The organism is Paenibacillus sp. OAE614, assembly GCF_040546645.1.
GTDB lineage: Bacteria > Bacillota > Bacilli > Paenibacillales > Paenibacillaceae > Paenibacillus_AQ > Paenibacillus_AQ favisporus.
Genome location: NZ_JBEPOD010000001.1, coordinates 6,887,501 through 7,002,843, shown reverse-complemented (window position 1 = coordinate 7,002,843; position 115,343 = coordinate 6,887,501). Strand labels below are relative to the sequence as shown.

General features: G+C 51.0%; 95 protein-coding genes, 1 tRNA gene, 2 pseudogenes and 1 other annotated feature (1 of these 99 cut by a window edge). Of the genes and pseudogenes, 23 read left to right on the top strand and 75 right to left on the bottom strand.

Annotated features, from left to right (window positions below; all coding sequences use genetic code 11):
• Window positions 1-391: 391 nt before the first annotated feature.
• The 3 genes from ABIE48_RS32070 to ABIE48_RS32060 all read left to right on the top strand — a co-directional run bounded on the left by ABIE48_RS32070 (window position 392) and on the right by ABIE48_RS32060 (window position 2,101).
• Window positions 392-988: an NAD(P)H oxidoreductase gene (locus tag ABIE48_RS32070; protein WP_192716879.1), complete on the top strand. Its 597-nt coding sequence runs from the start codon at window positions 392-394 to the stop codon at window positions 986-988.
• 133 nt (window positions 989-1,121) lie between these two features.
• On the top strand, window positions 1,122-1,478 hold the full coding sequence (locus ABIE48_RS32065) for a hypothetical protein (RefSeq protein ID WP_105445405.1): 357 nt from the start codon (window positions 1,122-1,124) through the stop codon (window positions 1,476-1,478).
• Window positions 1,479-1,762: 284 nt separating this feature from the next.
• Complete coding sequence (locus tag ABIE48_RS32060) at window positions 1,763-2,101, top strand: Dabb family protein (protein ID WP_192716880.1); 339 nt, start codon at window positions 1,763-1,765, stop codon at window positions 2,099-2,101.
• Between the two features lie 201 nt (window positions 2,102-2,302).
• On the opposite strand, the gene ABIE48_RS32055 is transcribed toward ABIE48_RS32060, so the two are convergent.
• On the bottom strand, window positions 2,303-3,442 hold the full coding sequence (locus ABIE48_RS32055; protein WP_145162370.1) for a 5-methyltetrahydropteroyltriglutamate--homocysteine S-methyltransferase: 1,140 nt from the start codon (window positions 3,440-3,442) through the stop codon (window positions 2,303-2,305).
• Between the two features lie 245 nt (window positions 3,443-3,687).
• Here ABIE48_RS32055 and ABIE48_RS32050 point away from each other — a divergent pair, with 245 nt between their 5' ends.
• A complete protein-coding gene (locus ABIE48_RS32050; protein WP_192716881.1) occupies window positions 3,688-4,965 on the top strand; it encodes an MFS transporter in 1,278 nt (425 codons plus the stop codon).
• Window positions 4,966-5,095: 130 nt separating this feature from the next.
• On the opposite strand, the gene ABIE48_RS32045 is transcribed toward ABIE48_RS32050, so the two are convergent.
• From ABIE48_RS32045 to ABIE48_RS32030, 4 genes are all read right to left on the bottom strand, one after another.
• Complete coding sequence (locus ABIE48_RS32045) at window positions 5,096-5,758, bottom strand: nitroreductase family protein (RefSeq protein WP_145140188.1); 663 nt, start codon at window positions 5,756-5,758, stop codon at window positions 5,096-5,098.
• A 133-nt stretch (window positions 5,759-5,891) separates the two neighbouring features.
• Window positions 5,892-6,296 (bottom strand): RrF2 family transcriptional regulator, encoded by a 405-nt coding sequence (locus ABIE48_RS32040; RefSeq protein ID WP_145162361.1) that lies wholly within the window; start codon window positions 6,294-6,296, stop codon window positions 5,892-5,894.
• Window positions 6,297-6,753: 457 nt separating this feature from the next.
• Window positions 6,754-7,674 (bottom strand): alpha/beta hydrolase family protein, encoded by a 921-nt coding sequence (locus ABIE48_RS32035; RefSeq protein ID WP_192716939.1) that lies wholly within the window; start codon window positions 7,672-7,674, stop codon window positions 6,754-6,756.
• Between the two features lie 63 nt (window positions 7,675-7,737).
• Window positions 7,738-8,490 (bottom strand): SDR family oxidoreductase, encoded by a 753-nt coding sequence (locus ABIE48_RS32030; RefSeq protein ID WP_192716882.1) that lies wholly within the window; start codon window positions 8,488-8,490, stop codon window positions 7,738-7,740.
• 227 nt (window positions 8,491-8,717) lie between these two features.
• Between ABIE48_RS32030 and ABIE48_RS32025 the strand changes: the two genes are divergently transcribed.
• Complete coding sequence (locus tag ABIE48_RS32025) at window positions 8,718-9,179, top strand: MarR family winged helix-turn-helix transcriptional regulator (protein WP_192716883.1); 462 nt, start codon at window positions 8,718-8,720, stop codon at window positions 9,177-9,179.
• A gap of 241 nt (window positions 9,180-9,420) precedes the next feature.
• On the opposite strand, the gene leuA is transcribed toward ABIE48_RS32025, so the two are convergent.
• Both leuA and ABIE48_RS32015 read right to left on the bottom strand, forming a co-directional pair.
• The gene (leuA, locus tag ABIE48_RS32020) at window positions 9,421-11,088 is read right to left on the bottom strand and encodes a 2-isopropylmalate synthase (RefSeq protein WP_192716884.1); all 1,668 of its coding nucleotides are present in this window, start codon (window positions 11,086-11,088) and stop codon (window positions 9,421-9,423) included.
• 77 nt (window positions 11,089-11,165) lie between these two features.
• Window positions 11,166-11,428: a binding site (T-box leader), on the bottom strand.
• A 188-nt stretch (window positions 11,429-11,616) separates the two neighbouring features.
• On the bottom strand, window positions 11,617-12,396 hold the full coding sequence (locus ABIE48_RS32015) for a nuclear transport factor 2 family protein (protein ID WP_145027604.1): 780 nt from the start codon (window positions 12,394-12,396) through the stop codon (window positions 11,617-11,619).
• Window positions 12,397-12,646: 250 nt separating this feature from the next.
• Between ABIE48_RS32015 and ABIE48_RS32010 the strand changes: the two genes are divergently transcribed.
• Entirely contained in the window at window positions 12,647-13,255 is a 609-nt protein-coding gene (locus tag ABIE48_RS32010) for a TetR/AcrR family transcriptional regulator (RefSeq protein ID WP_145027596.1), read from the top strand.
• Between the two features lie 118 nt (window positions 13,256-13,373).
• Here the strand turns inward: ABIE48_RS32010 and ABIE48_RS32005 are convergent, their stop codons facing one another.
• Window positions 13,374-13,838, bottom strand: a complete 465-nt coding sequence (locus ABIE48_RS32005) for a phage tail protein (protein ID WP_105445572.1) — start codon at window positions 13,836-13,838, stop codon at window positions 13,374-13,376.
• Between the two features lie 278 nt (window positions 13,839-14,116).
• Here ABIE48_RS32005 and ABIE48_RS32000 point away from each other — a divergent pair, with 278 nt between their 5' ends.
• Window positions 14,117-14,728, top strand: a complete 612-nt coding sequence (locus tag ABIE48_RS32000; protein WP_192716885.1) for an isochorismatase family protein — start codon at window positions 14,117-14,119, stop codon at window positions 14,726-14,728.
• 163 nt (window positions 14,729-14,891) lie between these two features.
• Here the strand turns inward: ABIE48_RS32000 and ABIE48_RS31995 are convergent, their stop codons facing one another.
• From ABIE48_RS31995 to ABIE48_RS31985, 3 genes are all read right to left on the bottom strand, one after another.
• Window positions 14,892-15,905: a DUF3231 family protein gene (locus ABIE48_RS31995; RefSeq protein ID WP_145027592.1), complete on the bottom strand. Its 1,014-nt coding sequence runs from the start codon at window positions 15,903-15,905 to the stop codon at window positions 14,892-14,894.
• A gap of 286 nt (window positions 15,906-16,191) precedes the next feature.
• Entirely contained in the window at window positions 16,192-17,415 is a 1,224-nt protein-coding gene (locus ABIE48_RS31990) for an RNA polymerase sigma factor (RefSeq protein WP_192716886.1), read from the bottom strand.
• Between the two features lie 8 nt (window positions 17,416-17,423).
• Window positions 17,424-17,771 (bottom strand): YciI family protein, encoded by a 348-nt coding sequence (locus ABIE48_RS31985; RefSeq protein WP_145027588.1) that lies wholly within the window; start codon window positions 17,769-17,771, stop codon window positions 17,424-17,426.
• Window positions 17,772-18,140: 369 nt separating this feature from the next.
• Between ABIE48_RS31985 and ABIE48_RS31980 the strand changes: the two genes are divergently transcribed.
• Window positions 18,141-18,707 (top strand): DUF4062 domain-containing protein, encoded by a 567-nt coding sequence (locus tag ABIE48_RS31980; RefSeq protein ID WP_192716887.1) that lies wholly within the window; start codon window positions 18,141-18,143, stop codon window positions 18,705-18,707.
• A gap of 97 nt (window positions 18,708-18,804) precedes the next feature.
• On the opposite strand, the gene ABIE48_RS31975 is transcribed toward ABIE48_RS31980, so the two are convergent.
• The 3 genes from ABIE48_RS31975 to ABIE48_RS31965 all read right to left on the bottom strand — a co-directional run bounded on the left by ABIE48_RS31975 (window position 18,805) and on the right by ABIE48_RS31965 (window position 27,104).
• Window positions 18,805-19,584: a class B sortase gene (locus ABIE48_RS31975; protein WP_192716888.1), complete on the bottom strand. Its 780-nt coding sequence runs from the start codon at window positions 19,582-19,584 to the stop codon at window positions 18,805-18,807.
• Between the two features lie 19 nt (window positions 19,585-19,603).
• Window positions 19,604-25,897 (bottom strand): DUF7601 domain-containing protein, encoded by a 6,294-nt coding sequence (locus ABIE48_RS31970; RefSeq protein ID WP_354520381.1) that lies wholly within the window; start codon window positions 25,895-25,897, stop codon window positions 19,604-19,606.
• A 616-nt stretch (window positions 25,898-26,513) separates the two neighbouring features.
• Window positions 26,514-27,104, bottom strand: a complete 591-nt coding sequence (locus ABIE48_RS31965) for an NAD(P)H oxidoreductase (protein WP_192716889.1) — start codon at window positions 27,102-27,104, stop codon at window positions 26,514-26,516.
• A gap of 213 nt (window positions 27,105-27,317) precedes the next feature.
• Between ABIE48_RS31965 and ABIE48_RS31960 the strand changes: the two genes are divergently transcribed.
• Window positions 27,318-27,704, top strand: coding sequence for a winged helix-turn-helix transcriptional regulator (locus tag ABIE48_RS31960; RefSeq protein ID WP_145027581.1), 387 nt, complete (start codon window positions 27,318-27,320; stop codon window positions 27,702-27,704).
• A 251-nt stretch (window positions 27,705-27,955) separates the two neighbouring features.
• On the opposite strand, the gene ABIE48_RS31955 is transcribed toward ABIE48_RS31960, so the two are convergent.
• Entirely contained in the window at window positions 27,956-28,984 is a 1,029-nt protein-coding gene (locus tag ABIE48_RS31955) for a zinc-binding alcohol dehydrogenase family protein (RefSeq protein ID WP_354520378.1), read from the bottom strand.
• Between the two features lie 255 nt (window positions 28,985-29,239).
• Here ABIE48_RS31955 and ABIE48_RS31950 point away from each other — a divergent pair, with 255 nt between their 5' ends.
• Entirely contained in the window at window positions 29,240-29,644 is a 405-nt protein-coding gene (locus ABIE48_RS31950; protein WP_192716891.1) for a MerR family transcriptional regulator, read from the top strand.
• 331 nt (window positions 29,645-29,975) lie between these two features.
• Here ABIE48_RS31950 and ABIE48_RS31945 read toward each other — a convergent pair whose 3' ends face one another.
• From ABIE48_RS31945 to ABIE48_RS31925, 5 genes are all read right to left on the bottom strand, one after another.
• Window positions 29,976-32,099 carry a bifunctional metallophosphatase/5'-nucleotidase gene (locus ABIE48_RS31945; RefSeq protein ID WP_192716892.1) on the bottom strand — a complete coding sequence of 708 codons (2,124 nt, stop codon included), beginning with the start codon at window positions 32,097-32,099 and terminating at the stop codon, window positions 29,976-29,978.
• A gap of 447 nt (window positions 32,100-32,546) precedes the next feature.
• Window positions 32,547-32,756 (bottom strand): antibiotic biosynthesis monooxygenase, encoded by a 210-nt coding sequence (locus ABIE48_RS31940; RefSeq protein WP_354520375.1) that lies wholly within the window; start codon window positions 32,754-32,756, stop codon window positions 32,547-32,549.
• Window positions 32,757-32,848: 92 nt separating this feature from the next.
• A complete protein-coding gene (locus ABIE48_RS31935; RefSeq protein WP_192716893.1) occupies window positions 32,849-33,544 on the bottom strand; it encodes an ABC transporter ATP-binding protein in 696 nt (231 codons plus the stop codon).
• Window positions 33,544-34,665: an ABC transporter permease gene (locus ABIE48_RS31930; RefSeq protein ID WP_192716894.1), complete on the bottom strand. Its 1,122-nt coding sequence runs from the start codon at window positions 34,663-34,665 to the stop codon at window positions 33,544-33,546. The genes ABIE48_RS31935 and ABIE48_RS31930 overlap by 1 nt, the downstream gene beginning before the upstream one ends.
• 118 nt (window positions 34,666-34,783) lie before the next feature.
• The gene (locus ABIE48_RS31925; protein ID WP_192716895.1) at window positions 34,784-35,353 is read right to left on the bottom strand and encodes a TetR/AcrR family transcriptional regulator; all 570 of its coding nucleotides are present in this window, start codon (window positions 35,351-35,353) and stop codon (window positions 34,784-34,786) included.
• Between the two features lie 343 nt (window positions 35,354-35,696).
• Here ABIE48_RS31925 and ABIE48_RS31920 point away from each other — a divergent pair, with 343 nt between their 5' ends.
• Window positions 35,697-36,356, top strand: a complete 660-nt coding sequence (locus ABIE48_RS31920; protein WP_145027566.1) for a type 1 glutamine amidotransferase domain-containing protein — start codon at window positions 35,697-35,699, stop codon at window positions 36,354-36,356.
• A gap of 142 nt (window positions 36,357-36,498) precedes the next feature.
• Here ABIE48_RS31920 and ABIE48_RS31915 read toward each other — a convergent pair whose 3' ends face one another.
• Window positions 36,499-37,431 carry a zinc-binding dehydrogenase gene (locus ABIE48_RS31915; RefSeq protein ID WP_354520372.1) on the bottom strand — a complete coding sequence of 311 codons (933 nt, stop codon included), beginning with the start codon at window positions 37,429-37,431 and terminating at the stop codon, window positions 36,499-36,501.
• Window positions 37,432-37,556: 125 nt separating this feature from the next.
• On the opposite strand from ABIE48_RS31915, the gene ABIE48_RS31910 reads away from it, so the two are divergent.
• Window positions 37,557-37,934: a MerR family transcriptional regulator gene (locus ABIE48_RS31910; protein ID WP_192716897.1), complete on the top strand. Its 378-nt coding sequence runs from the start codon at window positions 37,557-37,559 to the stop codon at window positions 37,932-37,934.
• Window positions 37,935-37,997: 63 nt separating this feature from the next.
• On the opposite strand, the gene rlmH is transcribed toward ABIE48_RS31910, so the two are convergent.
• From rlmH to ABIE48_RS31895, 3 genes are all read right to left on the bottom strand, one after another.
• Window positions 37,998-38,477, bottom strand: a complete 480-nt coding sequence (gene rlmH / locus ABIE48_RS31905; RefSeq protein WP_116233218.1) for a 23S rRNA (pseudouridine(1915)-N(3))-methyltransferase RlmH — start codon at window positions 38,475-38,477, stop codon at window positions 37,998-38,000.
• Between the two features lie 119 nt (window positions 38,478-38,596).
• Window positions 38,597-38,764, bottom strand: a complete 168-nt coding sequence (locus tag ABIE48_RS31900; protein WP_094597789.1) for a CxxH/CxxC protein — start codon at window positions 38,762-38,764, stop codon at window positions 38,597-38,599.
• Window positions 38,765-38,875: 111 nt separating this feature from the next.
• Window positions 38,876-40,129 (bottom strand): S1C family serine protease, encoded by a 1,254-nt coding sequence (locus ABIE48_RS31895; RefSeq protein ID WP_192716898.1) that lies wholly within the window; start codon window positions 40,127-40,129, stop codon window positions 38,876-38,878.
• A 699-nt stretch (window positions 40,130-40,828) separates the two neighbouring features.
• On the opposite strand from ABIE48_RS31895, the gene ABIE48_RS31890 reads away from it, so the two are divergent.
• Complete coding sequence (locus ABIE48_RS31890) at window positions 40,829-41,035, top strand: hypothetical protein (protein WP_105445384.1); 207 nt, start codon at window positions 40,829-40,831, stop codon at window positions 41,033-41,035.
• Here the strand turns inward: ABIE48_RS31890 and ABIE48_RS31885 are convergent.
• The 33 genes from ABIE48_RS31885 to rpsF form a co-directional block, all read right to left on the bottom strand.
• The gene (locus tag ABIE48_RS31885; protein ID WP_145027560.1) at window positions 41,004-41,810 is read right to left on the bottom strand and encodes an MBL fold metallo-hydrolase; all 807 of its coding nucleotides are present in this window, start codon (window positions 41,808-41,810) and stop codon (window positions 41,004-41,006) included. The genes ABIE48_RS31890 and ABIE48_RS31885 overlap by 32 nt on opposite strands.
• Window positions 41,810-42,613: a two-component system regulatory protein YycI gene (gene yycI / locus ABIE48_RS31880; protein WP_192716899.1), complete on the bottom strand. Its 804-nt coding sequence runs from the start codon at window positions 42,611-42,613 to the stop codon at window positions 41,810-41,812. Before yycI ends, ABIE48_RS31885 begins: the two co-directional genes overlap by 1 nt.
• A 275-nt stretch (window positions 42,614-42,888) precedes the next feature.
• On the bottom strand, window positions 42,889-44,175 hold the full coding sequence (locus tag ABIE48_RS31875) for a YycH family regulatory protein (RefSeq protein WP_192716900.1): 1,287 nt from the start codon (window positions 44,173-44,175) through the stop codon (window positions 42,889-42,891).
• Window positions 44,172-45,935, bottom strand: coding sequence for a cell wall metabolism sensor histidine kinase WalK (walK, locus tag ABIE48_RS31870; protein ID WP_483312701.1), 1,764 nt, complete (start codon window positions 45,933-45,935; stop codon window positions 44,172-44,174). Before walK ends, ABIE48_RS31875 begins: the two co-directional genes overlap by 4 nt.
• Before the next feature lie 75 nt (window positions 45,936-46,010).
• Window positions 46,011-46,745 carry a response regulator YycF gene (gene yycF, locus ABIE48_RS31865; protein WP_145027554.1) on the bottom strand — a complete coding sequence of 245 codons (735 nt, stop codon included), beginning with the start codon at window positions 46,743-46,745 and terminating at the stop codon, window positions 46,011-46,013.
• A 254-nt stretch (window positions 46,746-46,999) separates the two neighbouring features.
• A complete protein-coding gene (locus ABIE48_RS31860; RefSeq protein ID WP_145027552.1) occupies window positions 47,000-48,571 on the bottom strand; it encodes a M23 family metallopeptidase in 1,572 nt (523 codons plus the stop codon).
• A 246-nt stretch (window positions 48,572-48,817) separates the two neighbouring features.
• Window positions 48,818-49,555 (bottom strand): hypothetical protein, encoded by a 738-nt coding sequence (locus ABIE48_RS31855; protein ID WP_192716902.1) that lies wholly within the window; start codon window positions 49,553-49,555, stop codon window positions 48,818-48,820.
• A gap of 526 nt (window positions 49,556-50,081) precedes the next feature.
• A complete protein-coding gene (locus ABIE48_RS31850) occupies window positions 50,082-51,362 on the bottom strand; it encodes an adenylosuccinate synthase (RefSeq protein WP_145027548.1) in 1,281 nt (426 codons plus the stop codon).
• A gap of 350 nt (window positions 51,363-51,712) precedes the next feature.
• Window positions 51,713-53,074 carry a replicative DNA helicase gene (dnaB, locus tag ABIE48_RS31845; RefSeq protein ID WP_076172441.1) on the bottom strand — a complete coding sequence of 454 codons (1,362 nt, stop codon included), beginning with the start codon at window positions 53,072-53,074 and terminating at the stop codon, window positions 51,713-51,715.
• A 1-nt stretch (window position 53,075) separates the two neighbouring features.
• Window positions 53,076-53,519, bottom strand: a complete 444-nt coding sequence (rplI, locus tag ABIE48_RS31840) for a 50S ribosomal protein L9 (RefSeq protein ID WP_145027546.1) — start codon at window positions 53,517-53,519, stop codon at window positions 53,076-53,078.
• A complete protein-coding gene (locus ABIE48_RS31835) occupies window positions 53,516-55,519 on the bottom strand; it encodes a DHH family phosphoesterase (RefSeq protein WP_076172445.1) in 2,004 nt (667 codons plus the stop codon). Before ABIE48_RS31835 ends, rplI begins: the two co-directional genes overlap by 4 nt.
• Before the next feature lie 10 nt (window positions 55,520-55,529).
• Entirely contained in the window at window positions 55,530-56,441 is a 912-nt protein-coding gene (locus tag ABIE48_RS31830; protein ID WP_234489821.1) for a DUF2232 domain-containing protein, read from the bottom strand.
• An 11-nt stretch (window positions 56,442-56,452) separates the two neighbouring features.
• The gene (locus tag ABIE48_RS31825; protein WP_076172449.1) at window positions 56,453-56,755 is read right to left on the bottom strand and encodes a MazG-like family protein; all 303 of its coding nucleotides are present in this window, start codon (window positions 56,753-56,755) and stop codon (window positions 56,453-56,455) included.
• A gap of 355 nt (window positions 56,756-57,110) precedes the next feature.
• A complete protein-coding gene (locus ABIE48_RS31820) occupies window positions 57,111-57,563 on the bottom strand; it encodes a CBS domain-containing protein (RefSeq protein ID WP_116233205.1) in 453 nt (150 codons plus the stop codon).
• Between the two features lie 425 nt (window positions 57,564-57,988).
• The gene (locus tag ABIE48_RS31815; protein WP_145027544.1) at window positions 57,989-59,008 is read right to left on the bottom strand and encodes an LCP family protein; all 1,020 of its coding nucleotides are present in this window, start codon (window positions 59,006-59,008) and stop codon (window positions 57,989-57,991) included.
• Between the two features lie 363 nt (window positions 59,009-59,371).
• Window positions 59,372-60,376 (bottom strand): ABC transporter ATP-binding protein, encoded by a 1,005-nt coding sequence (locus ABIE48_RS31810; protein ID WP_089549489.1) that lies wholly within the window; start codon window positions 60,374-60,376, stop codon window positions 59,372-59,374.
• Window positions 60,369-61,397: an ABC transporter ATP-binding protein gene (locus ABIE48_RS31805; protein WP_145027543.1), complete on the bottom strand. Its 1,029-nt coding sequence runs from the start codon at window positions 61,395-61,397 to the stop codon at window positions 60,369-60,371. The genes ABIE48_RS31810 and ABIE48_RS31805 overlap by 8 nt, the downstream gene beginning before the upstream one ends.
• Entirely contained in the window at window positions 61,364-62,356 is a 993-nt protein-coding gene (locus ABIE48_RS31800) for an ABC transporter permease (RefSeq protein ID WP_260869487.1), read from the bottom strand. The genes ABIE48_RS31805 and ABIE48_RS31800 overlap by 34 nt, the downstream gene beginning before the upstream one ends.
• Window positions 62,353-63,324 (bottom strand): ABC transporter permease, encoded by a 972-nt coding sequence (locus ABIE48_RS31795; protein ID WP_145027541.1) that lies wholly within the window; start codon window positions 63,322-63,324, stop codon window positions 62,353-62,355. Before ABIE48_RS31795 ends, ABIE48_RS31800 begins: the two co-directional genes overlap by 4 nt.
• A 124-nt stretch (window positions 63,325-63,448) precedes the next feature.
• Window positions 63,449-65,182, bottom strand: coding sequence for a peptide-binding protein (locus ABIE48_RS31790; RefSeq protein ID WP_192716903.1), 1,734 nt, complete (start codon window positions 65,180-65,182; stop codon window positions 63,449-63,451).
• A 965-nt stretch (window positions 65,183-66,147) separates the two neighbouring features.
• Window positions 66,148-68,892: an alpha-mannosidase gene (locus tag ABIE48_RS31785; RefSeq protein ID WP_192716904.1), complete on the bottom strand. Its 2,745-nt coding sequence runs from the start codon at window positions 68,890-68,892 to the stop codon at window positions 66,148-66,150.
• A 695-nt stretch (window positions 68,893-69,587) separates the two neighbouring features.
• Window positions 69,588-72,704 carry a beta-galactosidase gene (locus ABIE48_RS31780; RefSeq protein ID WP_192716905.1) on the bottom strand — a complete coding sequence of 1,039 codons (3,117 nt, stop codon included), beginning with the start codon at window positions 72,702-72,704 and terminating at the stop codon, window positions 69,588-69,590.
• On the bottom strand, window positions 72,701-74,020 hold the full coding sequence (locus tag ABIE48_RS31775; RefSeq protein WP_145027533.1) for a glycoside hydrolase family 125 protein: 1,320 nt from the start codon (window positions 74,018-74,020) through the stop codon (window positions 72,701-72,703). The genes ABIE48_RS31780 and ABIE48_RS31775 overlap by 4 nt, the downstream gene beginning before the upstream one ends.
• Window positions 74,021-74,119: 99 nt before the next feature.
• Entirely contained in the window at window positions 74,120-77,221 is a 3,102-nt protein-coding gene (locus ABIE48_RS31770; protein ID WP_192716906.1) for an alpha-mannosidase, read from the bottom strand.
• Window positions 77,222-79,525, bottom strand: a complete 2,304-nt coding sequence (locus ABIE48_RS31765; protein ID WP_192716907.1) for a glycoside hydrolase family 3 N-terminal domain-containing protein — start codon at window positions 79,523-79,525, stop codon at window positions 77,222-77,224.
• Window positions 79,526-79,564: 39 nt separating this feature from the next.
• Window positions 79,565-80,485: a carbohydrate ABC transporter permease gene (locus tag ABIE48_RS31760; protein WP_076172477.1), complete on the bottom strand. Its 921-nt coding sequence runs from the start codon at window positions 80,483-80,485 to the stop codon at window positions 79,565-79,567.
• 27 nt (window positions 80,486-80,512) lie between these two features.
• Complete coding sequence (locus ABIE48_RS31755) at window positions 80,513-81,442, bottom strand: ABC transporter permease (RefSeq protein WP_076172479.1); 930 nt, start codon at window positions 81,440-81,442, stop codon at window positions 80,513-80,515.
• 92 nt (window positions 81,443-81,534) lie between these two features.
• Window positions 81,535-83,025: an ABC transporter substrate-binding protein gene (locus tag ABIE48_RS31750; protein WP_076172481.1), complete on the bottom strand. Its 1,491-nt coding sequence runs from the start codon at window positions 83,023-83,025 to the stop codon at window positions 81,535-81,537.
• 349 nt (window positions 83,026-83,374) lie between these two features.
• Window positions 83,375-84,895, bottom strand: a complete 1,521-nt coding sequence (locus ABIE48_RS31745) for a response regulator (protein ID WP_192716942.1) — start codon at window positions 84,893-84,895, stop codon at window positions 83,375-83,377.
• Window positions 84,888-86,723, bottom strand: a complete 1,836-nt coding sequence (locus ABIE48_RS31740) for a sensor histidine kinase (protein ID WP_192716908.1) — start codon at window positions 86,721-86,723, stop codon at window positions 84,888-84,890. The genes ABIE48_RS31745 and ABIE48_RS31740 overlap by 8 nt, the downstream gene beginning before the upstream one ends.
• A 326-nt stretch (window positions 86,724-87,049) precedes the next feature.
• Window positions 87,050-87,322, bottom strand: a complete 273-nt coding sequence (rpsR, locus tag ABIE48_RS31735; protein WP_076172485.1) for a 30S ribosomal protein S18 — start codon at window positions 87,320-87,322, stop codon at window positions 87,050-87,052.
• 21 nt (window positions 87,323-87,343) lie between these two features.
• Entirely contained in the window at window positions 87,344-87,823 is a 480-nt protein-coding gene (gene ssb, locus ABIE48_RS31730; RefSeq protein ID WP_145162262.1) for a single-stranded DNA-binding protein, read from the bottom strand.
• A 57-nt stretch (window positions 87,824-87,880) separates the two neighbouring features.
• The gene (gene rpsF, locus ABIE48_RS31725; RefSeq protein ID WP_076172488.1) at window positions 87,881-88,168 is read right to left on the bottom strand and encodes a 30S ribosomal protein S6; all 288 of its coding nucleotides are present in this window, start codon (window positions 88,166-88,168) and stop codon (window positions 87,881-87,883) included.
• A 201-nt stretch (window positions 88,169-88,369) separates the two neighbouring features.
• Between rpsF and ABIE48_RS31720 the strand changes: the two genes are divergently transcribed.
• The gene (locus tag ABIE48_RS31720) at window positions 88,370-88,564 is read left to right on the top strand and encodes a YjzC family protein (RefSeq protein ID WP_076172489.1); all 195 of its coding nucleotides are present in this window, start codon (window positions 88,370-88,372) and stop codon (window positions 88,562-88,564) included.
• A gap of 433 nt (window positions 88,565-88,997) precedes the next feature.
• Here the strand turns inward: ABIE48_RS31720 and ABIE48_RS31715 are convergent.
• From ABIE48_RS31715 to ABIE48_RS31700, 4 genes are all read right to left on the bottom strand, one after another.
• A tRNA-Ser gene (locus ABIE48_RS31715) sits at window positions 88,998-89,088 on the bottom strand.
• 67 nt (window positions 89,089-89,155) lie between these two features.
• Complete coding sequence (locus ABIE48_RS31710) at window positions 89,156-89,374, bottom strand: DUF951 domain-containing protein (RefSeq protein ID WP_145027525.1); 219 nt, start codon at window positions 89,372-89,374, stop codon at window positions 89,156-89,158.
• A 2-nt stretch (window positions 89,375-89,376) separates the two neighbouring features.
• On the bottom strand, window positions 89,377-90,306 hold the full coding sequence (locus ABIE48_RS31705; RefSeq protein WP_483312674.1) for a mechanosensitive ion channel family protein: 930 nt from the start codon (window positions 90,304-90,306) through the stop codon (window positions 89,377-89,379).
• A gap of 6 nt (window positions 90,307-90,312) precedes the next feature.
• Window positions 90,313-90,573: a putative Se/S carrier protein gene (locus tag ABIE48_RS31700; protein WP_076172602.1), complete on the bottom strand. Its 261-nt coding sequence runs from the start codon at window positions 90,571-90,573 to the stop codon at window positions 90,313-90,315.
• A 144-nt stretch (window positions 90,574-90,717) separates the two neighbouring features.
• Here ABIE48_RS31700 and yyaC point away from each other — a divergent pair, with 144 nt between their 5' ends.
• Complete coding sequence (gene yyaC, locus ABIE48_RS31695; RefSeq protein ID WP_076172492.1) at window positions 90,718-91,323, top strand: spore protease YyaC; 606 nt, start codon at window positions 90,718-90,720, stop codon at window positions 91,321-91,323.
• Here yyaC and ABIE48_RS31690 read toward each other — a convergent pair.
• From ABIE48_RS31690 to ABIE48_RS31630, 13 genes and pseudogenes are all read right to left on the bottom strand, one after another.
• Window positions 91,298-91,798 carry a DUF4446 family protein gene (locus ABIE48_RS31690; RefSeq protein ID WP_105445568.1) on the bottom strand — a complete coding sequence of 167 codons (501 nt, stop codon included), beginning with the start codon at window positions 91,796-91,798 and terminating at the stop codon, window positions 91,298-91,300. The genes yyaC and ABIE48_RS31690 overlap by 26 nt on opposite strands.
• A gap of 210 nt (window positions 91,799-92,008) precedes the next feature.
• A pseudogene (locus ABIE48_RS31685) lies at window positions 92,009-93,158 on the bottom strand (aminotransferase class V-fold PLP-dependent enzyme).
• A gap of 92 nt (window positions 93,159-93,250) precedes the next feature.
• A complete protein-coding gene (locus ABIE48_RS31680; protein WP_076172494.1) occupies window positions 93,251-94,090 on the bottom strand; it encodes a ParB/RepB/Spo0J family partition protein in 840 nt (279 codons plus the stop codon).
• Complete coding sequence (locus ABIE48_RS31675; protein WP_076172495.1) at window positions 94,083-94,844, bottom strand: ParA family protein; 762 nt, start codon at window positions 94,842-94,844, stop codon at window positions 94,083-94,085. The genes ABIE48_RS31680 and ABIE48_RS31675 overlap by 8 nt, the downstream gene beginning before the upstream one ends.
• Before the next feature lie 406 nt (window positions 94,845-95,250).
• Window positions 95,251-96,066, bottom strand: a complete 816-nt coding sequence (noc, locus tag ABIE48_RS31670; protein WP_145027521.1) for a nucleoid occlusion protein — start codon at window positions 96,064-96,066, stop codon at window positions 95,251-95,253.
• Between the two features lie 721 nt (window positions 96,067-96,787).
• The gene (gene rsmG, locus ABIE48_RS31665; RefSeq protein WP_192716910.1) at window positions 96,788-97,510 is read right to left on the bottom strand and encodes a 16S rRNA (guanine(527)-N(7))-methyltransferase RsmG; all 723 of its coding nucleotides are present in this window, start codon (window positions 97,508-97,510) and stop codon (window positions 96,788-96,790) included.
• Window positions 97,511-97,513: 3 nt separating this feature from the next.
• Window positions 97,514-99,400 (bottom strand): tRNA uridine-5-carboxymethylaminomethyl(34) synthesis enzyme MnmG, encoded by a 1,887-nt coding sequence (gene mnmG / locus ABIE48_RS31660; protein ID WP_076172498.1) that lies wholly within the window; start codon window positions 99,398-99,400, stop codon window positions 97,514-97,516.
• Between the two features lie 59 nt (window positions 99,401-99,459).
• The gene (mnmE, locus tag ABIE48_RS31655) at window positions 99,460-100,836 is read right to left on the bottom strand and encodes a tRNA uridine-5-carboxymethylaminomethyl(34) synthesis GTPase MnmE (protein ID WP_192716911.1); all 1,377 of its coding nucleotides are present in this window, start codon (window positions 100,834-100,836) and stop codon (window positions 99,460-99,462) included.
• Window positions 100,837-101,026: 190 nt separating this feature from the next.
• Window positions 101,027-101,731: an RNA-binding cell elongation regulator Jag/EloR gene (gene jag / locus ABIE48_RS31650; protein WP_145027515.1), complete on the bottom strand. Its 705-nt coding sequence runs from the start codon at window positions 101,729-101,731 to the stop codon at window positions 101,027-101,029.
• Window positions 101,728-102,621 carry a YidC/Oxa1 family membrane protein insertase gene (locus ABIE48_RS31645; RefSeq protein ID WP_145027513.1) on the bottom strand — a complete coding sequence of 298 codons (894 nt, stop codon included), beginning with the start codon at window positions 102,619-102,621 and terminating at the stop codon, window positions 101,728-101,730. Before ABIE48_RS31645 ends, jag begins: the two co-directional genes overlap by 4 nt.
• A 73-nt stretch (window positions 102,622-102,694) precedes the next feature.
• The gene (gene rnpA / locus ABIE48_RS31640) at window positions 102,695-103,045 is read right to left on the bottom strand and encodes a ribonuclease P protein component (RefSeq protein ID WP_192716943.1); all 351 of its coding nucleotides are present in this window, start codon (window positions 103,043-103,045) and stop codon (window positions 102,695-102,697) included.
• A 358-nt stretch (window positions 103,046-103,403) separates the two neighbouring features.
• Window positions 103,404-103,538, bottom strand: coding sequence for a 50S ribosomal protein L34 (rpmH, locus tag ABIE48_RS31635; RefSeq protein ID WP_068778604.1), 135 nt, complete (start codon window positions 103,536-103,538; stop codon window positions 103,404-103,406).
• Window positions 103,539-103,622: 84 nt separating this feature from the next.
• The gene (locus ABIE48_RS31630; RefSeq protein ID WP_192716912.1) at window positions 103,623-103,835 is read right to left on the bottom strand and encodes a hypothetical protein; all 213 of its coding nucleotides are present in this window, start codon (window positions 103,833-103,835) and stop codon (window positions 103,623-103,625) included.
• Window positions 103,836-104,381: 546 nt separating this feature from the next.
• Here ABIE48_RS31630 and dnaA point away from each other — a divergent pair.
• The 6 genes and pseudogenes from dnaA (at window position 104,382) to gyrB (ending at window position 110,733) form a co-directional block, all read left to right on the top strand.
• Entirely contained in the window at window positions 104,382-105,728 is a 1,347-nt protein-coding gene (gene dnaA / locus ABIE48_RS31625; RefSeq protein ID WP_076172504.1) for a chromosomal replication initiator protein DnaA, read from the top strand.
• 198 nt (window positions 105,729-105,926) lie between these two features.
• Window positions 105,927-107,069 carry a DNA polymerase III subunit beta gene (gene dnaN, locus ABIE48_RS31620; protein WP_105445360.1) on the top strand — a complete coding sequence of 381 codons (1,143 nt, stop codon included), beginning with the start codon at window positions 105,927-105,929 and terminating at the stop codon, window positions 107,067-107,069.
• A 32-nt stretch (window positions 107,070-107,101) separates the two neighbouring features.
• Window positions 107,102-107,320: a S4 domain-containing protein YaaA gene (yaaA, locus tag ABIE48_RS31615; RefSeq protein ID WP_192716913.1), complete on the top strand. Its 219-nt coding sequence runs from the start codon at window positions 107,102-107,104 to the stop codon at window positions 107,318-107,320.
• Between the two features lie 56 nt (window positions 107,321-107,376).
• Window positions 107,377-108,489, top strand: a complete 1,113-nt coding sequence (gene recF, locus ABIE48_RS31610; protein ID WP_076172510.1) for a DNA replication/repair protein RecF — start codon at window positions 107,377-107,379, stop codon at window positions 108,487-108,489.
• 16 nt (window positions 108,490-108,505) lie between these two features.
• Complete coding sequence (gene remB, locus ABIE48_RS31605; protein ID WP_145028215.1) at window positions 108,506-108,757, top strand: extracellular matrix regulator RemB; 252 nt, start codon at window positions 108,506-108,508, stop codon at window positions 108,755-108,757.
• 64 nt (window positions 108,758-108,821) lie between these two features.
• Window positions 108,822-110,733: pseudogene (gene gyrB / locus ABIE48_RS31600) on the top strand (DNA topoisomerase (ATP-hydrolyzing) subunit B).
• Between the two features lie 100 nt (window positions 110,734-110,833).
• Here gyrB and ABIE48_RS31595 read toward each other — a convergent pair.
• On the bottom strand, window positions 110,834-111,664 hold the full coding sequence (locus ABIE48_RS31595) for a YheC/YheD family protein (protein WP_192716914.1): 831 nt from the start codon (window positions 111,662-111,664) through the stop codon (window positions 110,834-110,836).
• A 578-nt stretch (window positions 111,665-112,242) separates the two neighbouring features.
• On the opposite strand from ABIE48_RS31595, the gene gyrA reads away from it, so the two are divergent.
• Together gyrA and ABIE48_RS31585 are read left to right on the top strand one after the other, a co-directional pair.
• Window positions 112,243-114,807, top strand: coding sequence for a DNA gyrase subunit A (gyrA, locus tag ABIE48_RS31590; protein WP_145027504.1), 2,565 nt, complete (start codon window positions 112,243-112,245; stop codon window positions 114,805-114,807).
• Window positions 114,808-114,970: 163 nt separating this feature from the next.
• Window positions 114,971-115,343, top strand: partial view of an HD-GYP domain-containing protein gene (locus tag ABIE48_RS31585; RefSeq protein ID WP_192716944.1) — the beginning only. The gene runs 731 nt beyond the window's last position; only the first 373 of its 1,104 coding nucleotides appear in the window; the start codon lies at window positions 114,971-114,973; the stop codon falls past the right edge of the window.

Below are 115,343 nucleotides of genomic sequence, written 5' to 3'. Positions count from 1 at the left end.
CAGTGCGCTTGTTCATGCTGTTTTTATGTTGCTGTACACCCCTCACTATCGCCGGCTTCAGTCATACGCTACCCTATAAATCACTAAAATGCCCCATATTTTGGCAGGTTGTCTTCTTTCTTCCTCTTGAATACACTCTTTTTTGAAAACGCATTCATAAAATCATGCCCCGTGATTAGTACCGCCATTGATTTTACGTAAACCAAAAAACCTCTGCGGGGATGTTAAACGTACGTGTGGCCTGCATTTCCATGGGATTCCCCCCTCCTGTCGATTCCGATGAACGATTACTTTCCGGTGAGTATATCACTTTAAAGTGTCTATATCACAAAAAAGTAAGTACTTCCCATTTATCCTCTTATTGAAATTTGAGAGAGGGAAGGTGACATCGATGAAAATTTTGACGGTTGTGTCGCATCCACGGGTGAACTCCTTAACTTTTTCCGTGACAGAGAGATTTATCCAGGCACTTGCCGACGCCGGGCACGAAACCGAGGTGCTGGATCTGCATCTGCATCACAACGGCTTTAATCCCGTGTTGTGGGAAGCCGACGAGCCGGATTGGTCTTCAGATCACAAAGTCTATTCGCCTGAGGTGGAAGCGGAGATCGCACGCATGAAACGGCATGACGCGCTCGCCTTTATTTTCCCGATATGGTGGTACGGCCTGCCGGCCATGCTGAAAGGATATATCGACCGGGTATGGGACAACGGGTATGCTTACGGCGCAAGTCACCTGCATCATCAACAATTGCTGTGGCTTGGTCTGGCGGGAGCCCCGAAGGAGCACTTCGAAAAAAGGCAGTACGATACATTGCTCTCCCAGCTTCTAAACGTCGGTATAGCCGATTACTGCGGAATAACGAACAGCCGGGTTGAGATCCTATACGATACGCTGGACTCCAGGCCGGAAGTTTTTGATAACCTCCTGACGCGAGCTTATCATTTGGGACGGCATTACGACAACGTTTCAGAGGCTGTGAATTAATCGGGGAGCGCTGCGGAAAGCCGGGTCCGGCTCGAAATGTACAGTCTTTGCCTTGGTGAAATGGCCTGCAGTGCCGTGTCCAAGCTCACCCTCTATGAATATGTTGTAGGAATTTCATTAGAGAGGTGAGAGCATGATTCAACTTAGCGGGATCGTAGGCGGAAAAACGCCGGTCAAAGTAGGGCCGCGTAAAACGCTGCTGCTGCAGCAAATCGTCATCCGGGTGAAAAAGGGAAGAAAATTGGTATTAAATAACCTCAATTTTTTGTTCAATAATGAAGCCTTTGCGATTAAAATCGAGGCCCAGCCGTCTCCGGGAAAGTTTGTTGCCCGAGGCGGTGCCGGGGATTTAACGCCAAACAAAGTGTTATTTAACAACAACACCGGCGAAGATCAAACCATCTTCCTCTTGGTCAGCGCCGTGAATACCTCAAGAACCTCCACGGAGCTCAGCCGCTCGGACAGCTGGCGTATGACTCTTAAGCGGTGATTATTCAGGTTATGGTGGAGAGACGAAGTACCGTATCAAAAGACAGAATTTAGCCCTTTTCGGCAATTAGCCGGAAGGGGCTTTTACTTGTTTCAAGAGGTTCCCCCTCTTAGATACGCGTTTCAAGTTATTTTAACTTTAATTAAGTAAGCTGATCCATAATAGATGACTATATCCAAGTGAGTTGACTTCTTACATTCGGTAAGTGACCTTGATACAATATCGTTGAGGCATCAATGGAAATCCAGGGGTGTTCTAATTAGACAATATTCGGAGGGACGGAGATGATCACAAGCATTTTGCGGTTTCGATTCAAGGATGGCGTCAATGAAGCGGAAATACAGAGGGTCCTTTCGATTATCGAGCGTACAGCCAAGGCGGAATCAGTCGCGTTTTATTCCCTTGGGCGCTATTTCGGTGATCCTCAGGAGGGATTCACGCATGCATATTGTGTCAGCATCCCTGACTTGGCGTCGCTCGACCGGTATTTTCGTGATCCTGCCCATCGCGAAGGGGATTTTCAGTTCATCCCTTTATTGTCCAAACTGTCCCAAATGACGGTGTTGGGATCCGGACCCACATATTTTGGCAAAAATCGCCGCTTGCCGGAACGCTGCGGTTGACCCGGAATGGATGGCGTTGTTTGACCGGATCGGCCTACCATGACCATTCCTTACAGCCTCCCGGCTTTCGTTAGTATCAGTTCTATACACGTGGACTCGAGGCAACCGCCTCATTTCGTGAAGTACTTAGAGAGCATCCTTAGCCGTACGGATCATCATCCATACGGCTATATTGGTGCTTATTCTATTCCTATATATGAGTTACTTCCAGATCTCTTCCGCGATTTCTTTAATAAAAGCAAGCTTGCGCCATTGCTGCTCCTCGGTCAGGTGGTTGCCTTCTTCCGTGGAGGCGAAGCCGCATTGCGGGCTCAGGCAAATCCGGTTCAGGTCGACGTACTGTGTCGCTTCCTCGATCCGTTTCAGGATGTCCTCTTTATTTTCCAGCTCACCGAATTTAGAAGAGAACAGGCCCAGCACGACCTGCTGATTGTCCTTCAGGAAGCGAAGCGGCTTGAAATCGCCTGCCCGCTCGGTATCGAACTCCAGATAGTAGCCGGAGTAGTTATCGATACCTAGGAGCGTTTGCGCGATCGGCTCGTAGCCTCCTCCAACGCCGGCGTAAGTCGATACATAATTACCGCGGCATACATGTGTGGTGACGACGAGGTCTTCCGGAAGACCCGATACCACTTCCTCATTCAATCTTGCAAATTCATTCGCATACTCTGCCACGTTGACGCCGGCCTGCTTCATGAACGCCATAAACTGTTCGTCGCAAAGCGCTCCCCACGTGCAATCGTCGATTTGGAGGCTGCGGCAGCCGGCTTCATAGAGTGCGAGGATCGCTGCTTTGTAGGCTTTGGCAATATCCGTAACAAGCTCTTCCCGATTCGGATAGATGGCTTGCGTGCTCTCCTGATTTTCTGCCCGGTCCAGCTCGAACAGGAACTGCGCGGCCGCAGGAATGGATTGACGCGCAACGACGTCTTCGCCTGCAACCTCTTTTAAAAACGCATAATGCGATACAAACGGATGGCTGCTGTAACCCACTTTACCGGTCAGGCGGGCGGTTTCGGGTCTGGACTGCGCACCGTTAAATTGGTAGCCTTGATCAACAATGGTCCGCTCTACGCCATCCAAGCCCCAGAAGAAGTCCAGATGCCACCAAGAACGGCGGAATTCGCCGTCGGTGACCGCTTGAAGCCCTACTTCTTTTTGCTTCTGTACGAGCTTGATGATCTCGGCGCTCTCTACTTCTCTCAGCTGCTCAGCGGTGATTTCACCGTTCTGGAATTGGGCTCTGGCTTCCTTCAACGCTTGGGGGCGCAAAAAGCTGCCGACGATATCATATCGAAACGGAGTAACGGTTCGCTTTGTAGGTTTGGTTTGTGTGCTCATCGGCTAATCTCCTCGGAAAATAATATTAAAATCACTATAGCATATCCCCTTGGGTATAACGTTCTACTAAAAGGTTATAGCCTGTTATAGCTATTAACTATAGCTGATTTTCTTTTTCCAGGAGGCCTCTGTGCTTGCCCTATTAGGTGTCTTTCCTTCATTGTAAAAAACTTCAAGTTCCCGTATCCTTAATCTTGTTACAAGCTTTTTGCATCATGCACGTAGGAATGGAGACTATGACCGCCATGAAATCATCCTTTTTAACCCGGCCTTTCTATTTCCTGTGGACCACCCAGACGGCGGCAAACGCCGCGGATGTGCTCTACATTATGGCGCTTACGGTGCTGGTGTTAAACCAGACCGAATCACTCATATCGGCGGCGTTTATGCCGCTGATGCGCAGCGGCGCCCAAATGCTGAGCGGCCTGATCGCGCCGCTGCTGTTAAACCGCTTCAAACTTCCAGCCCTGCTGCTCCTCTCGCAGACGGGCCAGTTTCTGCTGTTCGTAGGCTTGGCCGTTTACCTGCAGCTTACCGGAAAGGACGCTGTGTTTGTTCTGGTGTTTGCGCTGGTCTTCGCCATGTCCTTCCTGGACGGGTGGACGGTTCCCGCCCGCAACGCGCTTGTCCCACGGCTCGTCGCACATGAGCAGGGCCTGCTCAAGGCCAACAGCTTGATCAGCGTCAGCGATCAGGTGGTACAGTTCGCCGGCTGGGGGCTCAGCGGCGTTATTGTCGCCTTGCTTGGACCCAGTCCAACACTGCTGGTGACGGCCGTCGTCTACGGGCTGGCAGCGGCTTTTACACTGGGCGTCAAGGAGCCGGCGGAAGCCCATCTTGAACAGCAGCCGACCGGCGCAGCGCCTGACGACAGCATAGCAGCGGCTCCAGCTTCCAGATGGCACACCTTGACCGAGGGCTGGAAAATCATCTGGCAAATGCCGCGCCTGCGGCTGCTGACTTTCATGGACATCATCGACATGCTGGGCGGTTCGGTATGGGTCGGTGCTTTTACGCTGGCCTTCGTTCAGACTGCGCTTGGCCAAGGCGAAGAGTGGTGGGGCTTCATTAATGCGGCATATTTTGCGGGGACGGTTGGCGGCGGACTGCTGGTTCTGGCCATTTCACGCGCCATCGGCAGCAGCCTTCTGGCCGCCATGCTGATCGGCATGGCGGGGTATGGCATCCTCACCGCCATATACGCCCTCAACACCCAGCCCTTTATCGCGCTCATTCTCGTGCTGCTGATGGGCCCATTCGCCGAGCTCTCGGTGATCAACCGCCGCACCTTGATTCAGCGCAGCGTTGACAAAGGGGTGCTGCCCAAAGTGTTGTCCGCCCAAGCCTCCTTGCTTAATCTGGTGTTCTGTATTTCGCTGCTCGTTATGGCCGCCCTTGCCGAATGGCTCGGCATTGTGAACCTATACTTGTTAGCAGCAGTCCTAACCTTGCTGGCGCTGGGAGTCGGCCTGATCGGCCGCCAGGCTTTCCGTAACGAATCTGCTCCCGGCGCACAAATGTAAATTCCGCTAAAAAACCACTCCATGATCCGGAGTGGTTTCTGTCTTTAATATGCTGATGGAACGGTATCGTCCAAACCGCTGAGTACAGTTCATATCCTCAGATGTCTTTTTTCATGCTTGAAAGATGATATTATGCCTTAGGCATTTCGTTGTAGAAAGCGACATCCTCAATCGGTAATCTTAGCGTAGGGTGTCCAGGTTTTGCCGCCTTGCCGATGGCGATAAGCATAATAGGAGCGTATCTCTCCGGAATATCGAACGCTTCTACAAATTTGGCCTGGTCAAAGCCGCCCATCGGAACCGTATCATATCCTTTGGCACGGGCGACAAGCATAAGCTGCATAGATACCAATCCACCGTCAATAGATACTTTTTGGAGAACAGTCTCCGGAGGCATGCTTGCGAACAACCCCTGGTAGCGTTCCACGAACGATTTAGCCGTCTCTGCCGGCATGTACCCCGCATCGACCGCCATTCCGTAAATCTTCTCGGCCAATTTATAACCTTCCAAATCTCCGAGTACGGCAATGACAGCCGAAGCCTCAATCACTTGCTGCTGATCGAAGGCGATCGGAAACAGTTTTTGCTTCAGCTCCTGCGAGTCGATGACGAGAAACCGCCACGGCTGCAGATTAGCCCCTGAAGGAGCCAGCGCAGCTTGCTGCAGAATTTCGTTCATTTCTTCCCGTGAAATTTTCACTTCGGGATCATAGCTGCGGACGGACCGCCGTTCCTGAATAACGTTGAAAAATGGCTGCTGCTCCACCGTTTGGGACAATTGTGAAACGGACATGCTTCTCTCCTCCTTGTAATTACTGTGCTCAGTACAGGCACAGTATATCTTAAAATAAAATGCAGTCGGGCCACCAACTGCAACTTACATGAACACAGTATATAACGTTTCGGCTCTCATTGCAATCCAGTATTTATTCTTGCATCAAATCGGCTAACGTATGCTGCTTGAGCAGTTCAACCGTCTGATTCTGCACTTCTCCCATAATTGCTTCAAGCTTTTGTCGGCCCGAAGTGCAGTCCTCTTTAACCTCTGGTTCGCAGCAATCCGATTTTACAGCCAAATATATATCCGCCAGCGTAATTTCATCCGGACGGCGCTTCAGATAGTAACCCCCATTTCGTCCCTCTCTCGCTTCAACCATTCCGTTATGCGTGAGCTGCGCCAATACTCTGCGGAGGAATGTAGCATGTGTTTGGACATCGCAGGCAATGGCCGCGCTGTTGAGCGTTCCTTCGCATTTGGCAAGCAAGATCAGGGCATGAACGGCTGTGGCGAAACGCGGCGGACCAATCTGGGCGCTCCGGTTAGATATCATATAAATCCCTCCTGTTAACAGTGTATCGCAATCTCACAACGAATTTCTGTATTACAGCAATACTTCTTTTATCATATCAGTTCTTTCCTCAAACATAAAACTCGCGATTAACGGAGTGGATGTTTGCTGGATAAGGCAGGCGTCATGTTGATGTGTTTTGGTATCCCACCGAAAATGACGCCATTTTACACTAATCCGGCAGGTTCCCGGATCTTGTCCCTACTTCGTACGATGACCGGACATTGTCGGTGCTCCCCCAAACTTTTGGTTTGTGGCAGCTTCACAACCCCGCCCATAACGGCAAGTTTAAAGGCCATCCTTTTTAGGGATGGCCTTGGTGATATCGCTTGTTTAACTGCCGTCCTGGTATTTGCCCAGGCACTACATTCAAATGGATGCTCGCGGCCAGGTGGACCGGGCTTCATATGACTGTCAGGCTGGCGCGCCCGTCCGGCCCTTACTTCGACTCGATACGGCCCAGCGGGTTGGCCCCTTCTTCCAAAGCCGCGCAGGCTGCCGCCCAGCTGGAATCTTCGATGCCGAGTGCGCTGCGCAGATAAGCCCATGTGACCCGCTGGAGCAGGGCGACCCGTTCGGGGTTCTCGTCCGTCGTCTCCGTGACGTTGTACCCGGGAATTCCGCCCAGCGAGTGCTCTCCCCCGAAAAGGGTGAGCAGACTCTTGCTGCCCGGGCTCAGGAAGTACGGGTCGGCGAACCAGTCCGGCCCCCGTGTGGACAGCCGGGACTGATCCTGGTCCCCCGCGACCACGAGGGTCGGCGTATTCATGTCCGCGAAGCTCGGGTTCATGAACGGGAAGTGCTCGGCTGCGAATGGGCTTAAGTCGGCTCCGCCCTTGCCCGTCGTGGCCAGCAGCAATCCCGCCTGAATACGCGGGTCGGACATGTCCTCACCCGGCTTACCGTCGGCATCAAGGACACGGGCGCCGAGCAGCGTGCTCACCGTCTGGCCTCCCCAGGAGTGTCCGGCTGCGGCAATGCGGCTCCGGTTGAGGCGCCCGCTGAGGCCGGGAACCGCAGCTTCAATGAGATCAAGCTGGTCGAGGATGCGCTTCAGGTCATCGACCCGAATGCGCCAGATCAGCGGTGTTCGGGAATCTTCAGGTGGAAGATTCAGCGTTCTCGAGTCGAGGTGGGTGGGTTGAATAACCACGAAGCCGTGTGCGGCCCAGAAGTCCACCAAGGGAGCATAGCCGTCCATCGACGAGCCAAAGCCGTGCGAGAAAACGATAATGGGCAGGTCATGCCCCGCTGTGGGTGCAGATACCCGTACTTGCAGATCCTCACCCCGTTCCGGGGCGGGCAGCACTACCGGTTTTACCGAGATGATTGGAGCAGGTGTATTAACGTTGATTTCCATAATTAAATTTCCTTTCGTTGAGCGGGATTGGGTTTTGGTTTGGATCAACCACTAGAAGCTGCATTACCACGGGAGTGGGCCGTCCTCGTTCGAAAACATGCCTGTCGGACCGTTCTCATCGAGGAGCGCCAGGCGCACGGGTTCGCGTGCCCCCTGTTCGACGGTGCGCGTTCCCGCGAAGTTGTTGAGGTCCGTCCCTGTAAAGCCCGGGCATGCAGCATTGACCTTGATGCCCGTCGACTCGAGTTCAATGGCGAAAGCAAGCGTCACCGCGTTGAGGGCCGTCTTCGACGGGCTGTAAACGGCACCGAACATCGGGCGATGCGGATTGGCCGGGTCGGCGTTGAGCGTCAACGACCCCGCTTCGCTGGATACGTTGACGATGCGTGCTGCCGGCGCCTTACGCAGGAGCGGCAGCATCGCTTGGGTGACCGCGATAACGCCAAACACGTTCGTCTCGAACACCGTGCGTACCTCGTCAAGAGAAGCGATGCTGGGCCGGCACGATTCCGCGATCTCCTCAAGCGGCCGGTCCGGATTGCCTGCATGCGAGATGCCCGCATTGTTCACGAGCACGTCAAGGCGGCCGAGCTCGCTGCGGATACGCTCTGCCGCGGCGTCCACGGAAGCCTGATTCGTGACGTCGAGCTGGAGGGCGCGTGCGTCCGCTCCTACACTTTTTGCTGCCTCCTCCCCATTCTTAAGGCTGCGCGACCCGACGAGTACGGTGAAGCCGTGTGCTGCGAGATCTTTGGCAATTTGAAGGCCGATTCCTTTGTTGGCCCCGGTAACCAGGGCGACGGGCTTATCCTGCATCTAAAAAATCTCCTTTCGTGCATTGAAGTATGGTATTTGTAAATGCTCCAGGCTGAAGCGCCAACTTCGTATTCAGAATGGATCCTCGAGTTGATACGTCAACCTGGAGGGTAAAAAAACTTGTTGTGTGTCACCCTGTCATGTGCGATCACATTTGGTTGATGCGTCAACCTGGTATCTACTGTAACATGTTGTGGTTGATGCGTCAACCATGATATGATGTTTCTATGGATAAGAACGAGCTGAATGAAGAAGAAATGCGAATATGGCATATGTGGAAGGGCTCCTTCCAGACCATCTTCGGCCGCGTCATCAAAGAAATGTCCGAACAGACCGGACTATCGGAAGGTGATTATGGTGTTTTGGACCGGTTAGACCTGCTTGGGGACGGCAGCCTTCGCCAGCAGGAATTAGCCGACTCGATGGACTGGGATAAGAGCCGGTTGTCACATCATTTGACGCGGATGGAGAAACGTGGACTCGTGAGGAGAAAGCCGCTGAACACGGATCGTGGCGTTCAAGTCATCATTACTCCCGCCGGCAAATCCGTGCTGGATGATGCCCGTCCCATCGCCTCCAGGGCCATACGCAGGCATTTCTTTGATCAATTAACCGAACAAGACATCGAGTCGATTACTAGGTTGGCGGAGAAGACAAGGTCTTCGTCTGGTAAAACCCCGCCGCCCTGACCACGTTTGTAATGCTATTCGTGAAACAGATGACTACATCGATCAGTAAAGAACAGGCCATCACCCAAACAGTGAAGGGGCCTTCTACTTTTTGTAAGCCCTAACCCCTCTCTAAGGTGTCTATGAGCGAATAAACAAAAAAGGAGCTGCCCGCGGCAGCTCCTTTTCTTATGTGTGAGAGTACTCTCATCCTCTTTAGGTGTGTACGAAATGACCGAATTTCGTTCTTAGCCGGAACCGATCAGTTGGTATTGCGGCTAAACTGATTTACGGCACTAAAGAGCGCTTTTACCGACGAAGTCATAATATCAACGTCAATGCCGCATCCCCAATATACACTGCCGTTGGAAGCCGTGATTCCGATGTAAGACACCGCTTGGGATTTCGAGCCTATTTCCAGAGCATGCTCCGTATAGACCAGATCGGAATAATCCAGCCCAAGCTCAGTTTGCAGTGCATTGCTGATCGCATCGAGTCTGCCGTTTCCGTTGCCGGCGATTTCCTTGACGTCGTTGCCGGTACGGATCGTGACGATCGTTTGGAAATCCTCGTTGTCCGTCATGCGGTATTTCACAAACTCGACAGGCGTTTGGATATTCACGTATTCCTTCAAGAAAATGGCGTAGATCTCCTCAGGCATCAGTTCCTTCTGCTGCTGATCCGATACGTTTTTAACGAAGTATCCGAAGTTTTCGCGCATTTTCGCCGGGAGGTCAAGTCCGTACTTCAGCTGCAGCACGTAGCCGATTCCGCCTTTGCCGGACTGGCTGTTGATGCGGATAATGTCGCCTTCGTATTCCCTGCCGATGTCCATCGGATCAATCAGCAGATAAGGGACCGACCAATGCTGCGGATCCTTTTCCTCGCGCCATTTCATACCTTTGGCAATGGCATCCTGATGCGAACCGGAGAACGCGGTGAATACCAGCTCGCCTCCGTAAGGATGTCTTTCGCTCACTCTCATTTTGGTCAGCCGTTCGTACACGGAGGCAATTGCCGGAATGTTCTCAAAATTCAGCTTCGGATCGACCCCGTGGGAGTACATGTTGAGCGCCAGCGTCACAATGTCCACGTTCCCCGTCCGTTCCCCGTTTCCGAACAATGTGCCTTCGACGCGCTGAGCTCCGGCCAGCATGCCGAGCTCGGCGTCCGCCACGCCCGTGCCTCTGTCATTATGCGGATGAACCGACAGAATGACATGTTCCCGGAAGTTCAGATGCTCGCTCATATACTCGATCTGGCTGGCGTAGACGTGAGGCATCGACATGGATACCGTAGCCGGAAGATTGATAATGACCGTATTCTCTGCGGTCGGCTGCCATACATCAAGCACGCTGTTGCAGATGTCCAGCGCAAACTCGATCTCCGTGCCGGTAAAGCTCTCCGGCGAATATTGGAACTGGAAGTTCCCTTCCGTCTCCTGCGCGCACTCCTTCAGCAGCTTGGCGCCGCTCACAGCGATATCGATAATCTCTTCCTTGGATTTGCGGAATACCTGCTCCCGCTGCGCCACGGAGGTGGAGTTGTACAGATGGACGACGGCTTTTTTCGCGCCCTTCAGCGATTCGAACGTTTTGCGGATGATGTGCTCTCTCGACTGGGTCAGCACCTGGATCGTCACGTCGTCCGGGATCAAATCCTGCTCGATCAATGTGCGCAAAAAGGCAAATTCCGTTTCCGAAGCTGCAGGAAATCCGACCTCGATCTCCTTAAATCCAATTTCCACAAGCAGCTTGAAGTATTCCAGCTTCTCCTCCAGATTCATCGGAACGATCAACGCCTGATTGCCGTCGCGAAGGTCAACGCTGCACCAAATCGGCGCCTCCGTAATATATTCCTTCCGGGTCCAGTTCAGGCTGGTCTCCGGCGGCATAAAATATCCTCTGTCATATTTGTTTACATTTTTCATGGATACCCTTCCTTTCGTCGATTCCTATGCTAATCTGCCAAAGATCGGAGGCGCAAAAAAAGCCTTTCATCTCCACTAACAGAGACGAAAGACTTTAACATCTTACGCGGTACCACTCCGAATTCATGCCAACGCCGGCATGCACTCTACGGATACGGTTTGCATAAACAGACAAACCTGGATCCTCCTGATGATAACGGTCAGGCTCCGGCTCCACCTACTTTACTGTTTCAGCGAGCAACTCCAAGGTGAGTTCCAATTTTCTCCACGGCTGTTTCACACCGGCCAACAGCTCTCTGTTCGCTTAGAAAACCGTACTATTCCTTTTCAACGTAGTTTAATTATTAGGATTAATGCTATATCACCGACACGATGGTGTCAAGTGCAATCTACAACGTATTGTTCTCCCGTGAGGGCTTTTTTATTTGGCTGAATGCTGCGAGGGGTCACTTTTCCGGAAATAAGTACAGCACAAAAAGACACCGCCCCAATGATTCGGCGATGCCTTTCTATTATCCCTCTCAAGCCTTAAAACCGGCTGTTCGAATTTTTCCGCTTTTCTGCCGGCAGGATGGCTTCGACTACGTCCCAATGCTCGGCGATCTTTCCGTTCTCCACGCGGAACAAATCGTAAAAAGCGGTAGGCTGACCGTCAAATATACCTTCACTTACCGTAAGCACAAAATCGCCTTGGCCAATGACCTGATGGAGCTGAGTATATTTAAATTCAATATTTCTCTCCGATAGCGCCTGGAGTGCCGCATGCAGTCCCGAAAGGCCATCCCCAATATGCGGACTATGCTGAATGTAGAGATCCCCATCAAAATAGGAATTCAGAAGCTCCGGATTTTTCCCAAACAAAATGTTCTCAACATAGCTTTGGACAAGTCCTTTGTTCGCATCCGTCTTGTCGATATCCTGAACCGTGACCGGTCCGTCAATCATCGTATGGCCGCTTGGCGTCTTCTCCACCATCTCCTGCAAATTGTCCCAATGCTCGACGATGAGTCCATTTTCAAAACGGAAAATATCAATCCCGATTTTAGGGCCGAAGAATTCATATACGGAATGGAGGACCACAAAATCCCCTTCGACCAAAGCACGTTTAATGCTGACCTTCGTACCGTTTTCCTTTAAATGAGCTAGCGCACCTAGCATGGCATCACGGCCATCAGGTAAGGCTTGGTTGTGCTGAATATATTTATCCGGATGAACGTAAGCTGTAATCGCTTCGGGGCTCCCGCTCTCCAGGCTTTCCAGCACAGCGGTTGCCTTAAGAACAAGCTCATTATGATCGTTGAATGTCATCGAAATATCCTCCCTTTGATATCGAAAGTTAAAATTAACGTTTGCGCTTGATGGACCGGTCCTGATCTCGCACCATTTATCGTCATCAGATAAATAATGAACACGATGTTGTTTATTTATCTTGTGCTCATTATAATAAGGAACCATAGCACCCTCAATATTCAATATTTTGAGTTTTGCAGGATAAGAGGCATTTCGCACGGATTTGTCGCTTAACGCCTTAAATTTCTTGTAGGAGAGCGAAATCCATATGAACAAAAAGAAGACCGATCTAAGAATTGTGCGCACCAAACAATCGATCCGAAAGGCATTTTATGAGCTGATTCAGGAAAAAGGATACGAAGCGATCACGATCCAGGATATTGCCGACCGGGCGATGATCAATCGAAACACATTTTATCTTCACTACCAGAACAAGCCCGATTTATTAGATACATGTATGGACGAGCTGTTGAGCGAATTGCAGCAGACCGTCGTGCTTTGCCCATTCCATATGAACCCTTTCCGTCTGTCCAGACTGGAGACCGTCATGCAAGCCGTTCTGGAACACATTTCGGGGAGTATTACTTTGTACTATGCCATGTTGGTGGAGGAGAGCAGAATCTATCCGTTTCGAGCAAAAATGGAGGCGATCATCAAAGGCAAACTGGATGAGGGGTGGAATCCTGCGCAGGGAGATTCGCCGTCAGCGGTATCTAAAGAATTGCTGCTTGAATACCTCGTATCGGCTTTCATGGGGATCGTGATTTGGTGGATCAAAAACGACCGGCCCCTGTCCGCGGCTGAGGTATCTTCCCAATTCAGTAACATCGTGACCTATGGCCATTTGAAAGCTGCCGGCATTGCCGTCGAGGAGTAGGATCGCGAGAGCAGAGGATGCGTTGGCTGGCGTACTTTATAAGACAAAGGACAGGAGAGCATGGTCTGCCCCGCCTGTCCCGTTTATGTTTTAATTTGCTTCGCGTCATATGCCTAGCTTAATATTCCCCTTTAATGACAAAAAACGAGCCCCGAATGGTTCCAGCCAGCTTGGACTTCTGCCTCGCAAACTTAAACTTCCCTTCCAGCTCTTGGGGTACCTCCATCCCTTCCGAAAGCTTGAAACCGACGGCCCGCTTCTTCGGGTCATCCACGGTATACATGACATTGAGTGCGAGACCATCCTCATAAAAAACGTAAGCAATTTGGATATTTTCCACTTGAAAACGCGATGTTTCCAAAGGTTTGGCCGCGAACTCAATATCCCGTTCTTCCTTCAAAATCCGGTTCACATAATCCAGGGTCTCCTGGCTTTCGCTGGCGGGCACAACCGTAAATTCATGCTTGTATTTGTTCATAAAGTAACGAGCTTCATTTGCGCGTAAACCAGCAAGTGCTTCAGCGACAGGTGAAGATTCCAAACCCACCGTAGATACATTTTGAAAATCAACGATATACGACATTTCCATCCCTCGTTTTCCCTTAATTTCCGAAAATCTATATTTCATAAGGTGACTGACGATTTTGTTAGTCTTCTAAATATTGTTTACATAGACTGGTAGAAACAAACATCCCGTTTAAATATTCAGCACTTTGCGTCAAAATCCTTCAGATATCTTCATAAAATCTATGTATTCTAGGAGAATCACTCCTAGGATAATCCGCTCTCTCGTTAATCACTTCAGCCTAATTTATACTGATTCCGTCATCATTATATTACAAGATTAGCGGAGGATTTCCTATGAACCAACTTAATGACAATCAAACGCATAGCGGGCAAAGAGAACCGTTAATCGATTGGAACAAAACTGCTCTGGTCGTCATCGATCTCCAAAAATGGATAGGTCAACAGTATGCCCCCTATTCCGCCGAAATGGTCATTGCCAATGCAGCCAAGCTGACTCAGCTTTTCCGTAACCATGGAGCTTTTGTGGCACTTGTGCATGTATCCAGTAAGGACTTCAAAGATATGCTCAGCCCTAAGCTGGATGCCGCACCTCCCAAACTAAATCTGGTCGAGGGCTGGGACGAATTTGTTCCCGAGCTCGGCGTAACTGAAACGGATCATATCATCTCCAAAAAGCAATGGGGGGCCTTTCATGGAACAGACCTTGATCTTCAGCTGCGCCGCCGGAACATGGATACGATCGTCATCTGCGGCATAGCCTCAGGGATCGGTGTGGATACAACCGCCAGAGAGGCTTTTCAGCACGGATATGATATCATTTTCGCGATTGACGCCATGACCGGGTTCACGAAAGCTGAGCATGAGCATGTACGGGACGTCATTTTCCCGAGGATGGGGCGGATTCGCACAACGGAAGAGATTTTAAAAGAGGTTATCTATCCGTGAGTACTCCATTAGCGGTCATTTTCGCCGTACTTAGGGTACGGATCACCAGGCTGTCTGTAACCGCAAGCTTAAAGGCCATCCTGTAAAGGATGGCCCTTCCTATACCTATAGCTCACTCACTCGATTCAACTATTGTGCCCAAAACAGCTTCTAGATCAAGCTATTAATGTCCCGCTTGTAACTCATCTCGGTCTATAGCTTCTGGAGGTTGCTCCAACCAGCCATGGTCAATCATAATGTTGGCACCATCTTCTACGTATAACGATACTTCCAACTGGCATTTTGCAAATAAGGCGGCTACATCTTTTCTTGCACTAAGTGAGGCACCATTGGCGTATTCCCTGATCTTCATGGCAAACATATCGATTTTATGATAAACCATCAGTTTGTCTGAGAAAGGGGACTCCGTTGATGGTCTGACCAAATGATCAATGAGCGAAGGAGATGGCAAACCGTCTTTGGACAATTTATCCGACATCAGATCAATATGTTTTTGGTTAAGATTCTTTCCGCGTTCTAAATATTGTCTGACTTTTTCACTTTTTGCCACCTGGACAAAGCCAGTAATAATGGCTTTACTTGTGATGTCGTTGTTCATGTTACCGTATAAATGGGCAATTTCCAAGCCTTGCAGCGGTCTCCCGTTTCCAAAAAATACATTTAGAAAACTCTGTTTGGTAATAAAGTCAACTCCTTCGGGTGGAGGAATGACGGGTGGATTTATTGATGCATTTTTGGAAAGCAAAACATCATTGACCCGAACCATTAATTGGCTCGTATCATGAAGGGTCTTGACAAAAAAATCCCGGATATCTTTCCTCGTTACTAAAGGTATAGCCACGCTATAAATACTCATTCCGGCTTTGCCCAGATACTGTAAGTAATGAAGATAAAAGTCATCTTCATACAGTCGGGGTGCTTCCAGATTTACGTCGTCCTTCGTAAACCCGACCGGTATGGGAAAGGCCGCTTGTTTAAAAATGGCTTCGATATCCTGAATATAATCTTCACATAACCCCTGGGCAAATTGTAAAATTTCTTTAATTTCTTTATCGTTCACATGCTGGAGATAATAACTAAGCACGCATTTTCCCATCGTATTTCCAACATACGTTGCCCAAAGTTTTCCCATCTCCGCTGCCGTTAATTGTGATTGATCTGTTTTCACAAAACTCATTCCTTTTATGGTCTATTGGGAACCCATGCCTAGGATATCCAGCGACCAGCTTCGAAATACACTAAAAGTGCACCTTAATTAAGCACATCTCCCTCCTGCAAAGTCCTCCCACGGATACGGAAGAGGGACAAGTTGTCCAAAGGAAACAAATTCTATGTAAATCAAGCATTCTATAAAACATTTACCGTTACTTATGGTACGGGTCCAGCTCGGCAAAAAATTGAGAAGGGGCTGGATCGCCAGCCCCTTTCTTCCTCGGGTAGTTTATTTTATCCCGGTGTGTGCTTTATATCTCAGCAGCTTGGCGATTTAGAAATTGCCGAATCGATATATCTGTGCTTAGCCCAATGGCACGGCTATAAGCCAAGTGAGCATCTTCCTTCCGCTGCATCCGTTTGTATAAATGACCGGCAAGTGCCCAATAGGGCTGATAGCTTACCACTTCTGAAGATGGAATGGCTTCTAGAAGCGCAATGCCGCATTCCGATCCATAAACCTCCGCCACTGCAGCGGCTCGGCCGACTAATGAGCCTAGGGTAGGGGATATACGAATGAGGCCTTCGTATAACTGAGCAATCGCCTCCCACTCTGTTTGCCCAGTCCATAAACGCTGTGCATGCACGGATTGGATCGCGGCCATGAGTTGAAAGCGTCCGATTTTATCGGCTTGTGAGGCGATATGCAGATAACGCTCCGCCTCCAAGATCATGCTTTGCTCCCATCGAGCACAGTCCTGCTGCGAGAGGGGAATATAGTTCCCCTCTTCATCATGCCGAGCCCCGACTCGCGCTTCACAGTGCAGCATGAGCGCCAACAGGCCATTAACTTCCGGTTCGCGGGGGTTGAACTGGAGAAGCAGCTTTCCTAGATAGATCGATTCCTCTGCCAATCTCCTGAGAGGCGAATCGGCACTGGCTGCTTCGTCCCACCCGCTCCCGTAAGCAGCGTAAATAGCCTCCAGGACGGAATCGAGACGATTCGGGATTTCTTCAGCATCGGGCAATTCAAATGTGATGCGTTCGGTACGAATTTTGGCCTTTACCCGCGTCAGACGCTGGCTCATGGTGGAGGGCTTGACGATGAATGCAGATGCAATTCGGGCTGCATCGATTCCAAGCACCGTCTGCAGCATAAGCGGTGTACGCATCGCAGGGTCAATGGCCGGATGAGTACAAAGAAACATCATCCGCAGTCGTTCGTCCGGAAAACCAGTGTTTGACGATGCGAGCCGCTGTGTATCCTCTGACATGGCAATGAGTGTCGGCAGCGCACTTTCGGAAACGCGGGTACGGCGTGCACGGTCGATAAGCCGCCTACGGGCGGCGGTAACCAGCCATGCCTCAGGCTTATCCGGAATGCCGATCTTCGGCCAAGTTTCTAACGCAGCGAGAAAAGCGTCTCCGATCGCATCCTCAACCGCCTGCAGGTCCCGCCAATTTACAGCTAAATAGGAGAGTAATCGGCCGTACGCGTTACGAGCTGTTTGTTCAATAACTTGATGAGCTTCCATAGAGATGATTACTTCAGTGCGGGAAGGTTTTGTCTGACCTCCACCGTATCGACAGGCCCTCGAGCAGCCCACTCTAATGCAGTTTCCAGATCCGGAACATCAATCACGAATATTCCGCCGAGCTGCTCTTTCGTCTCGGGAAACGGTCCGTCTTGAACCGCCATTTCACCGCCGCGCCGTTTCATCGTTGCAGCTGTCTCCGGAGCTTGAAGACCTGAACCAAACACCACGATTCCAGACTGTCGTAAAGCATGCACGTAATGCGTCCAGCCTGCCAGGTATTCTTGTTGCCGGGCTGGATCCATTCTAGCCGCAAAATCCTCCTGGCTCTCGTAAAACATTAGGGTGTAACTCATACAAAAACTCCTCCCTGTAAAACCGTATTGGAATTGGGTTGCACTATAATGTCGTGTGGGCTGCTCCGATTTCTACATTACAAGAAAAATATTTATATAAAAAGCCGGCGTCATTTGGGATGCGCTCACGGGAAACCAAACGAAACCCCAAAGCCCCACAAAAAAGTGCGCAGTGAATACAAAAGCCCTTAAATGTAAGCCATATACACTGGCTAATTTTGACATATCAAGTGAGCGAATGTTAGATTCTAAATAGATTGAAATAAAGTCTGCGCTGAACATCCTGTTATAACGGCCCAATACGGCCTATTTCATTCATTTCTTTATTTCATTCTATATTTTTACGAATTCTTTAATTTAGGTGGGCCTATGAGAAAAAAATTACAAATTTACATATCAGCTACTTTCAACGATCTTATCGAGGAAAGGCATACCGCTGTTGAAGCCATACTTCAAGCCGGTCATATCCCTGCTGGAATCGAGCAATTTTTCAAGGAAAGTCCAATGAGCATTAGGAAGAGATGGATTGACGAGTCCGATGTATATATCCTGATTCTCGGAGGATTCTATGGTTTAACGCTCCCTGATGAATCCAAGAGCTATACGCATTGGGAGTATGAGTATGCCGGAGAAGCGGGCAAACCCAGATTTGCTTTTGTTGTTACAGATGAAACATTGAGACAAAAGCCATACGACTTTACAGCCATTGAATACTATGAGGAGTTTCAAGAGTTTAAGCAAACGGTCATGGAACAAGTCCCTGTCTATTATGTGGAAGATGTACGGCACATTAAAATGGTACTTCTTGATCAATTGCCGGTGTATGCGGCAAGAGACGATTTACATAGCTGGGTTTCCGGCAAAGATGTCCCGGACGTTCAAAAGCTGTTGGAGGAGAATACAAGATTAAAGGCGGAATTGGAGAAAAAGAAATGAAAGAGGGGCTGGCACCATCAGCCCCGAATGATAAAAAATCGCGTCCTCCAAAGGGAGAACGCGATATCAAACAGCTTGACTCCGTATTTCAACATCGTCATTTAATCTTTCGGGCGACCACCGCTAACCGGCCGTTTTCTGTTGAGTACTCGCACGTGGACAGTACAACAAGCTTGTCGCCATACTGGGCAGTTACGCCCGTGTCATAAAGAGTGAGTTTCTTGATGTTCTGTACATACGAATCGAACTCGGCGGGCGTAACTACATTTTCAATCTGGTAGTATTTAAAAACGTCGTCCGATTTGCGATAAACTTGCGACAGAATGACGGCTACAATTTCGTACTTTTCCTTTTCATAAAGCGTGCTGAACTGGAACGTAGCGTGCTCTTTATAAAAGTTTTCGTTCTTGTACTTCATTAAATCTTTAAACATCCAGCCGCTTTTCATGTGATGTCCATGAATCAGCAAAATACCCGAACCATTGGCCCGGCTATGCCCATCCAAAAAGGGGAGGCCGCCTTTGTTTTCTTTCTTATCGAAATCATGATTGAGGTAGTACTCCGCATCCTGTGGATTCTGCATGACCGGGTACTCAATTCGTGTGCCATCAATCTTCAGCCAGCCGACGATATCCGGATTCCTCTCGTAAAGCTCTCGAAATTCGGGAAGCACGACCGGCTTACCCGCCTTATTGGACAAAAGGGAGGGGATTGAATCCCCTCCGCCTTTGCCAGACCCATCCTCCCTAACTTTTGTCAACTCTTTGATATTCTGCTGTTCAGCGTAATCTCGAAGGAGAACCTTCGCAATACTGAAGAGAGAAAATACTAACACAAGGAGGGAAACGGCGATAAGAATCTTTTTAGTTTTGCTCATTTTCTTACCGCCTTTCCGGTCACTGAATGTGCTTTTTCTTCTTGTTACCGATTAGGCAGAACCCGATCGTCATCAAGGACATCAGCGCTAAAGCCATATAAAGGATAGGCGATACGCTGTTGTCTCCGGTTTTCGGAGCATCGTCGAGTTCGTTCTCGACGTTGCCGGTTCCGTTGTTGCCATTGTCGGTTTCATTGTTGCCGTTGTTGGTTCCGCTGTTGCCGTTATTGTTTCCTCCGTTACCGTTGTCAGTTCCGTTGTTACCGTTGTCGGTTCCGCTGTTACCGTCGTCGGTTCCGCTGTTACCGTTGTCGGTTCCGCTGTTGCCGTTACCGGTTCCGTTGTTGCCGTTACCGGTTCCCCCGTTGCCGTTACCGGTTCCGTTGTTGCCGTTGCCGGTTCCGTTGTTACCGTTGTTGGTTCCGCCGTTGCCGTTACCGGTTCCGTTGTTGCCGTTGTCGGTTCCACTGTTGCCGTTGTCGGTTCCCCCGTTGCCGTTACCGGTTCCGTTGTTGCCGTTATCGGTTCCCCCGTTGCCGTTGTCGCCCCCACTGTTACCGTTGTCAGTGCCGCCACCGGAACGGATCGGCTTCATTGGCACGTCGTATTTGATAATGTCATAATCGACAGCAATCGTATCGCTCCGATGCGTCTCATATCCGTCCTTCGTTACGATCAGATAGTAATCCGCGTCAGGAAACACCATGTATGCATAGAAGCCATTTGCGTCGCTATCTTGCTCGGGGCTCTCGTTGTTGTGCGGCGGGAAATTCGGAACCGGAGGAAGCGTTACTTTCGTATCCGGAGTGTGCCCGTTATCTCTATTCCGCTGCGTATCCGCATAATACAGAGTAACTTTGGCTCCATCAATTTTCTTGCCGTTGATAGCGTCTCCTGTCGTTTCATCATAAATTGTACCGTAAGGATCGACCAATTCCTCGGAAATATTCAGCTCTCCGTTTGCCTTCACGTCCAGCTGCGTCACCTTGAAGAGCAATTCCTGACCGTCCTCAGCTTCATAGCGAACTTCCATGGTGTACTTCTGCTCGGTTAGCCCTTCCACGGAGAAAGTGCCGTTTGAAGCCATCGGAAACGCCTTGGGACGACCGTTCTCTTGAATATAATTGCCGTCCTTGTCCTTCAAATAGATATGCATCTGGCTGGTAAAAGAATCGTTGAATAGCTCTTTTGTTCCATCCAGCTGCTTGAACAGCACGATCCCTACCGCCGTAATGTCGGCCGGAACGGTCTCGTCTCTCACACTGCCGTCCACATTTGCTTTTTGCGTGAACTCGACAGGGACATCTTTTCCGCCTACATGATACAGCTTCGTATAAGTGATCGTATAGTCCGTATCCGCTGCGGCCGGGACCGAATATTCACCATTCTCATTCGTCCGAATCGTTTGCTGTTCATCGGTCTTCTTGTTCGTCACGATGATTTCCGCGTTCGGAATGACTTCGCCTGTGTTGTTGTCACGCAGCACGCCTTCCAGATATGGGCGGGTATTTACAAAGTATGCTTTGGCCGCTGTTTTCTCCGGAATGGTTCCTGTGCGAACGAAACCTTCAGGATCCGTCACATAGCCGTCTTCCGAATAATCGTCCTGGGTCACCGTATACTGAAGGCCCGTCGGGAGTCCTTGCACAACGAGCGTCTTACCATCCGTAAGCTCGAAGGTGTCTCCACTCTTAATCATGACCTTGGTGCCATCCGGCTTCTCATAGGCGTAGGATTCGTCCGATCCCACTCCTGTGAAGGTGATCGTGTACTTGAACAATTTTTTCTTGTCGTCGTCTTTGCCTTTAACCGTGTTGCTGATGAGCAGGTCGCCCTTTATGACTCGCACGTTTGTGAACGGGGCTTCTTTATCAGTACCTTGCATGACTCCGATATAGTTTTGTTCCTCAGGAGTAGTCACGTAATCATCGGTTGTGTAGTCCTTTTGGGTAACTGTATATTTCAGATTTTTAGGCAGGTCCACAATTTCCAGTGTCTCTCCATCCTTGAGCTTAAAGGTATCGCCGGACTTGATCGTACCTGTGCCGCCGCCCGACTTCAAGTAGGAGTAGCTTCCTTCCTTGCCCGCGCCCTCAAAGCTGACGGTATACTCGAACTCCTTCGTCTTGTCGCCGCCGTTGCCCATGACCGTATTGCTGATAGTCAGCTTGTTGACGGTTCGCTCATTGATAAAGTCCGCCTTGTGGTCGCCTTTATTCACGATTGTGTCAGACCATTCTCTCGACTCCGGCTTAGTCGTGTAACCGTCAACGGTTGTATAATCGCCCTCGATAACGGTATAAACCAGATTTGCTGGCAGAGCCGGCAGCGTCATAGTTTGCCCGTGCTTAAGGGTAATCTTGCCACCGCTTTTGATCATGCCAGTCGTATTATCTGACTTTTTATAGAAGTACTCTCCGTCCTCACCCTCACCTTTAAAGGTTACGGTGTACTCGAACTCTTTGTTCGGATCGCTTCCGTTACCTTCCACCTTATTGGTGATGGTCAGCTTACCCTGGGCTGGTGTAGGTACGACCAGCGGATTATCAGAGGTTACTTTCACGCCGTCTACCCAGATGGGCTTCCCGGGTGTATTCCCTACGTATACCTGATACACATGGGTGATCGGCAGCCAGGTATTCAGATCAATGTAGGTTTCCTTCAGCTCGTAATAACCTGGATCCGGGAACAGCATATTGAGTTTTCCTCCGCTGTCTGTTGTTCCTTTGGCAATTTGAGTTCCGTCGTCTTTCTTATAGAGCGTAAACTCTACGCCTTTTAGCGGATTGTTGTTAGGATCTACCTTTTTTAGGGGCAGCAGGGCATTGGAGCTTGAACTGCCGGCTACGTCCGAACTGTCCAGCGTGCTTTCACTTTTGGCACTGACAGATTTCAGCTTATCATCGCCCATCAGCTTTACCTCGTTGCCCATTTTGTCTCCAGCCTTCGCTTTAGAAGGGTCAACCTCGGTTTGGTACACAAACTGGTAAAGCTTATTAGGGTTGTTCATTTTGAATATTAAAACCGTGGTGCCGCCCTCGCCTGGTGCAGCTTCTACCTGAACTTCACAGTTCGGGTCGCTGAGATCCAGAGATGCGCCCTCTCTTTCCAGAGCACCGCTGGCAGTCAATTTTGCAGGATAAACTGCCATACTAGGCGCTGTAAGCACAAGCTTTCCGTTTTCTTCATAGCGCAGATTCATACCTGCACCTAGGGTATCCTGCAAATAAGCGCCCTGCTCCATGTTGAATGGCGGAGTATAGTTCACCGTCCATTCCAACACCCCTGGAACGGGCTTAGTTACTGTCTTGCCCAGGGTCTGAATAGGTACAATAACTTTGCGCTGTTCGGTGAGGACCTTCTCCACCCCGCCCCATGTCATATGAAGGTCGGCTTTGTTATACAGCACCTGCTTGTCTGTGCCGTTGGTGGCATATTCCTCCAAATACTTCTCAAGAGCCGCATTGGAAGGTCTTGCCTTTACTAAAATGACATACGGACTTTCCAATTTAGAGAAGGTGAACGTTCCCTCGTTTCCATTGTGAGAAAAACTTACTACATGAGCACTAGTACCTGGTTCAATAAGTGTTTTGGCATCGTTTTTAACACCATACTCTGTACCCGAACCATTGTCCGAATATCCTTTCCAAAGCTCAAAATCCTTACCTTCAGAAAACGGCACGAATTCCCAGCCTTCGGGCAGTGTGTCCACTAGCTTGATGTTGCTAATTACTCGATTACCGCCGTCCTTAGACATTTCTTCTGTATTGTATCCCGGCATATTGACACCTAGACGGAAAGTGACCGTCTTGGTTGTGCGGTCATAGGCCGAAATGGTCCATGCTTCATTGCTATCGTTTCTAATATAGCTGCTAACATTATTTGGGTTAACATTTTCTGGTGTACCATCTGCCTTTAATGGCTTCGACGCAAAGAGCATATCCTTGTTCAACATGCGCAGATGAAGATTAACAGAGTTTTGCGCAGCTTTTACGCTTTCTCCATCAAACAGTAAGGACCGATTCCATATTGTTTTTCCGGTCTCAATATTCTGCCTGAAGAGGACGTCTGGGTTGGTCTCAAGTGCACGGAAGCTGAAGGATGCAGCTTTGTCGGTGTACCCGGTCGCCTTGATCAAATCCGCCACCACATTACCGTCTACCTTTAAAGGAATAGCCTTCAAGGTTAAGCCGTCTGCGCTTTTGAGGGTACCTCCCTGATATTGCTTCCAGAGCTGAGCAGTATTAACATTTGCCTTGATTTTCGCAATCGTTTCCGCGCTAACCTCGCCGGTTTCATCCACAGCCTTGTCCAAAACGTTCAAATCTCCGCCATGCACGAGTACATCGTACACTACCGCATCCGGCAAAGCGTATTGTGGTGTTAGATTGACAGTCCATGTGATGCCGCCGAGATTGAAATCCTCCATCAAAATAGATCCACTTTTTGTAAAATTATGCGCACCGATCGTAACGATTGCCTCGTCAGTTACTGCGACAGGTCTTAGACCAGTTATCACATCATTGTTCTGAATACCGCCTGTTGTTTCCAAATTCCAGTTAGCACGTGGGTCGATTCTGAAATTTGAACCGTTGTTCACCTTAGTCTTAATCACAAGTTCCACTTTACCGTTAATATCCCCAAAGGAATAAACGCCGTTCGCATCTGGTGTAATTGATTGTACCTCAGATGCAGTGCTATCCACCCATGTCTGCCATTCAGCTGATAAAAAGTCCAGTCCGGCAGGTAATACATTTGTGATGGTAAAGTTCTTTAAACCTTTTTTGTTGTACTGGTTAACAGTGACTTTCCATGTGATTGTTTCATTAGAATGGTCATACGAGGCGCTGGCTTGAACCCAATCTGGAGCAAAAGAAATCTCTTGACCTGCACTCACTAAAACAGTGTCATCGACCTCTTTTAATCTCACTAAGCCGTTCATGTCCCGATAGCTGCGCCCAAGATTCCCCGGTGGATTCTTGTATTCGTAATAGTAAGCTTCCTTTGGGATCCAAGTCTTAAACTCAACCTTTGGATCTATACCGGTACCCTTCGGGAAAATGTAGCTCAGTTTACCGTCAGCGTCGATATCCGGCTCTACCGCTATGTCGTTGACTTTGAAGGAGCCAGTCACATAGATGCCACGGGCATTACCGTTGCCAGTATTATAAGATGCAGGGTCCGTAAAAAATTTCTTCCCGTCCAGCGGTAATTTGATTGTTTTATCAAACTGATCGAATGCAGATACGGTTGACTGCCAGGTAACCGCACCCTCATCAAATTGTGCGGGTTGAATTCCGCGATATCCATACTGATCCCACCTGATCATTCCGGGCGAGCTTAAAGTAATGCTGTATGCTGCTGTAACATCTGGATTCTTTAACTCATACGCTCCCCCGAAAATCGAGATAGGCTTTGTATCGCCGTATTCAATTCCATTCAAATCCGAATTGGCGGTTGTTTCAAATCCGAAGGTAACCGCCTTTCCAATACCATTAAAAAAGCTGTCGTCACCATTAAATACAATCTTGATGCTATCCGGAGTGAAGGAGGCAATACCAAGCAGTTTCACACCCAATTCAGTTGTTGCCATCAAGGTTTTGGTAGCTGTCGGCAGCACCACTTCCTTGAAGTGATCTTCTCTTTTTAGTTCAATCCAGTCACCCTTTTGTATGTATTTTTCAGGATCTGCATTAGTTGGATTTGGGTCATCACCATTCACTGGCAATTTTAGACCTTCAGATTTCAGCGTAAACTGCTGTCGGCCCTGGATCGTACCGCCTGGGGCAATGTCAGTTCCTTGCGTCACCTTCAGCGGAAAGGTTGAATTAGCCTCCATGAACACCGCCGTTTTGTCCGTCGGGACTGCCGCCATCACTACGGAATTGATCGGCGCCTCAGTTACTGACGGCGGTTCGTTCGCGCTCGGCGGTTGGTCCGTGTTCGACGGTTCGTCCACGCTCGGTGGTTGATCCGTGCCCGACGGCTCGTCCACGCTCGGTGGTTGATCCGTGCCCGACGGCTCGTCCACGCTCGGCGGTTGGTCCGTGCCCGACGGTTCCTCCACGCTCGGCGGTTGGTCCGTGCCCGACGGTTCCTCCACACTCGGCGGTTGATCCGTGCCCGACGGTTCCTCCGCGCTCGAATGCTCGTCCGCGCTCGGCGAATCGGCTTCGTTAACTGCCACCGCCCCGGAATTGTCTGGCGCACTCTCCGCAAATGCGGCAGCAGAGAACGCCACCGTCTGCAGGACAAGCATAATCGCCAAGCAGAAAGAGAGTATTGCTTTACCTATGCTGCGTTTTCGTTTCAAGACACTTTTGTCCTCCATTCCCAAAACTACTGTAAATTTTAGCGACTGTGGGATCATCGGTTCAATAACGCTTAACCCAATAGACATCTTCTATTTGCTCGATCCCAGCAGCCCTTTGCACCATCTAAGTCTTGCAGGGTTCCCTCCTTTCCCCTCCTCAACAGTTGCTGATTGGCTTGTTGATACATGTAGTTGTGCTCTCATCCTGTTATCTGAGTTTCGTTGGGATCTATCATCGCGAAATCTTCTCAGGTGTAGTGCATCAACATATGACCAGCCCATTTTAATTCTTCTGTCTAATTTTGGAGAATAAAGTCGACTTGCGATGATTATACTAATTCTTACTGAATAATTACTGAATATTACCAGACTACGGATAAGGTCACTCTTTCAATGAAGCCCGACGCCTAGCAACCACCTTTACGAGCTGCGGAAAATGCTTCATATAGATTTGAGAAGGAGCGGGCAACTTTAATAGAACGTTAATGGCTCTCTCTATCCGAAGTCTCTCTCCAAAAAGCATAAAAAAGACCCGTAGGAATTCATGATTCCGAACGAGTCTTTTGATTTTCACTGACTAGCAATACACTACGGGCCTGGGCATGAATGCCAACCTCTATACAGCGGATCCTCGCTCCTTGGCATAATTCAACCCTAAGTGATAAGCTTGATTAAGCAGCATCTCATAATGCTTGGAATGGGAGTCCAAGGTCTCATATATAAATTCAACTTCAGAACTGGATAAACCGCAATAATCTGCAATTCCTACATTGAGCAGATGAGTAATCATTTCATCGTAATTTCGCTTTTCCATCTGTTCTTTAGAAACACCCGCCAGACCAATCCACAAGACATGTTGATGATGAAGCTGGTTCGAACCGTACGCAAACCCATTGTTCCATACGCGATCAATATAGCCTTTTAGCATGGCTGGCAAATGCCACCACCAAATTGGAAAAATAAACGCCAGGGCGTCGTGCTCCTTCATTCGCCTTATCTCCCTTTCCACCTCAGGGGAAAAGGACTGTTCGGCTGCAGACCAATCCGGTTCATCTGCTCCTTTTAAGACCGGGTCAAAGCCAATCCCGTGTAAATCCAATATCTCATAGGCGTGGCCAGCCTCGGCAAGACCTTGTACGAAACGATCGGCGACCTGAAAGGTGAGGGAATCCTTTCTCGGGTGCGAAACAACGCATAATACGTTCATGCTTGTATCATCACTTCCTTTCTCAAACAGCTAACTTGTAGCCATGATCAACGGCTGATGCTATTATAAACAGTGCTAAAATAACCTGGAAGTACGCACTTTCACGTTCTATAGGATCATACAGGTACCCTAGGAACATGGAAGTGCCCTAGATAGATGCCCTGGAAGTTATGTTCTTAGCGAAAACACATCCTTTTTGCGGAGGAATACAAGATGACTGAACAAAGGGAAAATCGCGTTCGAAAGAAATATAAAGTTGGGGTGGAGGCTGCATTAGAAGTAATGGGAGGGAAATGGAAGCCTTTAATCATCTATCATTTGATGACAGGACCGAAACGGACCTCTGAACTTCGCCGGTTAATCCCCGGCATTACGCAAAAAATGCTGACCACTCAACTAAGAGGATTGGAAAAGGATGAAATTGTCGCACGCAAGATTTATGAAGAGATCCCGCCTAAAGTGGAGTATAAGTTAACTCCCTACGGCTGGGGATTAAAGCCCGCCCTAGATCTTTTATGCTATTGGGGAGAGGATCACCTGGAAAAGGTTTATGGCGACAAATCCAAGGTCTTGGAAGAGTTTGAAAACTGTACAAAGTAAATTTCTATACTTAAAAGAATGGGTATGGGGATTGAAATGGGCTAATGGCTAATCTAACCCCCGGGCAATTGCATGCCAAGTCGCAAGCCCTAGCCTTATGAAACTTAGGCTAGGGCTATTTTTACATCATTAATTTTGCCCTTCTCTTTTATCTTTCCATAGACCCAAAAAAACGGTGGTCATGGCAACCGTCACTTATGGTACAGTTCACCGTATCATCAATAGGGCGAAATCGAATGGTACTGATTTATTCACAAAGTGATGACCACTTTTTTAGCAGATACCCCTTTTCTTTGGAGATCCAGCCCTTCCTGTATATACTCAAGCCCCCTTCCGACGACATAGGGATCTGGGGCAGCAATGTATTGGCCCTCTGCGAGCGCCCTAGGCAGGAATTGTTCATAAATAACTCTACTTACCTCATTATTTGCTATAGTACCACCATCGATGAAGTTCGTTTGGACGTGTCTTCTCCTGGATTTACGCCTGAGTGAGGCGTTGGCCCTCAATAACTGAAGCACGAGCGGGAATATTTTAAAACTGAACCCCGGACGGTCTGGCATGGCTTCAAATCCAATGGGGGCGCTAGCCATCGAAACGAACTTGTTGCCTTCGCAATTGTGGACGATATCCAGACAGGCATCGGTGGAGCCTGCGCCGATTGCAAGTGCACCAGCAATGGTTTGGCCCTTTAAGGCCTTAATTATATCTTGAACAACGGCTGGACTATTGTAATCAAAGACCTGGCTTGCACCAAGTTTTCGTACGTAGTCGAAGTTTCTCGGCGATGCCGTAGTGATAACGTCGTAGCCAGCTGAAACGGCGAGTTGAATGCCATTGCTGCCCACACTCGTAGATCCGCCCCAAATCAGCACACTTTTACCGGTCGGTTTTGGAGGAACAGAAGGGTATTCCAGTGCGAGATGATCCTTCTGGAACAGGCCGCATGCTGCGGTAGCCAGCGTCAGGGGTAAAACAACGGCACGTTCATAACTCATATTGTCGGGAATGGGCGCTGCCAGGTTAGCACGAACAACCGTATACTGCTGAAAAGCTCCCTCTGCTGCACGGTTGCAATTTCGGTCCATTCCTAAGGCCTGCGCGAGAACGCGGTCCCCCACCTTAAAGCGCTGCACCCTTTTGCCAACTTCAACAATCTCTCCTGCCACATCTCCCCCGAGGATGAAAGGATATTTGACCCATGAGAATATAAAGTTTCCGACACGTTGTCTATACCAATCTACGGGATTGATGGCGACTGCGTGGTTTTTAACGACCATTTCATTCTCGCCTGGAGGAGTGTATGGCGCGGGCTTGCCTCGAGTTTCCCATACGCCTTCGTCAGCCAAGCGGCATTGTTAGAGAACATTGATTTCATCCTTTCTGTTTGATCATCACAAACTGGACTTCTTGAAATATCTACTCATGAATACCTTGATTGCTCTGGCTTATGTCGGCGTTTAGATGACTTGAATAATTGGAGTTTAAACTATAGAGTTAACTATAAGGCAAATCTTTTTTTGGGGAGCAATTTCATGAAGATTAATGAATTGGCAGAAAAAACTGGTTTAACGGTTTACACCATTCGTTTTTATGAAAAGGAAGGTTTGTTGGACAGTCGGCATGTCCGGAGAGAAAAAAATAACTATCGTAATTATTCAGAAGAGGCGATCGAACGTCTAAAATTCATAAAGAAACTCCAGCGCGTGGATTGTTCGCTATCTGAACTGAAGGAAATCTTACAGGATCATGATGCAGATAAGTATTCCGAACAGCAAAGGATTGAATGGATTCGCCAGAAGATTCGTGAGGTCGAACGTAAGAAGGATGAATATGATCAGATACTTGGCACGCTTACCTGGATGTTGGAATACAGGATGGCATTGATGAATGACGCACAAAAGGCCCATGCTTTGTTAACGATTCGGCGATCTGATTAAGTCGTTCATGGTTTGAGCAGGGATTCATCCAGTTCAACCGAAATCGTGTTCGTATAATCGCAGCCGCATCAGGCAGTTGAACCCCTGCAGGTTCTTGTCTGAATTTCGCCCTACTTGTGATACCGTTCAGCTTAACATCGCTATCAGCTGCAACCATAGATTGGTCATGTAAGCATGAAAAAACACATCCTAAATGGGGATGTAGCATTCTTCTAGATAAACCTTTTCCCATGAATTGAGGGACTAATTGAGGCCTATCAATAGAAGAAAGCTTATTCACCAAAAAGGATGTGTTTTCCTGTCGTAATCTAAGGTTTGAGTAAGTTCTAAATTATGAAGCTTTTGCTGCAACTGCTTTTTGAATTAAAGCTTTTGCATCATCGACAGACAAGGCTTGTTTAGGTTGAAGCAGATTTTTCTCTGCTGCACTCAGCATACCCTTATCAATCAGTTTTGCCATAGATTTAACCGCATAGGCAGAAACGGTTTGGCCATCTTCAAAACCTGCAATAATCGTAGCAGCGTTTTTATCAGAAACCGGGTTGTTCAACAATTTAGCAAGAATGGTAGCCGCTTCTTCACGAGTGATATCACGATCAGGATTGAAGTTACCACCGTAGCCTTGAATGAATCCGGCATGAGCAGCTTCAGCGATGGCATCTGCGTATGCAGCGTCAGCAGCAACATCCTTGAATGCAGGTGCTGTAGCTACTTCGTTCAGTTTCAACATGTCTACCAGAGCACTTACAAATTCAGCACGAGAAATGGCTTTTGTGGTTACAGGTGTTTCCGGTTGTTCTGTAGATGCACCTAGGTTGGTAATACGTCCTTCTGTTTTAGCTTGAATAGCGCCACCTTTAAATTTATCTACAATGTACTGATAGAATACATCCAAATCGATCGGACCTGCTAAGGATGATTTAGCATCCACCAGCACTTTATAGTTATCTCCACCCGCTGCCATAAAGTTGTTAACTACAGCCGTATATGTTTTTCCAGGATCAATCGGTGTACCATCTTCAAGAGTAAGACTAGTTACACGTTCTGCAACGGGCTTATTGAAATCTGCCGTATACTTCAAGCCAGAAATTTGCAGCGTTTTGGTGTTTGGTGTACCGTCCGCGTTTGTACCCCATTGCTGCTGCAGCAAGGTTTGAATTTGTGCTCCAGTCAGCTCTAGTTTTACCAAAGTATTGCCAAAAGGTTGGATTTTAGCAAGATCAGCAAAGGTCACATCGCCTTTTGGCAGATCCGCACGAATCCCACCTGGATTCATAAATGCAAAGTCAGCAGCGCTTGCCTTATCACCAAAGTCGGCTTGCCGCATTGCATCTGCAATGAGGTTCCCTAGAGGGGCTTCGTTATTATAAGCATCTGTACGAGTGACAGAACCATCTGTCGTACCTACTGGCTTCGTTAGCTCAGGATGCTTGTCTAGTGATTTTTTAATAATAGCTAAAGATTCAGGGTCTTCTTTTACACCGTCTTGAAAAGTCGTTGTAACTGTGGCTGATTTTTCGGCTACGTCTCCAGTCGTAGGGTCAATCATCAGCTTAATATCTTCAAATGCCGTACCATAAGAATAAGCCTGAACAATCAATTTTCCATTCACTTCACCGTTAGCTAAGGCATGATTGTCACCTGCAACGATAACGTCAACAGGGGAATCGGCAGGCAAAGCTTTGGCCAAATCAGCCGCTTCTCCAGTGGTTACGCCTTCTTTGGTTGTTGCTGGATCATGTGCCAGGACGATGATCGTTTCTACACCTTGATCTTGTAATTCTTTTGCATATTTATTAACGGCTGCAACTTCTTCTTCTGCGCTTAAGAAACGCACGCCTGCTGTACCCGCTGGGGATACTTTAGAAGGTGTCGCTTTCGTCACTAATCCGATAAATCCGATTTTGACTCCGCCCACTTCTTTAACCACATATGGCTTAATCAATGGTTTGCCAGTGGAAGTTTCAATGACGTTTGCATTTACATAATCAAATTTTGCGCCAGCATGGGTTACCTTGCCTTCTTTTGGATCCAGACCACCAAAGATTTGTGCTTTTAATGCAGCGATACCTTGGTCGAATTCATGATTGCCCAGAGAACCTACATCAAAGCCCATCATATTCATCCATTCCATCGTAGGCTCATCACGATCCAGAGATGAGACGGGGGCGGATGCTCCAACAGAGTCTCCATTATGGAAGAGCAGGGAGTTTTCATATTTGGCTTGTGCTTCTTTTAAATATGTTGCTAGAATTGGAGCTGTTCCGACCTTTTTGTCACTAACTATCGATGTGGTGTCCAACTGACCGTGCAGGTCATTGATTCCAATCAAGTGTACTTCGACATCGTTGCCTGCAGCAGAGACAGAACCTACTGCGCCAAACAATTGGGAAAGTAATAGAGCAGTAGTAGCCACACGAATGGTGCTTTTACCTAGAACTTTTTTCCATGACATGAGTTATAAAACCCCTCTCCAATTTCTGATCCGGAGATATTTTAACATAAATCAAATCATAGAAGTCGTAAAGTATATCAAATCTATGTAAAAAATTTGGGGATTGGTAGAGAAGGAACATGCCTATATCTGGACTTTCACCAAATCGAGCACTTCATCCCAGAGTTGAAACGGTCCGGACGGACATTCAAGACTGGAAGCATTTCGTTACATTGAGGATTTGGATTTACTACTTGAAGCATCTGCATTGAGGGGAACTGTCCCTTCGAAAAATCTTACATGAAATCTAAGGCAGGGTTCTATAGGGCGGAATTTTCCCTCGTTGCTGCTCCATAATCAAAAGTACCCACAGCCCTACACCAACACCCTTTTCAAAGTGTCTAGTCTATGGGTACCGGTTTACACAGTACCTGGATTTATTATATAACCTGTCTGCTGTATGGGAACCTATCGGTTTTTTACTGATGCCACTTCATAAGTGATAATCTCACTTCCGAGAATTGGAGATTCTTTATGGGCTGCCTCGGCACCTGGCTCCGGACGTTTGTGCGCCGCTTTAAAGGCATCGCTATTTCTCCACGCAGTAAAAGAGTCCATGGTCTCCCAATACATGTTTACATTTAACTCATCGTATTCCGTTAAGTTATGTGTCAGCAAGACCTTCTGTTCGTGACGACGATCATCTTCACCATCTCCCTAAATTTTCAAATTTTAATAAGCTCACAAATTGAGAGGATCTTAATAGCACCTCAATGGATGGACTCCAGTTCCGCTAGAGATAATTTGCCATCTTCCATCCGGTATACCTTGTTGCAGTAGGTAAGCAGCCGCTCATCGTGTGTGACCATAATCGCCGCTTTATGGCGTGTTCTCACCTCATGGGCAATCAAGGAGACAACTTCATGGGCGCGCTTGGTATCCAGGCTTGCTGTAGGTTCATCCGCCAATATGACATTGGGATCGTTAATTAACGCGCGGGCAATGGCGGTACGCTGCTTCTCGCCCCCCGACAGCTCCTCAGGGTAGCTCTTCAGCTTAGTGCCTAGACCAAGCTCTTCAAGTAATTTTATAGCCATAGCTTTGTCTGCTGCACGGACCTTTCCTGACATCCGTTTCACGACAAGCAACTGATCAAGAACGTTCAGGTATGGAACCAAATTAGAGGCTTGCATGATGAAACCAATCTCATGCAATCGGACATCGGATAGTTGCTTGCCTGACAGCTTCGATATGTCCTTCCCATGTAGTATGACCTTTCCCTCGGAAGCTTTGAGCAGTGCACCCGCGACAGATAGAAAGGTGCTTTTTCCAGAACCCGACGGACCTACCACTGCGACGAACTCACCTGGCTCCACTTTTATGGACACTCGGTCTAATGCCGCAATACGATTCAATCCTTCGCTATAATATTTGGAAGCTGCTGTTATTTGCAAGCCTTCAGTCATTACTCAACCCTCCCAAGTGCCTTAAGCGGATCAATTTTCGAAATCGTGCGAACGGATACCAACGAACTAAGCAATGAGATCACCAGCAATACAATGGAATACGTGAACACCAGCTTCATATCCAGCATGAACGGCATGCTTTTGGGCATGATTGCCGCTGTACCATATGTCAATAAGATGCCAACGATAATGCTTGAGAGCGACAAGACGAACACCTGTGAGACGACGGCTTTACCTAAGAATCCATTCTTGGCTCCGATCGCTTTCATAATCCCGAACTGGTTGGACTTCTGCATCGTGAATACATAGAAGAATACGCCAATGATGAAAGCAGAGATCGCAAGCAGGAACGCAAGCATCATCATGATTGTGCCATTCTCTTCTTTGTATCCAGGCATTCCCTGTACCGCTGCCGCACGAGTAACCGTATCGGTACCCGAAAGCTGTTCATTGATAGTGTTCCGATCAATATCTTTACCTTGAAGCATCATCGCATTGACGGGGTCCTTGACTCCTTTGTCCGAGCCTGGTGCTGCAAACGCAAGCTTACGCCACTCTTCAATAGGTGTAAATACAGCTGCTACGTGGTTATACGTCTGATTCTTGACGAAGCCGACAATCGTCAACGATTCCGTCGAACCATCCAATTGGAAGGTGTCCCCTAGCTTAAATCCTTCGTCTTTCATCGTCTCATTAACGATGACCTTCGTCATCTGATCGGATGTCAGCCCCGTTCCTTCAATAATCGCCGGCTCAAGAAAGCTCCCCGGGTCAATTCCAATAATCGCTATATCAACTTTATCCTCATTCAACTTGCTACTCCCTTTGATTGCCGATGCCATGATGGTTCCCATAGGTGAAACGGCACTTATATTTGGCATCTCTGCTAATTTAGCTGACAAATCATTAGACAATAAAGACTTGCTCATTGAAGCCTTCGACCCTTGTTCGAAAACCACATAATCAGCCCTCATCGTCTTAAACGCCGAAGCCGCAAGCGTAGATAACCCATTCCCCAGACCTGACAATATAAACACCAGCCAAGAAATAAGCACAAAAATGATAGCGATCATCAAAAACCTTGTCTTGCTGTGTCTCAATTCCTTCAATGCCAAAAACATATGCTAATCCTCCCCTCAGCACAAATAAATGACACGAGTGTCAAATTAATCACATTTCGTCCGGTACGTATTCATTATAGGTTTTATATGACACGCGTGTCAAATATATTTGTGCTCCTTATCGTCTTCCTACCCCTCCCAGCCACATTTGGTACAATAGCTTACTCCACTGAGGTGTAGGAATATTCATCATATTGGGAGTTTCAATCAGGTTAAAAAATACACCTATAATCGCAGGAAGCGGGATACTTGTATTCAAGTGTCCCTCTTCCTGCGCACGAGCAAACAATCGCTCCAGTTGACTTTTTAAAATCTCATGCGCTTGCTCAACAAATTCAAGATCATTGGCCGCAGCCGCGGAATTGGCTTTATTTATTTTATGAGCATATCCAAGCAATTGATGGAAACTAGCTTCCTCCAGATATACATCTAGCAGATGTTGAAGGGCCTTCATGCAATCCGTTTCATCAATAGCCGACGCCTTCTGTAATACATTTTCCATTGATCGTTTCATACATGCAGCAACGATCTCTTCTTTGTTAGCATAATATTGGTAAATCGTGCTTCTTGCTCCAACCAGGCTCTTGGATAACAACTTAAGTTGAAACCCCTCATAACCGTATTCGAGAAGCACTCTCTTGGTTTGGTCAAGCAACTCCGATTTTGTAAAAGCCTGCTTTCTTCCCATGTTCATCACCGTCCCTAATGGCTAGCCGTAGTCTACATTGTAACAAAAACTTCGCCCTATTTGCGATACGGTTCAGCTTAACGAATCTATCGGCGAAAAATGCTCTTTTTTTAACGCCCCCAACAATCCGTTTTATGAATTCGGAAGGTCCTTATCTTCTGTGACGCGATAAACACAGTGCCGGCCGCCCGCCAATATATATCAACGTTCCGGGTGATCATTTTTGAACTATTTATAAATAAATTTATTTATCAATCAGTTATTATTTCGTAATTTGTTTTATATATACATTGTCCTTAAACTGATCTTATAACGAATTTACTTGATATAGGAGCTGATAGTAATGGCTAAGAAAGTGCTGATCGTTGTCACTAATCACGCTGAGATTTATGAAGGCAGATCGACAGGGATATGGTTGACGGAATTCGCGGAGGCTTATCTGGAGTTTGTTGAGAAAGGATACAATGTGACGGTAGCAAGCCCTCTCGGGGGCAAAGGACCTATCGACCCTGGAAGCATAGATTCGACCACTCCACAGCGACTATTGGATACTCAGAAACATTTGGAGAACACCTTGAAATTGGATGAAGTCGGTTCGAATGAGTTTGATGCGATTTTCTTACCGGGCGGCCATGGAACGATGTATGATCTTCCGGACAATCGCAAGCTTCAGGAACTGCTACGGGATTTCTATGAGGCAGGCAAGATTGTTGCCGCGGTATGCCATGGACCTGCCGGACTCGTAGGCGCCAAATTATCAAACGGGAGTCCTCTAGTTGCAGGCAAACGGATCAGCGCTTTTACGGACAGGGAAGAAGCAGCGACAACGCTGGATCAGCATCTCCCGTTCTTATTGGAAAGCAAGCTTCGTGATCTGGGCGCCATCTATGTGGCAGCTCCGAATTGGACGACCCATTATGAGGTTGACGGTAACTTGATTACCGGCCAGAATCCTCAGTCTACGTTGGTTGTAACCCAAGCCGTTATTGCACAATTAGGATGAATCCCTGAAAGGCCGGTAGCGAGAAGCTGCTGGCCTTTTTGCATTTTGGAGCTTTAGATTAACGACTCCATAACGTTCTACACCTTGCTTAACTCTAGAATAAGCTATGCTAGAGTGCCTCGTTAGCATTCCTGTAATGCGATCAGGAAACAGACAGCACTGCCTTACCAGCAATACTTCGATTCAAGAGGCTCTGGGTAACCTCTGCAATTTCTGTCCATGATGCTTCCAGATCGATTTGCGGATGCAATGATCCCTCGGCAACCATATGAGCTAATCGCCCAAGATCTTTTGACACACCTCCTGGTGGCATTCCATCAAGAACGAGTACTCCATCCGGTACCGATTCAAGTCTAGCCTGGAGTGTCATTTCCGGTTCTGTTGCAGATCCAACATTAATACAGCTGCCACCGTTTTCAAGAAAGGTCGAAACGACGTTCAGTGATTTGCCACCCAACGTATCGACGATAACGTCATAAGGGCCGAATGATTGGGCTGCCACAACGTCTTCTCCAACAACTACCTTGTGTATCCCTATCCCTTGAAGACAATGTGCACGCTCTTCGCGTCGTACAAGAGCGGTAACTATAGCGCCTGCTTGCTTTGCCAGCTGGCAGGCAAAATGGCCCACACCGCCGGATGCTCCAGTAACTAACACCTTTCGATTAAGCAGAAAGCCTCCTTTCTCCAATGCAAATAAAGCAGTAAGTCCAGCCACAGGCAAAGTTGCAGCCTGAGCAAAAGAAACATTTTCGGGAATTTCCGATAAAAAATTCGTTGGAACGGCGACAAGTTCCGCCCATGAACCTGAATGAACCATTCCAAAGACTCTAGCCCCGACTGGAGGCCCCGATCCATCGGCAGCCGGCTGTTCTACTACACCGGATAGATCCCACCCTGGGCGCCACCCTGCATTTGCTCTTGTTGTAGTGCGCACCTCGCCAAGATTGAGAGAAATCGCATAAACGCGAACCAATGCTTCCGACGAGGCAGGACGGGGAGCCTCTACTCTGTCGACCTTTAGACGTCCTTCTACAGCGGGATCAACAACAATTGCGTGAATCGTAATCATCATGCATCTCCTTCTTTCCGAATTTTTCGTCTTGATCTTTTATTATGCTTTGACACATTGCTGCTCGACGATTAAAGTCTAAACTATAAAGTATACTTGAAGGTCAAGACCAATTTGAGGAGATTCTTATGAAAATCAATGTATTGGCACAGAGGACCGGATTAACCCCTTCTGCCATTCGCTTTTATGAAAAAGAAGGACTTCTGGATGCCCGCCATGTTCAACGGGGAGAAAACAATTATCGCGACTATTGCGAAGAGGCAGTCGATCATCTTCTGATGATCAAAAAGGTTCAAGCCGTAGGATTTACGTTAGCGGAACTTAAAGAAGTGATCCAAGCGTATGAGGTAAACGATCTTCCCCTTTCAAAGAAAATTGAGCTTCTTAGTCAAAAGATGCAGGAGATCGAAAGAAAAAAAGATGCATTGGGGCAAGTTCAAGCACATCTGGCACGGATGCTGGCAAACAAGATGGCGTTGATGGATTCTACAGAAAAAGGGAGTTAACAAAATAAATATTGAAAAGCTATGTTCGCAACAGCCCTCATGAGCCCGCCAAAAATTTCGCCGTCACTTGTGATACGGTTCCCCCCGATTAATCTTCACCGCGCGATAAATCTGCTCCACCAGCACCAGCCGCATCAGCTGGTGCGGCAGGGTCATGCGCCCGAAGCTCAAGCGCTGCTGAGCGCGGCGCAGCACCTGATCGGAGAGCCCGTGGCTCCCTCCGATCACGAACACGACATGGCTCGTCCCGTAGGTGCCGAGCCTGTCGATCTCGGCGGCCAGCTCCTCCGAGCTCCAGAGCTGGCCGCCAATGGCGAGCGCGATTACATGCGCGCTCTCTTTGATGTGCGCGAGGATGCGTTCGCCTTCGCGCTCCTTCACGATCGACACCTCGGCTTCGCTCAAGGTGTCGGGGGCCTTCTCGTCCGCGACCTCTACCATCTGAAATTTAATATAAGGCGTCAACCGCTTGGCGTACTCCTGGATGCCCTGCACCAGATACTTCTCTTTTAGCTTGCCGACGCCGATAATTTGAATCAGCATGAATACCCCTCCACTTATCTTTTTACCCTAACTATTCCCTGAAAGTAAAAAAGAGCGTGTCTCCACGCTCTCCCCCTCGCTATTCATCTCTTCATAGCATTTCCTGCGAAGCCCTGCGGCTACACGACCAGGAACTTGGCTGGCTGATCGCAGTGCGCGCACTGTACAGGCGGGTCCCAATCGGAGAACTCCGTCTCCTTCAGGTCCACGATATCCGGCGCATCCTCGTACTCGTCGACGAACATATCGATCGCGAGCTCCACATGGTCTTTACAAACGACAAACATAAAATGGCATCCCCTTACAATTGCACACAATGTACGTATTTCTGGCTGGTCAATTCCGAAAACCTATGACTCTCATTATATCCGGTTTTGGGCCGGATCACACGTCATATTTTAGGAATCCGGCTTGTCGGCGAGCTTGACGTCCACGGTCTCCTGCTGGCCTGCACGGTAAAAGGTGACCTTGAGCATGTCGCCGATCTTCACTTTGTCATACAGGTACTTCTTCAGCTCCAGCGTAGTCTTGATCGGGTCCCCGTTGAACTCCGTAATGACGTCGTTCAGCTTCAGTCCGGCATCTTTGGCAGGTCCGATGGCGTCCAGCACGACCACGCCGTCTTTCACATCAGCCGGAAGCTTCAGCTCCTTACGCTGGTCTTCATCCAACGGGGCGTACGGATTGTTCAAGTCCACGGTGTACACGCCCAAGTAAGGACGTGAGATTTTGCCGTATTTCATCAGCTCATCCACCGTCTTCATCACCTGATCGACCGGGATGGCAAAGCCCAGGCCTTCCACGCCGGCATCAGAAATCTTCATCGTGTTGATGCCGATCACTTTGCCGTTCAGGTCCACCAGCGCGCCGCCGCTGTTGCCTTCATTGATAGCCGCGTCGGTCTGGATCACTTCCTGCTCCCAGTCGTACACGCCATCCTGGTTCAGCGACACAGGCACGACCCGGTTGGTGTAGCTGATGATGCCGGACGTCAGCGTATCCCCGAGCCCAAGCGGGTTGCCGATGGCGAACACCGTCTCACCTAGGCGCAGCTTCGTAGAGTCGCCCATTTCGGCCACATCGGCAATATTCTTGTCGTCCACCAACAAGACGGCGATATCCGTTACTTTATCGGTACCGACGAGCGTTGCCTTTTTCATGTCCCCGCCGACCGTCATCACTTCCAGATCCTGTGAGCCTTCAATGACGTGGTTATTGGTGATGACATAAGCTTTGCCGTTCTCCTTCTTGAAAATGACCCCTGATCCGAGCGCCGAATCCTCCAGGTCGGCCGTTCCCTTGTCCGCGTCCTTCGCATCTTTATAGTTCACGATGCTGACGACGGTCGGGCGGACTTTGGCCGCTGCCTGAACGAGCCGGTCGAACGGATCTCCGCTGCCGTCCAGCGGGGTTGAAGTAACGGCACTGACCGCCGCCGTCTCCCTTGTATGGGAAGGAAGGCCGGTGATGAGGCTGAACAGGAGCACCGCCACCACCGCACTGATGACGGAGCTGACCGTCGCCACGAACAGCGTGGACGTCCCCCGGCTGCGCCTGCTTCTGCCCCACACCCGCTGTGCGGGATATACTTTGCGAAGGCTTCGCCGTTTGGAAATTTTGGTCGAATAAAAATCGTCACGAAACAGCCCCATGTGATCCTCTCCCCTTTGTTGTAACGCATCCCGAAAATCTTATGAGATTCATCCATACAGATGCCTTTGACGAGAAATGAAAAATATCCTTCGCCAATGGCCGATCTGTATAACTAATGACGTGGCGGCATGTTCTTATAAGCTTCTAATCGTTCAGACTGCCTATACTATTAATAACTGCTTCCAGCTCACCAAGGTTGCACGAGGCAGACCCTTTATTTTTTACATCACCACATTGGGCCGAATCTAAGCAGCAAATTTAAAGCGTTGAAGTCTCAGTCACTCACATTCGTATGTATGAATTCACTCACGTTGACTTCGGATTCTCTTTCTATATAGATTGAACTAAAGTTGCATTGAACTTCCTGCTATAACAGCCCGATAGGCGGCCTATAACATTCATTCTTTAGCCTATTCTATACAGCATATGAGATTTATTTTCATAGAAACAGGAATGTTTCCGGCATATACAGACTAGAATAAAAGTAAAGCCTGATGAAACTATGAAAAAGGCGAAGCATGACCTGCTATGCTGCAGGCTGGACACCAGTCAAACCCGCTGTATGCAAGCCCTCGCGGACATTCATGCGGTATAGTTATTGTAACATAAGTGGGGCGGTTGCCCTAATCTTTTATCGCTTGCGTCATTGGTGGGTTATGGAATTGAAACGATGTTGAAAAACAAGGAGGAACGGACTCATGGAACGATTTCCGTCTTCGATGGACTATGTGAATATGATGGCCAAGCTGGGGGATTTAAAGGACGAGCACTACCGCAATACCCTTGCCTTAAGCACGATCATTGAACTGCTCATTGACAAGGGCATTCTCACCCGTGACGAGGTAGAGAGAAAAGCGGCGGAGCTCGACGCCTTTATGGCTCACTCACCTTATCCCACGGTGTAGGACGGTCGTAGTAGGTGTCGCACAGTTTAAATTCGCTGTCTTTATAGAAGCATCCCCGGTCTTCCATCCCGGTACGCACGGTCATTTTCGCCAAATCCATCTGATTATGGTCCCGGCTTAAATGCGCCAGATACGTCCGCTTCAGGTCTCCCGTCAGCAGCTCGCTCATCGCCTCGCCTGCGGCATCGTTGGACAAGTGCCCAAGGTCGCCCAGAATGCGGCGCTTGGTGTTCCACGGGTAACGGCCCATCCGCAGCATCTCAATATCGTGATTCGCCTCCAGCACGAGCACGTTCGAGCCGCTGATGGCCTGCTTCACCTTATCGCTCATATAGCCCAGATCCGTGGCCACGCTCAGCTTCTCGTCCCCGTCGTAGAAGCAGTAGCCCACCGGCTCTGCCGCGTCATGCGAGATTTGAAAAGACTCCACCCGCAGCGATCCGAAATCACGCACTTCGCCGCTGTCCATCACGACACGGTTTTCCTCGGCGATTTTGCCGACGGACTTGTTGATCGCCTCCCATGTCTTCTCGTTGGCATAGATCGGCAGATCGTATTTGCGGGCCACGGCACCGAGCCCTTTAATATGGTCGGAATGCTCATGGGTGACAAGAATCCCGTCAAGTTCCTCTCCCGACAGCTCCCGCTGCTCCATCAGCTCGTCGATCCGCTTGGCGCTAAGCCCGGCATCGATCATCAGCGTCGTATCTTCGTTTCTTACCACGGTTGCGTTCCCCGTCGATCCGCTCGACAGAACGGTAAAAGATATGCCCATCATCCCTGCTCCTTTCCCTCTTCATCCCTGGGGCTGTTCACGGTCACGTCACCGCTGATCCCCTGTACGTAATAAATTTCTCCGCTCTCCAGCGTGAACCGCCATGATGGCGCAGCCACCTGGCTCTCCGAGTTAAATACCTGGCCGTAATAGCCCAGCTGAATGTCCTTTATGGACGAACCTTCCGGGATAAAAGCGTCCACTAACCGTTTTAGTGCCCCGGATGCCGGCAAAATCTTCTGCTCCTGCTCATCCTCCATCGGGGCGATTTCCACCAGCGACTGGCGGTACGATACGATTTTCTGCTCGCTGTAGTACAGCTCGAGCTGATCGTTGAACAGCGGCCATTTCCCGTCCACCAGCGTATGCATGACGAATCTGCCCGCGGCACCGGCAACTTTCACCCGTTCCAGCTCCGCATCCGTCATCTCCTGACTCGCCTGAGGGTCATACCGGTAATTGCCGAACTCGGGAATCTGGTCGCCCAGGGCGTCCACAAGGTCGGTACCCATAAAGATCAGCTTGCTCTCGACCGGCTTATTCAGGGTGACCGGCTTGCCGATGCTCTCCCCGCTCACGTAGTGGTAGGAGATTTTGGGCAGCGCGGGCGTCATGCTCGGAATCGGGCACAGCAGCTGAATCGATTTTTCCTCCATCGCCTTCTGCGTGCTGTCCGCCAGGGAGGCAAAGTCCAGATTGGTGTCCGCCTGTTCGCGCACGTCGGCCCACAGCTGGTAGCCCAGCACCAGGTTCAGCAGCAAAAAAGCGTAGATCAGCACATTTTTGGCCCGTCCCCAATCCATTCCTTGCCCTCCTTTTACCCGAAATTTGATCCCGTTTGGTTCCCCATAGCTTCGGCTAACCCAAGATTCCCAAGCCTCGACACGCGATCCATCCGATCGTTATGAAAATGGAGCTTTGCTCCTTCTAATCGACCTTTCATGCTATATGCTGCATCCGTTATTGCCTCTAAATACAGCAGCAAGATATAGATTGGGAGGCAGAATTCCCTGCTACTCCCACCTTACGCCACTCTTTTCCATCGGTCAACCCGCATCATGCCAAGCCTGGCGTCCCTTTAGCGGATCACCGTCACGGCGCCGCTCTCCTGCTTCACCGCCCAGACCGGCGTCAGCTTCAGTCCCGTTCCGGTCTTGGTCAGCTCCGGCAAATACGCCGGATATAGATCCTCGATCGCCGAGTCCTTGTTGATCCGGCTCAGCTTCTCCTTGAGCTCGGCACCGCCCGGCAGCTTCACCATCGTCTTATGCTGCTCCCCGGCTTTCATATAGATCAGGGAGCGCTCATAGGCCGACACGGTGCCCTGCTGCAGGTTCAGCCGGATCGTGCCGTAATGGAAATTAAGCGTGTCCAGGATTGGATAAGCGCCGTAATACTGCTGGAACACGATTTGGCTGCGGTCCTCTCCGGTACCCGACTGGCCGAGCCGGTAGGTTCCATTCCAGCCGCCATGCTCGTTGACGAAGTCAACGGCGGCCAGTGCATCCTTCCCGTCGCTGCTCTCGCCCGCCGGCGGCGCGGCCGGATCGGTGTAGCTGATCCACTTCTGCTCCTGCCGCACCTGGAGGCTCCGCTTGCTGTCCGTATAAATCTCCGATCCATCCTTTTCCTGGATGTAACGGGTAATGCCGGGGTCGAAGAAGAGGCTCTGCTGCATCTGTTCCACCGTATAGACGCCGATATTGACCTCAGCCTCCACCATCTGGATGGACGACTGCGGCACATAATACTTGCCGCCTGCCTCCGAGGAGTAGGCCGTCCATTCCTTGCCGAAATCGACATGCTGCTGCACGTCCTGCACCGTCAGGTCGACTTTGCCGGCTTCATAGACGACATCGCCTTCCGTACTGAAGAACATCGCGTGCGTCTTGGAATCGTTCGGCGACGTATAAATCCAGATCCGGTCGATCCGCTCCGCTTCAAACAGTGAGTCCGGCGCGATCTGCATGACGCGCTGGAGCAGCGATACCGGGATCCCCGATCCGAAGGTCAACTCGATGCCGGGATCCTCATTGCGGATCTTGTTCCAGTCCGTGTTCTCCACCGGACGGCGCTGGAAGCTCTCGAAGCTCCGTCCCTTCAGACGCGAGTAAATCAAGTTGTAGAACGTGGAGTTCGGGTAAAAGACCGTATGCTTGCCTTCTCCCATATGAATCTGCATTTTATCCGGATAAATCAGGTTCTCGGCGCTCTCCTCCGGCCCCATGTTGTCCGTCTTGATATAATTGTTCTCCGTTTTGGCGATCGAATCCCCGCCCGGCAGCCGGTAAATCAGGTAATAGCTCTGCACCAGGCTGCCGGCAACGAGCAGCGCCAGCAGGATCGATTTCATCTTCTCCTTCATGAGGCGCTCCCCCCTTCGTCACCCAGAGGCAGCGTAAACGTCACCTTCGTGCCCTGTCCCAGCTCCGACTGAAGGGAGATGGTGCCGCCGTGGGCGAGCACGATCTCGCGGGCGATGGACAATCCGAGTCCGGTGCCGCCCATGTTGCGGGAACGGGCCTTGTCCACCCGGTAGAAGCGCTCGAAGATCCGGTCCAGGTCCTTCTTCGGAATGCCGATGCCGGTATCCTGCACCGAAATGGCGAGCAGACGGCCTTCGGTCAGCGCCGCTTCCATTGTGATGCTGCCGCCGGACGGCGTATATTTGAGCGCATTGGATACGAGGTTGTCCAGCACCTGATCGATCTGGTCCCGGTCGAACGGCGCCTTCTGAACCCCTTCCTCCACGCGGACTTCCGCCAGAATGCCCTTCTGCTGCATTTGAAAAGAAAAGCGGTCCGACACGTCCTCCAGCATTTCCAGCACATCGGTCGGCTGCTTGCGCAAGAGCGCCTCCTTATTGTCCAGCCTGGACAGATGGAGCAGGTCCGTCACGAGCCGGATCATCCGCTCCGTTTCGTTCTGGATGACCCCGACAAACCGTGCCGCCAGCGGCGGATCGTCCAGCGCCCCGTCATCCAGCGCTTCGGTGTAGCTCTTGATCGTCGTGAGCGGTGTGCGCAGCTCATGCGACACGTTCGCCACGAACTCACGGCGTGACGCCTCGAGCTTCTCTTGCTCCGTCACGTCCTGCAGCACGGCAATCGTGCCCGTGATGCCGAATTCGCGGCGGTGAATCGGAGTAAAGGTCACGCGCACCATGTAATGGCGCGATTTCTCCTTCTCCTCGTCCGGACTGATCTGCAGCAGCATCGTCACGTACGTTCCTTCCGTGAACGTGTCCGCCTGCTCCGACGTCAGTCCCAGCACTTGCGCGATATCGCTTCCGGCCAGCTCATCCTCGTCCACGCCAAGGATCGCCCCGGCGCGGCGGTTCATCAGGATGACCTTGCCGGCCTCGTCCGTGGCGATCACGCCGTCGCTCATATTGGTCAGGATCGAAGCGAGCTTCTCTTTCTCCTCTTCGTTCTGGATCAGCGCTTCGCGCAGCCGCGAAGTCATATAGTTGAACGCCTCGCTAAGCTGGCCGATTTCATCGTTGCCGAATACGGGCATTTTCTGGTCGAAGCTGCCCTCGGCCACCGCGGTGGCGTGGTTGGTCATTTCCTTGATCGGGTGAGTGATCGTATGAGCCAGAATGACGCCGAGCACGCAGGTCATCCCCAGCGCCAGCAGGATACCGGAAATGAAAATGTTGTTCACCCGGCCCATCGTATCGTACAGCTCCTTCATCGAAGCGACGATGTAGATAGCGCCGACGATTTTCCCGTTGTTCATGACCGGCTTCGCCACGACCTTCTTGCGCACATTGTCTTCATCGATGACGTATTCCTCGTTGTCCTTGATGCCCTGCAGCGCCCGGCTCACGACCGTCTGCGTGTTCTTCTTCCCGACATAGTCGGCATGCGAAGGGTAAGACGTGATCAGCACCTTGCCGCTGGCGTCAAGCACCTGGATTTCCGCCCCGTTCAGGTTGAACAGGTTGTTGACGATTGCTCCCAGGCTCTCCACCGGATTATTCTCTCCCGTATCTCCGGTGCCGCCCAGCTTATCCGCCGCAAGCACCGACAGCAGCTCCGCCCGCTCCTGCAGGTCCTTCGTAAAGTTGCTGGTCAGGGAATTTTTCATCGCGCTGACAAAATACACCCCGATCAGCTGCATCGCGATCAGGATAAGCAGCACATAGATGATGATCAGCTTCGCTTGGATCGTGCGGAAAAAGGAGGGCCATTTCATTTACAGGCCCCCGTTTTTGGGACTCCGCATGACGTAGCCAAGCCCCCTCCGGGTCAGGATGTATTCCGGCTTGCTCGGATTCTCCTCGATTTTCTCCCGCAGACGCCGGATCGTCACATCGACGGTGCGGACATCGCCGAAGTATTCAAATCCCCATACCGCCTGCAGCAGATGCTCCCGTGTCATGACTTTGCCCGCATTTTTGGCCAAGTAATACAGCAGCTCGTACTCCCGGTGCGTCAGATCCAGCGCTTCGCCGTCCTTGTACACCAGATACATATCCGTATCGATAAACAGGCCGAACAGCTGCACGCCCTGCTTCGGCGCTGCCGCTGCAGGCGCGGCGGCCGCCTCCGTACCGTTCGGTTTGTTCTGGCGCCGCATCTGCGCCTTGACCCGGGCCAACAGCTCGCGCGTGCTGAACGGCTTGGTGACATAGTCATCCGCCCCAAGCTCCAGCCCCAGCACCTTGTCGATCTCCTCGTCCTTGGCCGTCAGCATAATGATCGGCAGCTCCATCCCGGCGGCGCGCACCTCGCGGCACACGTCCATGCCGTCTTTACCGGGCAGCATCAGATCCAGCAGCATCAGGTCCGGCTGCGCAGACAAGGCCATTTCCACGGCGCTCACGCCATCAAAGGTACAGATGACCTCGTATCCCTCTTTTTCCAAATTAAATTTCAAAATATCGGCAATCGGCTGTTCATCATCCACGACCAAAATGGTTCCCTGCATCGGCTGACCCCACCTCTTTTTCTTTCCGTACTTGTTGACACTGTCCTTTTCATTTTACCATACCTGGAAGCCCGTCACATCCCGCAGAGCCGCAGTTTTGACAGTAATCCTTTCCTTTTCATGAAAATTTCTTGCAAACCTCCGCCATCCCACTAAAAAAAGCACGGCCTCCCTCAGAAGACCATGCTTTGAATATAAATATATGATAGCTGTATCCGGTTATTATCTTATGCTAATCCTTACCGCAGCCAAACTCAGTTCAAATATTTCATCGGGTTCTGAATCGAACCGTTCTTGTGGATCTCAAAATGCAGGTGGGTGCCGGTCGAATGTCCGGTGCTGCCCATGATGCCGATTTTTTCGCCTTGGCTTACTTTTTGGCCGCTGTGAACCGAGATGCTGTTCAAATGTCCGTACAGCGTTTCATAGCCGTTGCCGTGACTGATGATGATGGCGTTGCCGTAGCCGCTGATTTGACCCGTAAAGGTTACCGTGCCGTCGTCAGCGGCCATGATCGTCCGGTTGCCGGATACCACGTCGATGCCCTTATGCATCTTGCCCCAGCGGGTGCCATAGGAGCTGGATATGATATGGCCGCTCACCGGCCAGGCGAACTGTCCGGAGCCTCTGCCCGGAACTTTCGTTCCCTGCAGGACGACCTCTTTGAGCGAAGACTTCACGACCGTTTGTCCGAGCCACTGCTCGCTGATGACCTTTCCATTCTCCTTCGTCACCTGATAGGTCATCACCTTCAGGCCTTCCTGTCCGGGCCGAACGACCTTGGTCTTTCCGGCCGGCAGTTCCTTGCTCTTGCGGATTTCGATTTCCGGCGCAGTCGATACCTGTTCGGTCACCTTCTCGACCGTCTTCACCGTAATTGGCGGCTTCGGTACGGTCAGCTTCAGCTGATCGCCGATCTGCAGGTACTTTTCCTTCACACCTGGATTGTTGCTGTAAATCTCCTTCTGGGTGATCTTGAACTGGCTCGCGATCGTGCTGATCGTATCGCCTTCCTCCACCGTGTACACCAGCGGCGCTTCCTGCCCCGTCGTCAGAAGTTTGGCTGCCTCCGCCGCGGTCAGCACTTTGTTCGGGTCAGCCTTGACCGGCGCTACAGTTACTTTCTCCTTAATCGACACCTTTTGGACCGAAGCTCCCGGTGTATTCGCGGCTTTCGCCGAGGAGGTTGTAGCCGCCATCTTCTTCAGCTTCGTTTTCGCCTTGTCCTTCCCGCTGGCCGCAGTAACCACAGCCTTCGGCGCGAACTTCATCTGCGCCTGTTCCAGTGCGGCATCCACCGTAGCCTGGTCCTTCACGATCCCGACGACCTTGCCATTTACTTTCAGCTCCACACCTTCGGCATATGCCTTAAGCATACCGTCCAGCTTCTTGAGCGTGTTATCCGTATCCGGCTTGGCCTGAAACGCCTTCTCGACCTTCGTCGTGATGCCGTCCGTCTGAAGCACCATCTCCACACCCGGATATTTATCTTGATATTCCTGCTGCTTCTGGCTGAACAGCTTATCGATTTGAGAGGGATCCTTGACCGTCCCGATTTCCTGATTATGTACAAGGACATGATAATACGGGACCATATTGGCATTGACGTACTGATTGCCTGCATACACAAGTCCAGCGATCACGATGACCGCACCGGCCGTACCCGCGATCCATTTCCGTGGAGCGCTCCATTTCCGCCCTTGAGTTTCAGTTCCAGGCGTCGCAGCGCCCATATGCTGATGTTCATCCTGCTTTCCGGAGAGTTGCGCGGAATTTGTCGAAGCTTGATTATTCTCCTTCCAGCGGTTACCCTTAAAACCCTTCATAACTCTCTCCTTGTTTGCTTTGTATGCTTTTTCAAAAATGACGAAAAAGTTAAAATTTTGATACCTTTTAACACAATCTATACTTTAACACAACGTTTACAAACAATTCAACTCTCGGCGCACAGCAAAAAACCCGCGTCCGGCGCGGGTTTATGTTATTTACCTATAAGTGGATTGCGTTGCTTTAATTCATTAAAAGGTTACAACTCCCTCCGTTGGGTTTGATCGCCCAGTGTTTCCAGCCGCCTATTGCTCCAGCAGTTTACTAAGCGCGGCATATTCTTCCTTCGTCAAATACTTGGAGATCGTGTCTTCTATTGTCGATAATTCTTGCTCGGTCAGGCCGTCCTCCATCGCGGCCGAAATTTTTTGCATTTCCGATTGCGGCAGCTTTTTCATCAAAATGTTAAAAATCTGCTCCTTCTCCGTTGCAGTCAGCTCATCTTTCTTCTGGATCATTTCGTCCGGGCTGATGACGACCTGCTGATCGGCTGTGGACTGGCCGCCCATGGCTGATTCGCTCAGACCCTGCCCCATAACGGGCAGTGCGTCGTCCGGCGCATCGGTGCCCTCGGCTTCCGCGTTTCCTCCCGTCGCCGTACCGGTCGTACTGCCCCCCGATCCCGCCTCACCAGCGTTGGTTCCGGTCTGGGACCCGGTTCCGGCGGTTTCTCCCGCTCCCTCCGTGCTGCCTATTCCATTGTCGGCCGTATTCGTGCTTCCCCCCGACGTCTTGCTGTCGTCCGCCGTATGAGCCGTGCTGGCCGCCTCTTTATCGGGCTCCTTTTCCTTGGTGGTGTTCAAACCCAGCATTCCTTTCATCATGCCACCAATGCCCGTCGGCTGACCCTCCAGCTGAATGTTAAAGCTGGCCAGTAGCGATTGGACATACATATTCACGACAGCTCCTGTCGTAAGTACCGTCAAGCCGCTGATCAGCACTACGGTCAGCACCGTTTTGAGCAGCCATTGCGCAATTTTCATGGCGTACCTCCTCCTTTGCCCTTCCCGTCTCATATCCGGGCTGTTTTCCGGCATTCCAGCCGTTATTCTTTGTGACGACCTGTGACGACCTATCCATGCCAATACGTATGATTGTCTGTTATTAGAGCGTAATCGCTATGGGCCAGGCCGCCCCCATTCTGCACCGTTCCGACTCTATCAAAGTCACGGCCGCCGAACTCTATGAAACGGCGCTGTTCAATAGAATGAACTGAAAACTTCCAGTAAAATTACAATTCAATCTATATATCTAGCAGTATTGACGGGAAGCGGAGGATTCAATCCTGCGGTACGCAAAATAGCCCCAACAACGTGGGGCTTATGCTTCGATGCTTATTCCAGATACTTTTACGCAGACTCCACAACAAGGAAGCTGGCTCCGAGTGGTTTATACTTTCATTACATCATCAAAAAAGGCCACCCTGACGCACTTGGCGTCGAGGTGACCTCTTCGATCAAAACGGATATCTATTCGCCTGCTTCCAGGCTATTGTACGCTGATTACTGATTAATAGATCGGCAATACCTGATTGGTCTGGTTCCGGTTGCGTCCTACCGAGAAGATAGCAATCGGAATGCCTGTGAGCTCGGATACGCGGTTAACATAGTTGCGTGTCGTTTCCGGCAGATCGTCCAGCGTCTTCGCGCCGGAAATATCTTCGTGCCAGCCCGGCATTTCTTCGTACACCGCTTCGCATTCGCCCAGCATCTTCAGGCTCGACGGGTAGTGGGTGATGATTTCCCCGCGGAATTTGTATCCGGTGCAGATTTTAACCGTATCGAGACCTGTAAGCACGTCCAGGGAGTTCAGCGACAGTCCTGTCAGGCCGCTGACACGTCGCGCATGGCGGACCACGACGCTGTCAAACCAGCCGACGCGGCGCGCACGTCCCGTTACGGTGCCGTACTCATGGCCCTTCTCCCGGATATAATCGCCGATCTCGTTGTTCAGCTCGGTCGGGAACGGTCCGTCGCCTACACGGGTCGTGTAGGATTTGGCCACGCCAATGACCTGCTGGATTTTGGAGGGTCCTACGCCCGATCCGATACATACGCCGCCCGCGGACGGGTTGGACGAAGTTACATATGGGTACGTGCCTTGGTCGATATCCAGCATGACCCCTTGCGCACCCTCAAACAGCACCTTGCGGTCTTCGTCGATCGCATCGTTCAGGACGACCGAGGTATCGGTAACGTACTTCCGGATCTGCTCCGCGTAGTCCAGATACTGCTTCAGCGTTTCCTCCACGTCCAGCGGCTCCCCGCCGTACATTTCGATGACCTGGTTCTTCTCTTTCATCAGATGGCGGAGCTTGAGTTCAAACTCCTCGGGATCCATCAGATCGGAAATCCGGATGCCGTTACGTGCCGCCTTGTCCATGTAGCATGGGCCGATCCCTTTCCGGGTCGTGCCGATCTTGTTCGGCCCTTTGCGGTCTTCCTCCAGACCGTCCAGCACCATGTGATACGGCATAATGACATGCGCGCGATCGCTGATTCTCAGATTGTCCGTCGTAAATCCGTTATCGTGAATGTATTGGATTTCTTCGAGCAGTGCCGCCGGGTTGATGACCATCCCGTTGCCGATGACGCAAATTTTATCGGAATAAAATACGCCGGATGGAATCAGGCTGAGCTTATATTTTTTACCGTCAATCAGAATGGTATGACCGGCATTGTTGCCGCCTTGATACCGGGCCACCACATCGGCGCTCTCTGCAAGATAATCCGTAATCTTGCCTTTGCCCTCGTCTCCCCATTGTGTTCCCACAACGACTACTGTTGACATGTTCATTCCCCCGCTTGGTGTGTACCACCGCATTTTAATTACAAGCTTATTTCATTATGTTTACCTGCAAGTATGATTATGCACCATTTCAATGCTGCCATCGTCAAAGGGCATGTAAAACCCTCACACGTTCCAGTGTCCCCTACCATGAGACGAGCGCTGGACTGTGCTAAAGCAGCATTACCAGTGTAACAGTCCCCATTTTTAAAGTCAAATAAAAAACGAACAATTGCACTAACTAAAGTACAATTGTTCGGAAATAAGACAAGCATTCTTAGAAATATGGGTAACCATTTATAAGATCGATTGGATCTATCTATCCGTTCTCACGAACATCATCGCCGGCTTCGCTACATTGCGAATGCGTCGGTGTGCGTCCGCTCGTAATTGACGAACTTATTGAAATTCTTCATGAAGACCAGTTCGACGGTGCCCACCGGACCGTTACGCTGCTTGGCGATGATGATCTCGATGATGTTTTTCTTCTCCGTCTCTTGGTTATAGTAGTCGTCGCGGTACAGGAACGCAACGATATCGGCATCCTGCTCGATGGAACCCGATTCACGAAGGTCACTCATCATCGGACGCTTGTCCTGCCGCTGCTCTACGCCCCGGCTGAGCTGGGACAGAGCGATAACCGGTACGCTTAGCTCACGCGCGATCTGTTTCAAAGTACGGGAAATTTCAGATACTTCCTGCTGGCGGTTCTCGCCGGCTTTGCCGCGTCCCTGGATCAGCTGCAGGTAGTCGATTACGATCATCCCGAGCCCTTTCTCCTTCTTCAGACGGCGGCACTTGGAGCGGATATCCGCAACAGTGATGCCTGGCGTATCATCGATGTAAATTTCGGCCTCCGCCAGGGAAGCGATCCCCATGGTCAGCTTGGCCCAATCCTCATCGGTCTTGAAGTCGCCGGTACGCATCAAGTTGGCATCCAGGTTCGCTTCGGCACAGATCATCCGGTTGACGAGCTGGGGCGCTGACATCTCCAGACTGAAGATCGCGACCGTTTCTTTCGCACGAACCGCCACGTTCTGGGCGATGTTCAAGGCAAACGCCGTCTTGCCGACGGAAGGACGGGCGGCCACGATAATCAGGTCGGAACGTTGGAAGCCGTTCGTCATTCGGTCCAAATCGACAAAGCCTGTCGGTATGCCGGTGGTGCTTCCGCTCTGCTGGTGCAGCACCTCAACGCGCTCGAACACTTCCATCAGCACGTCGCGGATGGCGACAAAGCCGCTGCCGCTGCGCCGGTTGGAAATCTCCAGGATGCGCCGCTCGGCGTCGCTCAGCATGCCGGATACGTCTTCGCCGCCGGTGTAGCCTTCGCTGACGATCTGCGTCGCTGTGCGGATGAGCCGCCGCAGCATGGATTTCTCTTCGATGATCTGGGCGTAATACTCCACATTGGCCGCTGTCGGCACCGCATGTGCAAGCTTCGCCAGGTAGCTGACGCCCCCGATTTCTTCCAGCTGTCCCTTGTCCTGCAGACGCGAGGTTAAGGTAATGAGATCAATCGGCTGGTTCTCTTCTCCAAGCTGGATCATCGCCTCATAAATCAGCTGATGCGGCACATCGTAGAAATCCTCGGGCGTAACCCGCTCCATCGCGGTGATCATAGCCTCGCTCTGCAGCAGAATCGCACCTAGAACCGCCTGCTCCGCCTCCAGATTTTGCGGGGGAATCCGGTCGAAAAAGAGCTCTCCGCCCATCTTATTCCTCCGTGACCTGGACCTTCAGCGTAGCTTTGACATCCGGATGAAGCTTCACGGTCATCTGCGTCACGCCCAATGTCCGGATCGGCTCATCCAATTCGATCTTGCGTTTGTCGATCTTGATGCCTTGCTGCGAAAGTGCATCCGCGATTTGCTTGCTCGTGATTGCTCCGAACAGCCGTCCGCCTTCCCCGGCTTTCGCTTTAAGCTGTACGGTCATCTCTTCCAGTTTTTTGCCGAGAATCTGCGCTTCTTCTTTCTCCTGCTGCTTGCGCTTCTGTTCGGCTGCGTTCTGATTCTCCAGCGTCTTCATGTTGCCGTCGGTTGCCACGCGAGCGAGACCGCGCGGAATAAGGAAATTCGTTGCGTAGCCTTCCGATATATCTTTAATGTCCCCTTTTTTGCCTTGACCCTTAACATCTTTGATAAAAATGACTTTCATTCGAACAACCCCTCTTTCTCCTCAATTTGTGCAAGAACTTCGAGCAGCTGGGCCTCCGCTTCCTTGACAGTGCCCTTCAGCTGCACGGCAGCATTGGTCAGATGGCCTCCGCCGCCGAGGCGCTCCATCACGACCTGCACGTTCATCTTCCCGAAGGAACGGGCGCTGATCCCGATCAACCCGTCCGGACGTTCACTGATCACGAAGGAAGCCACCACATCCGTCATGTTCAGCAGCGTATCCGCCACCTGCGCAATGAGCAGCTGCGGGATGACCGTTCCCGGATCCGTGACTGCCAGAGCGATATGATCATATACCATTTTAGCACGCTTAATGATATCTGACTTTGCCAGATATTCCTGCAGGTCTTCCTTCAGCATCCGCTGGATCTGGATCGTATCCGCTCCGCTCCGGCGGAGGAAGCCTGCCGCCTCAAATGTCCGGGAACCGGTATGCAGCGCAAAATGCTTCGTGTCCACCGTAATCCCGGCCAGCAGCATGGTCGCTTCCAGCGGCGTGAGCTGGATTTTCTCATGGATATACTGCAGCAGCTCCGTCACCAGCTCGCATGCGGATGAAGCGTACGGCTCCATGTACACGAGCACGGCGTCGTTGATGAATTCTTCGCCGCGGCGGTGATGGTCGACCACGACGACCCGGCTGGCGTGATGAACCAGCTTCGGTTCGATCGTCATGGACGCCTTGTGCGTGTCCACCACGACCAGAAGGCTGTGCGGGCTGATCAACTGCAGCGCCTGTTCCGGGGAGATGAAGCGCTCGACGAGCTTCTCGTCCTTCTGGACCTGGGTCATCATCCGCTCAATGGACGGGTTCGTGCCAGGCAGCACGATGTACGCTTCCACATTGTACATCTGCGCTGCCTTCAGCACGCCGATGGAGGCACCGATGACGTCCATATCCGGCATCTTGTGCCCCATGATGAACACCTTGTCGCTCTCCTGCATCAGGTCGCGCAGCGCGTGCGCGATGACGCGCGCCCGGACCCGCGTGCGCTTCTCGACGGCGTTGGACTTGCCGCCGTAGAAGGACAGCCGCTGGCCGGCCTTGACGGCTGCCTGGTCGCCGCCGCGCCCGAGCGCCATGTCGAGCGACGACTGCGCGAGCTCGCCCAGCTCGCTGATGCTGTCGGGGCCAAAACCCAGCCCGATGCTCAGCGTCATCGGCACCTTCAGCTCCGCGGTCATTTCGCGGACCTCGTCAAGAATGACAAAGCGGCTTTTCTCCAGCTCCTGGAGCGATCTGTAGTTCAGCATCATCAAATACCGGTCGGACGACAAGCGCCGCAGATACACTTCGTAATGCTTCGCCCATTCCGTGATTTCGCTGGTCACCTTCGCAATGAGCGACGTGCGCTGCTGGTCATCCATGCCCTGGGCCGCTTCGTCCAGGTTATCCATCATAATGATGCCGATCGCCAGCTTCTCGGCCTCGTATTTCTCCCGGAGCACGACCATCTCCGTTACGTCGTACAGATAGATCAGCCGCTCATCGGTATTCAGGATCAAATGATAGTGCAGCTCGCCCACCTGGATTTCCGTCTCGATCTCCTTGGGCCCGTCCTTATGCGCTTCCCGGCCACCGTCCCTTTTCTCGGCAAGCAGCGGCATCAGATCGGGAAACAGCTCGGATAGGCTAGCGCCCACAAGCGATTTTTGACCGAACATGGTACAGACGAACCGGTTATTCCATTCAACCACGCGGTCCTCGCTGTACAGCACGATCCCGAAGGGCAGCGTGTTGATGGCTTCCCCTTCGACCCGTTTCACCCGGAAGGAGAGGCCGTTGATGTATTCAAGCAGTTTTTTGCGGAAGTCCATTTCCTTCTTCAGCACCGCATAGCAGAGCGCGACGACAAGGCAGAGGCTGACGATTCCCAGCGCCCAGTTATACCGGGTCACAATAATGACCAGAACCAGCATCAGCGCAAACGCCCAGACGGTATAATAGCCGTGCCAGCGTTTCTGTAGAAATTTAGGCATGACACCCACCCTAACGTTTTGATTTGGTCATAAATTGACGAAGCGGAAATGCAAGATCCAGAATGCCGATAATCCGCATCGGCGGGAACAGCAGAATGGGAATCGCGAACAGCAGCGGGATGACGGGATGCCATTTCCGCTTGTGCCCCAAAAAGAAGAAGAAGCCAAACGCTTGAATCATAAAGCAAATATGCAGAAGCGGCAGCAAGTTCGCGGCAATCATGTCGAGAAAGCTGTTCTTTGATCCGCTTGCGAAAATTTCAATAATGACACCAATCAGATAATACCAGATCAGGGATCTCGGCAGCATCCACTCGCGGGCCGGCTTCAGCCTTGGAACAGAGAAGCCCATGCTATCCATGATCGGACGAGCAAGCGCGTGCGTGATCACCGCCATCATAAAGGAACTGACTATCATGGCAAAAGGAATCATTTGCACCGTGGCGTCGCTTACCATCTGCATCTCCTCGGGAGACCAGGCCATATCCGAAATCAGCGGGTTGCTTCCGCCCACATCACGCAGCGGGGACATCGTCATTTTGACAATGTCATGGACGTAGCTGGACAGATCAAAGTGGAAGAACGCCGTTCCGACCAATAGCAGGAGCAGCAGTTCCGCCAAAATGGTACCTGCACCCAGCATCAATGTGCGTATAGCCGGCACCCTTCTCTTGTAGGCCCGCCCCATAATCAGGGCAGGAATCATAAAATAAACGGCGAGCAGCAAATACACCGGATGTACAAGGTAGGCAATCAGCCAAACCGGGAGCACATGCAGTATGAACGATTTGACGTTAAGTGTTGTGAATAGGATTGCGGCCGGCAGGATGAGAAAAAAGACGGTCACAATCGAGAAGGGAGATAGTAAAGATAGCAGCAGGAGCAAATAGACGACACTCCAGACTACCGACGTCCAGCGCATTTTCAATGTGTTCACCTCTTACGCATATGTTCTTCCAGCGCGGAAATATCCTGGTACCAATCTTCAAGCTGGTGACCTTCCTGTTTATGCTTCTTCAATTTGTCGAGCAGCAGATCATCCATGTCCCGGTAGGACATGCCGAGCCTGCGGGCCAGTATGTAAGAGCTCATAATCAAGCTGGCGAGACTGTCGCCCACTCGGGTGGTGCTGCCTTCCCACAAGGCTTTGAAAAGACGGGATACGTGGTCTACGACTTCGGTTTTCAGCCATTCAATAACTTTAGCGCGTTTGGCTACATCCAAATCCTTTGGCATGCCTCTAGGTCACACTCCCTTAAATAACCCCACGATGTGGGGCTTTATCCTCCGATGCCTATTCGGTTTCTCTTCGGCGGCCCAATATCAGCATATACGCCTTTATTTGATGAAAAAGCTTTATTCTCCATTATAGCATAAATAATAGCCTCTCACGAAAAGCCCCCCTGGCCTAAAACGGCGGCAAACATCCAGCAAAGTGGCGTTATTAACCTCTGCCTATGTTCCTGCCTACGAACGGATAAATGAATAATGATAAGGCAAAAAAGACCTGCCATCCCGTACATCCCAATCCAAGCAGGTCTTTTGCCATTGCTTATTCAAAATCTTTGCCCAGCTTCCTCAAACCAGCGGATTAGCGGGTCTCTATGGATGCCTTGGTCTCCTCCGAAGCTTTGGATTCTCTGGAGACGAACTTCTCGCAGTATTCGATAATCTGGCTTCTGCGCACGATGCCGATAAACCGGTTCATATCATCCACCACCGGCACAAAGTTCTGCACTTTCGCCAAATTAATCAGATCTTCCATATTGGCGTCGATGGACACCGGCTTATTATGCACTTTGAGCGGAACTTCCTTCAGCAGAAATTTGGAAGTGTTCTCGAACGTCACCTTTCCGCCGGAATTCTTCATATACCAGAGCAGATCGCCTTCCGTGACCGTTCCTGCATATTCCCCGTTCTTCCCGACGATCGGTACGGCCGTATACCTGTGATACTCCATCCGTTCCAGCGTTTGCCGCAGCGTGGAGTCCATGGTAACACTGACCACTTCCTGTTTAGGGAGCAGAAAAAACGCTATATTCATGAAAATTGATCCTCCTCTTACCCTTTTTCAAGGTTCCCCTAACTCCATACGTTTCAAACCGCCCAATGTCTCAGTAGGGACACAAAATCAGCAGCCGAACCTGTGGCTGCCGATCATGCCCCGCATTTCTGATTCCGCAAATGCACACTGCTGCTTGTTGCGGTTTGGTTTTTTCTATATGCGAGCCAATAGGCACGCTTTTTTTTGATATAAGAAAGCTTAATCTTTGGGGACTCGGCATCCTTATATCGCAAGAAAAACTTCCGTTAAACGCGGTCTGTCTTCTTAGAGCATTCGTCGATAAACGTTTTTGTTTTAGATATAAGAAAGCTTAATCTTCGGAGACTCAGCATCCTTATATCGCAAGAAAAACTTCCGTTAAACGCGGTCTGTCTTCTTAGAGCATTCGTCGATAGACGTTTTTGTTACTTTACAGCAGTCGTTTCTTCCTTCTTATCCAACATGTCCGGCGTCAACAGCTGATCCGAAGGGGTATCCGGATTCTCCCAGCTGTCGATCAGCTTCTTGGCGTTCTGCACATCCTTCTTGATCGGCTCATCATAATAAACGCCGTCAATCTTCATGCCCTCACCCATGATGGTATAGGCAGTCATCTCAGCCTTATCACCGGCCAGCACTTGTTTCGCTAAATTGATAATGAAATTGGGCTGCATATCGGTTTTGAAATTGTCACCCATAATTTCGAGCAGCTCCGGAATTTTGGAAATTTGATTCAGGTTCAGCATCCGGTTGGCCACCGCATCCAAAAAGACCTGTTGGCGCTTCGTCCGGTTAAAATCGCTGTCCTCCCGGTAGCGCACATAGTTGAGCGCTTCTTCACCGCTGTAAATAGGCTTATTGGCTTTGACCGTAAATTTCTCATGATCCTTGCCTTTGTTGACAATATCTTTGCCGATCGGCAGCTCCACGCCGCCCAGCGCGTCAACCGCGTCCTTCAGACCTTTGAAATTGATGGTGGCATAATAATTGATATCGTGGTCCAGGAACGCCTCGACGGTATCCTTGGACATCTGCTGACCTCCAAAGGCATACGCATGGGTAATTTTATCTTTTTTACCTTTGCCGACAATCTCTGTATACGTGTCCCGCGGAATCGAAATGAGCAGCACCTTGGAATCCTTTGGACGAACGACCGAATAAATGATCGTATCCGAACGCGACGGTTCGTTGTCACGCTGGTCGGATCCGAGCAGCAGCACCGAGAACGGCTTGCTTTGGTACGCAATCTTCTCCACCGGCTTGCTCGGCACGTTGTCCTGGGACGTCAACGGCTGATACGATTTCTGCAGCGAGCTTTCCACTTGCTTGGACAGGAACAGGTCAAAGGCCATGACTGCGAGCTGCTTGCGGAAGAGATAAGCCCCTCCGGCCAGAAGCAGCAAAATCACAGTTAACGTTATATATGTTTTTGTTCTCTTTTTCATTAAGGGATTCCTTCTTTAAATTTAGAATAAAAAATGAATTATAGCCAGGTCGCGCCTGTACTTCCATCCCTCCCTTCTATATTTACACGAGGGGCGAAGGCTTGACGCACAAGCTTGCCCGCTGCCATTTGGGTATAAAGTCACAGCCAAACGACATTTACATTGTAAACGCAAACGAAACAAAAGAAAACCTTAAAAAGGTAACAGCGTTACCGGAATGAGGATATTTCTAAGCCGTTTTCAACCCTCAAAAAAAGCCCCGCCTCGGCTGAACACCGCAGGCAGGGCTGTATACGGAACGCTCAGAAGGACCCCAATCCTTCCTGTATACACAGCATATAACTCTAATCGTCGAATATAATATTACTTCAGGCTGTTCAGGTCCGAACCGCCTTCCACGCCGATCGGGAAGTGGCAGGCCACCTGGCGCCCAGGAAGCACTTCCGTCAGGGCCGGTTCCACTTGGCTGCATTTCTCCTGAGCAAACGGGCAGCGTGGATGGAAACGGCAGCCGGACGGTGGATTGGCCGGAGACGGCACATCGCCCTGTAGGACGATCCGGTTGCGTTTCTTCGTTGGCGTCGGCTTCGGAATCGCGGACAGAAGCGCCGCGGTGTAAGGATGAAGCGGGTTGGCGTACAGCGTTTCCGTTTCGCCGACCTCAACCATTTTACCGAGGTACATGACGCCGACGCGGTCGGAGATATGACGGACGACGTTCAGGCCGTGGGCGATGAACAGGAACGTCAGGCCCATTTCGCGCTGCAGCTTCATCAGCAGGTTGATGACCTGCGACTGGACCGACACGTCAAGCGCCGATACCGCTTCGTCGGCCACGATGAATTTCGGATTCAGCGCGATAGCGCGAGCGATCCCGATCCGCTGACGCTGACCGCCGGAAAATTCATGCGGATATCGGTTCCGACGGGAAGCGTCCAAACCAACCAGCTCCATCAGCTCAATGACGCGCTTTTCGATCTCCGAAGAAGACATCTTCGTATGGACCTTCAGCGGTTCGCCGATAATATCCTTGACCAGGAAACGAGGGTTCAGGGAACCGAACGGATCCTGGAAAATAATTTGCATTTCCTCGCGCATTTTGTTCAATTCCTTGGAGCCCATGGAATGAATATCGCGCCCGTTAAATTTAACGGCACCAGCAGTAGCGTTCTGCAGCCGTAAAATGACCCGGCCCAGCGTCGACTTGCCGCATCCGGACTCGCCGACGAGTCCGAAGGTTTCGCCTTCGCGGATCGTAATGGACACGTCGTCGACCGCTTTGACATTGCCCACAACGCGGTTCAGCAGTCCTTTATGGATAGGGAAATACTTCTTCACGTGCTCTACTTCGATCAAGTTCTTAGCCATTGGCATTTCCCCCTATTCCACCGCTTACCGAGACTCCGTTACGATCCTTGTCTTCGTACAACCAGCATTTCGTGCTGTGTTCTTCGCCGATCTGAATATCGCCCGGCTCCACCTGACGGCATTTATCCATCACATGCGGACAGCGCGGGTTAAAGCGGCATCCTTTCGGCAGGTTGCCCAGACCAGGGATGGTACCCTTGATCGTGTACAATTCGTTGCCGCGTTTGCCTTCAAATCCCGGAATGGACTGCAGCAGACCAACCGTGTATGGGTGGGAAGGGTTCGAGAAAATTTCTTCAACCGTACCCTGCTCGACGATCGAGCCCGCATACATAACGGCAATATGGTCAGCCACCTCGGCAGCCACACCCATATCGTGTGTGATCAGCAGAATCGCCATACCGAGTTCTTCTTTCAGCTTCATAAGCAGTTCCAGAATCTGTGCCTGTACCGTTACATCCAATGCGGTTGTCGGTTCATCCGCAATCAAGAGCTCGGGCTTGCAGGCCAGTGCCACCGCGATGACGACGCGCTGACACATACCGCCGGACAACTCGTGCGGGTACTGCTTGGCTCGCATTTCCGGAGCTGGTATACCTACCAGACGAAGCAGCTCGATTGCTTCTTTCCAGGCTTCGCTGTGGCTCTTGTTCTGATGCAGACGCAGGCTCTCTGCGATCTGCTCACCCACGGTAAAGACGGGGTTAAGCGCAGACATCGGGTCCTGGAAAATCATCGCGATCTTGTTGCCGCGGATCGATCTCATCTGGTCCTGCTCTTTAGTTGCAAGGTCGTCGCCATTAAACCGGATGTTACCTTCCAGTATACTGCCCCCTGCATAATCTATCAGACGCATGATGGATAAAGAGGTAACACTTTTTCCGCTGCCGGACTCGCCGACGAGGCAGAGCGTCTGTCCTTTTTCGATATTGAGTGAGATCCGGTCCGTCGCCTTGACGAAACCATTCTCGGACATAAATGCCGTGGTCAGATTCCGGATTTCGAGTAGTTTTTCCGCCATTTGTCCAGCCTCCTCCGGGAAATCTTCTTCTTCTGTCTAGGGTCCATCGCATCGCGGATACCGTCTCCGATGAAGTTGACGGCAAGCACGACCGCCAGGATACAAACCCCTGGATAAATGGCCTGCAACGGGTCAATCAGCATAAACTCCTGCGAGTTGCTCAGCATAAGTCCCCAGCTTGTGGCCGGTGCCTGGATACCCAGACCCAGGTAGGACAATCCGGACTCGGAAAGAATCGCGCCCCCTACCATCAGGGTGGCGTTTACGATAATCGGAAAGCTTGCGTTACGAAGCAAATGCCTGAAAATAATACCTGTTCTGGAAACGCCGATAGCGCGGGCAGCCTCTACGTACTGCATTTCACGAAGCTGCAGGTACGTACCGCGGACGAGACGGGCAACGCCCATCCAGCTTGTAAAGGCCAAAATCATGATCATATATTGGATTTTCGTTCCGAAAATCGCCATGACGAGAATGTTCAGGAACAGCGTCGGAATCGAGTTCATGACATCAATCAGACGCATGAAGATCGTATCGATCCAGCCGCCGAAGAAGCCGGAAATCGCGCCGACCAGTGTACCTATGATGACGGAAATCGCTGCGACGGAAAATCCGACCAGCAGGGAAATCTGACCGCTGTGCAGCAGTCTCGAAAAAATATCGCGGCCAAGTTCGTCTGTGCCAAGAAGGTGATCGCCACTGCCTGGCTTCAGGTTGGAGTTCATCAGATCGATCTTAGCCGGATCGTATGGCGTAATAACGTTTGCCAGTACGGATATCACGACAAAAAAGAGCAATACGATAAGTCCGGTTACGGCATAAGGATTACGGAAAAATTTCTTCACGACCGTCATCCACGGGCCCGGAGGCTTCTTGGAAGGGGGAAGTGGCGCGTTGGCCGGTTCCGGATGCTCAGATGCCTGAACATTGGGAGCTGTCTCGATGTTCATGTCACTCATGCCGATTTTCCTCCTTTACTTCCAAGTTTCACGCGTGGGTCGACGATTTTGTACAGAATATCGGCAAGGAAGTTGCCGGCAACGACGACCACAGCCGTTATCAGCGTAATCGCCATCAGGACCGAATACTCGCGCGCACGAGCCATTTCGACGAACAAGCGCCCCATGCCCGGCCAGTTAAATACGCTTTCCGTCAGCGTCGCACCGCCGACCAGAATCGGCAGATCCAGGCCGATGATCGTAATGATCGGAATCAGGGCATTACGCAGCGCATGCCGGAAAATAACTTTGCGCTCAGGAACACCCTTCGCACGGGCCGTACGGATGTAGTCCTGCTCCAGCACTTCAAGCATACTGGAACGCGCGTACTTGGAATAAGAGGCCAAGAAACCAAGCACCAATACGGAGCAAGGCAGAATCAAGTGATACAGCAGGTTGCCGAAGTTCCCTTGCTTATCCATGTCGTACATGTCGGACAGCGGGAGCCAGTCTAGTTTTAGGGAAAACAACTCCTGCAGGATGATGCCGAACCAGAATGCAGGCATTGCAAAGCCGATATAACTGACAAAGTTGGCTGTTTGGTCTGAAATACCGTACACTTTCGTACTATTATAAATTCCCCATGGAATAGCGATGAGCAGTGAAATAAACCAGGCAAACGCCATCAGTTTGATCGTGTTGCCAACCGTTGGCCACAACACTTCGCCAACCGGCAGGTTGTTTTTGAACGTATGACCCAGGTCGCCTTTCAGCATGTTGGTGAGCCAAATAACGTACTGGGTAGGAACCGGCTTATCCAGACCCAGGTTATGGGCTTGGATCTTTGCGGTTTCGGGTGATACTCCAGGGGCCATCATCATCTGTGTTGGACCGCCTGGCGCAGCGTGAATAAGGCCGAATGCAACCAAAGAGATCAGAAAGAGTACAAGAATGGATTGCAGCAAGCGGCGGATGAAGTATTCAGTCATTGTTGATCCTCCTAGAGATGATACGGACACGGACGCCTAACCATCATCCTTTTTTAAACACAAAAAAGGGTGGAGGGGAAGTTTCCTCCCCCTCTAGCACCGTTGTTACTTCCTATGTTGTCTATTATTTTGCGTCTACCCACCAGTTGATCAGGTGGAAGAAGTATCCGTAAGCCAGCGAAGATTCAGGAGCATCCTCTTCCGCAAATTTCACCTTGCTGTTATACGCGGTTGGCGTACCGTATTGGTACATGAACACGTATGGAAGGTCAGTCGAAATCTCCTTACCAATCTCTTTGTAAATCTCTTTACGCTTCTCTTGGTCTACGACAGCCGTTCCTTCTTCCCACAGCTTGTCGAGTTTTTCGTTCTTATAGAAGCCTTGGTTTTGACCAGCCGGCGGGAAGTATTTCGAACTGAACGTCGTTTCTCCGTCCGGATCCGGGTTGTTCAGGGACCAGCCCATCAGGATTGCCGGGTATTTACCTGGAGTCAGGTTTTGGTCAACCCATGCAGCGAAGTCGAGCGCTTTAGGAACAACTTCAATACCTACATCCTTCAGGTTTTGCTGGATTACGCTCGCCACTTGCTCACGGCGGCTGTTACCCGAGTTGTATTGAAGTTCGAAGGAGAAACGGTGTCCGTCTTTCGTCAGGATGCCGTCGCTGCCTGCAGTCCATCCGTCTTCAGCCAGCAGCTGCTTCGCTTTTTCCGGATCAAAGGCATAGTTGACTGCCGCATCGCCCGGATCTGCCCAGGAACCTGGCAGGAACGGAGCGTTCATCAGCTTGCCTGTGCCTTTCAGAACGTTGTCGATCATGCCTTGACGGTTAAGCGCGTAAGCAATCGCCTGTCTTGTTTTTTGTCCAGCCCAAGGAACGAATTTGTCCTTGAAGTTGTCCGGGTTGAAGTTGAATCCGAGGTACTCGTACTGCGGACCTGGCTCCTGGATAACGGTCAAGCCGTCTCTGCTCTTCACAGCGTCAACTTGAGTTACCGGGATACCACCCAGAAGGTCAACGTCGCCTTTGATAAGGGCTTGAACTTCAGTGTTTTGGTCAGCATAGATTTTATATACGATCTTGTCGATATGAGGTTTAGGACCCCAGTAGTTCGGGTTTCTTTCGAAGGAAAGGTACTGCTTCTGCTTCCACTCCTTCCATACCCAAGGACCGCTGGATACCGTTTTGGCCGGATCGGTTCCGTATACGTTCTTTTGCAGCTCTTCAGGCTTAACGTCCTTCAGGATGTGCTCCGGAACGATTTGGGTAGACAAAACATATTGGAATGGAGCGTAGACTTGTTTCAGCGTAATTTTAACGGTAAGGTCATCCACTTTCTCGATTTTCGTTACCTTGTCAAATCCGGACATTCCAGGGGATCCGACTTTAGGGTCCTTAATCGAATTGAATGTGAAGACAACGTCGTCGGCTGTAATCGCTTCGCCGTCGCTCCATTTCGCCGAATCTTTCAGCTTGATGGTATACGTAAGTCCATCTTCGGAAACCGTCATCGGCTCAGCAGCAAGAGACCAAGGCTCGGCTACGACTTCACCTGTACGGTTAATGTCATACAGCTTGGCATACATGAACTCCGCAGCATCACCAGAAGCTGTATCTTGAACGAACAGTGGGTTTACGCTAACGATGTCGGAGAAACTTCCGTAAGTCAGCGTTCCGCCGTCCACCGGACCGGTCGCCTCTTTCGTTCCCTCCGTTCCCGTATTCGTAGACGATTCTTTGTTCCCCTCGTCTTTAGGTGCGCTGCTTGCATCATCCTTGCTGCCGCATCCTACGAACAGCGTGCTGACTACCGATAATGAAACGAGTAATGAGAGCCATTTTTTCTTGCTTGTCATGTACCATTTTCCTCCCCTTTATGATTTGAAAAATAATGGCGTCCCGCATAAGATACGAGAACAACCCAAGACCTCTCCAATGGTCTTAAGCGATCTGGCCGCGAAAACCATTAGGGACTTTACACCTACTTCGGTTACCGTAACCGACCCCCGAATGACGTTGAAACAATTCCCCCTCTTGTAGACCTTTCATATTGCAACAAGACGACGGTAGCAAGGTAAAGCAATATATTAAAAAATAATATATCCAGAAGTAAGGCAGGACCGATGCGGGATCGTGCAGCAATAAAGGACGGTTGATTCCGCGACGTGGACGCGCAGTGCATTATAGCGCAATAAAGCATTAATGCTTTAAATGACCATCGGTCAATTTGAATCAGCAAAAAGGACTATATATGAAATGGTTAAAACTTCCTAATAAATTTAATGTAAATAATACGTGTAAATTAATATCACGTCAATATTTTTTTTAGGCGGTTTTAATATATTTTTTAAAATGGCTGAATATTAGCTGTATCAATGGGATTTTGATGAAAGAGGCAATCCGTTTTCACCAAATTTAAATGTTAAAAACAGGAAGGTTCGACGTCCGGAATATCCAAGTTTTCAAAATGTTCAAAGTATAAACCGCTTACATTGAGAATACATAAAAATGCATGTTAGGTTCTGTGACATAATAGCGAGGTTTTTTGTAAATTATGGAAGCCACAGGCTAACAGCATAGGAATCTTCCGCGTCATCTCTTGCAAATCAACAATTGATTACGTTCAAATTTACTGGAACATAAATCATCTGTCAATTATAAAAATAGCGGGTAATTCTGGTAAATAGATGGGAATTAGTATATTTAAATTGTCAAGGAGCCGGGGTTGCCGGAGGAGGAAAAAGCCCCCCTCACCCCCCTATTATAAATCACTTTTTGAATAAATCTATGAATACTAAATTATTCCATACAGTTAAACATACTAGCGCTCAATACCTATCGTTACGATTTCGCAAGGTCCCGCTTCCAGCTCCAAAGACTCAGACAGCTGTTCTACCGAAGCTCCTTCCGTCTCTTCCAGAATGGTCGTTTTATATGCACGGCTCACCGATTGAGGCCATTCTAACCGAAGGCTGGCAGGCTGCTGTTTCATGTTGTACCAGCGAAGCATATGATCTCCGGAATCCTCGTTGACGGTCCACGCCGAGAAAGCGACTCCCTCTCCGCTCCAGGCAAAAGGAGCATGAACCGCAGACAGATCGCCGGAATGGATACCCGTTTGCACGCTTGTCCATGGAATTTGGAATTGGTAGGCTTCCGCGTAAGCTCCGGAATCCTCCCCGCGGCCGTCATGCGGAATGATTTCAAGCTGAACTGCATGTTCGCCAAGGCATTGAGCCTCCGGCGTCGGGAACCAGCCCCAGTCGCCCAATTCTCCGACCGAACGCAGCAGCGTGACCGCGATGGTATTCCGGCCGTCCCGCAGCACTTCATACTCGTTCAAGCCGAGGTTGGCTACCGCCAGGCCGGCTGTCTCCCCGCTCACATCGACAAAAGCCTGCTGGTGCTGGGCGTTGCTCGGATTCTGCCATTCGATCGCGGGCTGATTATCCCGTGTCACGATTTCAAACATGGAGTCCACGCGGTGCCGGCTTGCTTCAATGTCAGTCGGGAACAATGCGCGGACGCGGTGATCCTTGGCCTGGTTGTTAAACGAGGCCTTCACTTTAACGCCCTTGCCGTCCTTCTCCAGACGTACCAGGGTACGGATCTTCATTGGCACGGTTTCTTTCACCCGTTGAGCTTTGCGCTCCGGATAGTAGACCACTTCGATCTGCTCTTTCTGAAGAAGCTCATCCGCCGATGCCGGTACCTCCCAGTCATGAACGATTTCGAGCGTAGCGCGGTAAGGCGTATCTTCCACAACCCGGATCGATGCTTGCAGATCGCGCGTCGTCAGCGGAGCTTCGCCTTCCGGCTGCTTGTACATGTATTCGTTGCCGATGTCCCCGGTATCCTCATAAACGAGCAGGTCACGGTATTCGCGTCCGTTTCGCTTGTCGGTTACCGTAAGGCTTCCGTTCGGCTGGGCCGCTACCCGCAGGATGCTATTTTCCATCACGTTGTTCCCGGTAATCAGCGTTGCTGAAGCATTGTCCGAGTGCTGCGCCGCTGCCTGGCCAGACACGAGTGCATACGCCCGAAGTCCGTGCGCCGGAACGGCGTCCGCCTGCAGCGTAATTCGCACGGCACGCGCCATATACGGCTGACGGAACCGGTCATCCGGCAGATCGTAGCCGAAGCGCTGGCCCAGATCCTCGAGCGTAAAAGGCACCTGCTTTCCGCTCGGGTCCAGCACCACACGCTCACCAAGCTCGAGCGCCTGAATCCGGCGGCTGATTTCGTCCAGCGGGATGCCGTCGCGGAAGTAAATCCGCTGTACGTCCAACTCGACGGATACGGTACCGGTCCGCTCCCATCCGGTAGTGTTAAACACCACAAACGGGAGCGCATCTTCGCCATACTGCGCGAAGGATGACGTATCCACCGCATCGGCCACCGCCCGCTTGCTGTCATCAATGATCGATTCCGCCACGTCGCGGCTCTTCGCAAAGCGGGTTACCATCTCGCGGTGAACCTCATCGACGCTGCAGCCGCAGATGCTGTCATGCGGATGGTTCTGCATCAGCGTTTTCCATGCATACGTAAACAGATGATGCGGGTAGGCCTGACCGGTCAGGTGGGCATACGCCGCCAGCGGCTCGGCTACCTTTTCCAGCAGCGCCTGGCCATGCTGGTTCATCTGCTTGAGATATACGCGGGCAGACGCCGTGTTCACAAGCGTCCCCCAGCCGTCGGTCCGCTGGCTCCGAAGCTCGCCGCGAACGACGGACAGCTCGTTCTCTTGATGGCCTTTGACCGATTCCAAATACTGCGGGAAGTTCGAGTGAACGAACTCGGTGTCCGGGTAGAGCTTGCGCGCAGTATCCAGCGCTTCAGCCAAATCGGTCTGGATCGGCTGGTGGTCGCAGCCGTTCATGAAGAGAAGCTCCGGCGTCGACGCGTACTTCTCCGCGTCCGCCAGCTTCCGGTCCCAGAACGCCTTCGCCTCTTCGGGATCGGCCGGAATTTCGTTGCCGTTGCTGTACCAGTTGGCAAACAGAATGCCGAGCACCTTGGAGCCATCCGGACCTTCCCAGATGAGCTCCGAGAAGGAAGACTCATATTCGGAGTCGGCAACGGTATTGTTAAAGCCGGTTGGCTTGACGCCGCGGCCGAACAAGGCGTTATCGATGCCGGATTGGCGCATCAGCTGCGGCGCCTGGCCGACGATGCCAAAGGTGTCGGGGAAATATCCCACCTTGGAAATTTGCCCGTAACGGCGGGCGTCCTTATGGCCGATTTGCATGTTGCGGATGTTGGCCTCGCCGCTGGTCAGGAACGCATCCTGCAGAATATACCACGGGCCGATGAAAATGCGGCCTTCGCGGATGTATTTTTCAAGCCGTTCCTTCTGCTCGGGACGCACCTGAAGGTAATCCTCCAGAATGATCGTTTGCCCGTCCAGGTAAAAGCTCTTGTACTCCGTATCGTTCTCCAACGTATCCATCAGCACGTCCATCAGACGGATGAGACGGACATGATGTTTTTCATAGGGCAAATACCATTCCCGGTCCCAGTGAGTATGGGAGATGATATGCGCCGTTCGTTTCGGCTTGTTTGACATAGAAATCGGTTCTCCTTTCCTTGGGCGGCTTGTTCCCGATCGGAACTCTCATCCCCTGCTTGCAGATCAACATATCGGGCTAAGGTCCAGCTTATAGCCAAACCCTGCCCTGGATAAATTTGCACTGTCATGGATAGCCGGACACTGGCATGGATGACTTACGGATATAATCAGCTCCTTCCGTAAGTGTCCATCCATCGCGTACAAATTAACATTCAAAGTAAGTCTTAAATATAACCTATATATAATAGAAGAAAAAAATTTGGCGATCCGTACATCAGACGATTTCTGCAGGCCTGAACCTTCGATTAAAAGTTAATAAAAAGCCCCTGCCGATTGCCCAGTTTTGGTGATCAATCCCAAAGAACTCCCCAAATAGGAGGACGCCAGGGGCTCAACATTCAAAAGCCGGCTATTGCTGCCAAAAGCCCTTTAATCAAATAAGCTCGCGGCCTTCCTGCCGGAACGGCATCGGCTTCGAAAAAAACATGTGTCCATTCACAGTGGACAAAAACTTCGCCTCCGATACGACAGTGGAAAGGCGCAGGATCCTGGATCCCGCACCAATATTATCCTTTTCCCCTGCCCTGCAAGGATTGGTTTGATGCCCATTCCGTTTGGCCGTGACGGCTCTCACCCCTGCAAAAACTCCTGACGATCGCCTATACCTTATTGTACAAATTAACTCAACATTCTTAGTCTACTTGGATGTCAACCTCGTCCGGCCGGTACACGGCGGTAATGCGGCCCTCCCGGTCGGCCGCAAACAACACGCTGCGGTCGCTCTCGAGCGTAAAGCTGTAGCGGGCTCCGGACTGCGGGTCCTTGACCTGTACCGGGGCATCCCAGCCGTACTCGGAGACGAACACGTACAAGCTGCCGTCCTTGAAGCTGAGCTTCCGGCCGTACACGCCAGGCAGGTCCCCACCGGCCAGCCACTCGAGCTCACGCTCTACGCCAGCTGCGGCAGCCGCGTACCGGTACAGCTCGAGGATCGGCTCGTCCCGGCCGTTCAGCTCGAGCGGCAGCGGGCTCCAGATCAGCCGGCCCTTGCCCAGCGGCACATCCACGAGCGCGTCCATGCTTGCGCCGGTCCCTGCGGCCGGGATTTCCTTCGCCACCTCGGCGATCCGCCGGTGCCCAAAGGATACCGGCAGCAGCCGGCCGTTCACGCCGAGCATTTCCTCCCGGCGCACATTGGCAAGCCGGCGCTCGCCGAGGACGGCGTCGAGGCGCGTAGTCGTACGCCAGTAGGCGTCCAGGCCGAGCGGGCCGGTGGCGAGCAGCGTCGCGCCGGTCTCCTTGACGAGCTCCAGCAGCTCGTGAAGCGCCCGGCTGTCCATGTTATGAGGGCTCGGCAGCAGGATCAGCTTCGGCGCCTTCTGCCGCAGCGCGTCCAGATGGTATTCCGACGCCGCACGGAATGGCAGCTTCAGGTCATAAGCCAGCAGCCGGGTCAGCCGCGTCGTTGACTGGAACGCAAATGCTCGGTTCGAGAAGTCGTTGGAGTACGGGAAGACGGCGACGATGTCCTCGAGCTCCCGGTCCGTAAACAAGTCCCGCGTGGCCGCGATGAAGCGTCCAAAGTCGTAGGATACGTCCGCTTCCGGCTTCTCCGTGCCATCGGCGCGGAGGGCTCCGATATGCGATTCGTTGGCGTTGTCCATATAGAAGTTCGTATTCCAGATCCAGTGGATCGCACCGGCTCCCCCGGTAGAGAAGGCATAAGCGTATTTCCGCTCCAAAATGCTGCGCAGCTCCGCTTCGGACCGCTTGGCGCGGCCGTCCGGGGTTTCGACGTACATAATGCCGGTCTCTTGAATCAGGTTCGGCTTATCCGGCGTTTTGGTGAAAATGCCGTCCCATACCAGATAGTCGTTCAACCACCAGGAGTGCACCGTCGTATAATCGACGGCCTGCTCATAGAAGAACGGAGATGGGCGCTGGGCGCCGAGCGCTTCGTCCTGCCCGACGGTCACCAAATGGTCAGGGCATAGCTCCTTGATCGTTCCGACGAGCTGCTTGGCCCACCGGTTGTGCATATCCATCGAGAACAGGCAGTAATCGAGCCATCTCGTTCCCTTCTTGGCTTTGTGCATATCCTGCACGTCGAAGTTGATCTCTTCCGCTTCCGGAATGGATGCCGAAGCAAAGTCGGGCAGCTGGTCCGGCGTCATGTTCCATGCTTCCTGGAGGCTGCGGATATCGCCGTGGCGGCGCTCTAGCCACTCCACGAACGCCTGGTGCTCAAACGGATCCCGGGCGGAACGCGGTCCCTCCGAGAAAATCCGCGGCGGATCAAACATCGACGGTTCGTTAATCAAATCCCAGTCCACATGCGTCGTGGCCGTATGGCGGCTGACGATGCTGCGGATGAAGCGTTTCTGGGCCTCGACGCTCTGCGGGTCGAGATAAGGGTTCAGCCCTTCCCACGTCTCCGGTGTGAAGGAGAAGAACGTAAAGGTCACCTGCAGGCCATGGCGCTTGGCCGTCAGGAAGAAGGCGTCGATCGCGCGCAGTACTTCCTCCGAGGCATGGCCGTCGACTTGCATAATATTCCGGTAAGCCGTCCAGACGCCGGTGCGGATCCAGTTGATACCCGCCTTGGCCATCTGGGCCATGTCCCGCTCCCATACGTCCACGTTCGGCAGGAACAAGAACTTGCGCGCCACGTCGGAGGTCATGTACGTCATGCCCACAACGGGCAGCGGCCGCCCGTCTTTGATGAAATAGTCGCGGCTGCGGGTAATCGGCGAGCCCTCGGCCAGAAGGAGGTCGTCACGGCCCCAGAAGCCCTGCCGCAGCACGCGAATCTCGCCATCCGGTCCCTCTGCGCGGCATACGATGCGGTACAGCCCGCTCTTCAAGGCCAGAGGCACCGGAATGCGCACGAAGTTCTGCTCCTTCGTCACCTGCGCCTGGAACCGGTGGCTCCAGGCCTCTCCGCTTCTACTCTCATGGCTTACTTCCAGCTCGAAGCTCCACAGCTCAGGTGCCGCACTGCGCGATTCCCCGCGCTGCAAAATCTGCGTCTGCAGCGTCAGCACTGCGTGTTCCCCGGCTTCGTACGAAGCGTAGTTTGGCTTCAGCGACAGCTCGGTCACGCCCCGGGCGCAGAAACGCGCCCAGTCGATCAGGTGCGCAGCACCCTTCCCGCTCCAGAACGCTTCCGTTAGCGGCAGGAACACGAACATCCAGCGCGAGCCGGCGAACGTCACGCGGGAGTTCTCCCACAGCACGATCGGCGCGGCGATCTCGCGCCCTTCGGCGCTGAGGCCGGTAAGCAGCGGATAAATCTGCGTGCTCATCGGGCCGGCTGAGCCCATCTGCTGCGGCAAATCGGCGCTTTTGGTCGTATGCGGCACCAGGTTCCAGGCATCTGCCATCTCAAACAGGCCTTCTTGGCCGTTCAGCAGCGGGATGCGGTCCGAAACGGCGAGTTTTGTGACTTTGCCTGCGTCCACCCGCAGCGCTTCGTGAATATAGAGTTCCTGATGATAAGCGGTTTGCTCGGTCTCCAAAACCCAAGACCCATTATCCCGTACCACAGGAATTTTAAAAGGCGCCCCGCCTGCACTGATCAGGCTGCCTCCCCGGTGCAGGAAGGCGGAAATTTCCGTCCAGGCAGCCTTTGGAAAATAAGGCGCGTGCAAATTGACAAAACAACCTTGATCCACTTCGCGAAGCGCATCAGCCAGTTCTTCGGCGCGAACGACCGCCACTTCTGCGGCATGCTGGAAGTCTCCGGCCTGCGGGAGCTTGCCAGCAGCCGGGAAATCCGGATCGCATAGAATGATGATATGCCGGCTCATAGCAGACCGTCCTTCATGGCCTTATACACGAGCTGGGAGAACAGGCTGTTGGACCAGGCAAACCATTTTCGTGTAAAAATGGTCGGATCGTCAGCGTGGAACCCTTCATGCATAAAGCCTGTATCCGCATCGGTCGCTTCCAGCATGGCGATCATCTCCAGCTTCTCTTCGGCCGTCTGCGCGGTCAATCCCTGCATGGACAAGGCCATATGCCAGATATAGTCCTCCGGCGTGTGCGGGCTGCCGATGCCCTTGGCCGCCTTGCCCTCGAAGTAGAACGGATTTTCTTTGCTGAGCGCAAACCGTCTCGTATTTTGATAAATCGGATCGTCCGCCGTTGTGTATCCCAGGTAAGGGATGGACATCAGGCCCGGCGTACCGGCGTCATCCATCAGGCAGTAGTTGCCGTAGCCGTCGGTCTCGTAGGCGTAAATCGGCCCGAACTGCGGATGGCGGTAAATGCCGTACAGCTGAATACCGTAGTTGACTTCGATCTCCAGCTCTTTGAGCTCGGCCAGCATGTCCATGTCGCGGAAGACCCACTCGGAGAACTCCTGCATTTGGCGCAGCGCCACGACCGCAAACATATTGCCCGGAATGTTGTAATGGAAGTCGCAAGCGTCGTCGCTGGAGCGGAAGCCCGACCAGATCATACCTGTGTAGTTAACCGGCATGCCCATTCCGTTATTGCGAAGGGAGTCGGTCAGGATGCCGTTGTTGCGCGTAAAACGGTACGGAGACTTCTCGAAGTGGTGCTGCTCCGTTTTGAACACGTCGATGATGGCGCGCATGGCCTTTTTGAAATTGGCATCGAAAATATCGGTCAGCTCGGTTTCCTTCCAGTACAGGTACGCCAGACGAATGACGAAGCACAGCGAATCGATCTCGAATTTGCGTTCCCACACCCATGGGGACATGTCCGTTTCGTCCGTCGTATTCCAGTGCCAGTCATTGGCCGACTCATTGAACGCATTGGCGTACGGGTCGATCAAGACGTAGTGAACATGGCGTTTGATCAATCCGCCGATAATGCGCTGCAGATCCTGGTCTTCCTTGGCAAAAGGCACGTAATGGACGACCTGCTCCACGGAATCGCGCAGCCAGGAGGCCGGGATGTCTCCTGTAATGACGAAGGTCGTTCCGTCGTCCATCAGCTTAGTTGTCGTTTCCAGCGTATTTGGAAAGCAGTTTTTGAACAGCTGCAGCAGCTTCGGCCGGTGGGCCAGCTTCTGCTCGGCTTCTTTAATTACGTCCTGGATCGCACGCGGCATCTCCAGCGCTGGCATCGGTATTTTAGGAAGTCTGAATTGTTCCAAAGCGATACGCCCCTTTACTTGGCTGAATTGTAGAGTGTAATGATGTCACATCAAATCATGTATTGTTATACGATCTATACCGAACTTCTATATATTGCGTTAATCAACCTGCTTAAGCAGGACGGTTTTAATTTCATAAGGGGCAAAAGACAATTGCAGTTTCCCCTCCTGAAGCTGCAGCGGATGGGCCGGCTCCTCCAGCGCGTTGGACAGATAAGCCTCTGTGATGGCACCCGGCCATGTCAGCTCGATCTGTTCGCGTCCACCGGTCGATTCATAAAACCGCAGGATGACGTCGCTTCCGTCCTCGGACGGTTTCACCGTGTCGAGCACGACGTGTCCACCGGATAGAGAAATCAGCGATCCCGTTGACGGACGACAGCCTTGTGCACCAGACTCCGCCTGGCGAACCGGCATGTCCACGTTCAGCTCCGCCGCCTGACGGACGGTGTGTGACTCCCTCCAGCCGCCTTGATGCGGCAGCAAAGAGTAGGTGAAGTCATGCTCGCCAAGGTCTGCCGTCACGTCCGGCCACTTCGGTGCCCGCAGCAGAGACAGACGGATCGTGCTGCCCTGAACGTCATAGCCGTATTTGCAGTCGTTCAGCAGGCTGACGCCGTATCCATGCTCCGACACGTCCACGAAGCGGTGTCCGCATACCTCGTACTGCGCCTGCTCCCAGCTCGTGTTCCGGTGGGTGGCGCGCTCAAGGGAACCAAATGGAATTTCGTAGGTCGCCTTATCGGTGACCACATCGACCGGAAAGCCCACTTTCAGAAGCTTGTGCGCCTCGTTCCAGTGGACATGCGTTTTGAAATCGATCCGCCGGTCATGGTGATAGAAGATCATGTCCTGCGTGATTTCGGACTGGCCGATCTTCCAGCGGAAGCGAAGCACATCTTTGGTGCTTCCGGCCAGAACCAGCCGCTTCTCGAGCAGCTCCGCCTCACCGGCCGGCTGCTGTTCGTAGCGGGTGTCAATGTCCCAGGCGTCCCACAGCGTCGGACGGTCGTGGAAGAAGTGGAACCGGTTGGCGCGTTCCCCTTGCTTCACGACTTCCCGGCCGGCAGCCTTATCCAGCAGGCTGGTGATTTCGCCCCGCTCGTTGAACCGCACGAGGTAAGCGGAAGTCTCCCACGTATCGCCGAACGATTGAACTCCGTCGGAGTCAGCATTCACAGCGGCTTCCGGCTTCACCCACACGGTTTTATAACCCAGTGCCGGTACGTCGGGAACCCGCACGGAGATTCCGCCTTCGACAGCGTCCGTCTCCAGGAGCGTGCCGTGCTCGTCATAAGCGGCCAAGGCGCATTCACCTTGTTCGGCTTCGATATGAACTACACTGCTCCGGCTCCATCCGAGACTGTTGAAGACAACGTACGGAGTACCCTCCTTGCCGGAAGTGTCGATATCCGACACCAGCGTGTTCAGCCCTTCGCTCAAGGCATGTTCTCCCTTGGCGAAAATTTCGCCGTATTCCTTGTCCGACGTTTCATACGTTTCGGTAATCGCCGATCCCGGAATGATGTCATGGAACTGATTCAGCAGGATCAGCTTCCAGCCGTCATGCAGCTGCTGCGTCACCTCTGTACGGTTGGCCGCATCCATGTTCGGCCCAGCCAGCGTGTTCCACAGCTCGGCTTCCCGGTACAGCACCTCCGCTTTGCGGTTGCTGCGTTTGTTGCGGGCATGCGTCGTATACGTGCCGCGGTGCAGCTCCAAATAGAGATCGCCGCGCCACGTCGGAAGCACCGGACCAGCCTGCTCGATGCTCTCGAAGAACTTGGCAGCTGTACTATAGCGGCTTGCCGGCTGCCCGACCATCAGATCGGACCGGTCGATGTACTCCAGCATCTCGCGGGTGACACCACCGCCGCCGTCCCCGTGTCCGTACAAGAGCATCTGCTCGGGATGCAGCGCCTTTTCCCGGTAGGACTGCCAGTGATCGTGAACATCCTTCGGCAGTGTGTGTTCGTTCACGCCATGGTTCAGATAAGACAAAATCGGCGTTCCATCGATGCCGACCCAATGGAACAAATCGTATGGGAACAGGTTGGTGTCGTTCCAACCGAGCTTGGTCGTCATGAAATAATCCACTTTGCCGTGCTTCAAAATTTGTGGCAGTGATGCGCAGTAGCCAAACGTGTCCGGCAGCCATTCGATATTCGACATCCGGCCGAATTCCTCCTGGTAGAACCGCTGGCCGTACAGCATCTGCCGGATCAGCGATTCGCCGCTCGGCAGATTCAGGTCGGGCTCGACCCACATGCCGCCGACCAGCTCCCAGCGTCCTTCCACGATCCGCGCCTTGACCCGTTCGAACAGCTCGGGATCGTTTTCCTTCAGAAACGCGAAGAGCTGCGGCTGGCTTTGTGTATACCGGTACTCCGGATATTCCTCCATCAGCCGGTCGACGGTCGAGAACGTGCGGCTCGCCTTGCGCACCGTTTCGCGGACAGGCCACAGCCAGGCGATATCGATGTGCGACTGGCCGACCATATGCTCCAGCCCCTCGGCATTGCCGCCTACTTCCTGGACGTCTGCTCTAAGCGCTGCCTCGATTTCGGCAACGTCCCTGCCATCACGGATGGCCGCCGCATCCAGGTTCACGAACCGGTCCATCGCCCGGTACAGTACTTCCATCAGGCGCACGCGGCGGAAGTCTTCCTGCGGCAGCAGCACCAGCGAGTCACGCACGACGGTGACCGTATACATCAGGCTCAGCACCGCATGATTCGGCCGCACAAGCAGACTCGTGACCGACGTGATCGGCGGGTTGATGACCGCCTGCTGGTTCAATGGATCGACCGGTTCCGGAACCGGATCAAACAGCTCGATTTCGAGTTCCGGCGTCTCTCCGATCACTGCAGGATCGAGCGTTACATACGTATGATTGCGGTCGAGGCCCTGGTAGGAAACCCCGTTGACGCGCAGAAGCCCTTCTCCGCCCGAAGCGAAGACGAGCCCGAACGGCTCGGATGGCCAGCCTTCCGGCAGCTCAAGCCGGGTCCGGAAGAAATATGTCGTTCCTTGCTTGCTTGGAAAAGAGGCCAGCCCCTTCCCTTCCGGGTAAGGAGCCGTATTTTCATATTCGCCAGGCAATTTGTAGTAAGAGCGGGCGATGTCCCAGCTGCGGAGCTCTGTCTGCTCCAGCCAGCGGTTGTCCGATAATTCACGGATAAAGCGTCTGATCCGTTCCATTTATTTACCCTCCCGCACGGCCAACTCCGTGCTCATCGTGTCGTTTACATGTCTGCCGACATGGATCCGGAACAGCCCCGGTTCCACGACGGGCTTCAGGTCCCTGCCCACGTACTGCAGCTGTTCCCTGCCGATCTTAAATTCCACGGTCCAGGACTCACCCGGTTCAAGTTCCACTTTCGTAAACCCTTTGAGCTCCATCAACGGACGGCTTGCGGCGCTCACAACATCTGAAATGTACAGCTGCACGACTTCCGCTCCGGTACGGCTGCCGGTGTTCGTCAAGTTCACCGACACGGTTGCCGTTTCGTCTTCCGTTATCGAATCGGCGCTGATGCGGAGCTGATCGTAACCAAAGGTCGTATAACTGAGGCCATAGCCGAACGGGTAACGCGGCTTCGAGTCCTCTTCCATATACCGCTTGCCCCGCGAGCGTTTGCCGTTGTAATATACCGGCAGCTGGCCGACATGCTTCGGAATCGATACGGTGAGCCGTCCGGACGGATTGGCGTCGCCGAACAAAATGTCCGCCACCGCGTGTCCGCCCTCCTGCCCCGGATACCAGGCCTCCAGAATGGCGTCGGCATGCTCGTCCACCCATGGTTCGGCAATCGGACGGCCGTTAATGTACACCACGACGAGACGCTTGCCAAGTTTGTGGATCTCCTGAATCAGTTCCAGCTGCACGCCCGCCAATCCCAGCGTCATGCGGTCGATGCCTTCGCCGCACTCCATGTCGTTCCAAGAGCTGTCCGACACCTTCGAGGCGCCGGTCTTCAGGTCGATCGTCCCTTCGCCGAAATCGCGGGCACTCGATCCACCCATCACCATCACCACGGTGTCTGCCTGAGACACGCAGGACAGCGCAGTGTCAAATCCTTCGCGGGAATCGCCTTTAATCCGGCAGCCCGGCGCATATAGTACCCGGCCGGATTCGGCGCCGAGCTTCGCCCGGATGCCCTTCAGCACGGTCGCCACTTTGTCCGCCGGCTGCGGCGACGTGTAATCACCCAGCTGGTTATAGCCGTGGTCTGCGTTCGGACCGATCACCGCAATGGTGCCCGCCCGCTTGTCCAGCGGCAGCGCATCCTTCTCGTTCTTCAAGAGAATGATGCCTTCCTCCGCCAACTTGCGTGCCAGCTGCACATGCTCGCTTTGGCCAATGACCTGCCCAGCCCGCTCCGGATCCACATATGGCCGGTCGAACAAGCCCAGCTTGAACTTGAGTACCAGCACCCGCAGCACCGCCCGGTCCAGGACACCAATGCCAAGCTTGCCCTGGCTGACCGCCTCCAGCAGATACCGGCCGAACATTTCGCCGGACATCTCCATGTCGATGCCCGCCTTGATGGCCTGAACGGCGGCGTCCATGCCGTCTTCCGCCACATCATGACCCGCGGCCAGCATGTCGATGGCCCCACAGTCGGTGATGACCATGCCGTCAAATCCCCACTGCTTGCGGAGGACGTCCTCCAGCAGTTCCGTGTTGACCGTGCATGGCACACCGTCAATTTCGTTATACGCCGGCATGATGGATGCGGCGCCGGCTTCCACTGCTTTCTTGAACGGATACAGGTCCACCTCAAGCAGCTCGCGCCAGCCCATGTGCACCGGGCCGGCGTTGCGTCCGCCTTCGGAGCTGCCGTATCCGACAAAATGCTTCAGCGTCGCGGCAACGCTCGCGTCGCTGTCCAAAGCATCGCCCTGAAGCCCCTGGACCGACGCGGCGGCAAATTCGCCGATCAGGTAAGGGTCTTCGGCGAAGCACTCCTCCGTGCGTCCCCAGCGGGGATCGCGCACGACGTCCAGCACTGGCGAGTATGTCACCGCCCCGCCCTGCGCCCGCGTCTCCGCGGCGACGGCGCGGCACATCTCGCGGTACAAATCAACGTTCCACGTGCTCCCGAGCAGCAGCGGCACCGGATACACCGTGCCGTCGATCGCCATATGCCCGTGCGAGCACTCCTCCCCGATCAGGATCGGAATGCCGAGCCGGGAATTCTCAATGGCATAACGCTGAATTTCGTTAACCGCCTCCGCACCTTCCTTGGCGGACAGGCCGTTCTCCAGCGTGACGCCGGTCCAGGGATCGGCGCGCAGCACCCCGTACAGGGAACCGACACCGCCATTTTGGACCTGCTGCTTAAAAGACTCCGTTAATTCAATTTTCCCATCTCTATGTTCATAGGTTTGCCAGCCGAACGGCTGCACGAGCTGGCCGACCTTTTCTTCCAAAGTCATCAGACCTAGCAAATGCCGGGCCCTCTCTACAGCTGGTCTCGTCTTGTCTTTGTAAATCAACATCTCGACTTCTCTCCTGTCTCCCTATAGTGATGTTGTTTATTATTCTTTGACGGCACCTACGGTAAGTCCTTGTACAAAATAACGTTGGAAGAACGGATATGCAAAAATAATTGGCAGCGTAGCGAGCACGACCATCGCCATACGGGACGTATCCTGCGGAATGGACTGCAGTGCAGCCATGCTGAGCGAGCTGTTGGCCGAGTTTTGCTGAATGAATTGAATGCTCGATTCGATCCGCATCAGCATCGATTGCAGCGGCACCAAGTTCGGATTGTCGATATAGAGCAAGGCATTAAACCAGTCGTTCCAATACCCTAGCGTACTGAACAGTCCGATCGTCGCCAGACCTGGCAAAGACAACGGCAGCACGATGCGGAGGAAAATGTAGAAATCGCCTGCGCCGTCGATTCGGCCCGATTCGATAATCGCCTCCGGTACGCTGGTGCTGTAGAACGTACGCAGAATCATGATATAAAAAGCGTTCATCGCGAGCGGTAATATCAGCGCCCACAGCGTATCTTTCAATCCGAGCAATTGCGACACGACCATATACGTCGGAATCATCCCGCCGTTAAACAGCATGGTAAGAATCGCGAATACGGAGAAAAATCTGCGGTAGCGGAAGCTTTTCCGTGAAATAGCATAGGCGTATAGCGAGATCAGGATCAAGCTGACGAGCGTACCCACGACGGTAACGAGGATCGTCACGCCATAGGAACGAAGCAGCGTGTCGCCGCTTTGAAATACGAATTTGTAAGCCTCGAAGCTCCATTTGGCCGGGATCAGACGGTAGCCGTCCGTTGCCAGCGTTTTTTCATCGGTTAACGAGATAATGACGACGAACAGAAAAGGAAATACGCACAAGAAGGAAAAGATCGCCGCAATCGTATGAAGAACAGCGTTCGCGCCGCGCGAAACATGATGAAAATCCCGTTTTTTTCTTTGAATGACCTCCGCCATAACCTGACACTCCCTTCAAAAAATGATTTAGAATAATGCGCTGTCCTTGTCGATTTTGCGGACGACAAAGTTGGATACGATAACGAGTACAAAGCCGACAACCGATTGATACAGGCCTGCAGCGGTACTCATACCGATTTCGCCAGTTGTTTTCAGACCGCGGTATACGTACGTATCGATAACGTTGGTTACGGAGTACAGCGTACCCGAGTCTCTTGGAACCTGGTAGAACAGACCGAAGTCGGCGTAGAAGATCCGGCCCACTGCGAGCAGTGTCATGATAATGATGATCGGCGAGAGCATCGGAATCGTAATGTTCTTGATTTGCTGCCACTTGCTGGCGCCGTCGATCATGGCTGCTTCATACAGGGATTTGTCGATGCCCATGATGGAGGCGAGATACACGACGCTGTTATAACCGACGGATTTCCAAAGACTGACGAAGACAAGGATATACGGCCAATATTTTGGATCGGAATACCACTGAACCGGCTCGGCGCCGAACCAGCCGAGGATTTGGTTGATCATCCCGCGGTCCATGCTCAGGAAGCTGAATGCAAAGTATCCGACGATGACCCAGGACAGGAAGTAAGGAAGGAACATCCCCGTCTGATAAATTTTCGCCATCGTTTTGCCGACCAGTTCGGAGAGCAGAACTGCCATGGCTACGGACAGAATCAATCCAAGGATAATAAAAGCCAGGTTGTACAATAACGTGTTACGCGTAATCGTGTAGGCATCATTGGTGCTGAACAGAAATTTGAAGTTGTCCCAGCCTACCCACTCACTCTTGCTGATACTGGCCCAGAAGCCTTCCCGGTTGAAACGGTATTGCTTGAATGCCACGATCGTACCCACCAGCGGCAGGTAGGAAAAGAAGAAAAACCAAATGGCACCGGGCAGCACCATAAACAGCATGACTTTGTTTCTAATGAGGTTTTTGAAAAATGCGGCCATTCTGTTTCCCTCCCATGATTGATTGGTTATACATTGAAAAAGGACCGGGCGCTAAGTCACCCGCCCCGATCCTTTCCGAATTTTTTTCTACATTACTTGTTGTTTGCAGCTTTCCAGGCGTCAAGCTGAGTTTGAGCTTCAGCGATGACCTTGTCCAGGCCGGCTTGCTTGAAGGCCGCAATCGCTTTTGGCAGGTAGGTCTCCGGATCAACGGTACCGGTCATCAGGGATGCCCAGAACTGTTCTTTCACGTTTTGTACAGCTGCCATTTCGGTTGCTACTTTCGTGCTGTCGAAGTTGAAGCTAAGGATTGGAGAATCCTTACCTTCAGCGTTAAATTTCTTGAATTGCTCCCACTTGTCATCCGGGTCATTCGGGTTCAAGTAGAGCAGCATGTTGTTGCCGAGGGAGTACGACGGCATGTCGTAGTTTTTGCCCTCTGGAAGGTTTTCAATGTGCTTGTCGTCAACCTTCTTGTAGTGCGTTCCTTCGATACCGGAATCCACCATGTTGCGAAGAACCGGATCCGTATTCAGCAGGTTCAGGAATTCCATTGCTTTCTCCGGATGTTCGGAGTTCGCGGAAATCGCCATGATCGAACCTTGAACCGAAGTATTTGTGATAATGGCATCACTTGCAGGTGTCGATTTAACCGGATAGCCATAGCTTGCAGACCAAGTATTGTCAGCCAGCGGCTGGGTTTGCGCACGGTCCATGAACCAGTTGCCGGAAGTCATCAGATCGCTAGTGGAGCCTGTTGTTGCTGCTTCCGGAGCCACATAGCCGGCTTGATAATATTTGTGCATCGTTGTCAGCGCCTGCTTCATTTCTGGCGTTTCGAGGATGTCGACGATTTTGTAATCGGTCGTATCCAGCTTCACGGCCATTGGCAGGTTCTGAATGATGTAGTCATAAGGAACATAAGGAACGTAGTTCTTGTCCATCGCGAACGGTGTTACGTTCGGTTCTTTTTCCTTAATCGCTTTCAACAGCGGCTCAATGCTATCCAGGGAACGTACATTGGAGGTATCCAGTTTGTACTTGTCCACCAGGTTTTGGTTAAAGCGCCATACTTCTTGCTGAGGAAGCTCTTTGTTGGCCGGAATGCCATAGTTGTGTCCATCGACTTTGGAGCCTTCCAGGAAGGCAGGATCGATGGTATCTTTGATACCTTTTCCATATTTATCAAGCAGATCGTCGAGTTCCATGAACGCGCCTTTTCTTGCGTTCTGTACGTAATCGAATCCGCCTGCGGATGTGAACATAATGTCCATCGGTTCGCCGGAAGCTACGTTTACCTGCATTTTTTGCTGGTAGTCGCCCCAGTCGATCATTTTCATGGTGACGGTTGCATTAATCTTCTCCTGCGTATACTTGCTGACCTCGGCCATAACCTTGTCAACGTCTTTTTGCGGCGTGCCGATCGTGTACCAGATCAGGTTTACCGGTTTCTCGGAGCTTCCCGAAGATCCGGAACCACTGCTTTCCGCGTCTTTGTTGCCCCCACCGCACGCGCTGAGTACAAGCGCGAAGGCCGTCAACATGGCCAGTGCGAACGAGAAGCTTTTCTTACCCTTGCTCATGTGTGTTCCTCCCTTTTTGTGTTGCAGTCAATGTTGTCTAGCTGTCTGCCCACCAAGCGGCCAAACCGGCTTTTTATTTTATTGTTTCCGGCTCGGTTTGTTTAACTAAGATAACCTTAACGGATGTAAGCCGTTACAAAAAGAAGATAAACTAAATAAAACCGTGTACAAATTAAAGAAAAGGTTTTCTTTTTGTCTAAATTTGTCATTTTTTCAGTGAAACGCTTACTTTTATTGTTTTTCTTTCATTTTCATTTGGTTTTTTCTGCATCAAACGTCACAAAAAAACCCTAAACCGGATGAGATGGTAGGTGTTTAGTCTCATCTGATTCAGGGTGTCTCCAGCCGGTCAACCCAGCCCCTTGTAATCCGTCGGCGAGATCCCGACATATTTCCTGAACTGTTTATAAAAATATCCGGTCTCCCAGTAGCCTACGTTCCGCGCAATCTCCTGCACCTTGAGGTTCGTGTTCTTCAGCTGCTGCTTCGCCTTTTCGATCCGGAACTTGTTGATGTATTCGGCGAACGTTTCCCCGGTTTCCTTATGAAACAGCTGTCCCAGGTACACCGGATGAATATGATACTGTGCCCCCAGTGTCTTCAGCGACAGTTCGTCCGCATAATGATTGTGAATATGGACCAGCACCTGATTCACGACGGGGTTCTTCATATCCTGAAGCAGCGACTGGACCGCAGCCCCAGCCACTTCCTGCAGAGCAGTAATGAGATCCTGCAGCGAGGAGCTGTCCCGGACCCTGCCTAAGCCGTTCTTGAATATATCCGACTCATCCGTATGCTTGATCTGCTCAAGCTCCATTTTGAAGCGAATCACCAGCTCCAGGGCCGCGTTCAGCAGATCCTCCGGGCGGATATGTCCCGCCTTCTGCATCTGCTCAAAGTCGTCTTGGATTTTTCGATTCAGCCCGGCCTCGTCCCTCGCCAGAATCAGCTTGGCGTATTCGTCCCAAGCGATGGCGATATGCCGCTCCGGGCCGCCGCTATTCTCCTCCAGGCTGGTGTAGTCGATGATCCGCCGATCCGGAAATACCATAAAATACTCCAGCGACTGCTTGGCCTCCTTATAGCTGATAGAAGCCTCTCCTGGCAGACTCACCGCCGAGCCGACACCGATATGCACCGTGCAGCCCTGCCTCGCTAAATCAGCCTCCAGCTGCTCCAGTGCTGTCATCAGACGAGCCTTCCCCTCCTGCGGGTTCTCCAGACTTCCAATAAGGACAGTATCCCCATCCACATCGCGGAACAGCGTCAGCTCCGTGCTGTCTTCCAGCAAATCGTCAACCTGCCCGAACAACGCCTCATCGGCTGCGGTCCGAAGCACCGCCACGGCCATATAGGGACGGTCCAAGTTCACGCCAAGCAGATCGGCTCTTTCTATAAATTCCGGAGGGGCGATCTGCCCGTTCATCCATCGATAGAGCGTATTGTCCTTCAAAATTTGCACATCGAACGCGCTGTACAATCCGCTCGCCCTCGTACTGTCCAGCTTGGACACGGTATTTCGGAGAGTCGATTCCAGCTCCTCCACATTGATCGGCTTCAGCAAGTAGTTCTCGATACCGAGCCTCATCCCCTGCTTCAAGTAATCGAACTCGTTGTATCCGCTTAGGATGATCACCTTGAGGTCGCTGCGGGTTTTGCGAGCCTCGCCGATCAGACTCAGGCCGTCCATCACCGGCATGGAAATATCCGTAATCAGCACATCCACGGGCGTAGACGCCATCACCTCGAGCGCCTGGCGGCCATTCTCTGCGTGCCCGACGATCTCCAGCCCCAGCGCTGCCCAATCCAAAATATCGTACAGCCCTTCGATAATGAACGGCTCATCGTCCACAATAAACACTTTATACATCTTCAGCATCCGTCCCTTCCCGGTTAGGATAACGTACGGTGACAACCGTACCGACTCCAGGCCGACTGTCAATTTCCACCCCGTAAGCCGGACCGTACAAAAACTGCAGCCGGCTGTGCACGCTGCGCAGCCCAAACATTTCGCCGGACTCCTCCGGCTTCCCGAGCTCTTCATGGATCTCAGCCAGGCGCTCAGGCGTGATACCTTTGCCATTATCCGTAATCACAGCCACCAGCATATCGCCTTCTTCCCTCACCCGAATGTCCAGATGATTATCGTCGCGATTGGTCTGGATGCCATGAACGATATAGTTTTCGATCAGCGGCTGCAGCGACAGCCTCATGACCGATTTGCCCTGCAGCGCCGGGTCTGAATCAATCGTATAGCCGAACTTCTCCTTATAACGGATCCGGAACAGCTCCAGATACAAGCGGCATGCCTCCAGCTCATCCTTGAGCGTGTAAATTTTTTTCTGCTTCACCAGGCTTTTGAAAAGCACGGACAAACTATAGATCATTTCCCCGACATCTTTAGCCCCTTGGGAAATGGCCCGCATCCGAATCACTTCAAGCGTATTGTACAAAAAGTGAGGATTGATCCGCGCCTGCAGCGCCACCAGCTCCGTCTGCTTTTGTTTAATTTCGGCTTTGTACACCCGCTCGATATACAGGTTCAGCTCGTCCAGCATGTCGTTAAAGCTTCGGGAAATCTGGCCAAGCTCGTCTTCTCCCGGGTTATCGATCCGTGCGGACAAATCCCCGTTTTTTACCTTGCGCGTAATCCTAATAATCCGGTTCGTCCGGTTGGCGAAATTAATCACAAAGAAGGCCGGGAAAAAGATCGCAAACAATATACAGATCCCGCTGATCGTTATAATCGTCTTCCGGATACCCGAATAGCTGGCCTCCACGTCCTTTTTCGGAACTGCACCAATCACGACGTACCCGTTGTCAGCCGAAGTCAGTTTGTTGATATACATTCGGCTGCTGACCTCAGCCGGGCGGGTATTCCCACCGTCATACAGCGAATCGGTCACATCCATATACGGATAGGTCTTTCCATAATATTTCCCTTCCGAATCATACAAAACCTTGCCGTCCGCCGAAAGCACCGCAATATCCCCTTTAAAGCTGTCCTTATAGCTGGTCAGGGCATCGGTGATGCCGCCCGAATCCAAATAAACGAGAAACTGTCCCGCATTTTTGAGCTGACGGTTATTGATCGGTACCCGGATGGCGTACAGCTCCGGCGCCCACTGGTCCGCTGCCTTCCGGATCCAGTAATTCGGAGCGGTGATGCCTTTATAATCCATCGCCATAACGTCCGGAATATAGGAGTGGGTCATATCGGTCGTCAGCTGCTTATACTGCTTGTTTGGCTTGAACACTGACAGAAACTGCTTCTCCGAACTGTACAGCATGATGTTGCGGATATCTCCGTTTTCATCCATCACCTGCTGGAAATACTGAAGCGGGTCCGTTGAGTCGTTGTTCGTTTCGTTGTAAAACTGGTCCATCCGATGCTGGACATATTGCGAATAAGGATGCTCCATCAAAAAGGAAATATTCGAGAACAGCATTTCGTTCCGGTACATATCCCTGGCAATATTCTCTACCGACTGGTAACGCTGATCCAGATACCGGCTGACATTTTCCATCGCAGCCTTTTGGTTGTTGAGTTCCTTCTCCACGATCGATTGGGATAGGGAAGAGAACATCAGATAGGACAGAATCACGATTGTTAGAATGGCAATGATCGTGAAAATCAGCAGAATCCTCATGAACATGTTATTTTTAAAATAATTCCTGTAGATTCTGCCCAGTCCCATCGTAATCCCCCTTTTCGCCGTTTTTCCATTATATCATACCCTCGTTGATCATTAAGGAACACGCTGTTTACGAAGCCTGTTTGCGAATCAATCCAGCCGGAACTTCACTATCATGAAATTGCCCGGGAAATGGAAAGCTGTGCCCTGCCCTTTCCTACGGGTACGCTTACAACCTTACCGCCACTGCTTGATGCAGCAATACCCCTATGATAACTTTTCCGTTTCCCGTAAGACAAATGGAATAATTTTGAACATGTTCATCACAGCAAAAAAGCCAGCACCTGGGATGTCCAAGGTACTGGCTTTCTCGCTCGCCATGATACAGATTACTCTGTAGTGTATGGCAGCAATGCGATTTGACGGGAGCGTTTGATCGCAATCGTCAGCATGCGTTGGTATTTTGCGCTAGTGCCGGTTACACGGCGAGGCAAAATTTTACCGCGTTCGCTGATAAATTTCTTCAGCAGATCGGTATCTTTATAGTCAATGTGAGTAATTTTGTTCACAGTGAAGAAGCACACTTTACGACGTTTGTTACGGCCGCCGCGGCGAGCCGGTCTTTTATCGTTGTCTCCGCCTTCTCTTTGTTTAAAAGCCATGCTGTTTCAGTCCTTTCCTTATTAAAATGGCAAATCATCATCCGAAATATCAATCGGTTTTCCGTCATCGGAAAAAGGATCCTGATTGGAATTGTTCCGCGAGTAGCTGTTACCGCCACGTCCGCCGCCTCCATCGTAGGAAGGCTCCTCACGCGGGGTGCTTCCGCCTCCACCGCCTTCACGGTTGGATTCCAGGAAACGTACGTTATCGGCAATGACTTCGGTGACGTATACACGTTTACCTTCGTTATTCTCGTAATTCCGTACCTGGATGCGCCCTTCTACAGCCGTCAGACGGCCTTTGCGCAGATAATTGGCGCAGGTCTCAGCAAGCTGTCTCCATGTGACCACCGGAATAAAGTCCGCCTCACGCTCTCCGCCTTGCGCCGTAAACGGGCGATCCACAGCGAGCGTAAACTGCGTTACGGCTACCCCTGAAGGTGTATAGCGCAGTTCCGGATCCCGGGTCAACCGGCCGATCAAAATAACACGGTTCAACAATCGAGTCCCCTCCTTTGAGCGAATTTCATCACTAATTCCGTAATCCGTAAACGGATATTAAGCAACAACGTCAAGCGTAATGAGATAACGAATTACTTCGTCAGAAATTTTCATGAGGCGCTCAAGTTCGGCTACAACGTCAGGGTTGGCGCTGAAGTTAACCAGAACAAAAGTACCGTCACGGAATTTGTTGATCTCATACGCAAGGCGGCGTTTACCCATCACTTCATGCTTAGTGATTTCTCCACCGTTGGAGATGATGCCTTGGAATTTTTCGACTGCGGCTTGAACAGCATCTTGTTCAATGTCAGGACGAATAATGTACATCACTTCATATTTGCGCATATGTTTCACCTCCTTATGGACTTCGGCCCCTGATCATGTCAGGAGCAAGGAACGAGTCTAAACTCGCACCATATTAATATATCAAATTGGCCCAATGATTGCAAGTACAATGCCGCATTGATCCTGTTCCACACATGATTCTCCGCCAAGGGTACAAACTACAGAGGCAGTCCATTTTAACGATTAAAGGAGGCCTTGTCCATGGGTGAAAGAACCGAATTTGAACCAGGCGACAAAGCGCCGAACCCCGGCGTATACATGGAGGTTGGTGAAAACAGCTTCCATACTGAAATCACGGATCCGCAGCGGGTCGAGCTGGCTAAGGGCGATACCTTTCCAGAGACCTCGAAGAAAGACCGCAAATGGAAACGGATGACGAAAGCGCGGGTCCACTAATTTTACAAATGGATGCATAAGCGCACGAAAACTGCGCATATTACAATCAGGCGGTGCTTGAGAGAGGTGTGGTTCCGTTGGACATGATCAACGCAACAAAGCACAGGAAGTCAGAAACAGCACGTTCAAGAAGCGGAGGGAAGTGCTAAAAACACTTTATTGTCTAAAGCAAAGATTTGCTAAAGGCTGACCCGAGTTTCACTTGCTGAAGTGTTGTGTGGATGAATTCCAAAAAATCATGGCATCGCCTGCCAAATCGGAGGACCTTCTGGGTCCTCCTTTGGTTTGTATATAGCAGTAAATGCTCCCCTCTTATTATGAAAGCAAAGGATCATAAAGGGAAACGATCCAACAACTAAGAAAACCTCCAGTTTACTCAACTGAAGGTTTTCACTGTATGTATTCTATGCGCAGTCACTTAAAAAAGGGAATGTGGCGGAAAGAGAGGGATTCGAACCCTCGCACGCCTTGCGACGCCTAACTGATTTCGAGTCAGCCCCCTTAGACCTCTTGGGTACCTTTCCGCAGCAAAATTGATTATAGCACATGTCCATCATTTGTGCAAGCCCTTTACCCAAAAGCTATTTATTTCTAAGCCTGCCCTTCCGTTCCTTCTTCCGATTTCGAACGAAGCACCTTTTTCATATTTTTCTCAAACTTCGCCCGCGGGATCAATACGCTGTGCTGACAGCCGACGCATTTGATCCGGATATCCATTCCCATGCGGATAATTTCCATTTCGTTGCTGCCGCATGGGTGGTTTTTCTTCATTTGGACGATATCTCCGAGCTGAAACACTTTACGTTCCACCGTTATCCTTCCCCCATTTCGTTGTTCCCTTCTTTACCTGCCGCAAGCTCGGCCTGTGCCTGTTTCATCATGTCCTCGTATTCCAAAGCCTGCTTCACGTCGGCCTGAATCTGCCGTTCAACATCGCCTTTGGTGTTCGGCATACACTCAGCTACGATCCGGATGACGTATTCACTCGTGTTCAAGGATTGCACCCCGAGTACATTCGGCACCGAAATGACATTAGGATCCCGCTGCTGAATGCCGGTAAGCGCCTGTTTAATCAGGGCTACGGTTTCTTCCAGATTTCGCTCGTTTTTCATGGGAAGGTCAACAACCGCGAGCGCATTGGATAAGGAGTAGTTCGTTACGCTAGCGATGGAACCGTTAGGTAAAATATAAACTTCCCCGGTAGGGCTTACGATGCGTGTGGTCCGAAGGCCGATCATCTCTACAGTGCCTTTGAAGGTCCCTGTCTGGATAACGTCCCCTACCGCAAATTGGTCTTCTAATATAATGAAGAATCCGGTAATCACATCTTTAACCAAACTTTGCGCGCCAAAACCTATGGCCAAACCAAGCACTCCTGCTCCCGCAAGGAGCGGTCCCAAATGAAAGTTGAACTCCGACAGAATCAGGAGCACCATAATAAAATTGCAGGTGACCGCCGTTACGTTTTTCAGCAGTTCGGCTACCGTGGCGAACCTCCGCGGATTGACGTTCATCCGGCTTTGCTCCTGTCTCGCCAGGGATTTGTCTATAATTTTGGAGACAACCTTGATAATGACTCGGGTAATAAAGAACAGGATAATGATCCGAATGCCCGAAAACAGCACGTTGGTCCACATATCTACATTCGTCACCCAATCCAGAAACTTATCGCCGATACTTACCGCCTGCTTGACAGCCTGCTCTGGATTGGGAATGGTATCCTCCAGCCAAAACTTACTCAATCAACTCTACCTCCTATCCTCGATGCTCTTATATCCCTCTATGCTGTCTTTGAAGTAGATTCCCCGAATCTCCACCTGCTCCTGCTGGATGATCGTCTGTACGCTATCCAGCTGGTCCGGCGGGAACTGGATTGATAATGCACAGCCCGCTGTAATTTCCTTTGGTGTAGGAAATAAATCAATTTCAACCTCCGCATATTCAAGCAGCATCTCGGCGCGCAGCGCCTGCTGTGTCGAATCAAAAGCAATCAGCATCCAGGTTTCCATCTCCGCCACCATCCGTTTCTCCCCCACCTTGATTTGTGCTGCATTCGTCAGAATTACTTTTTCTATGGAATTCCTGCATGAAGTATAAAAACCCTCTTCCTTCCATATACTAGTTACTACCAAATGCAAGGAGAGGAAGATTCTATGACTCAGTGGCCAAAAACGTCTCCCAAACAGGAGCCTACATGCTTAAAAATACCACATACCGACCCTGAAATCCATTCCGCTATTATTCATCGTCTTCTGTTTCATCTCTCTCAAGCCGGGGAAAATCAACAGGTTATCGTTGTATGTATCGGTACCGACCGGTCCACGGGCGACTGCCTCGGTCCTTTGGTAGGCACTGCATTGGCCCGGTATAAAAGTCCATGGTTTCACTTGTTTGGCACGCTGGACGAGCCCGTGCATGCCGTTAACCTCCAGGAGACGCTCTCCTCGATCTATTCGCTGTATGACAATCCATTTGTCATCGGCATTGATGCGTGCCTTGGACAATCCTCCAGCGTAGGCTGCATTCAAGTCGCCAACGGCCCGCTCAAACCCGGCGCAGGCGTACATAAAGAATTACCGCCGGTTGGCGATATCCATTTGACGGGTATCGTTAATGTCGGCGGCTTTATGGAATATTTTGTATTGCAAAACACCAGGCTGAGCTTGGTGATGCGTTTGTCCGAAATTATTGCCTCAAGCCTTCATTCCGCCATTAAGGAATGGAAAGCCCGTACTACGCTTTTTGCAAGGCTAGAGTAATCGCCTCTACCTCTTCCGGTGAAAGGGGATAAGTCGACTGCCCGGCTTCTACCGGCTTGGCATAAACATAGGAGCTGTCACGGCTGTACAGCGCAGTGATGACGACTCCACTTCGATCGGCATCAACGATCGCAATCGAAAAGCTTAGATCGCTCCCTCGTTCGCTGAATGCATTGTAGCGTTTAATACCGATATTACCCTTGATCGTTTGGAGCTTGTTCAATGCCAGCGACAAGGATTCACGCTGCTGCTGCTGCTCATCCTCCACGCTGTCCACCTGTGTCTTTAGATCGATGAGCAGTGTTTCTAAATCCTCCACCCCGCTGCCGGCCATCATCGTTTCGTATTTGCGGCGAACTTTTCTAAGCTTTGCCCCTTGTGTCAGCACCAACACGAGCAAGATCAAAATGAGGAGTACGATCCCGCCAATGATTCCTGGTAATTGTTCACTGATTAAATCATTTAAGTCCGACATGCTGTTCATTCCTTTTCCTCAATCTTGACCTACCCGTTCCCAAGACGTATCGTGATCCCATATATTCATGGTCCTTGATACTATACGGTTAAAAATCACAAACATTAATTCTACCGGTTGTCCCTTCAGCTTTACAGGGGAGAACCGGTTTTGTCTTGCCATCGAGGTTTGATTACAAATAGACTTCGAGGCTTGCGTCAGGCCATCTAGTTAACGAACCAGCTCGCGCATCGCTTCAACCATCCGTTGAACCTCCTGCTCCGTGCTGTTCGCACCCACACTCGCCCTCACTGCTCCGGTCTTATCCGTTCGCACCGCATAATGAGCTAACGGTGTACAGTGCATCCCCGCCCTGACCGCGATTCCATATTGCCGATCCAAGCGGAAGGCGATTTCCGTAGAATCCCGGCCCTCGATCGTAAAAGCCACAATTCCGGTCCTTTCCTTCCCTTGTGCCGGACCAAGCAAGTTCATACCTGGCAGACCCTTCAACCCATCGATCATCATTTGGGTCAACGCCCATTCATGTTCATAAATCCGCTGCGGGGTTTCCTTTAGCACATACTCTACCCCTGCTCTTAGTCCGGCAATTCCGACCGTGTTCAAGGTCCCCGCTTCATACCGGTCCGGCCTTACACTGGGCATTTCCTTTTCCTCTGATTGGCTGCCAGTTCCTCCGTGGATCAGCGGTTCCAGTTCGATCTCCGGCGATAAGTAAAGCCCTCCCGTCCCTTGCGGACCGAGCAGCCCTTTATGGCCCGGAAAAGCCAACATGTCGATGCAGCAGGACTCCACATCAATATCCAGCACGCCGGCGCTTTGTGCAGCATCTACCAAGAACACTGCCCCACTGCTGCGTGCCAGCTCACCAATTCGCTGGATTGGCAGAATACTCCCCAACAAATTCGAGCTATGGCTGCAAACCACCAATCTCGGATGTTTGGATAAGCATGCCTCCAACTGCTGCATGTCCAGTTCTCCTTGATCATTTACCCCAATGTAATCCACTTGAATATCCAGTGTCCGCATTAAATATTCCAACGGTCTCCGTACGGAGTTGTGTTCGATCATCGTCGCAACGACATAGTCACCGGACTTCAAGATCCCCTTGATCGCCATATTCAATGCCTGGGTTGTGTTATGGGTGAAAATGATGTTATTCGGGTTCTTCACCCGAAACAACTGAGCCAGCACCCGGCGGGTCTCAAAGCAGAACCCTGCTCGCTTGCACAGCCATTTGATGACTCCCTCGTCCTGGATTCGCTGCCGCTTCCTCCATCGCCTTTTGCATGGCTGCCAAAACACCAGGCGGTTTCGGCCAGGAAGTCGCTGCATGATCCAGATATACAACTGGGTTCATATCCCGTTTCACTCCGATCCAAGGAACAAAGAATGACGCATCTTCGGTCCTTTTCAGGAATCACCTAGACGCGTCATCCCATCCACTGATCTTTATTGCAACAACTCCAGCAGCCGTTCCAGGTCCTGTTTGCTGTAATAGTTCAATTCGATTTTGCCTTTATCTTTGTTTTGCTTGATCTTCACTGTCGTTCTAAACCGCTCCCGCAGGGACTCTTCCAAGTTATCGATATAAGGATCTCGCTTTTTGACTTTCACCTTGTTTTTATCCGCCGGTTTCCGGTCGAGCTGTTTCACAGCCTCCTCAAGATCCCGTACGCTCCACTCATTGTTGACGCATTGCTTCGCCAACTGCTTGATGAGGGACGGATCCTTGAGACCAACCAACGCTCTCGCATGGCCCATGGAAATTGTTCCACGTGAAACATAGTCTTTGACTTCATCCGGTAAAGCCAACAAACGAAGGAAGTTTGCAATATGGGATCTGGATTTCCCCACCTTCAACGACAATTCTTCCTGCGTCAGTGAGTATTGATCCATCAAGCCCTGGTAAGCAACAGCCACTTCCATCGCATTTAAATTCTCGCGCTGCAGGTTTTCAATCAAGGCAATCTCCATCACCTGCTGATCGCTGAATGTGCGAACCACAGCCGGGATGGTGGCCTTGCCGCAGTATTGCGAAGCTCTAAAGCGCCGCTCCCCTGCAATAATTTCATATCCCTTGAGCACGCTGCGTACAATAATCGGTTGAATGACCCCATGCTGACGAATCGATTCGGCCAATTCCTGAATTGATTCCTCGTTAAAGTCCTTGCGCGGCTGGTAAGGATTGGCACGAAGTTGGCTGAGTGGGATTTCTACGATTTTGTCATCTTCATTAATCGAAAGTGAAGGAATTAAAGCATCGAGCCCTTTACCCAATCGTTTACTCATACGAAATCACTTCCTTTGCCAACTCTAAATATACCTCAGCGCCTTTCGAACGCGGATCATAAGTAATGATCGACTGACCATGGGACGGAGCTTCACTAAGTCGAATATTCCTCGGAATGATCGTTTGGTACACTTTTTCCTGAAAGTATTTCTTTACTTCTTCAATCACTTGAATCCCCAAATTTGTCCGAGCATCCAGCATGGTAAGCAGAACGCCTTCAATTCGGAGCGAAGTGTTCAAATGCTTCTGGACGAGACGAATCGAATTCAGCAGCTGGCTTAATCCTTCAAGGGCATAGTATTCGCACTGGATAGGAATAATGACCGAGTCAGCGGCAGTAAGTGAGTTAATAGTAAGTATACCAAGAGACGGCGGACAATCGATTAAAATATAGTCATAATTTGCTTTCACCAACTGAAGCGACTTTTTAAGCCGAAGCTCCCTTGAAATGGTCGGTACCAGTTCGATTTCCGCTCCAGCCAATTGAATCGTTGCCGGAATAATATGAAGTCCTTCGATTTGCGTTTGCAGGATCGCATCCTTGGGATGTACATCATTGATAATCACATCATAAATGCAGTTCGCTACATCCGCTTTATTGACACCCACCCCACTGGTTGTATTGCCTTGGGGATCGATATCGACGAGCAGCACCCTTTTTCCGAGCGAAGCCAATCCTGCACCGAGATTGACGGAGGTTGTCGTCTTGCCGACTCCGCCCTTTTGATTTGCTATGGCAATAATTTTGGACACTCAATTCACCTCTATGTGTATGAAGACTCTTCTTGTAGGTCGCGGGATTGTGATCATCAGCAAAACAAACGGCTGCAAATACCTGTATGCCCCCCGGCGGTAAATCAGAAGTACCGGTGTTTCAAGTATACAGATACGCAGAAACGGCTTCGCCCTGCAGTAGTGCGCTTCCCCTTGCTGGAATAACAAGAAAAACCTTTACTCAATTATTCGGACACCATCAATGAACAACTTTGATTTCAGAACATTGACGAGAAAAATGGGAGATGCGAACTTTCCCTCTCCCCCTCTATTCTTCCATCTTATGAAATTCAGCTGCCTGGAACCTATGATTTCATGGTTTAGAGCATAAATTCATTATGACTTCCTAAAAAAAGCGGCCGCTCAGCCGCTCAGCTCCATCGTATTAGCGCTTAGGAATTTTGATCACGATCTCATAATGATCCTCATGGTCGTTTTCCTGCGTTTTAATGGCCATCCCGGATCCAGACACCATATCGATGGATTGGCGAATCGTGTTCAACGCCAACCGGACGTCCTTGGAGTAAGAGATGCGCTTTGCCTTTTTAATTTTTGCCGACTCCTTGTAAAAGGCAACTCTAGCCTCCGTTTGTTTCACGTTCAGCTCTTTGGATACAATCTCAGCCAGCACTTTCAGCTGCAGTTCCTCGGTATCGAGGGACAGTAACGCGCGGGCGTGCCGCTCAGTAATTTTGCGCTCCATCAGTGCATTTTTTACTTCATCGGGAAGATGAAGCAGCCGGATTTTATTGGCAATCGTTGATTGGCTTTTCCCAAGGCGCTGCGCCAAGCTCTCCTGCGTAAGCTGATGAAGGTCAATGAGCTTTTGATAGGCAACGGCTTCCTCGATGGAAGTCAGGCCTTCACGCTGGAGGTTCTCGATCAATGCAATGGAAGCAGCTTGGGAATCATTGAATTCACGGACAATGGCGGGAATGGTCTCCAAACCGAGTTTGGAAACGGCACGCCAGCGCCGTTCACCGGCAATAATCTCGTATTTGGCATTACGGATACGAACAACAATGGGCTGGATCACCCCATGCGTCTTGATCGTTTGACAGAGTTCGTCGATTTTATCGTCATCAAAAATGGTCCGGGGCTGGTAAGGACTGCTTACGATTTCCTCCACCGGAATTTGCTTTACTTCATCCCCATTGCTTCGTTCCGTCAAACCAAACAATTTAGAAAATTGTTCTTTCATTCCGTATATTACCACCTAAATTCGTAATAGCACCGCTAGAGCACCTAACAACAATCTACAGATCATCGAGACATCCACGTTGGATATGGGTAACAACTAACCCTTGAGCTTTGACAGCTGCTATCCAGACATAGAGAGACGTTCAATGACTTCAAAATGGAAGATGAGAATCGTCAGATCCGAACGCAATTTATGTATAAGGTTCACATGACTGAACGGTCTGACAGTCAGACCACTTACCAACGATCATCCCTCTCTATCATACCATTTGAAGCCAGTTCATAGAATACAGTTTATACTCTATTCTACCACTTTTCTTCATATAATCCTATTCTCCAAAGTTCCCGATTTTTCCTGCCATTTATCCATTTTTTCACATTGGGAAAAGCATTTATCGAAGGAACGTCAAAGAAGACAAACCGCTTCTATCAGAAGCTTTTTTTGCGATTTTACAGTGATTCGGCACCGTTATATTTATCACTCTATAATCTTAGTAAAGCGACTATCGCTGTATCTTTATAGAGGACAGAACGCGTATTTCAGAAGTTTTCTTGAAATTATATAGGATCGAACAGCTCCGCTAATAATTTTTATATATCTATAATCTAAAAAAAGAGGACTGTTCCACGTGAAACAATCCTCTTCATTTTATATATGACTTAGTTTCAGTCGACTGCACATTCCATAGGGTCTGATACAGCTTGCTGAAACCGGTTTTTTCTTATACTAAGGGCGATTTAACCGCAGTTCCGGCCTTTCTCGGATATTTGCCTGGTGTAGGCGCAGTCTTACGGATCTGGACAATATGGCGAGCCGATTCCTCTACAGGTAGCAAGAAGCGTTCCACTTCGATCACCTTGCCCCGCAGTTCCTTCAAGCTTTTGGCTGCCTCCTGTACTTCCTCCGTCGGATCGCTTCCTTTCATCGCCGCAAACAGACCGTTCACTTTGACAAAGGGGAGACAGAACTCATTCAGGACGGCCTGCCTGGCCACTGCTCGGGCGGTAACGAGATCGAAATGATCACGGTACCCCGCCTTCCTTCCCCAATCCTCGGCCCGGCCATGGAGAAGTTCTACATCCTTAAGTCCAGTCTCCTGCACAATGTGCTGCAGGAAGGAAATGCGCTTGTTTAACGAGTCGATAATCGTCAGCTTCAAGTGTGGAAAACAAATCTTCAGCGGGATTCCCGGGAATCCCGCCCCTGAGCCGATATCGGCAAGTGTTCCGATCTCCCCCATGTTCACATAAAACGCCAGGGAGATGGAATCATAGAAATGCTTGGTGTACACTTGTTCCCGCTCGGTAATCCCGGTAAGGTTCATTTTCTCATTCCATTCAACCAGTTCCTTGAAATAAATTTCAAATTGTTCCAACTGGGATGGTTCGAGCGTAATGCCATGTTCTTTTAAACGCTGCACAAATTGCTCTTGTATCGGATCCATTCGTTAACCTCTTGCCGCTGTAACGCGATTATAGTGTTCCAGATACACCAGCAGAATCGAGATATCTGCCGGCGTCACGCCGGAAATGCGTGAAGCTTGACCGATCGAAATCGGACGGATGCTGCTGAGCTTTTGACGAGCCTCGATGGCGATACCTTGAACATCGTTATAGTCGATCGATTCCGGAATCTTCTTCTTATCCATCTTTTGCAGACGTTCCACATGGATCAGCTGCTTTTCGATATACCCTGCATACTTGATTTGAATTTCCACCTGCTCCTTCATTTCTTCCGTTAGTTCATATGGCGAAGGTGAAATTTGTTCAATATGACTGTGGGTTACTTCTGGACGTCGGAGAATGGTCAGCAGGTTGCTGCCATCCTGAATCGGAGCGGAACCGATCGATTCTAACAGTGCATTCACATGGGAAGGACCCACCTTCGTTGAACGTAGGCGTTCGATTTCCAGCTCCACCTTTTCCTTCTTATCCAAAAACTTCGCGAACCGTTCTTCCGAGATCAGACCAATCTCATGCCCCACCGGCGTCAACCGCAGATCGGCATTGTCATGGCGAAGCAGCAGTCTGTATTCCGCACGGGAAGTCAGCAGACGGTAAGGCTCGTTGGTACCTTTCGTCACGAGGTCGTCGATCAGAACTCCGATATAGCCCTGCGAACGGTCGAGAATGACCGGTTCCTTGCCCTGTACTTTGCGCGCAGCGTTAATGCCGGCCATGATGCCTTGACCTGCAGCTTCTTCGTAACCGGAGGTTCCGTTAATTTGACCGGCGGTGAACAAGCCCGGCATCTTCTTCGTTTCCAGAGACGGCCACAGCTGCGTCGGTACCATAGCGTCATATTCGATCGCATAACCGTTGCGCATCATTTCAACCTTTTCCAAGCCAGGGATACTGCGCAGCATCGCCAGCTGAACGTCTTCAGGCATACTGGTGGACAGCCCTTGGACATAATATTCAGAGGTGTTCTTGCCTTCCGGCTCGAGGAAAATTTGATGCTTCGGCTTGTCGCTGAAGCGCACGATCTTATCCTCAATCGATGGGCAGTAACGTGGTCCTGTTCCTTCAATAATACCGGAGAACATCGGCGCCCGGTGCAGGTTCTCGTTAATAATGCGGTGGGTTTCCACCGAAGTATACGTCAACCAGCAAGGAAGCTGCTCATTATCAGAAGATTCCGTTTCATAAGAGAAAAACTTCGGTTTTTCATCTCCCGGCTGAATTTCCGTCTTGGAAAAGTCAATGGTGGACTTGTGTACACGCGGAGGCGTGCCGGTCTTGAAGCGAACGAGATCGAAACCCAGCTCGCGCAGATTTTCCGCCAGCTTCACCGAAGGCTGTTGGTTGTTCGGACCGCTTTCGTAGGTCAGCTCACCCATAATGACTTTACCGCGAAGATACGTGCCTGTAGTCAGCACCGTAGATTTAGCACGGTACGAGGTGCCGGTTTTCGTCACTACGCCGACGCAGACGCCGTCTTCTACAATCAGCTGTTCCACCATGCCTTGACGCATCGTCAGGTTCGGTTCTTTCTCCATCGTTTCCTTCATCGTTTGTTGATACAGGAACTTGTCGGCTTGTGCACGCAGCGCATGCACCGCCGGCCCCTTCCCTGTGTTCAGCATCCGCATTTGAATAAACGTTTTATCAATATTACGGCCCATTTCGCCGCCCAGCGCATCGATTTCACGGACGACATGCCCTTTGGCCGGTCCCCCGATCGAAGGGTTGCACGGCATAAATGCGACCATGTCCAGATTGATGGTAATCATCAGTGTGTTGCAGCCCATCCGCGCTGCGGCCAAAGCTGCTTCACAGCCGGCATGACCTGCACCGATGACGATGACATCATAGCTGCCTCCATCATAACTCATTGGACAAACCTCCTTCATTTTTCTGAAAATAAATGCATGAATCTATATGAACGAACGACTTATTTACCTAAACAGAACTGGGAGAAAATTTGATCCAGCAGCGTTTCAGCCGCCGTATCACCTGTAATCTCACCAAGCTGTTCCCAAGCAAGACGGACATCGATCTGGATCATGTCGATCGGGATGAACTGATCCGCCGCTTCGTAGGCATCCTGAAGCGATTTGTACGCCTTTTTAAGGAGAGCGATATGCCGGACGTTGCTGACATAAGTCAGATCGCCCGACTCCAGCTTCCCGCTGAAAAAGAGCGATGAAATCGCCTTTTCCAAAAGATCGATCCCCTCTTCGGTCATCACCGACATCGGGACGATCAATTCATCCGGATAGTACCTGGACAGCAGATCCCTGTCCAATTGCGAAGGTAAGTCCATTTTATTCATAATGACGATGGATTGTCTACCACGGATTTGTTCCATTAATTCCAGTTCGTCCTCGTGCGGCGGTTCGCTTGCATTCAGCACGAGCAGGATGAGGTCGGCTTCCGTGACCGCATGCTTCGAGCGCTCCACCCCGATTTTCTCCACAACGTCCATCGTTTCCCGGATTCCCGCCGTGTCCAGCAGCTTGAGCGGAATGTTGTTGATCGTGACGAACTCCTCGATGACATCCCGCGTCGTACCCGGAATGTCGGTCACAATCGCACGGTTCGTATGCGCCAGCGCATTCAGCAGCGAAGACTTGCCTACATTCGGTCGTCCGACGATGGCCGTAGTGATGCCCTCGCGCAAAATTTTCCCTTCTTCAGCGGTCTTCAGCAGCTTCTGAATGCCTTCCATAACTTCGCTGCTCTTCTGCTTAATGAACTCTGCCGTCAGCGATTCCACATCATGCTCCGGGTAATCGATATTGACTTCGATGTGAGCCATCGTTTCCACCAAGGTGTGGCGCAGCTCCCCGATTTTCTGGGACAACGATCCCTCTACCTGCTTTAATGCGATCGAGAAGGCACGGTCCGACTTGGACCGGATCAGGTCGATCACCGCCTCCGCCTGGGAAAGGTCAATCCGGCCGTTCAAAAAGGCCCGTTTGGTGAACTCACCCGGCTCCGCCAGACGGATCTCCAGCTGCAGCAGCAGATCCATCACCCGTTTGACCGAAATCACGCCGCCGTGCGTGCTGATCTCCACCACATCCTCCGTGGTAAAAGACCGCGGCGCCCGCATGACGGTGACAAGCACCTCCTCCACCCGCTCCTGGGTGTCCAGGTCGACGATATGCCCATAATGAACCGTATGCGACTCCGCCTTCGTTAACGCCGTTTTGCTGTGAAAAATCCGTTCGACTTCGGAAATCGAGTCCGGTCCGCTCACGCGGATAACGGCGATTCCCGCTTCCCCTACAGCCGTCGATATCGCTGCGATTGTATCTGTAAGCAAGGCTGTCACCTCTTTTTTTCTATATTAAACGTTCATCCGTTTGTTAACTCTATTGTTGCCATAACAAGACGTATCAAGACCTGCGACGCCTAGGCCCGGCGCCTCCCGGTGATCCCATTCAGGATTCAAAAAAAACAATGACTTCATAAGCTAAAGGTAAGCTCAATAAAGTCATTGTACAGGTCTCTCTTTACTTTATCGTAATGACTACACGCCGGTTGGGCTCTTCCCCTTTACTGTAGGTCTTCACCTGCGGATGATCCTGCAGCTTGGAATGGATCACCTTCCGCTCCTGCGGGGACATCGGTTCAAGAACGACCTCTTTATGGGTCCGAATCACCCGTCCCGCCAACCGGTCGGCCAAATCCTCCAGCGTCTTCTTCCGGCGCTCCCGGAAGTTCTCGGCATCGAGCACAAGCCGCACGTAACTGCTTGACACCCGGTTCGCCACAATGTTAGCCAAATACTGCAAGGCGTCGAGGGTTTGTCCCCTTCTGCCGATGATCAGTCCCAAATCGGGACCGAAAATATGAAGTGTCGTAGCATCCCTCGCGTGCTGGATTTCAACGCTCACATCCAGCCCCATGCTCTTTCCGACGTCAATGATAAACTCGGCAGCCGTTTCGTAAGGGTCTTTCTCTTCTTCCTCTATGGGAGCTTCGGGTTCATGTAAATCTAGTGGCAAAGGTTTCGCCGTCTCCACTGGTTCCGGTGCGGGCTCAGGCAGCAGTGTAAGTTCCACCTTTGCTTCCTTGACACCGATCAGTCCCAGGAATCCTTTTGACGGCTGCGATACGATTTGGACCGTGACCCGGTCGCGGCTTACCCCAAGCTGGGCCAGCCCTTGGTTTACAGCATCTTCAACGGTTTTTCCTGAAGCGACGACTTTGCTCATTTAGATTTTTTTGCCCCCTTCTTCCCTTTGTTATTTCCTTTACCGCCTTTGTTGCTGCTGCCTTTGTTGCCAGACTTGGCATTTACGCTTCCTCCAGCAGAAGAAACGGCGGCTACGTTCGCAGTCGTATTGTTGTTACGATACAGGAAGTAGTTCTGGATAATGGTGTACAGGTTACTGTAAATCCAGTACAGCGGCAGTGCGGATGGGAACTGGTAAGACATGAAGAAAATCAAAACCGGATACACCAGCATCATAAATTGCATGGCACCCTGCTGCGGGCTCGGGTTCATCTTCATCATCATGCGGGACTGCAGGAATGTCGTTGCAGCAGCAAGCAGCGGCAGGATGAACGTATGGTCCGGCTTACCCAATTGGAGCCACAGGAACGAGTGGTCACGAAGATGCGAGTTGTACACGATGGAATTATAGAGTGCGATAAAAACCGGCATTTGGATAACCAGCGGCAGACATCCCGCCATCGGATTAACCTTGTTCTCCTGAAACAGCTTCATCGTTTCCTGCTGCTGTTTCTCCGGCTGATCCTTATACTTCTCTTTTATCTTTGCAAGTTCAGGCTGAATCGCTTGCATCGCCTTGGAACTTCTAACCTGCTTAATGGATAACGGCAGAATAATCGTACGGACGATAATCACCATCACGAGGACGGCTAAGCCGTAAGCTCCGCCAAACCAACCGGCGAACGTATCTAATGCGAGCGAGAAATAATAAACGACGTTAGCCTGCCAAAAGCCGCCGTTCTTCATTTCTTCTGTAGTATGCGTCACAGTGTTGCCTGTTCCGCACCCAGCTAGTACAAGCACTGCGAGCATCATCACAGCGATGAGGAGGATCCATTTCCTGCCTCGGCTAGTCTTAAGTAGCGACACTTCATAACCCCTCTCTTAACGCTTCCATTCACCGTAAATCATACCATAATTAATTGGACAAAGAAACCAGCATTCAGCGCCCCGGCGGCTTCAGCAGCGACGCTTTCCGCAGCACGTGGAGAACACTTTTTTCAAGGTCTTTATAGGACATTTCAACGGCGCCTTTTCTTACAATAAATACAAGATCGACATGCTCGATCAGCTTGTCTTCATGGTGGCGCATAATCTCCTTGACCAGTCTTCGCATCCGGTTGCGTAGAACGGCATTGCCGACTTTCTTGCTGACGGATATGCCGACGCGGAACTTCTCTACCTCTTTTTTGCGGAACCAATAAACGACGAATTGGTAATTGGCAAATGACTTCCCATGCCTATATACGCGGCTGAAGTCAGCCCGGTTTCGTAAACGTAAACTTTTATGCACGAATATCCCCTGCTTGCTGCCCGCCATCCCGATGTACAGCGGCCTTTCCTTCAAAAATATCAGCATTCGAAATTTTGCTTCATATAATATATAGCGATATTCCACTTCCTAGTATGGTCATCAATTGTGCGATATAAACCACAATAAGAACCATGAGCACTTCTCTGAGCACGGACCGTCCTCTTTCATTTCAACGGGATCGGGTCGTAACTACATCTTCTCCTCGGCGTAAAAGCCCGCTTCTCCCTCTTTTTCTTGAAAAAAATCTGTAGAAGTGAAAGGAAAATCTCACTTTTGTACGCCTATAGACGTTTTCTTATGAAAAAAAGACCACCTCGGTGGTCTTCATGTACGAAATTTACGCGCTCAGTACTTTTCTGCCCTTCTGGCGACGAGCTGCCAGCACTTTGCGGCCGTTTTTCGTGCTCATTCTTTTCCGGAAACCATGCACCTTTTTGCGCTTGCTTACATTCGGTTTAAATGTCGGTCTCATGTATTGCACACCCCCTTACAGGATTTCATAACCTTTATGGTTAAATATTCATTTTCATTCAACACAGAAAATGCCTTTATACATTTAATCATGAACAGGCCCAAAAGTCAACTCAAACCTGCTCCCCCACTTTCCGGAATTTGAATCCCTGCGATCGCTCTTCTCCCTCTTTTTACTGCTTCCCTCTCCCACTTCTCGATCTATCTGATCTGGAACGCCAGTTTCACCGCTTTCCTCATTTTCAGCAGCAGCTTCATTAAACGCTCCCTCTCTCTCCAGCCTCGGTTCTGTGGACACTTTCTCCTGGCATTCACTTCATTCGATGGCATTTCGCTAAAACCACATCATCTCATTTTAAAATCCAGCCATCCAAGTTTTCCACAGCCCCCGGCCCAACAAACCTGAAAAATCCACAATTCGGATTTATCCACTTGTTCACATCATTCGCAATAAAATTCTAAGATCCGGCATAACCTGTGCACAACTGATTTTTTATTTTGGGGGATGATGTCGAAAATTAAACACGTTATAAACAATATATAGTGGTGTGAATAAAAATTATACACAACTTATTGAATTTGTGGATAATTTCAGCCATTTCATTGATAAACGGGCGTTCTTTTGCTATGATTATATTGTTTTTGGATGTGAATATTTGATTTCACCCCATATATTATCAACAAGCTGTGGATAAACTTGTGAACAATTTCAATTTGTCCACTTTTTTTATTTTCCCCCGTTTTTGAAACTGGGGATATATTCTGCACCATTCATCTTTTTTCGACATTTCCACTCATGGCTCGATCCCAGCCACATTTGGAAGATTTAAAGGAGTGACAGTCTGTGGACAGCCATACTTCCGAATTATGGCAGCAAATCCTATCAATTATTCATACCAAGCTCAGCAAGCCGAGTTTTGACACCTGGTTTAAAGCAACCAAAGCGATACAAATGAGCGAGCATTCCATCGTAATTTCCGCTCCAACCACATTTGCTGTCGAATGGCTGGAAAGCCGCTACACAAAACTCGTTAGCTCCACCATCTATGAAGTGTTGGGGAAGCAGGTTGACGTGAAATTCGTCATCGAAGAGAACAAGCCTGCCGAACTCACCCCACAGCAGCCCGCGCCCATGCCTCAGGCGACCCCTGACGAGGCTCTAACCCATATGCTTAACCCGAAATATACATTTGACACATTCGTCATCGGTTCGGGCAACCGGTTTGCTCACGCGGCCTCTTTGGCTGTCGCGGAAGCGCCGGCGAAGGCATACAACCCTTTGTTTTTGTATGGAGGGGTAGGGCTTGGCAAAACCCACTTGATGCATGCGATCGGACACTACATTCTGGAGCACAATCCCGCCAGCCGGGTCGTATATATCTCTTCCGAGAAATTTACGAATGAATTCATCAACTCAATCCGTGACAACCGGGCCGAGAGTTTCCGCAACAAGTATCGGAACGTCGATATTTTGCTGATTGACGATATTCAGTTTCTGGCGGGCAAGGAGTCGACACAGGAGGAATTTTTCCATACGTTCAACGCCCTGCATGAGGAACAGAAGCAGATCATCATCTCAAGCGACCGGCCGCCCAAGGAAATTCCGACGCTGGAGGATCGGCTGCGCTCGCGCTTTGAATGGGGGCTGATTACGGATATCCAGCCGCCGGACCTGGAGACGCGGATCGCAATCCTGCGGAAGAAGGCCAAGGCGGAGAATCTCGATATTCCGAACGAAGCGATGATGTACATCGCCAATCAGATCGACACGAACATCAGGGAGCTGGAAGGGGCGCTGATTCGCGTCGTCGCCTATTCATCGCTGACCAATCAGGACGTGACCACGCATCTGGCTGCCGAAGCGCTGAAGGATATCATCCCGTCCAGCAGACCGAAGATGATCACCATTCAGGACATTCAGCAGAAGGTCGGAGAGTACTACAACTTGAAGCTTGAGGATTTCAAAGCGCGGAAACGGACTAAGGCCGTCGCTTTTCCAAGACAGATCGCCATGTACTTGTCCAGGGAACTGACGGATTTCTCGCTGCCCAAAATCGGCGAGGCCTTCGGGGGAAGAGACCATACGACCGTCATCCATGCCCACGAGAAAATATCCCAGTCTCTGAAAGAGGACCAGGATCTGTTCAAAGTCATCAATAACATCACGGAAAAAATCAAAAATCCAACCTGAACAAGTTCAAAGCCTATGCACAATCTATACACATGTGAATAGGCTTGATTTTATTGAGGTTTTTGGACTTATCCACAAATTCAGTGCGCCTACTGCTATTACTATATTATTTAAATAAAATAATATTCATAATAGGCTGCACGCAGCCGGCATACCGGAGTAGTCTTGCAATCCGAATTTCCTGCTAGGAGTGAAACTATGAAAATCAGCATCCTTAAAAACGTTCTTAACGAATCCATCCAGCACGTATCCAAGGCGATATCGAGCCGAACCACCATTCCGATCTTGTCCGGCATCAAGCTGGATGTGAATCATTCGGGAGTTACCCTCACAGCGAGCGACACCGATATTTCCATTCAGTCCTTTATTCCGGTGGAGGATAGCGAACGCACCATCGTTACGGTCGAACAACCGGGCAGCGTCGTACTGCCGGCCAAATTCTTCGTGGAAATTATCAAGAAGCTGCCTTCTCAGGAAATTCAAATGGAGGTCAAAGACCAATTCCAAACCTTTATTTCCTCGGGAGCCACCGAAATTCAGATGGTCGGACTGGATCCGGAAGAATTCCCGGTGCTGCCTGATATCGAGGGGAACCAAACGGTTTCCCTGCCGGGAGCGCTGCTCAAAAACATGATTCGCCAAACCGGTTTTTCCATTTCCACGCATGAGACGACACCGATCCTGACGGGGGTTCTGTGGAACCTGGATCAAAACGAGCTGAAGTTTACCGCTACCGACCGACACCGCCTAGCCACCCGCTCCGCTCATTTGGAAGGGGCCGACGAAGTGAAGTTTCATAATGTCGTTATTGCCGGTAAGACGCTGAACGAGCTCAGCAAAATCATTCCCGACCAGAATACGCTGGTCGATATCGTCGTGGCCGACAACCAGGTGCTGTTCAAGATCGACCGGGTCCTGTTCTATTCCCGCATCCTGGACGGCATTTATCCGGATACTTCTAGGATTATTCCGACAAACTACAAAACAGAACTGGTTTTGGACACAAAAAAATTAAGCGAGTCGATCGACCGAGCTTATTTGCTCTCCAGAGAGGAGAAGACGAATATCGTACGCCTGCAGACGATGGAGCATGGCGGTATCGAAATTTCTTCCAGCTCGTCGGAACTCGGTAAAGTGCGCGAAGAGCTGGACGTGATTGATTTTAAAGGGGAACCTCTGAAAATCTCGTTTAACTCGAAATATATGCTGGACGTGCTGAAAGTGGTGGAAAGCGAGCAGCTCAAAATTGCTTTTACCGGCATCATGAGCCCGATCATTCTGAAGCCGGTGGATGACAGCCAAAGCCTGTACGTTATTCTTCCGTACCGGACCACCAACTAAAGCAAAACTTGTCCACAGCGGGAGGATTCCTGATGAACAGAATAGTTATCCACAGTGAATATATTAAGCTTGATCAATTTCTGAAGCTCGCCAACTGCGTATCCACAGGGGGGATGGCCAAAGCTCTGCTGGCGGAGAATATGGTGACCGTAAACGGGGAGCCGGAAGACCGCCGGGGGCGGAAGCTGTATCCGGGCGATCAGGTCAAAGTGACGGACTGCGGCGAATTTGTGGTAGCACAAGAGGCATAAAGTGCCCCCAGGCCGCTGCTGTCTGCGGCGGCCGGCGAAGATGGGGAGGATAAGGCGTGTTTGTTAAAAATATCAGTCTGCAGCATTATCGCAACTACGAGAAGCTGCAGCTGGATTCTTTTGGAGACGTAAATCTGCTGATCGGACAAAATGCCCAAGGCAAAACCAATTTGCTGGAGGCTATTTTTGTGTTGGCATTAACCAAAAGTCACCGGACCTCAAAAGATCGGGAGCTGATTTCGTTTGAAGGAGGAAGCGCGCATCTGTCCGCGGTTGTGGATAAGAAGTACGGTCCGCTTACCCTCGATTTGACGATGTCCCCACAGGGGAAGAAGGCGAAGATTAACGGACTCGAGCAGCGGAAGCTGAGCGATTTTATCGGTGCGCTGAACGTGGTGATGTTTGCCCCGGAAGATTTGGAAATTGTGAAAGGCACACCGGGGATCCGCCGGCGGTTCCTTGATATGGAGATCGGCCAGGTCCAACCAGGATATCTCTATCATTTGCAGCAGTACCAGAAAGTTCTTAACCAGCGGAACAACCTGTTGAAACAGATGTGGGGGAAAGACAGCGTGAAGCCGGGCATGCTGGAAATCTGGGATCAGCAGCTCGTGGAGCACGGTGTTAAAATCATCAAAAAGAGGAAACAATTCATAATAAAGCTGCAGAAGTGGGCGGAAACGATCCACCAAGGCATCACAAGCGGCGGGGAATCGCTGAAGCTTGTCTATCAGCCGTCGTTTGGCGACGCCGAGGAGGAAGATGAAGCTTATCTTTTTGAACAATTTATGTTAAAGTTATCACAAGTGAAGGATCAAGAAGTGCGCCGCGGGATGACCCTTGCCGGGCCTCACCGCGACGACATGGCCTTTTTCATTAACGGCAAGGAAGTTCATACGTACGGTTCACAGGGACAGCAGAGAACGACCGCTCTGTCTCTTAAACTGGCTGAAATCGAACTGATCCAGGAGGAGATCGGAGAGTATCCGGTGCTCTTGCTGGATGATGTTCTGTCCGAGCTTGATCCTTACCGGCAAACGCAATTGATTGAGACTTTTCAGAGCAAGGTTCAGACCTTTATCACGGCGACGGGAATCGAAAGTTTGAATGCCGATAAACTGAAGAACGCGAACATCTATCATGTTCATGCGGGACAGGTCGACTCTTAAGGAATGGGGAATGGTTATGTATATCCATCTGGGCGGTGAAAAAATCATCCGTTCTGCGGAGCTGGTTGCGATCTTTGACATTTCGATCGAGAAATCCTCCAAAATATCAAAGCAGTTTGTAAACCATGCCCGGCAGGAAAAAAACGTGGAGTACATTGGCGAAGAGGAAGCCAAATCCATCGTCGTGACGAAGAGCACCGTCTATTACTCTCCAATTTCCTCATCCACGCTTAAGAAGCGGGCGAATGTCTTCTTCGCCAACGCTTAGGACACTGTGAACGCAGGTACACTCCAATCAGCAAACGTAGAATATATAGAAGTAGGTGACAGGCATGTCTATGAATCAACCGCAATATGATGAGAGTCAGATTCAGGTTCTGGAGGGTCTGGAAGCCGTCCGTAAACGGCCGGGCATGTATATCGGATCGACCAGCGTCAAAGGACTCCATCACCTGGTCTGGGAAGTGGTGGACAACAGTATCGACGAGGCGATGGCGGGCGTATGCGACCATATCGAAGTCATTGTCCACAAGGATAACAGCATCACGGTTGTCGACAACGGGCGCGGTATTCCGGTTGGTGAGAACGAGAAATTGAAAAAATCGACGCTTGAAGTCGTTATGACCGTGCTTCATGCCGGTGGTAAGTTCGGCGGCGGGGGATATAAGGTATCCGGCGGCCTGCACGGTGTGGGCGTATCCGTCGTTAACGCATTGTCCACCAAGGTCGTTGTCCAAGTTAGGTTGAATGGGCATATTTATCAGCAGGAATACCGGCGCGGCGTGCCCCAGTATGACGTCAAAGTCGTCGGGGATACCGACGATCACGGTACGACCGTTACCTTCCTGCCGGATCCGGAAATTTTCACGGAGACTACGGAATATGACTATAATACTCTCTTGACGCGGATTCGCGAGCTGGCCTTTTTGAACAAAGGCATTGCTTTGACGCTGACGGATGAGCGCACGGGGGCTTCCAACTACTTCAAGTACGAGGGCGGTATTATCGAATACGTCAAGTTCCTGAATGAGAAAAAGGAAGTTCTTCATGAAGAGCCGATCTATGTAGAGGGCTCCCGGGACAACATTCAAGCAGAGATCGCGCTGCAGTACAACGAGAGCTACACCGAGAACATTTATTCTTTTGCGAACAATATCAATACGCATGAGGGCGGAACCCACGAATCCGGCTTCAAGAGCGCCTTGACCCGGATTATTAACGAATATTGCCGCAAGAGCGGCCTCGTCAAAGACGGATCCAATCTGTCCGGTGACGATGTGCGCGAGGGCCTGACAGCCATTATTTCGGTCAAAATTCCGGAGCCGCAGTTCGAAGGCCAGACGAAAACCAAACTCGGCAACAGTGAAGTCCGCGGCATCGTGGAATCGCTCTTCTCCGAGAAGCTGTCCGAGTTCCTGGAAGAGAATCCTGCCGTATCCCGGCGGATCTTGGAAAAGGCGCTGCAGGCATCCCGTGCGCGCGAAGCTGCACGTAAAGCCCGTGAATTGACGCGCCGCAAGAGTGCGCTTGAAGTAAGCGCCCTTCCCGGCAAGCTGGCGGACTGCTCCTCGAAGGATGCGTCCATTTGCGAGCTGTACATCGTCGAAGGGGACTCTGCCGGCGGATCCGCCAAGCAGGGACGCGACCGGCATTTCCAGGCGATTTTGCCGATCCGCGGTAAAATCCTGAACGTTGAGAAGGCGCGTCTTGACCGCATTTTGTCTAATTTGGAGATCCGGGCGATCGTAACAGCGATGGGTACGGGCATTGGCGACGAAGACTTCGACCTCAGCAAAGCCCGGTATCACAAGCTCATTATCATGACCGATGCCGATGTCGACGGCGCGCACATTCGCACGCTGCTGCTGACCTTCTTCTACCGGTACATGCGCCAGCTGCTGGAAGCGGGATACGTATACATCGCGCAGCCGCCGCTCTTTAAAATTGAGCGCAATAAGACGATCCGTTATGCCGGTTCCGAGAAGGAGCGCGATGAAATCATCGCTGAGTTCGGAGAGGGGATCCAAAATTAATATCCAGCGGTATAAAGGTCTGGGAGAGATGAATCCGGAACAGCTGTGGGAGACAACCATGGATCCGGAGAGCCGCACCATGCTGCAGGTGACGATTGAAGACGCCATGCAGGCAGACCTTATTTTCGACACCCTAATGGGCGACAGCGTTGAACCGCGGCGTGATTTTATTCACGAACACGCAAAAACAGTTAAAAATCTGGACATTTAAGCTTGAAACCCACCTTAACTTGTTGGTGAGTCCAGTCCTAGATGATATAGACAGACAAAACAAGAGAAGTTTCCGGGAACCGGAGCTTCTCTTGTTTTTGTTAATAGCTGCCTCTCCTTTTACTTTTGCCGGGGAGCCTCCCGTAGTTGATCGCATACCGTTCTATGCGGCGGTAGATGCTTTTATCCTTGAAAAACTTTTTAAACGGAAAGATGGCCGGGAGCGTGTTTACTTCAAGGATCCAAGGATTGAGTTGTTCGTCGATGGCTACATCAAGACCGATTTCCTTGATGCGGGGGAATTGGGTCTGCAGCTGCTGTGCAGTGGCTACACCCAGCTCTAACAGCTTTCGTTCCAATAGCGGGGATTCTTCAGGGCTTACGTTCCCTTCTAGCAGCTCGTTCAGCAGGCGTACGGAACCTCCGCCGTGGTAATTCGTGATGATCATGTTCTTAGCGGCCACCCGGCCAATGATGCCAGTCGTTTCCCAATGGCGGTACGGCGTTTTTTGGGTCAGAATTCTCAGATCAAACTGGCGCTCCTCGTACTTTAAAGTCACGATCCCCTGCTGAATAATATAAAATTTTCCTCTTGTGTGCCTGAGTATGGCCAGATGCAGCGCATCGAGGTTCGGGTACGTCTCGGAGCGTGTGCCGTAGCGCAAAGTATATTCCACTCCACTGTGAGGAGAGCCCTCGGGGGGCTGCTCGCCAGCTGGAGCGTCAGGTTCACCGTGCCGCTGTACGTTCATGACCCCGTTGCCGTATGTGCCGCGGTCCGGCTTAATGTATACAAGAGGTGTGTTTTCAAGCATATTACCCAGCGTGGCGCGTGTATATTTTTGCGTTAAGGGAATGTAAGGAGATACCTGTGGATTCTGTAAAAGGACCTGGGTTTTCGCCCATTTGCTTGCAACACGTTGAATCGCCAAGAAATATCATCCTTTCTACGTGATTGGCCTTGTTATGTGCTTGTCGGCCGGAGCTTCTTCTCCGCGGTTCACAGGCGTTAAAACATAGGACAAGCAAGCAAAACAATGGTATAATATAAAGATGTGGTGTTTTGTTTGCTCAAAACAGTACTAGGCTTCCCTATTGCCCTACCAGTATATGTGGAAAAGGCACAGAAGGCCGGGCGAATCCCTAGAGAAACGGAACTTGGGCAGCTGCGGAGCAGCGGCGCTCAAACGTTTAATTGTGCTCTTTTTGTGAAAGTAATATAATAAAGGTTGGTGGGTTTGCGGATTCTCGTCCGTTGATTTCACCTTTTCAGCCCTGCGGTTATGCGCTTTTCGGTTCGCTCGGGCAAGAAGGAATTGAACTTTAACAGGCTTTGCATAAGCCTGAAAGTTATGGGAGCTTTTGCGGAAGTACGGGCGCTAGGCCCAGCCTGCAAAGACTGTACGTCGATAGACGTTTTTCCTCATATATTGATTTTTTATTTGCTGTACTAAATGAATCGTCTGAAAAGACATGTTAGTGGTTTGATAGAAATTGGAGGAGGTCCACCATGGCGGAAGAAAGAGGCTCGCAAATCAAAGATCGGGACATACGCGACGAAATGCGTGAATCCTTTATGGATTATGCGATGAGCGTTATTGTTTCCCGGGCTTTGCCGGATGTGCGGGACGGGATGAAGCCGGTTCACCGGCGTATCCTGTACGCGATGTCGGAGCTCGGTATGTATCCGGATAAACCATTTAAGAAATCGGCGAGAATCGTGGGTGAGGTCATCGGTAAGTATCACCCGCATGGTGACTCGGCTGTATACGAGTCCATGGTTCGTATGGCACAGGATTTTTCGATGCGTTATATGCTTGTTGAAGGCCATGGAAACTTTGGATCCGTTGACGGTGACTTTGCAGCCGCCATGCGTTACACCGAAGCGCGTCTTTCCAAGATCGCCATCGAGATGCTGCGCGATATCAACAAAGAGACAATTGATTTTACCGAAAACTATGATGGCGAGGAACTGGAGCCGGTTGTGCTTCCTGCACGTTATCCGAACCTGCTGGTCAATGGGGTATCGGGAATCGCGGTCGGCATGGCCACCAATATTCCACCTCATAACTTGAGCGAAGTGATTGATGGCGTACAGGCGCTCATCAAGAACCCCGACATTACGTCACTGGAATTGATGGAATATATCAAGGGTCCTGACTTCCCTACCCGGGGCTTCATTTTGGGCCGGCAGGGAATCCGCCAGGCATATGAGACTGGCCGTGGATCCGTCACGATGCGGGCCAAAGCCGAGATTGAAGAAGTAAACAATAAAGCGCGTATCATTGTGACCGAGCTGCCTTATCAGGTCAATAAAGCGCGTTTGGTCGAGAAAATCGCTGAGCTCGTGCGCGAGAAGAGACTCGAGGGCATTACCGATCTGCGGGACGAATCCGACCGAACCGGTATGCGAATCGTTATCGAGCTGCGCCGTGATGTCAATCCGAGCGTCATGCTGAATAATCTGTACAAACATACGGCACTGCAATCCACGTTCGGCATCAACATGCTGGCGATCGTGAACAAGGAGCCGAAGGTTCTGACACTGCGTGATGCGTTGTACTATTATTTGCAGCACCAGATTGAAGTTATCCGCCGCCGGACCGAATATGATCTGAAAAAGGCGGAAGCCCGCGCTCATATTTTGGAAGGCTTGCGAATCGCACTTGACCATTTGGATGAAGTCATCTCGATTATTCGTTCTTCTCAAACGACGGAAATTGCCCGTGACCGTTTGATAGAGCGTTTCAGCCTGAGCCTTGAGCAAACGCAGGCCATTCTGGAAATGAGACTCCAGCGCCTGACCGGTTTGGAACGCGAGAAGATTGAGGCCGAATACCAGGAATTGATGGTAAAAATCGCCGAGTACCGTGAAATTCTCGCGAATGAGCAGCTTGTTCTGGACATTATTACGAATGAGCTTCAAGAAATCAAAGAGCGCTTCGGCGACGAGCGCCGCACCGAAATTACCGTTGGTGAAGAGAGCATTCTGGATGAAGACCTGATTCCGCGTGAAGAAGTGGTTATCACGATCACGCATACGGGATACATCAAACGTCTGCCTGCCAATACCTATCGCAGCCAGAAACGCGGCGGACGCGGGGTGACAGGGCTTGATATGAAGGATGAGGACTTTGTCGAGCATCTCTTCGTTACCAACTCGCATAATTACCTGATGTTCTTCACGGATCGGGGTAAGGTGTACCGCCTGAAGGCGTACGAAATTCCTGAACTCGGCCGTACCGCCCGGGGAACGGCGATTATTAATCTCATCCAGATCGAACAGGGAGAGACGATCAATGCCGTGATTCCGGTCTCTGAGTTTGAGGATGACAAATACCTGTTCTTCGTTACCCGCAGCGGGGTTGTGAAGAAGACGCCTCTCGAAGATTACGTGAATATCCGCAAAGGCGGCTTGATCGCGATCAACTTGCGCGAAGACGACTGCTTGATTGAAGTCAAGCTGACGGATGGTAAGCAGGAAATGATCATGGGTACAGCCCACGGCATGTCCATCCGCTTCTCTGAGCATGATGTGCGGTCGATGGGGCGCGGAGCGACAGGGGTTAAAGGGATTACCCTGGATGAAGGCGACTCGGTGATCGGCATGGACGTCATCGATAAAGAGCTGGATGTCCTGATCGTAACGTCCAAGGGATACGGCAAGCGTACCCCTGCCAGCGATTACCGTTCGCAAACGCGTGGCGGTAAGGGGATTAAAACCATCAACGTCACGGACAAGAACGGACCGGTGGTTGGGCTGAAGGTCGTGAAGTCCGAGGAAGACCTGATGATCATTACCACCAGCGGCACGTTGATCCGGACCAGCATGGAGGGAATTTCCACGATGGGACGCTACACGCAGGGCGTGAAGCTGATTAACATCCGTGAGGATGATTCTGTAGCGACCGTATGCCGCGTGGATAAGAGCGACGATCCGGACGATGAAGACGTAGCATTGATCGAAGGGCAAGAGGTCGGTAACGGATCGGAAGAAGGCGCGGAGCCTGACGACACCGGAGCACCTGCACCTGAAATGACGGATGCTTCGGATGAGGCACCGGACGAAGAATAATTCCGTTAATACAGCAAACGCTAAGAGCATGAGTCTGATTCCATCAGATTCATGCTTTTTTTCTTGGCTTCATATGGCAAGCAGGCAATTGTACAGCGTTCTTATCCGTAATATAATTGGGGTATATTACCACCATATGAGTCGGAAATGAGTGAATGGATCAATGGCCAGCGTATCGATTACAGAAATCAAACCCGGTTTTAAATTATCCAAGGATGTTCACACGCCATTGGGCGGATTGCTCCTTCAGAAGGGAACGGTACTGCTGCCGAGAGACCTGGAAATCCTGCGTGCATTTATGGTGCAGTCGGTTGACGTTGACAACGGAGAGCAGGAAACGAAGAGTTCCGCTGACAGCAGAGCGGCGATACCGCAGCGGAGCGTCCCTTCAGTTCAGGCCGGAAAGGACTCAGTCACAACCGTCCAACGTTCCAGTTTTCTAGAGGAATATGACAGAATGATTCAGCTGGTAAAAAGCACATACCCTTCCGTTATTGCGGCAGAGATCCCGATTTTTGAACTCAGAGGCCAGCTGG

Bases quoted from the DNA above. Each gene is read 5' to 3' on its own strand.
- ABIE48_RS31750 (WP_076172481.1), bottom strand. From the start codon at position 83,025: ATGAGCAAGGGTAAGAAAAGCTTCTCGTTCGCACTGGCCATGTTGACG.
- ABIE48_RS31990 (WP_192716886.1), bottom strand. From the start codon at position 17,415: ATGGAAGCTCATCAAGTTATTGAACAAACAGCTCGTAACGCGTACGGC.
- ABIE48_RS31805 (WP_145027543.1), bottom strand. From the start codon at position 61,397: ATGGCGGAAAAACTACTCGAAATCCGGAATCTGACCACGGCATTTATG.
- ABIE48_RS32040 (WP_145162361.1), bottom strand. From the start codon at position 6,296: ATGATATCTAACCGGAGCGCCCAGATTGGTCCGCCGCGTTTCGCCACA.
- rpsR (WP_076172485.1), bottom strand. From the start codon at position 87,322: ATGGCTTTTAAACAAAGAGAAGGCGGAGACAACGATAAAAGACCGGCT.
- dnaB (WP_076172441.1), bottom strand. From the start codon at position 53,074: ATGGGCGGAGAGCTCTTTTTCGACCGGATTCCCCCGCAAAATCTGGAG.
- ABIE48_RS31995 (WP_145027592.1), bottom strand. From the start codon at position 15,905: ATGAGTTTTGTGAAAACAGATCAATCACAATTAACGGCAGCGGAGATG.
- ABIE48_RS31960 (WP_145027581.1), top strand. From the start codon at position 27,318: ATGACTGAACAAAGGGAAAATCGCGTTCGAAAGAAATATAAAGTTGGG.
- ABIE48_RS31885 (WP_145027560.1), bottom strand. From the start codon at position 41,810: ATGGGCATATCTTTTACCGTTCTGTCGAGCGGATCGACGGGGAACGCA.
- ABIE48_RS31875 (WP_192716900.1), bottom strand. From the start codon at position 44,175: ATGAAGGAGAAGATGAAATCGATCCTGCTGGCGCTGCTCGTTGCCGGC.
- ABIE48_RS31740 (WP_192716908.1), bottom strand. From the start codon at position 86,723: ATGGGACTGGGCAGAATCTACAGGAATTATTTTAAAAATAACATGTTC.
- ABIE48_RS31700 (WP_076172602.1), bottom strand. From the start codon at position 90,573: ATGGAAACCTGGATGCTGATTGCTTTTGATTCGACACAGCAGGCGCTG.
- ABIE48_RS32035 (WP_192716939.1), bottom strand. From the start codon at position 7,674: ATGGAAATCAACGTTAATACACCTGCTCCAATCATCTCGGTAAAACCG.
- ABIE48_RS31795 (WP_145027541.1), bottom strand. From the start codon at position 63,324: ATGACTGAATACTTCATCCGCCGCTTGCTGCAATCCATTCTTGTACTC.
- ABIE48_RS31915 (WP_354520372.1), bottom strand. From the start codon at position 37,431: ATGATGATTACGATTCACGCAATTGTTGTTGATCCCGCTGTAGAAGGA.
- ABIE48_RS31980 (WP_192716887.1), top strand. From the start codon at position 18,141: ATGAGAAAAAAATTACAAATTTACATATCAGCTACTTTCAACGATCTT.
- ABIE48_RS31765 (WP_192716907.1), bottom strand. From the start codon at position 79,525: ATGTTGATTTACAAAGACAAGACGAGACCAGCTGTAGAGAGGGCCCGG.
- ABIE48_RS32005 (WP_105445572.1), bottom strand. From the start codon at position 13,838: ATGTCGTATATCGTTGATTTTCAAAATGTATCTACGGTGGGTTTGGAA.
- ABIE48_RS31680 (WP_076172494.1), bottom strand. From the start codon at position 94,090: ATGAGTAAACGATTGGGTAAAGGGCTCGATGCTTTAATTCCTTCACTT.
- ABIE48_RS31810 (WP_089549489.1), bottom strand. From the start codon at position 60,376: ATGGCTAAGAACTTGATCGAAGTAGAGCACGTGAAGAAGTATTTCCCT.
- gyrA (WP_145027504.1), top strand. From the start codon at position 112,243: ATGGCGGAAGAAAGAGGCTCGCAAATCAAAGATCGGGACATACGCGAC.
- ABIE48_RS32030 (WP_192716882.1), bottom strand. From the start codon at position 8,490: ATGCAGGATAAGCCCGTCGCCCTGGTTACCGGGGCCAACAAAGGAATC.
- jag (WP_145027515.1), bottom strand. From the start codon at position 101,731: ATGAGCAAAGTCGTCGCTTCAGGAAAAACCGTTGAAGATGCTGTAAAC.
- ABIE48_RS32070 (WP_192716879.1), top strand. From the start codon at position 392: ATGAAAATTTTGACGGTTGTGTCGCATCCACGGGTGAACTCCTTAACT.
- ABIE48_RS31820 (WP_116233205.1), bottom strand. From the start codon at position 57,563: ATGAATATAGCGTTTTTTCTGCTCCCTAAACAGGAAGTGGTCAGTGTT.
- rplI (WP_145027546.1), bottom strand. From the start codon at position 53,519: ATGAAAGTCATTTTTATCAAAGATGTTAAGGGTCAAGGCAAAAAAGGG.
- ABIE48_RS31950 (WP_192716891.1), top strand. From the start codon at position 29,240: ATGAAGATTAATGAATTGGCAGAAAAAACTGGTTTAACGGTTTACACC.
- ABIE48_RS31910 (WP_192716897.1), top strand. From the start codon at position 37,557: ATGAAAATCAATGTATTGGCACAGAGGACCGGATTAACCCCTTCTGCC.
- ABIE48_RS31965 (WP_192716889.1), bottom strand. From the start codon at position 27,104: ATGAACGTATTATGCGTTGTTTCGCACCCGAGAAAGGATTCCCTCACC.
- ABIE48_RS32025 (WP_192716883.1), top strand. From the start codon at position 8,718: ATGGATAAGAACGAGCTGAATGAAGAAGAAATGCGAATATGGCATATG.
- ABIE48_RS31770 (WP_192716906.1), bottom strand. From the start codon at position 77,221: ATGGAACGGATCAGACGCTTTATCCGTGAATTATCGGACAACCGCTGG.
- ABIE48_RS31900 (WP_094597789.1), bottom strand. From the start codon at position 38,764: ATGTTTGTCGTTTGTAAAGACCATGTGGAGCTCGCGATCGATATGTTC.
- ABIE48_RS32050 (WP_192716881.1), top strand. From the start codon at position 3,688: ATGAAATCATCCTTTTTAACCCGGCCTTTCTATTTCCTGTGGACCACC.
- ABIE48_RS31925 (WP_192716895.1), bottom strand. From the start codon at position 35,353: ATGGGAAGAAAGCAGGCTTTTACAAAATCGGAGTTGCTTGACCAAACC.
- ABIE48_RS31985 (WP_145027588.1), bottom strand. From the start codon at position 17,771: ATGAGTTACACCCTAATGTTTTACGAGAGCCAGGAGGATTTTGCGGCT.
- ABIE48_RS32060 (WP_192716880.1), top strand. From the start codon at position 1,763: ATGATCACAAGCATTTTGCGGTTTCGATTCAAGGATGGCGTCAATGAA.
- rsmG (WP_192716910.1), bottom strand. From the start codon at position 97,510: ATGGATCCGATACAAGAGCAATTTGTGCAGCGTTTAAAAGAACATGGC.
- ABIE48_RS31830 (WP_234489821.1), bottom strand. From the start codon at position 56,441: ATGCGCTGGACGTCGGTAGTCTGGAGTGTCGTCTATTTGCTCCTGCTG.
- ABIE48_RS31785 (WP_192716904.1), bottom strand. From the start codon at position 68,892: ATGTCAAACAAGCCGAAACGAACGGCGCATATCATCTCCCATACTCAC.
- ABIE48_RS31955 (WP_354520378.1), bottom strand. From the start codon at position 28,984: ATGGTCGTTAAAAACCACGCAGTCGCCATCAATCCCGTAGATTGGTAT.
- leuA (WP_192716884.1), bottom strand. From the start codon at position 11,088: ATGAAAAATGTAAACAAATATGACAGAGGATATTTTATGCCGCCGGAG.
- remB (WP_145028215.1), top strand. From the start codon at position 108,506: ATGTATATCCATCTGGGCGGTGAAAAAATCATCCGTTCTGCGGAGCTG.
- ABIE48_RS32065 (WP_105445405.1), top strand. From the start codon at position 1,122: ATGATTCAACTTAGCGGGATCGTAGGCGGAAAAACGCCGGTCAAAGTA.
- ABIE48_RS31920 (WP_145027566.1), top strand. From the start codon at position 35,697: ATGGCTAAGAAAGTGCTGATCGTTGTCACTAATCACGCTGAGATTTAT.
- rlmH (WP_116233218.1), bottom strand. From the start codon at position 38,477: ATGCTGATTCAAATTATCGGCGTCGGCAAGCTAAAAGAGAAGTATCTG.
- yyaC (WP_076172492.1), top strand. From the start codon at position 90,718: ATGACTCAGTGGCCAAAAACGTCTCCCAAACAGGAGCCTACATGCTTA.
- ABIE48_RS31825 (WP_076172449.1), bottom strand. From the start codon at position 56,755: ATGCCAAAGGATTTGGATGTAGCCAAACGCGCTAAAGTTATTGAATGG.
- mnmG (WP_076172498.1), bottom strand. From the start codon at position 99,400: ATGAGTTATGATGGAGGCAGCTATGATGTCATCGTCATCGGTGCAGGT.
- ABIE48_RS31930 (WP_192716894.1), bottom strand. From the start codon at position 34,665: ATGTTTTTGGCATTGAAGGAATTGAGACACAGCAAGACAAGGTTTTTG.
- walK (WP_483312701.1), bottom strand. From the start codon at position 45,935: ATGCAGCTGATCGGGGTGTATTTTGTCAGCGCGATGAAAAATTCCCTG.
- ABIE48_RS31690 (WP_105445568.1), bottom strand. From the start codon at position 91,798: ATGTCGGACTTAAATGATTTAATCAGTGAACAATTACCAGGAATCATT.
- ABIE48_RS31890 (WP_105445384.1), top strand. From the start codon at position 40,829: ATGGAACGATTTCCGTCTTCGATGGACTATGTGAATATGATGGCCAAG.
- ABIE48_RS31800 (WP_260869487.1), bottom strand. From the start codon at position 62,356: ATGAGTGACATGAACATCGAGACAGCTCCCAATGTTCAGGCATCTGAG.
- ABIE48_RS32000 (WP_192716885.1), top strand. From the start codon at position 14,117: ATGAACCAACTTAATGACAATCAAACGCATAGCGGGCAAAGAGAACCG.
- ABIE48_RS31790 (WP_192716903.1), bottom strand. From the start codon at position 65,182: ATGACAAGCAAGAAAAAATGGCTCTCATTACTCGTTTCATTATCGGTA.
- ABIE48_RS32015 (WP_145027604.1), bottom strand. From the start codon at position 12,396: ATGACATTCAACGATCATAATGAGCTTGTTCTTAAGGCAACCGCTGTG.
- ABIE48_RS31895 (WP_192716898.1), bottom strand. From the start codon at position 40,129: ATGGGGCTGTTTCGTGACGATTTTTATTCGACCAAAATTTCCAAACGG.
- rpmH (WP_068778604.1), bottom strand. From the start codon at position 103,538: ATGAGACCGACATTTAAACCGAATGTAAGCAAGCGCAAAAAGGTGCAT.
- noc (WP_145027521.1), bottom strand. From the start codon at position 96,066: ATGAAAGAACAATTTTCTAAATTGTTTGGTTTGACGGAACGAAGCAAT.
- ABIE48_RS31760 (WP_076172477.1), bottom strand. From the start codon at position 80,485: ATGGCGGAGGTCATTCAAAGAAAAAAACGGGATTTTCATCATGTTTCG.
- ABIE48_RS32045 (WP_145140188.1), bottom strand. From the start codon at position 5,758: ATGTCCGTTTCACAATTGTCCCAAACGGTGGAGCAGCAGCCATTTTTC.
- ABIE48_RS31855 (WP_192716902.1), bottom strand. From the start codon at position 49,555: ATGAAAATTGCGCAATGGCTGCTCAAAACGGTGCTGACCGTAGTGCTG.
- dnaN (WP_105445360.1), top strand. From the start codon at position 105,927: ATGAAAATCAGCATCCTTAAAAACGTTCTTAACGAATCCATCCAGCAC.
- ABIE48_RS31745 (WP_192716942.1), bottom strand. From the start codon at position 84,895: ATGTATAAAGTGTTTATTGTGGACGATGAGCCGTTCATTATCGAAGGG.
- ABIE48_RS31935 (WP_192716893.1), bottom strand. From the start codon at position 33,544: ATGACTGAAGGCTTGCAAATAACAGCAGCTTCCAAATATTATAGCGAA.
- ABIE48_RS31720 (WP_076172489.1), top strand. From the start codon at position 88,370: ATGGGTGAAAGAACCGAATTTGAACCAGGCGACAAAGCGCCGAACCCC.
- ABIE48_RS31815 (WP_145027544.1), bottom strand. From the start codon at position 59,008: ATGAAAAAGAGAACAAAAACATATATAACGTTAACTGTGATTTTGCTG.
- ABIE48_RS31860 (WP_145027552.1), bottom strand. From the start codon at position 48,571: ATGAAGGGTTTTAAGGGTAACCGCTGGAAGGAGAATAATCAAGCTTCG.
- ABIE48_RS31835 (WP_076172445.1), bottom strand. From the start codon at position 55,519: ATGCCTAAATTTCTACAGAAACGCTGGCACGGCTATTATACCGTCTGG.
- ABIE48_RS32010 (WP_145027596.1), top strand. From the start codon at position 12,647: ATGAACAAAAAGAAGACCGATCTAAGAATTGTGCGCACCAAACAATCG.
- ABIE48_RS31975 (WP_192716888.1), bottom strand. From the start codon at position 19,584: ATGAGCAAAACTAAAAAGATTCTTATCGCCGTTTCCCTCCTTGTGTTA.
- ABIE48_RS31755 (WP_076172479.1), bottom strand. From the start codon at position 81,442: ATGGCCGCATTTTTCAAAAACCTCATTAGAAACAAAGTCATGCTGTTT.
- yaaA (WP_192716913.1), top strand. From the start codon at position 107,102: ATGAACAGAATAGTTATCCACAGTGAATATATTAAGCTTGATCAATTT.
- ABIE48_RS32055 (WP_145162370.1), bottom strand. From the start codon at position 3,442: ATGAGCACACAAACCAAACCTACAAAGCGAACCGTTACTCCGTTTCGA.
- ABIE48_RS31945 (WP_192716892.1), bottom strand. From the start codon at position 32,099: ATGTCATGGAAAAAAGTTCTAGGTAAAAGCACCATTCGTGTGGCTACT.
- rpsF (WP_076172488.1), bottom strand. From the start codon at position 88,168: ATGCGCAAATATGAAGTGATGTACATTATTCGTCCTGACATTGAACAA.
- yycF (WP_145027554.1), bottom strand. From the start codon at position 46,745: ATGCAGGGAACCATTTTGGTCGTGGATGATGAACAGCCGATTGCCGAT.
- ABIE48_RS31780 (WP_192716905.1), bottom strand. From the start codon at position 72,704: ATGAGCCGGCATATCATCATTCTATGCGATCCGGATTTCCCGGCTGCT.
- yycI (WP_192716899.1), bottom strand. From the start codon at position 42,613: ATGGATTGGGGACGGGCCAAAAATGTGCTGATCTACGCTTTTTTGCTG.
- ABIE48_RS31850 (WP_145027548.1), bottom strand. From the start codon at position 51,362: ATGTCAACAGTAGTCGTTGTGGGAACACAATGGGGAGACGAGGGCAAA.